Here is a 115343-nt window from a genome sequence, read left to right as displayed (position 1 = left end):
TAAAAGGTGAGAGAAGTTTAATTACTGCCAGTTATAAATCAGCACAGGAATACATGAAGGATACAGATCCGACAGATTTAATGAAGGCACATGATAAAGCAATTCGTATTGAGAATGCATTATCTGGATTATCAGAAGATGGAGTGGGGGTTGCAAAGGCTGGGAAACATTATGTGCAGTTTATTGAAGCTAAAAATCCGCTTGCAAGTAATATGTATGCGTTTGATTATTATACGGGATATCCAGGTGAAGAGATTCAAGAAGTATTAGATATAGAGATGTTTAAACATGATGGTTGGGGACCATGGCATGAAGTTGGCCATTTTCATCAACAAGTGCCTTGGAATTGGAAAGGTATGGGGGAGACAACTGTTAACATTTACAGTTTAGCTGTTCAGCTAGCCTTTGGAAATAAATCACGAATGGAAGTAGATAAGCGTTATGATGAGGCGTTTGATTATTTGAATCAACCAGTGGACAAAAAGAATTTTGATAAATCAGATCCGATTATAATGTTTTGGCAATTACATTTAATTTATGGAGATCAATTCTATCCGAAGCTTCATCAAATGTATAGGGTGTTATCGGATGCGGATTATCCCCTATTAGATGTAGGTGGAGTTATTACAGATAGAGAGAAGAAACAGTTATTTATTTACATGGCTTCAAAAGCGGCTGGACAAAATTTAATTTCCTACTTTGCAAAATGGGGACTACATGCAGAGGTGGATACGGTAGAAAAAGTAGATAAACTACAATTACCTGAACCAAAGAATAAAATATGGTTATCGCGGGACAATGATCCTATTCGTGAAATGCAAGTTAAGCCATATAAAGTACCTTATGGTGAAGCGGTGAATACAGTACCAGATCTTATGATAGGTACAGATTTTGATGAGAAAAAAGCAAGCGAGCTTGTACAAAATTTAGGTGAGCATGTAAAGGTATCAGGAAAGATACGATGGTCTAAACACGAAAGTGGAAAGCAAACTGTACATGTAGAACTTATAGATGAAAATGGGAATGTAAACTCGATACCTGTTTCCGTTAATGTAGTATACGGAGATAGTATTATGTTCTTCGGTACATGGCATGGTGGAACGAATATTAAATCGATTATCACATTAAATCATGAAGATGAAAAATTAAGTACAGTAGGTTCAGAAGGTCCAGTTCATACCCGGTTTAAAGGTGAAAAATATATCGGATTTGCTGTATTTGATAAAGATAGAAAAGAGAAGAAGCAAGTGGTATTAGAAGGAACGGAAAATACAAAAGCATTTGCAGAACAATTTAATGGAATGCCGTTTGAATATGGAGATGTAGTGAAAGTGTATCAAACGGAGTTTGACCGCTTTAAAGTGTATAAAAAGAATGAGTTAGTAGATAAGGAGTATGGTGTTCACGAAGTCTTCTTTAAAATTACAGAGCAAGGTTTTGAGAGAATGGAAACTATGCAAGAAGTAACGGCAGTACCGCAAAAAGTGGTAATCGGGACAGATGCTGAAAAATTAGAAGCGAAAAACTTTGTTCAGGTAAAAGATGGAGAAGTAGTTGGATTTGTAGAGAAACCGGATACCTCAAAAATCGGTGAGCAAACAGTAAAAGTGGAAACGAAAGATCGTTTTGGGAATAAGAAAGTGACAGAAGTACCAGTAGAAGTAATATACGGTGAGAGTATTATGTTCTTTGGTACATGGCATGGCGGGACGAATGTCAAATCGATTATCACAATCAATCATGAGGATAAAAAATTAAGTACAGTAGGTTCAGAAGGTCCAGTTCATACTCACTTTAAAGGTGAAAAATATATGGGACTAGCTGTATTTGATAAGGATGGAAAAGAGAAGAAGAAAATGGTATTAGAAGGAACGGAAAATACGAAAGTATTTGCGGAACAATTTAATGATATGTCTTTTGAATATGGTGATGTAGTAAAGGTATATCAAGCAGAATTTGATCGATTTAAAGTGTACAAAAAGAATGTAGAAGTGGATACAAAGTATGGTGTACATGATGTGTTCTTTAAAATCACAGAACAAGGTTTTGAAAGAACAGAAGGTATACAAGAGGAAAAAGCTTAATAGAAATAAAAAAGCTCGTAAACATTATGTTTACGAGCTTTTTCTATTACTCAGCTTCAGAAACAACTGTGAAGCGTTCGTTTACATGTTTTGGATTTTCGATTTCATCAAGTGCTGCTACCGCAAAGTCTTCGTAACTTACGTAGCTATCACCTTTCGCATTAACAAGAAGGTTGTCTTTACCAGCTGTATAAGAGCCAGTGCGTTTTCCTAATGCGAATAGTGCAGAAGGGCTAATGAATGTCCAAGTAATATCATTTGTTTGATTTAGGATTTCTAAGTTTTTACCTTGGTTTTGAGCTGTTGCAAGATATTCATTTGGGAATCCTGGTGTATCAAATACACGTGTTGTTTTCTCTTCGTCTACAAATAAGCTACCAGCGCCGCCAACAACAAGTAATTTTGTATTAGGTGCACCTTTCATAGCTTCAATTAGTACGTTTCCTGCATCTACGTGAAGATGTTCTTCTCCTGCTGGAGCGCCGAATGCATTTACAACTACATCAAATGCTTGTAGGTCATTAGATGTAAGAGCGAATACATCTTTCTCTAAAACTTTTATATTTTCTTCTGTAATTTTTGCAGCGTTTCTTACGATTGCAGTTACTTCATGTCCGCGATCTAATGCTTCTTTTAAAATACGACTTCCTGCTTTACCAGTTGCTCCGATGATTCCGATTTTCATAATAAATCCCTCCAAAGTGTTTTGTTAAAGTGTATATCTGAAAGTAAATGAATTTGTTGTAATGAGGTTTGTTACAACTTGATGTAATCATTATAGTTACAGGTTGGTGTTTTTGTCAATGGGGTAGTTTGTAGATTTACTTTTGTTTTAGTATGCACAGTTAGAGGGAGGAGAGTCATAAAGATATTGTTACTTCGTGTCTGGCTAATATTTGGAAATTGCAAATTGTCGAAAAATGTTGATTTTTAAATGTTTTTTAAATATAATTCGTTTTATGGAGAAAAGGAGGGGTTAATTGTATGGATATTTTAGAGCAATTTGTTTCATCAACGAATACAATTCTTTGGTCATATATTCTTATTGCAATGTTAATTGGTTTAGGGCTTTATTTTTCTATTAAATTAAAATTCGTGCAAATTACTCATTTAGGGGAAATGGTTCGATTAATGAGTGATGGCTTAACTGGAAAGACACGTAAAAAGGGAAGTGTATCATCATTCCAAGCATTTTGTATGAGTTCAGCGGCTCGTATTGGAATCGGGAACTTAGCTGGTGTAGCGCTAGCTATTTCTATGGGAGGACCTGGAGCTGTATTTTGGATGTGGGTTATTGCGATTATTGGGGCGTCTTCAAGTTTCGTAGAAAGTACGCTTGCGCAAATTTATAAAATAAAAGATGGCAGTGGCTTCCGTGGTGGTCCTGCTTATTATATGGAAAAAGGTTTAAATAAACGTTGGATGGGAATTTGGTTCTCTATCCTTATTACAATTAGTTACGGTTTAATTTTTAACTCAGTACAAGCAAATACAGTGACATTAGCATTTAAAAATGCATTTGGTATTGAGCGTTATGTTGTAGGGATTGTACTTGCGGTATTGGTTGCGGTTATTATTTTTGGTGGTGTGAAAAGTATTGCGCGTATGTCAGAAATGATTGTTCCGCCGATGGCAATTATTTATATTGCAGTAGCTGTGTTCGTTGTTATTAAAAATTATTATTTAATACCGGATATGTTTACAGAAATCTTTAAAGGTGCATTTGGTTTAGATTCAGCTGTAGGTGGCGGTATTGGTGCTGCAATGAAGTTTGGTATTCAGCGCGGATTATTTGCGAATGAAGCAGGTATGGGTAGTGCGCCAAACGCGGCTGCAACAGCTGATGTAACGCATCCAGCTAAACAAGGATTTATTCAAACAATTGGAGTATTAGTAGATACATTCTTAGTATGTACATCAACAGCGTTTATCGTACTATGTTCTGGTGCATATAAGGCAACAAATTTAGAAGGTATTGAATTAACGCAAGTCGCGCTAAGTTCACAAATCGGTTCGTGGGCAAGTAGCTTCTTAGCGATTATCATTTTCTTATTTGCTTTCAGCTCATTACTAGGAAACTATTATTATGGTGAAACGAATATTGAATTTATTAAACGAAGTAAAACTTGGTTAACGATTTATCGTATTGCGGTTGTAGGAATGGTACTATTCGGTTCTGTTGCGACGCTTCAAGTTGTATGGAATATGGCAGACTTATTTATGGGTCTAATGGTAATCACAAACTTAATTGCGATTACACTTCTTGGCCGTTTTGCGTATGCTGCGTTGGCGGACTATGTGAAACAAAAGAAACAAGGAAAAGATCCGGTATTCAGTGCAGATTCTATTCCTGGTTTAACGAACACAGAGTGTTGGGATAAGCCGGCGGTAACAGATAAAGAAAAAGCAGTATAATAAAAAGGCGAGCATCGAGATAAATTCGATGTTCGCCTTTTTTGTTGTAGTAAATGATAAAAAGGGTGAGAGGTAATTATTAATATAATTTTTGTTTGTTCATTCCTCTCGTTATTTGTAGGGAACGTACTGTCTTAAAAGTATGACTGGTCGAATAGGATGAGTGATTGAGTATTGGATAAATGCACGTACTAGTTATATTTTCACGTAAAAAAACATGTGTGTTAGGAATGTTCACGTATCCATGTAATGAAACCTAACATAAAGTTCTTGATTACTAAAAGTTTTTAGAATATAATTTTCTTATTGTTAGGAAGAGGGGGCAATGCAATTATGGATTTTTTAACTAATGTAATTGGGGATATAAATAATGTTCTTTGGTCATATATCATTATTGCGATGTTAATTGGATTAGGACTTTACTTTTCTTTTCGTGTGAAATTTGTCCAAATTCGTTACTTCGGTGAAATGATTCGCTTACTTGGGGATGGAGCGAGTTCAAAAACAAGAAAAGCGCAAAAAGAAAAAAGTGGTGTATCATCATTCCAGGCTTTTTGTATGAGTACAGCTTCTCGTGTAGGTACTGGTAACTTAGCTGGTGTAGCTATCGCAATCTCAGCAGGTGGACCAGGAGCGGTATTTTGGATGTGGTTAATCGCGGTAATTGGGGGTGCTTCTGCATTTGTAGAGAGCACATTAGCGCAAATTTATAAAGTAAAAGATGGGAATGCGTTCCGTGGTGGTCCAGCGTATTATATGGAAAAGGGTTTAAAGAAACGCTGGCTAGGAGTTGTCTTCTCTGTTCTAATAACAGTTAGTTTCGGATTAATTTTCAACGCCGTGCAGTCAAACACAGTAGCGGCGGCTTTTGATGGAGCATTTAACACAGATGGTAAGTTTGTAGGTCTGTTTATGGCTGGTTTACTTGCAATCATTATCTTCGGCGGAGTAAAACGTATTGCACGTGCGGTTGAAATGATTGTTCCAGTAATGGCAATTATATATGTAGCAGTGGCATTATTCGTTGTTGTAACAAACATTACGGCAATTCCATATGTATTTAAAGAAATTTTCTTACATGCTTTCGGAATTAAAGAAGTAGTGGGCGGGGGATTAGGAGCTGCGATTTTACTAGGGGTAAAACGTGGATTATTCTCAAATGAAGCAGGTATGGGTAGTGCGCCAAATGCAGCTGCGACTGCAAACGTAACGCACCCAGTTAAACAAGGTTTCATTCAAACTTTAGGGGTATTTACAGATACATTATTAATTTGTAGTTGTACAGCATTTATTATTTTATTATCAGATGTGCCTGGAGCGGCTGATTTAAACGGAATTCAATTAACGCAACAAGCATTAAGTCAACATATCGGACCGTGGGCTTCTATATTTGTAGCAGTTGCAATCTTCTTGTTTGCATTTAGTTCATTAGTAGGTAACTACTACTATGGTGAAACGAATATTGAATTTTTAAATGGAAGTAAAGTTTTACTAAATGTTTATCGAATCGCGGTACTTGGTATGGTTATGTTAGGTTCTGTAGCAACAATTCAAATTGTTTGGGACTTAGCAGATTTATTCATGGGTATCATGGCTATTATTAACTTAGTGGCGATTGTATTCCTTTCTAAGTATGCTTTCGCGGCATTATCAGATTACGTAAAACAAAAGAAACAAGGAAAAGATCCAGTCTTTTATGCGGAGTCTATTCCTGGTTTAAACAATACAGAGTGCTGGGACAAGCCAGCAGTAGCAGATAAAGAAAAAGCTGTATAATAAAAAGGAACGAGCATCAGAGAAATTTGATGCTCGTTTTTTTTTTTATGGTGATAAACTAAAGGAAGAGGAAAAATACGAACATTAATGAGTGTTTTATAATAAAATGTATTTTTTTAAGAAAAATGCGGATGTGAGTTATAATTTGTGTTAGAATGGAAAATGGCTTTGAGACAAGAGATTTTATGGTTTTTCATATCCGATTGAAGGTTTTGGAGGAGAAATGGAAAGTTCGGATTATTCCTTGTTTTGAGTAGTCAGACGTTCAAAGTTAATGAAGAGTTAAATGGAGGATTTTATTAATGAAGTTTGTTATGTTTCTTGTAGGACTACTAGTTGTATTCGTACTCGGCTTTCTTATAAGTTCTGATCGTAAGAAGATCAAGTATAAACCAATCGCAATTATGCTTGTTATTCAGCTAGCGTTAACGTATTTCTTATTAAATACGCCAATTGGTTACATTTTAGTAAAAGGAATTTCAGATGGATTTGGAGCGCTTCTTGGATACGCGGAATCTGGAATCGTTTTCGTATTTGGTGGTCTTGTTAATAAAGGAGAGGTTTCATTCTTCTTAACAGCTTTATTACCAATCGTATTCTTTGCAGTGTTAATCGGAATTCTGCAACACTTTAAAATTTTACCGATATTTATTCGTGCTATTGGTACTATGCTAAGTAAAGTAAATGGTTTAGGAAAATTAGAATCATATAATGCAGTAGCGGCCGCAATTGTTGGGCAAGCAGAAGTATTTATTACAGTAAAAGATCAATTAAGTAAAATCCCAAAACATCGTTTATATACACTATGTGCATCTTCCATGTCGACAGTATCGATGTCGATCGTTGGTTCTTATATGAAAATGATTGAACCAAAATATGTAGTAACAGCACTTGTATTAAATTTATTTAGTGGTTTCATTATCATTCATATTATTAACCCGTACGATATTACAGAAGAAGAAGATACACTGAAGTTAGAAAATAAGAAAAAACAGTCATTCTTTGAAATGTTAAGCGAATATATTATGCTTGGTTTCACGATTGCGATTACGGTAGCAGCAATGTTACTTGGTTTCGTAGCATTAATTACAGCAATCAATAGCTTGTTTGATTCAGTGTTCGGTATTACATTCCAAGCTATTTTAGGATATCTTTTCTCTCCATTAGCATTCGTAATGGGTATCCCGCAATCAGAGATGGTAACAGCGGGACAAATTATGGCAACGAAATTAGTATCAAACGAATTTGTTGCGATGCTTGATCTAGGAAAAGTAGCTAGTGATTTATCAGCTCGTACGGTCGGTATTCTTTCTGTATTCCTTGTATCATTCGCGAACTTCTCATCTATCGGAATTATCGCAGGTGCAACGAAAGGGATCGATGAAAACCAATCAAACGTTGTTTCATCATTCGGATTACGACTTGTATACGGTGCGACATTAGTAAGTCTTTTATCGGCGATTATCGTTGGTGTTATGTTATAAAGTGAAACTTTAATCAGTGGGGGGCTTTATCCCCCGCTGATTATTAGCCTTCACCAATCGGGCTTTTACGGGCAGTTAATCACCCACCTAACTTCTTTGTTTTCGCTGAATTTTGAGGTGGGGGTCTTACTGCCCGTTAAAGCGGGGTAAAAAAGATGGTCCTAGCTCATAGCTAGGGCTATTTTTTTATGGTAAATTTACATGAAAAAACCAATTATTTAGGAATATATTAACATATAAAAATATTTTAAAATTTATATTGCATTTCAATTAGTTAACGCTTACAATTTGATTTGTAGGTGGTATCAATTTCAGACTTTCAAGTATGGTAGGAGAGAAGAGGCTACCTTTTATAAATTGCAATTTATGTAAACGCTTACTGATTTTAGATAACAGTTGAATAATATTTAGGGGTTTTAAATTTTTTTAACATCAATGGTCAGACGTCATTCGTTATACGTTATACGACCAATAACTCGTGAGAGAAGTGGAGGATTCACATATGAAAATAGTAATGTTTCTAGTCGGTTTACTTGTAGTGTTTGTACTAGGTTTCCTTATAAGTTCAGATCGTAAGAAAATTAAATATAAACCAATTGCACTTATGCTTGTCATTCAATTGGTACTTGCGTATTTCTTACTAAATACAAAGATCGGATTTGTGTTAGTAAAAGGGATTGCAGATGGATTTGGCGCTATTTTAAAATTTGCGGAAGCAGGGGTTAATTTCGTATTTGGTGGTCTAGCAAATGATGGACAAGCACCATTCTTCTTAACAGTATTATTACCAATTATTTTCTTAGCGGTATTAATCGGGATCTTACAACATATTAAAGTTTTACCGATTATCATTCGTGCAGTCGGTTTCGTATTAAGTAAAATTAACGGTTTAGGAAAACTAGAATCATATAATGCGGTAGCAGCTGCAATTGTTGGTCAAGGTGAAGTATTTATTACAGTAAAAGATCAACTAAGCAAATTACCGAAAAATCGTTTATACACACTTTGTGCATCATCAATGTCAACAGTATCAATGTCAATCGTCGGTTCTTATATGAAAATGATTGATCCGAAATATGTAGTAACAGCACTTGTACTAAACTTATTTAGTGGATTCATTATCGTTCATATCATTAATCCATATGACGTAAAAGAAGAAGACGATATTTTAGAATTACAAGAAGATAAGAAACAAACATTCTTTGAAATGTTAGGCGAATATATTATGCTTGGTTTTTCTATCGCTGTAACAGTAGCGGCGATGTTAATCGGTTTCGTAGCATTAATTACAGCAATTAACGGTGTATTCGATTCAATTTTCGGAATCACATTCCAAAGCATTTTAGGATACGTTTTCTCACCGTTAGCATTTGTAATGGGTATTCCAACATCAGAGATGCTAACAGCAGGACAAATTATGGCAACGAAATTAGTAACGAACGAATTCGTTGCAATGCTTGACCTTGGAAAAGTAGCTGGTGATTTATCAGCTCGTACAGTAGGTATTTTATCTATCTTCCTTGTATCATTTGCGAACTTCTCATCAATCGGAATTATCGCAGGTGCAACGAAGAGTATCGATGGCAAACAAGCAAACGTTGTATCTTCATTCGGATTAAAACTTGTATACGGTGCAACGTTAGTAAGTATATTATCAGCGATTATCGTTGGGGTTATGCTTTAATAAAAACAAACGAAGTCGTTTATCTCTCGCCTAGAGGGATGAACGACTTTTTTGTTTTGGTATGATAAATAATATAGAGAGGGGGGATTAGGGTGAAAGAAGCGGATAGTTTAAGGGAGTTTGATGAGGTTATAGAGAACATTGATCAATTAACTGGAGAAGATGCTAGAGTGTTTTTGAAATTTATACATGGGTATTTAAGCATAGTAGAAGAAGGCGATGGGACTTTTACTCATAGTGATTTTGTTGAAAAGGTTTCAAGGCTTTATAAGAAAGATTTGGCTAAGCTGATTAAGCTGAGAGAAGAAATAAAAAAGCAATGAGCCCGAGCTCATTGCTTTTTTAACTTGCTTTATCCAAGTCTTTTTTAAACCGTGGTCTCTCTAAATAAGTTCCCAGTCTCCACACATATTCCACAGGCCCCATTCGGTATTTCTGTAGCCAATAGGTACTAACGAATAATTGAATCGTATAAATTCCAATGGTTAAAAGAATACCGAAGAAATAGCCGATTTTACCGTATAAGCCAAACCCATATGCGTAAAAAATGGTTGTTGCAATAATAGATTGTGCTAAGTAATTACTAACTGACATTTTTCCCATGTTCGCCATGTATGTTAGTAAGCGCGATGCTTTTTTGTAATGGAACAATAAAGTAATTGTGCTTCCGTAAAGGAAGGTCATGGTTACGGGTGTAAGGCCATCTTGTAACATAATTAAAATCGGATGTTTTACGAACATGGTTAAAATTTTGATTGTAAAAGAAAAAATACCAGTAATAAGCCAGATCTTTTTGACAGCAGGTATATGTTTATCAATCTCAAATAGCCATCCCTTTTTTCCTACGTACATGCCGAGTAAGAAGAGTGGAGACATAAAAATTAATGCGAAAATTGACAGGATAACTAATCCGAAGACACCGTTAATTCCCATGTAATCAAAAGGATTTTCAGTTAATCTAAAGTTGATATGATCCATATAGTTTCCAGTTTCATGAACTTTATGCTCTTTTTCAATATAAGGTGCGACATCATTGAATGTGTTTGATGTTGGTTCAGATTGATAAGATGCGAACATAATGATTGCTAATAAAATGGATGCCCAAATGAGTAACGTTTTTGGTTTTCGATTGATGAACATCATTAAGAAAATCCCGACAATCCCGTAGGCAAATAAAATATCTCCCTCCCAAACAAAAGTGCCGTGAATGTAGCCTAGTAGTAAAAGAATGCTAATACGCCTTATATATGTAGGGAAAAACTTTTTTCCTTTTGCGATAATACTTTTTTGTAACAAAATAATGCTAAGCCCAAATAAAAAAGAGAATAGGGAAATAAAATTCTGTGTGCCGAAAAATTGAATAAACCAATTAGCACTTTCATCGAGTTTTCCGAAAATATAAGTGGGTTTTTCATTAGCGAATAACCCGAATTGAATTAATGTTATATTAACAAGTAAAATGCCAAATAAAGCGAAACCACGAATGGCGTCAACAAATTCTACACGTTGGTTCATTTTTTCTCTCCTCGTATATTGTTTTATATTGAAAATAATACCATTTATTTACTGTTGTTATGTCAAATACGAGGAAATTTAAGGTGATTTTAAGCTAGAGAGAAAAGAAAAAATCACCTTAATACATTCATTAAGGTGATTAAAATATTACTCAGCTGGAGGCGTAAATGTACGTTTCTCTAATTCAGCATCTAGCATAAATAATGCGTTTGAATCGCTTGTAATACGTTTTAATTTTTGGATGATGCTATCGAATGAAGATTCTTCTTCTACTTGCTCATCGACGAACCATTTTAAGAATGTAATTGTTGCATGCTCACGCTCATCCCAAGCGATATCAGATAAGTGATAAATGCGCTTCGTTACTTCACGCTCGTGCTCAAGTGCTACTTCAAAAGCATTCAATACAGAATCATATTCGTTATTAGGATGATCAAATCCAGTAATAATAGCGCGCTCGCCGCGGTCATTAATGTAGTTGTAAAGCTTCATTGCGTGGAAACGCTCTTCTTCAGCTTGTACAAGGAAAAAGTTAGCGAATCCATCATAGCTCTCCGCTGTACAGTAAGCAGCCATTGCCATATAAGCGTGGGCAGAGTAAAATTCAAAATTCATTTGTTCATTTAGTGCGTCGTGCAATTTTTTAGATAACATAAAATCCCCCTTATTATTTTGACAAGAACATTATATCACAATTGATAATGTTCTCATTTAGATGTTTCGAATCTTTTTGAAAGCTTTGTGACGTGTGTTTCCATAATGTCTTGTAAATCCAAATCATATTTTTGTGAAAGAACAATAAGATTAGATAGTACATCACCAAGTTCTTCTTTTAGTTCTTGTTTTAGCTCTTCTTGTGTTTTTGTTTGTTCATCAGGGCGATTACGACCGATTTCAATTGCGCGAACAACGCGTGAAACTTCCCCAACTTCCTCAGTTAAGAAATTTAAGCGAATAAAGGAGTTGTACTGTGACCAGCTTCGTTTTTCGTAAAATTCCTCCACCCATCTTTGAAATGCGACGATATCCATTTCTTCCTCATCCCTTCAATATGTTGTACAATACTCATTGTATCATAACAATATATAGTTTCGGGGTGTAGGAATGAGAAAGATTTGTGTGTTTGCAGGTTCAAATTTAGGGGGAAGACCAGAATTTAAAGAGCAGGCAATAGAGTTAGGGGAAATGTTTGTTGAGAACGATTATGAGCTTGTATACGGCGGTTCATGCGTTGGATTAATGGGAGAAGTAGCAAACGAAGTTCTTCGTTTAGGTGGACGTGTAACAGGTGTTATGCCGCGTGGTTTATTCCGTGGTGAAATCGTTCATACAGGATTAACAGAATTAATTGAAGTAGAAACGATGCACGAACGTAAAGCAAAAATGGCAGAGCTTGCGGATGCTTTCATTGCATTACCAGGTGGATACGGAACATTTGAAGAATTATTTGAAGTTGTATGTTGGTCACAAATTGGTATACATGATAAGCCAGTTGGTTTATTAAACATTAAAGACTTTTACGGACCAATTCTGCAAATGGTTGATCGTGCAGCTGAAGAAGGCTTTATGAACCCGTCGAATAAAGAGTTGATTGTTTCAGCTGAGACGGCAGCTAAATTAATTCATGAAATACAAAATTACGAGCGTCCTGTTTTGGGAACTAAGTGGAAGCAGTTATCATAGTACATTTTTATAGTGGATTTTGGAAACACATGTCTTTTTATCGCAAAAAGGCATGTGTTTTTAATTTGGTTAAATATATTGATAGTGAGATGTGAAATCGTTGGAAGAGGGGAAGTAGATGGAGGTATGTTTTGCTGACTTGAAAAAAGAACATCTGAATAAATGGTGAGTAAGGAATTATTGAGTGACATAGAATTGTTCCGTTAAAGGGTCAGATTGTGGAAGATGGCGAATGTTTTTTATGAAGTTAATAGAGGTTTTTCTAATCGGAATCAGAATAAATTTTATAGATGTAATCCTTATGAATTTTTAATCAGCTATGTATCATAATCTAATCATTAAAATGAAAATTGGAGGAGAAATGAGCATGGGGCGTTCTGTATTAAAAATGTATAGCTACCACTTATGGGCAAATGAAGTTATTTTAAATCGCTTAAAAGAACTACCGCAAGACATTTTCCATAAGGAAGTTAAGAGTGGTTTTTCTTCGGTGGCAAAAGTAATGTCTCACATATACCTCACAGATTTAGCCTGGCTCGAGATCATTTCTGGCAAAAGTATGCGTGATGCAATGGTACACACAGACCAATTGAAAGAACAGCTAGAAACAAAAAATATTGAGGAAATGGAAACTAGTTTTTATGAATTATCTAAACGATATAAAGAACTTTTAAGTAGTCAACAAGATTATGAAAAAGTGTTTGAGGTTGATAATCCGTATGCTGGGCTCCTGGATACGACGGTTTCTGAAACAATACTACACGTCGTCACCCACGGAGCATATCACCGTGGGAATATAGCCACAATGTTGCGGCAAATGGGGCATACCTCTGTTATGCAAGATTTTGGACTATTTCTATATTCAAAATGAATTCTTTTTATTTACTATAGAATATGGGTTGAATGATGTTTTTGGGGACTGCTTTTATTAGTGGTTTAAGCTTAATTATGTATTAGGGAAAAAAGGCATTCCATATTATTTCGGAATGCCTTTATCATTTTGATTACTTTGTTTTTTATACAGGTACCAGCCACCCCAACCGCCACCAATAGCTACAACAACGAGGAAAGCATAGTCTTTAACCTCGACACGTATATTGAAAATATTAGCTATGAGTAAGAGAATCCCAACTGTTATTAACGCAAAAAATGCTCTAATTAAGTAGTCTTTCAACTGAACCACTCCCGTCATTTAAGTAGTAAATGATGAACTTGGACAAGCTTTTTGGATCTAATTACTAAAGGGTGTTTCCTATATTTTAACATAAAAGAGATTGTAATATATTGATAAAAGTAGAAAAGGTGAGTGCTGATATTGTCGTGTTTTATCGGTGAATTAGGAAAATCGCTGATATAATTTTAGTGCGATTACTTCATAAAAAAAGCGACTCTGAGCGAGCCGCTTCCGCTTTAAGTGGTATCCAGCTCCAGCGGCTAGAACAGTCGGTTGTTTCACTCCTTCATTCGAGGCAAAAAGCGCCTCGGAATCAGGAGTTCCAACACCCTCCTGTTCTGAACGAGCCGCTTGCGCTTTTAATGATATCCAGCTCCGGTGGCTAGCTCTTCGTGTCTAAGAACCTTCCACATAAGAAGGCAAAAAGCGCCTTCTATGTGAAAGAACCTTAGCCAGTCAGAGCTGAACGAGCCGCTTCCGCTTTAAATCTATCCAGCTCCGGTGACTAGAACAGTCGGTCATTTCGCGCCTTCCTGTGAGGCAAAAAGCGCCTCTTCGTCAGGAGCTCCAATGCCCTCCTGTTCTGAGCGAGTCACCTCCGCTTTTAATCTATTATTGATTCAAGAATGCGCGTAGCATCCAAGCGTGTTTTTCTAGTTCTGTGTAGATGCCTAGTAGTAGGTCAGATGTCATTTCATCGTCAGATTCTTGAGCGATTACCATGCCTTTTTTTAGTTCAGTTAGCATCATTTCGTAGTCTTTCATGATTGCTTCGACCATCCCTTCTGCAGTTTCTCCGTAAGCTGCTTCTTGAATAGAAGATAGTTCTAAGTATTCTTTCATTGTTGCTACTGGTTTGCCGCCAATTGCTAAAATGCGTTCTGCGATTTCATCGATGTGAGTAGCTGATTCTGTGTAAAGCTCTTCAAATTTTTCATGTAGTGTGAAGAATTGAGGTCCTTTTACGTACCAATGGAAGTTGTGTAGTTTTGTAAATAAAACGCTCCAGTTTGCTACTTGTTTGTTTAATGCTTCGATTACTTGTGTATTCATTATGATCAATCTCCTCTTGAGTTATTATTTTATATGAATTACTAATTTATAATTATTATAATCTAGTAATTTGTATAAATCAACCCTTTTGCTGGAATTAATTTGAACAAATTATGAACGGTTGTAAATAAAAAATCCCTATTACTGTGAAGTAATAGGGATTTTTTATTATATAGCTCCAGCGGCTAGAATATTCGGTGGCTTCGCTTTTTCCTGCGAGCCTCTTCCGCTTTTAGTTGTTATCCAACTTGTTTCTTCTCTTCTAAATCTTGCCCATCCCAACACTCTGTATTTTTTAAGCCAGGGATAGAACTTGCAACGAAGACAGGATCTTTTCCTTGTTTCTTTTGTTTAATATAGTCTACTAATGCTGCATAGGCGAACTTGCTAAGGAATGAGATGGCAATTAAGTTTGTGAATACCATTAGTCCCATAAAGAAATCAGCTAAACTCCAAACTGTTTGAAGGGCAGCGATAGATCCGAAGAACACCATTCCGACAACTGCAACACGATAAATCAGTAACCATGTTTTGCTTTCTTTAATGAATGCGATGTTTGTTTCACCATAATAGTAGTTTCCTAGTAAAGAACTGAAAGCGAATAGGAAAATAATAATCGCTAAGAAAGTGCTTGCCCACGGTCCAATTTGTGAACTTAATGCTTGTTGTGTTAATTCAATACCTTCTAAATTCGATCCTTTGTAAAGTCCAGAACATAATACGATAAACGCTGTTGATGTACATACTAAGAATGTATCTACGAAAACACCTAATGCTTGAACAAGTCCTTGTTTTACAGGGTGAGATACATCTGATGTTGCTGCTGCATTAGGAGAGCTACCCATACCTGCTTCTGTCGCGAATAAACCGCGCTGAATTCCGAATTTGATTGCTGCTCCAATACCACCAGCGATAGCTTGGTCTAAACCAAATGCGCTGTTAAATATTTCTGTAAAAATGCTTGGTAACATAGTGAAGTTGTTAATTACGACAAAAACAGCTACGCCGATATAAATGATTGCCATTGGAGGAACAATCATTTCTGTAATACGTGAAATGCTCTTGATACCACCAAAAATAATAACTGCAACTAATAAAGCTAATAGAGCTCCTACGATCGTTCGCTCTAGTCCAAAAGCATTTTCAAATGCTATTGTTACCGTGTTTGCTTGTACAGAATTGAAAATTAATCCGTACGCAACTGTAATAAGAAGTGAAAACCAAACACCCATCCAGCGTTTGTTTAACCCTTTTTCCATGTAATACGCTGGTCCACCACGGAATCTGCTTCCATCTTTTACTTTATAAATTTGCGCGAGCGTACATTCTACAAAACTAGTAGCTGCTCCAAGGATAGCGATAAACCACATCCAAAATATTGCGCCAGGTCCACCCATTGAAATGGCTAATGCTACACCAGCTAAGTTCCCGATACCAATACGTGCTGCTGCACTTAAGCAAAATGCTTGGAATGGAGAGATGCTATCTTTCTTTTTTTCTTTTCGATTAAATCCTTTACTAATTAAACTGACCATCTCACGGAAATGAGTAATTTGGACAAATTTTAATTTGAAAGAGAAATAAAGACCGAAGCCGATTAGCATTGCAATAAGAATATATGACCATAAAATATTATTCGTTACCTCAAGGAATCTGCTAAAGATATCAACCATATAATACACTTCCTTTTTTTCGTAATAAGAAAATTATATGCAAAAAATATACCAGAATCAATTTTTCTAAAAAATCATGTTACTTAAATACGTTTTGTGTTATGATTATGTTACATCGTAATATTTTTAGAATTATTTACATTTTAAAAAACTAAATTTAAAGCGAAAAAGAGGGGATAATTTGAAAGAAGAATCTTTATTGAAAGTAAGTCTTAAGAGTTTGAAAATAAGAAGTAATTTATTTTTTATCATTACATCTTTAAGTATCTTTTTAGGAGCCACTTATTATTACAATAAAAGATTTCCAAGTCATAGGTATCCTGAATGGTTAGAATTTCTAAAATTGATTGGATGAACAAAAGACAAAAAACAGAAAATTAAAATAAAGAAGTTATGGAGGAGCTAAATATGAATATTAGAGAAAGTGAACTTCCGGGTATTGGTTATAAATTTCAAATCGTTACGAAAGGTAACGAAAAGATGGTGATTGTCATTCATGATGATGGGCGTAGAGAAATGTATCATTTTGATTCAAATCATGAAGAAAGCATCTCAAGTATTTCATTACGTGACTCAGAGGCGAGACAAATTGCAGCAATATTAGGTGGAATGGTATACAAACCTAGAGCATTAGAAAATGTTGAGATGGTCTTTGAAGGTTTAGCAATTGAGTGGTTTAAAGTGGAGAATGCAGCTCCGGCAATCGGAAAAACAATTGGCGACCTTGAAATAAGAAAAACATATAGCGTAACGATAATTGCAGTTATGAAAAAGAATATGAAAAAGCTATTTAATCCAGGTCCAGACACGGTGATTGAAGAAGGAGATATGCTTGTAGTTTCTGGTGAGAGAGAAGAAATTAAAAAGATTATTAATGAATTACTTTCGAATAGGGGGACTGACTAGATGGATACTTTAATTTTTGAAGTTGGTACAGCTTTAGTTTTAGTAGCAATTGCGGCAGTAATCGCTGGAAAGTTTAAATTCTCAGTAATTCCTTTTCTAATTGTTCTTGGTATGCTAGTAGGTCCGCACGCGCCGACAATAGGTGTTATCGATCTCAAATTTATTGAAAGTGCAAGTGTGATATCCTTCCTTGGAAGGATTGGTGTTCTGTTCCTTCTTTTCTATCTGGGATTAGAGTTTTCGATGAAAAAATTAATTAAATCTGGACGTTCTATCGCGATTGGCGGAACAATCTATATTTTGATTAACTTTTCACTAGGATTATTATACGGATTTATAATGGGGTTCCCGTTACTCGAAATCTTAATTATTGCGGGTATTATTACGATTTCTTCTAGTGCTATCGTTGCAAAGGTATTAGTTGATTTAAGAAGAACTGGTAATAATGAAACCGAATTAATTTTAGGAATTATTATGTTTGAAGATATATTCCTTGCTGTATATTTATCAGTAGTTTCTGGCTTAGTTCTTGGGGATCACGCTTCCTTCTTAGGTGCCCTTACTTCAATTGGAATTGCTTTAGGATATATGCTTCTATTCTTTATTGTAGCTAGAAAAGCAACGCCGTTATTAAATAGATTGCTCAATATTAGTTCAGATGAAATCTTTATTATTGTGGTATTTGCTTCGTTGTTCTTTATTGCAGGTTTCTCAGAAACAATTCACGTTGCAGAAGCAATCGGGGCACTTCTTTTAGGGTTAGTTTTCTCTGAGACAGAGCATAGTGATCGAATTGAACATCTTGTTGTTCCATTTAGAGACTTCTTCGGAGCTATTTTCTTCTTCAGTTTCGGATTAAGTATCGATCCGTTTTCATTAGGCGGGGCGATATGGTTAACGTTAGGTGCTGTCCTTCTTACAATCGTCGGAAACTTTGTTGCAGGGATGATTGCAGGAAGACAAGCTGGATTATCTCATAAAGCATCAACAAATATTGGATTAACAATCGTTTCAAGAGGAGAATTCTCCATCATTATGGCTAATATCGGCATCGCCGGTGGTTTAATGTCAGTACTGAAACCATTCTCAGCACTATACGTGCTTATACTATCGATCTTAGGTCCACTTCTGACGAAAGAGTCAAAGAATGTATATAAATTTTTAAATAAAATCTTTAAGTGGGATACGAAGACTAGATAAATTTTGAAAAAATAAAAGTACAAGATATTTACTGCTTGTACTTTTATTTTTTGCAATGAAAACAGTAAAGAGAGGTAAATGATGTTAGGAGAGTTGATTCATTCAGTTTTAGTTTTTCTAGAAGGACTTGGTTATTGGGGAATTATGCTGGGATTAATGCTAGAGGTTATCCCAAGTGAAATCGTATTATCTTATGCAGGTTATTTAGTATCAACAGGAAGCACTACATTTTGGGGGGCTGTCGCGTTCGGTACAATTGGTGGTGTAATCGCACAACTATTCATTTATTGGATCGGTCGATACGGAGGAAGACCTGTTCTTGAGCGATATGGAAAATATATTTTGATTCAGAAGAAACATATTGATTATGCTGAAGCGTGGTTTAATCGTTACGGAACTGGTGTTATTTTTACAGCGCGTTTTATTCCTGTTGTTGCGTCATGCTATTTCGATACCAGCGGGTATTGCGAAAATGTCACATGCTAAGTTTATTACGCTAACTACACTAGCTGTTATTCCATGGTCAATTGTATTTGTATATTTAGGTTTTAAATTAGGAACAGAGTGGGAAAGTATTAATAAAGTAGCTGGGCCATATGTGAAATACTTTGCACTTGCTGCTATTGTTTGTGCAATTGGTTATTTTATATTAAAAAAATGATGAAAAAAAATGATTACGGAAAAAGAATCTATGCTGATATAGATTCTTTTTTATTGTCATTTTTTAAAGGATGAAAGTGTATGTTTAATATTTACCATATTGTGGCATATATATAAGAAAAGGGAGTTTAGGAAGGGGATTATTGAGAAATGGAACTCCAGTTTCAAAATGTATATCAACAAGTTGAGAATTGGTATGTGTTGGATTCGGAGCTTCCTTGGGATGTCAAAAAGTTAAGAAATGATTTGTTTTCTCTTATTGAAGTAAGTGCAACGCCAGTTATTTTTTGTGATACGTGTGATGCGAATCATGTACTTTTATCATTAGGAGAAGAAGAAGAGGAGTTTTTATTCCCAGTAGGTGGTTTTTATCATAAAGAAAAACAATTAATTTTCGTTTGTATGTGGGAAGAGTATGAGCAAGTGCTCAAAACGCTATTGCATGAATTCAGGCATGCGATGCAGCATAAGGACGATGTACTATATGTTGGAAATGAACTATACGAAGAAAGATGGATCGAGAAAGATGCGAGGCATTTCGCGGAGAGGAAGCTAGATGAATATAAAAATAGAAATTTAATCTGAAGCATAGTGGAGGAAAATCACTGTGCTTTTATTTATTGCTAATTAAAAATAAGTAGTTGACCTTTAATAAGTATAGTTCTAAACTAATAGTATCAAATGAGCGAGGTGATGGAATGAAAGCAGGGGAAAGACTTGGAGTACTATTATGGTTTCGTTTATCACGCTTTTATAATAGAAGTATTCGTGAGACGAATCAGCATTTGAAAAAGTGGAATGTATCTGCCGCTCAGTTTGATGTATTAGTTCAAATTGGAGGAAACGATCGTTTAACGCAGCAAGAACTTGGAAATAAGTTGTTTGTTACGAAAGGAAATGTTACTCAACTTTTAAATAAGATGGAGCAACTAGATTGGATTCAGCGTGAACAAGAAGGTACTACGAAATATATTTCATTAACAGAAAAGGGAAAGGTTCTATATGAAGAAATAGTCCCGCCGCAAGAAACATTTCAAGCAGAGCAATTTGATAAGTTAAATAGAGAAGAACAAAAACAATTATTAGAATTACTGAAGAAGTTGCAGTGATAAAATTAAAAATAATTATCTCGATTTCGAGATAATATGAGGTGAAGGATATGTTTAGAAAAGTTGATCATAAAAATATGGGAAGAGCAAATCACGGTTGGTTAAATACACATTTTCATTTTTCCTTTGCAAATTATTATAATCCAAACAACATGAATTTTGGAGCAGTACGTGTTATGAATGATGATTTAATAGCGCCACAAACTGGTTTTGATATGCATCCGCACCGTGATATGGAGATTATCTCTTACGTTATAGATGGTGAATTAACACATGAAGATAGTATGGGGAACCGCGGGACAATTGAGCGTGGGCATGTTCAATATATGAGTGCAGGTACTGGTGTATTTCACAGTGAGCATAACTTAGGAAGTGAAACATTACGTTTATTGCAAATTTGGATTTTACCAGACCGCGACGGTCATAAACCAAACTATGGTGAGTTTAAATTTGATTGGAGTAAACGTGAAAATGAGTGGTTCCATATGGTATCTCCTTCTGATGGAGATGCACCAATTCATATTCACCAAGCTGCAAATTTATATTCTTTATCATTAGAAGCTGGTAAAGAAATTCATTTTCCTGTTAAAGAAGGACGTCAATTGTACCTTGTACAAATTGAAGGTAGCAGCATTGTAAACGGTGAAACACTTGTAATGCGTGATGCAGCGGAGGCTGTAGAAGAAGATATTCGCATTCAAGCGAAAGAGAAGTCTCACTATTTAGCAATTGAAATGAAAATGCAATAAAGTGAGGCTTTAATCAGTGGTGGCTTTCCAGCATATAAATAGCGGAATGAAAAGTTATAGGAAAGAGGAGATCGTTTTTCGATGTCCTCTTTTTGGTGAGTTTAATTATCAGAAAAAACTTTCTCAATTTTTGAAAGCAGGTATCGGAAAGAATATTCAGAATATTTATAAAGGTGTTAAAAACTTTTAGGGAAATGGGGAGTGTTAGATTGAAAAAGCAAGTAATTTCATCAGCATTAGCATTAACTGTTATCGCAAGTGGGTTTGGGGCATTTGGAGCAACTACGACGAAAGCAGAAGAGCAAAAAATCCAGTATCACCAAGAGTTTAAAACACCAGCTTACATAGGTGAAGAATGGAAAGCGCCGGAAGGACTAGATAAAAAAGAGACGGTCTTTCAATATTTAGAGAGTAAAAAGGATATGTTTAAACTAGCTGGAAATATTGACAAACATTTCAATATCGTTGGTGAAGAAAAAGATGCTGATTCTGGTACAACACACGTGAAGTTAGTTGAGAAGCATAATAACATTCCTGTGTATGGTTCAGATCAAACAGTTACGCTTGATAAAGAGAATAATGTAAAAGCATTTTTCGGACAAGTTATTCCGAATTTAGATAATAAAAATATTCCTGCATCTGCAAGTATTAGTGCGGAACAAGCAGAAACGATTGCAAAAGCTAATATTGAGAAAGAAATTGGTAAAGTAAAGAATTATGATGGTGTGAAAAAAGATTTATATGTGTATGAAAAAGATGGTCAATACTATCTTGCATATCTTGTAAAAGCGTCGGTTTCGAAACCAGCTCCAGGATATTGGCATTACTTTGTTGATGCAACGAATGGAAATGTGATTGAGAAATATAACGCTGTAGATCACATTACAGGATTTGGTTACGGAGTATTAGGCGCTAGACAATCATTTGAAATTGCTCAAGATGAGAAAACAGGAGCGTTCAACTTGTTTGATGGTAAACGAGGACAAGGTGTTCATACATTTGATGCAGAAAATATGGATGAAAACTTGTTTAACTTATTCTCACAATGGCTTGGATACACAGGAGAAGAAGTTGAGAGTAAATCTAAGTTCTTCGAAGATAAAGCAGCGGTTGATGCGCATGTGAATGCAGGAAAAGTATATGATTATTATAAAAAGACATTTAACCGTGACTCTTTCGATGATAAAGGTGCGAAACTTATTTCTACTGTTCACGTAGGTGAATCTTGGAATAACGCAGCTTGGAATGGTGTGCAAATGATGTATGGTGATGGAGATGGTAAGACATTTATTCCATTATCAGCTGGCCTAGATGTTATCGGTCACGAATTAACGCATGCTGTAACTGAAAATACAGCAAACCTTGTTTATAAAGATGAGTCAGGTGCGTTAAATGAATCGTTATCTGACATTATGGGTGTAATGGTAGAGAAGAAGAGCTGGGATTTAGGTGCTGATATTTATACACCTGGTAAACCTGGTGATGCGCTTCGTTCACTGAAGGATCCAGCATCTATTCCAAACCCATTAAAACCAGGTGAAGGTTACCCAGATCACTATAATAAACGTTATACTGGAACAGCTGATAATGGCGGCGTTCATATTAACAGTAGTATTAACAATAAAGCGGCGTATTTAGTGTCTGAGGGCGGCACGCATTACAATGTGAAAGTAACTGGAGTGGGCCGTGAAGCAACAGAAAAAATTTACTATCGTGCTCTTACAAAATATTTAACTGCAAACTCTGATTTCAAAATGATGCGCCAAGCTGCACTTCAATCAGCAGAAGATTTATTCGGTAAAAACTCTAAAGAGGTACAAGCTGTAACGAAAGCTTATGACGCTGTAGGAGTAAAATAATAAGAGAAAAAAGACCTGACTGGATTGTCAGGTCTTTTCCTTATTTAATCACGAATACCTAGTGCGATTTTCGCCATACGCGACATACGTTCTTTCGTCCATGGCGGATTCCATACAACGTTTACTTCTATTTCATTTACTTCAGGTACGTTCGTTGATAATACTTTTTTAACGTCTGATACGATTTGGCCAGCCATTGGACAACCGATAGAAGTCATCGTCATTGTAATGACAGCATTATTATTTTCATCTGCTGTAACGTCATAAACTAATCCAAGATTGATAATATCAACACCTAGCTCAGGGTCAATAACAGCTTCTAAGTTTGCATATAACTTTTCTTCAAATGCTTGTTGTGACATGTGTAGCACCCCCAAAATATTAATGATATCGATTCTCATTATAACGGATATGCGGGATAAGTGCAGGAAATGAGCTCAAAAAAATATTCCTCCCTGAGAGAGGAATATTTTTTTGAAAAGCTATTCAGTTTTAAAATGAGATACAAGCTGATCTAATTCTTCAACTGTTTGTTTCATTTGTTTTGCAGTGAGAGTCATTTCATTCATCACGATGACTTTCTGTTCAGCAGATTGTGCCGTTGTGGCTGTTTCACTAGATACTTCATTTGAAATAGAAGCGATGTTATTAAGTGAAGCGTTCATTTCTTCAGCGCTTGCAGCCATTTCTTCAGCAGTTGCTGATATGTCTTGCATTTGAGTTGATACTTTATTTACTTGTTCAACAATTGTTGTGAAAGAAGTACCAGCCGCACGAACGACAGTAATGCCTTCAAATGCTTCAGAGCGGCCTTGAGACATCATAGAGCTAGCAGTTTCCGTATCATTTTGAATTTGATGAAGCAATTGGTTAATATCTTTTGCCGCTGTTTTTGATTGTTCCGCAAGTTTACGAACTTCATCAGCTACGACAGCAAATCCTTTTCCTTGTTCACCAGCACGAGCCGCTTCAATAGAAGCATTTAAAGCAAGTAGATTCGTTTGCTCAGCGATATTAGAAATAGATTGTACAGCCGTATCAATATATTTCGTATGGGTGATTAGACGTTCGACTACTTCTGATGTAGCATTTACAGCTTCATGTATCGTTGTCATTTGTGAAACAGATTTTTGGATAACAGTACTTCCGTCGTTAGCGTGTTCAGATGTAGCTACAGCAAGTTCGGCTACAGATGAAGCAGATTCAGCGATACGCTGAACACTTATTGCCATATCATCCATCGCAGTCGAGCTTTCTTCCATACTAGAAGTTTGCGATTGAATACTTGAATTTAAGTTGGACATCGAGCTTTGAACTCTTATTGTTGCCTCGCGTGAGGTATTAGTCTTTTCTAGCATATTTTCAGAAGCTGTTTGTACTTCTACAGATGTTTTTTGAACACGATTAATGATGTGCTGCAAGTTTTCTAACATTTTATTAAATGATGTGGCAATAGCACCGATTTCATCATTGCTATTTACTTGTAGACGGGCTGTTAAGTCGCCTTCTTGAGAGGCCAATTCTTTTAGTTTAGTATCAATTTGTTGAATTGGTTTTACAAGCTTACCAGAGAACCACCATGCAAGAATAATTGCAGTTACAATACAAATAACAAGTGATAAGAAGACAACATATTCAATTCGTAGTGAAGATTGATCGATTTTTTCAATAGATTGTTCACGTAATTTAGCTTGTTCATTAGTGTAATTTGTGAAATCACCGATTACTTTATAAACAGTGCCATTCTCTGTAGAAGCTACTTGTAAAGCTTCTTCCCATTTTTGTTCTTTTGCAAGAGTGAATACTTTCTCTTCAATGAACTTTCTCCAAGTGGATCCTAATTCCATTGTGCTTTTCACGGACTGAGAAGTGTTAGGGTTAGAAAGAAGTTGCTCTTTTGTATCTTCAAGACGTTTACTCATCTCATTAAACTTGTCTAATTCGACTTGATCATGTTGTAGTAAATAACCTCTTAAAGCAGAAAGTTGTACTTGATAAGCGTCTCCGCGCTCTTTCAATTCTGTTGCAAGAGGAGAAATTTCTTTTTGTAATGTTTCAGCTTTATGAGACTGATCCATGGTAAAGAATAAAATAAAAGCTAAGGCGATGCCGAATAAAGCGCAAATCATTCCCATCATGAACATTAGTTTTTTTCGAATGCTAATAAAATTCATATGATAAAAATCCTCCTTGTAAAATCTTAGTATTAGAATTAATTAATTAATGTAAAAAATTGAAAGAAAGCTTTACTCCATCTGGAATAAAGCTTTCTTCTTTCCTTTAGGAATTATAGCAGACAGAATGGGAGATAGAAAGAGATATTTTAGCGTGAAAAAAGAGAGACTCTAAATCGCTCTTTCTAACAATTTAGAGTTCGTAGAAGTATAAATGAAATTTTCATTTTAACCATTTGTTTTGAAATGAGAAACGAGCACTTCAAGTTCTTGCACAATTGTTTTCATTTCTGATGATTTTTTAGCAACGACACTCATTTTGTTTACTTGGTCACCAGCTGAAGCTGCTGTTTTCGATGTTTCGGCAGCAACTTCATTTGAAATAGAAGCGATATTATTTAAAGCTGCATTCATTTCTTCAGAACTTGCGGCCATTTCTTCAGCAGTTGCAGACATTTCTTGTATTTGTGTAGAGAAATTGTTAATGTGATTAACAATTTCTGAGAATGAAGATCCAGCGGTACGAATGACTGTAATTCCTTCAGAAGCTTCTGACTGACCTTGTGTCATCATGTCATTTGCTATTTTTGTGTCCGCTTGAATTTGATGAAGTAAATGGTTAATGTCATTTGCTGCTAGCTGAGATTGTTCAGCAAGTTTCCGTACTTCATCGGCAACAACAGCGAATCCTTTTCCATGTTCACCAGCACGGGCCGCTTCAATAGAAGCATTTAAAGCGAGCAAATTCGTCTGCTCGGCAATATTAGAAATAGATTGAAGTGCAGTATCAATATGATTCGTATGTGTAATGAGTCGCTCTACCACTTGTGATGTAGCGTTAACAGCTTCGTTAATTGTATGCATTTGTGTAATAGATTTTTCAATGACTTTATTTCCATCATCTGCTTTTTCAGAAGTTGTAACAGCTAGGCTAGCGGCAGAAGAGGCAGCTTGTGCAATACGCTGAACACTCGTTGCCATATCATCCATTGCGGTTGAACTTTCTTCAATGCTAGAAACTTGTGAACGAATATTGTGCTCAAGAGCATTCATAGTCTCTTTAGTTTTTGCGGTATTTTCCATAGAAGCAGTTGTTTCGATAAACACATTTTCAGAAGCTTCTTTTACACTTGTTGATGTTTGTTGAACTTGCTTTATTATACGCTGTAAGTTAGCAAGCATTTGATTAAAGGAATTTGCGATGTCACCAATTTCATCTTTACTCGTTACGTGTAATCTAGCGGTTAAATCGCCATCTTGAGAAGCTAATTCTTTTAACTTCGCATCAATTTGTCGAATCGGTTTAACGAGTTTACCAGAGAACCACCATGCCAATAGAATAGACGTTAATGTACATGTAATGAGTGAGAAGAAAATAATATATTGAATAAGGGATGAAGAAGACTCTACGTCAGCAATTAATACGTCCCGTTTGTCATTTTCTTCATTTGCATATTTAGTAAAACGACTTAAAAGATCATTTACATAATCTGTTTGAGCAAGAGCAATTTTGGATGCTTCCTCCCATTTTCCTTCCCGTGCAAGGGGGAGGACTTCATTATCTACGACGCTGCGCCATTTTGCTCCCATTAAAATGGCCTCTTTCATTCCTTCTGAGAGTTTTTTATCACTTGTTACTTTCTCCCTAGTATCAGCTAGTTTTTTTCCTTCCCGGTTGAATTTATCCAATCCTTTTTGGTCATGTGATAGTAAATATTCTTGTAAACCAGCGACCTGCGCTTGGAACCAATCGCCACGTTCTTTTAAAATCGTTGCTCTTTTCGATACATCATTCTTTAATGTTTCGATTTCACTTGCTTGATTCATAGCGAATGAAAGAATAACAATAAGAGCAATGCTAAATAAGGAAGAAATGCTTAAGAGTGTGAACAGTAGTTTTTTTCGAATGCTAACATATTTCATTGTTACCCCTACCTTTTTTAAAAAACTATTTATTGTAATTTATAAATATCAAGAACGAAATTAATAAAAACATGATTAAGAAGTTATTAATCTGTTCAATGAAAATTATAGCAGATAATGGAATATGGCAGATTAATGTGAGTAAATGTTCTTAAAATGTATACATTTGTATATCAAAAAATTCATAAATAAAAATCAGAAATGGTATTGTAATTTGAAATAACATCCTGTATACTTCTAATTAGTTGATAACGATTATCACTATCAATTAAACATTACTCTTCGTTATGTTGGTCATACCCCTTTTTGACGACGTAAGTCAGAGACGAATGTTGAAATATCTTGTGTCCTATTCTACAGAATTATGGTAATCTCCAACCTCAACTTATATGCGTAAGCATGCAAAAAAAGGGTCCTATCCGTGAAGGGATCCTTTTTTGCATGTTGTCGCAATTAATGTATATAGACCGGGTATACGCTCTTCAATTCCCTCTGGTGCAGTAGAAGGGAAAACCCACTTTTGATGAGATCCGTGTTCTTCAATCAATTTTTCAACCTTGAAATTTGTTTCTGCCATTGATGTAATTATTTCTCCTAGTGTCCAGCGCCTAATTTTTGTTCTCGGTAAAGCGTATTTCTGTGATCCCGTAAGGAGAGTACTATAAGCTACGTCATCTTCAATAAGTTCCTCGTCGAAATAATTTCCATTTTCTCGAAATGATGGATGATCTACTCCTAATAATTTTGTATAAACGGGATGATAGTCACGTAGTATAAAGGTCCCATCTTGTTTTAGTAAGTGAGAGACTATATGAAAGAGTGGCTTTAAGTCTAAAAAGTAATGGAGCACGCCAAGTTCCAGTAACACGATATCAAATGATTGGGATAGATTTAAATCTAGTACATCGGAAATGATATATTGAATAGAGACACCAGCAGCTTCGGCTAGTTCGGTTGCGTATTTTTCATTACTTGCTGAAATGTCTACAACTGTTACATCGGCTCCTAAAAGAGCAAGAGCAACTGCTTTATTTCCTTTTGATCCGAGTAAATTAATAATACGCTTTCCTTTTGGAGATTGTATGTAAGGTAAATAATGATTTACCTCGCGCACGGGATCTTCCATGAGCTTTTTCGCATAATCCTCTGGCGCCCCGTGGCGATTTGTCCAAGCTTCATAAGCAGCTGCGTTCCAGCTTTTTTCATTAATAGTACTTAGTTGTTTTTGATTCAATTTTATCACTCCTTTTGTGAACGTATAGTTATTCGGTGAATGAGTAGGATTTCCTGTTTTTTTGAATAAAAGTTTGATTTTTCTGTTGTTAAGTCGTAAAATACATTTTATACATAAAAGCGTTGAAAAGGAAAAGTAGAATGGAACCATTCTTTCCAGAGAGCTTCGGTAGCTGAGAAGAAGCAAGAATATTCGTTTGAACAATGGCCTTTGAGCTTCGTCCTGAACTTATCAAATGATAATAGTAGGCGGCGACGAGAGTTGGTACTCGTTATCAAAACCACAGTATAAGAGCATATAGCTCCGTACTTGTTAAGGTTAGTTATGCGAATGACTGACGAAATAAGGTGGTACCGCGACTGTTTATACAGCCCCGCCCTTATCTTTTTTAAGATAAGGGCGGGGCTTTTTATATTTTAAAGGAGGAATATAAGATGAGTATTTTTATTGGAGGCGCTTGGCCGTATGCAAATGGTTCGTTACACCTTGGACACATTGCTAGTTTGTTACCAGGAGATATTTTAGCACGTTATTACAGGGCAAAAGGTGAGCATGTGTTGTATGTTTCAGGAAGTGATTGTAATGGAACACCGATTGCAATTAGAGCAAAGCAAGAAGGTGTGACGGTGAAAGAAATTGCTGATAAGTATCACGAAGAGTTTGAGCGATGTTTTCGTAGCCTTGGTTTTACTTATGATTGCTATACACGTACAGATAGTGAGCATCATCATGAAACTGTTCAAAAAGTCTTTTTGCGACTATTAGAAGAAGGTTATATTTATAAAAAAGTAGTTGAACAAGCTTATTGCGAAACGTGTACGCAATTTTTACCGGATCGATATGTAGAAGGTATTTGTCCGCATTGTCATGAAGCAGCAAGGGGCGATCAATGCGATGATTGTTCCGCTATTTTAGATCCACTCGATTTGTTAGAAAAGAAATGTAAGTTATGTGGTAGTACGCCATCAGTACAGGAAACAGAGCATTTCTATTTTGCATTGCATAAATTTCAGCAGCAAATTAAAGAGGCCGTAGAAATTGCAAAGCAGAAAGGAACATGGCGCGACAATGCAATTCAATTAACAGAGAGATATTTAAAGGAAGGATTACAAGATAGGGCAGTGTCACGTGATTTACCAATTGGGGTACCAATTCTGGTGGCAGGATATGAAGATAAGAAAATTTACGTATGGATTGAAGCAGTGACAGGATATTATTCGGCGAGTAAAAATTGGGCTGAAGAAACAGGGAAAGATGATCAAGAGTTTTGGGATAAAGAAGCGAAAACATATTATGTACATGGTAAGGATAATATTCCGTTTCATTCAATCATTTGGCCAGCGGTATTACTTGGAATAGGAGAAGAAGCGATCCCGCGTCATATCGTTTCGAATGAGTATTTAACAGTAGAAAAAAGAAAATTATCGACAAGTAAAAACTGGGCAGTATGGGTACCTGATATATTGGAACGCTACAATCCCGATTCTATTCGTTACTTTTTAACAGTTAACGCACCAGAAAATCGTGATACTGATTTTTCATGGCGTGAATTCATTTACAGTCATAATAGTGAATTGTTAGGTGCATACGGGAACTTTGTGAACCGGACATTAAAGTTTATTGAAAAATATTATGGTGGTACTGTACCGAAGGGAAGTATTGATGTAGAGCTGAAAGATAAAGTAGAAGGATTATATAAAAGTGTAGGAGAGGCGATTGAACAAGCTAAATTTAAGGTGGCACTAGAAACAATATTTGATGCAGTACGCTTTGCAAATAAATACTTTGATGAAAAGCAGCCCTGGAAACAAAGAGAAGACGACCCAGTTTCATGTGAGGAAACAATTTATAATTGTGTTTACCTAATAGCAAACTTTGCACAATTGCTTGAACCATTTTTACCGTTTTCAAGTGAAAGAGTTAGAAATACATTATCGAGTGTTAAAGTAAATTGGGAACCTCAAAATACGTTGCCAAACCGAATTGATAATGTGCAGCCATTATTTGAGCGAATCGATGTAAAACAAATTGAACATGAGGTAGAGAAGTTATATGGAGCGGTAAAGTGAAATATAAGGAAAAGACCTTTCAAATAAATGAAAGGTCTTTTGTTATGCTGTATAACCCTCTTTCTTATCTTTCAAAAAGAAAAGCACAGCAAGGATTACGAGAATAATAGCCGCAATATCATATGTTATTTTGAAGGTAGTAATAAAGTTTAACATATCGTAACTTTATTCACATTTATATACAAGTTGATGTTGTCACGCACTATGAACACGATTATGTTTTTTTTCTTTCCTAGCAGTAAGTAGTTGTGGTGTGAAAATACCGAGTAATATAACCACAATCCCAATCCACTGCATTGGCGATACAACTTCATGAACAAGTGTAATAGAAGCGATAATTGCTGTTGGTAATTCAGCTGCACCTAATATTGTACCAAGTCCCGTTCCGACTTTTGGTACCCCAATTGAAAAACAAATGACAGGTATAATAACCCCGAACAGTCCCAGGAAGAAAGCATATTTCCATAGACCTGCTTGTAAAGCGCCGTCCGTTAAAAAGGTAGGGGGGAAAAATAAGCATACAATAAGAGTAGCACTCGTTGTCATAAGAAAGCTTTTCGTATAAGGCGGAACATCTGTAGCAACGCGCCCGCTTACAAATACATAGAATGAGAAAGAGACGGCAGCTAATAGTCCGAAAATAATACCTTTCGTAGAAAAGTTTTGTCCAAGACCTTCAAATACTCCACCAGCAAACAATGTACCAGTAAATAAAATAATAATAGATATAACTTTCTCACGGCTTGGGAATGTCCGGTTGGCAATCGCTTCGATGACTACACCAATCCAAGTGAACTGAAAGAGTAAAACGACAGCGATAGAGGCTGGCAATTCTTCTACGGAAATAGCATAGAAAATACCTGTCATACTCATAGTTGTGCCGACTGTTAGTAACGAAAAGAATTGTTTTTTTGATACTTTATGACGTGAAAAGAAAAGAACGAGTAAAAGTAGTCCAATCCATCCGAAGACATATTGCCCTCCTAGTAGTTGGTGTGCGGAAAATCCGTCGATGAATCCGAGTTTAAAAATAGTTGAAAGTACGCCGTAGCTACAAGCGCCGAATAAAACTAGTAATGAATACTTAAACTTCTCCATAAAAATCCTCCTTTTAAATAATAAAAAACGCCCGCTATCCAAATAAGGATAACGGGCGAACGAAACAGAGTAAGATACTCTACAAAATTCCGCCATTCATACGAAGTATGAATTTGGGGTATGAAATTAGAGTAGGCTTTACATTGCTTTTGGGAATACAATGGAGCATTTTACACCTTGAGGTGTGTTTTGTATTCCATAAGGAAACTGATGTTTATCTAATATTTGTTTTACAATATATAACCCAAGACCACTACCTTGTACTAAGCCATGTTTGTCAGGATTTGCGCGATAGAATGGTTCAAATAAATGGGCAAGTTTATCTTCATCAATTTGAGAACCTGTATTTAATACTTCTAATGCGTAACCGTTTGGCTTTTCATAAAGTTTTATATATACATGCTGATGGTCAATTGTATAATGAATTGCATTTGAAATAATGTTAAAAATAGCAGTTTGCATAAATTTAGGATCAGCTAAAATTTGTGCATCTTGTTTAATGTTAGATTGAACATTTAATTGTTTTACAGATACAAAATAATCTACTTTCTTTATAACGTCCTCAATAATATTAGTTAATGAGATAACTTTTAAATTTGGTTTAAATTGAGGGTTTTGTATTTTGGATAATTCTGACACTTTTTCCGTTAATATGTTAATATCTTGCATCATCTCATATGAACGTTTTAAATATTTATCTCTATCTTTATAAGCGCCAATTCCGTGAATCATGCCATCGAGTTGTCCCATAACGGCTGCGATTGGTGTTTTTAATTCATGGGATATCATAGACATAAATTCTTTACGAGATTGTTCTAACTGTTGTTCCTTCTTGAGTTCATTTCTTAAATCTTGATTGCTTTCATGTAAATTTTTCACGATAGTAGGTACTTGTGAGGCAGCTACTTGCAAATTAAAATCTGTTTGATCTGTATTTTTGTTAAGTAGCTTTTTATCTGAGAAATCAAGATTCATAATATCTTTTAAAGCATCGCTCATATATCGGAAAGGTTTGGCGATTATTTTTGCGTAGATTAAAGATCCAAGCAGAGATAATGCAAGCATTGTCGCCCCAATATGTGGAGCTAACTGCTGCAACACATCTGTTAACTTTGGATTATCATGTGTATCATTTGCTTTACTTGCTGCATTTTGTGTATGTAAGGCATCATTGTTAGTAACTTGCTTTTCCGCTTCTGTAAGTGAAGACGTTGTGTTACTTTTCCCCGGAATATTTTGTGCATGTTCTTTTGCTTTTGCAGTTTGGCTAGGCTGCAAAAGATGATTGATGGCTGTAGAGAGTGTTTTCATCTCTATTTGAGAAGATTGAAAATTAGAGATGCTACTCTCTGACACAGCTTTATTTTGCTTTGTTTTACTTTGGTCGTTTTGTTTGTCTGATTCCGCTTGTTCCGCAGTTTGCGTTCCAGAAGCTTTCAAACGATCTTTATCGTAATTTGAGGCTAGAAAATAAATAATTTGATAAAGACAAAGTGATAACAGAATACAAAATAATAAGGTTTTGATGAATATATTTTTGGTGATGTTGTCTTTGCTACGATTCGATTTTGTAGCCAATGCCTTTCACCGTTTTAATATAAGGAATTTCTAATTTTTTTCGTAAGTTTTTAATATGTGTATCTATAACCCTCACATCACCATAATGTTCATAGCCCCATACCTTATTCAACAAATCACTTCTTGATAGTACTTTTCCCCGATTTTGCAGTAAAGTATATATAATTTCAAATTCTTTTGTAGTCAATTCAATTTGATTACCATGAACATAAGCGGCATATGCTGTAGAATTTAACATCAATTCATGGAATTGTAGTATAGTTGCAGCTTCTGCTTCCTTTGTTGCTGCCCTTCTTAATACAGCTTCTACACGTTTTATAAATACGGTGTAATGGAACGGTTTTGTAATATAGTCATCAATACCTAACTCAAATCCTTTAATTTCACTTTCTTCATTATGTAAGCCTGTTAACATAATGATTGGTACATCAGATTGTCCTCGCATAATTTTACAAATACTATAGCCATCTATATCTGGTAACATTACATCGAGGAGGACAAGATCGTATGAATTTTTTTGGAAAAGAAGAATGCCTTCTGTTCCAGCACCAACTACATCAACAGTAAAGTTTTGTGCCATTAGAAATTCACGAATAAGTTCTTGTATATCTGGGTTGTCTTCAATCACCAGTATATGCGTCATAGTAACACCTCCTAAATAACGCTTTTTACTGCAATATTCGAATTCATCATTTTTTGGATGACTCAGATTGTTTATACATATAATAAGCCCCCGCTATAAAATAGTAATGAAAGTAGCAAGGGGGATTGTTTAGTGTCACTGAATAGTTCAGAATTACAGTAGTTCTATTATAGTATGTATTGTAAAATTTATAAAATATTATAACTGTATAATTTTAATATCCATGTTTATCAATGTTACGATGATGTTGAATGCAATCTATTTTTATTATATATGTAAATACAGTTATTTTGCTACTGTAAATGAATAAATAAAATAAGCCAAGACATAAAATTCTTGGCTACACATAAATCTTGTTCTTAGGCTAATTTACAGTGACAGTAGCCTGCTGCTGAACGCGCTCAAATAACCAGTGAATATCATTGTTAAACATACGAATACAACCAAGTGTTGTTGCTTTCCCGATTGCTTGATTATTGTTAGTTCCATGAATCGCATACGTTGTTCCGTAAGTTCCTGCCATATTTAATCCGAGCCAGCGGTCCCCAAGTGGATTACGTGGATCGCCGCCTTTAATTTTTCCTGTATAGTAAGGACGGTTTTTAATTTTATTTACGATTTGAAAAGTACCCTTAGGTGTTGGTGTTGCTGCTTTTCCAGTAGCGACAGTGAAACTTTTTATGAATTTTCCATCTTGATAATAATCCATTTTATTTATTTTTGTGTTTACGATAAGCTGATCTTTCGTCGTAGCAGCTTCTGCAGTAGTGAATGGAAGAGTTAAAAATCCTAATGATAATAGCGCACTTAATAATAGTTTTTTCATTATATTCTCCTTTTACTTATTGTAGTAGTCTTACATACAATGAATTTGTAATCCTCGTAATGCTTGATTGACATTTTCATCTAATGTTTCAAAGAAGGTAGTAATCTTTGTATTACATTTGTTGTTTTTATCGATAAGTAATCTTTCATTTAATAAAAGCTCACCATGTAGTCCAAAACTTTGAACTCGAATATTTAGTTCATCTTCAGTTTCAGAAATAATCGGTAAGAAATAGTGAAAAGCTTTCGTTGGAATGATGTAGCTTTTGCCAATCATGCTTTCTTGATTTGAATTAACCCATTTTCTCGTGACGATCTTAATGTTCTTTTTTGAAACGATAAAAGACAGCGTTGTAGATTTTGTTAAACTTACGTCAAATTCATTTGTTTCACATATTTGTAAATTAAAAACGGTTTCATTTTGATGAGATTCAACATTCGTATTAATAAAATCGTGCATTTTATAAGCTTCCATTTCTTATTCACCCTTTTTTCAATTTCGAAAAGCGACTTATATTTATTCAGTTTAATGTTTAGTCATATATTAGCTAAATTTTTCAACAAATTCCGATATAATCTTACAATACGTATATGAAGCTAATATGAAGTTCATATGAGTTTGTGGTGGTTTTTTATAGAGAACAAAATAAGGTGGTTTTCGAGTGTTAAAAACTGGATGAAAAATGTATATTAATGGATTTCCTTCGCGTGATATATAGTTGTTAGCTTGTTTTTAAATGCTAATAGATATAAGTAAATAGAGAACAAAAAACTTTAGAATGAGCCTTACAAAAATGTAATAAAAATGTAAGCTATTGTGATAGTTATTTCGACAATTTTTTTATACAATAATAGTAACAAGTTGCACGTGAATGAAAGGGGAGATGACATGGAATGGGTTCATGAATTATTTCAGCAATACGGGTATTATGTAGTACTTGTAGGCCTGCTGTTAGAATATATTGCACTTCCGTTTCCGGGAGAGCCAACATTAGCATATGCGGGGTTTTTAGCACAGAAGGGTGATCTAAGTTTACCTATTTTAATTATCCTATCCTTTATTGGGACAAGTGTAGGAATGACGATTCAATACTTTTTAGGTAATAAGCTTGGTATGCCTTTTGTTCAAAAATACGGGAAGTACGTATTTTTAACACAAAGAAAAATTGATTTAACGAGAATGTGGTTCGATAAATATGGATATTTCCTTATCTTTATTGGCTTCTTCATTCCTGGTGTACGTCATTTTACAGGATACTTTGCAGGTATCATTAACTTACCGTTTCGCCGCTTTGCGATTACAATTTATTCAGGTGCTTTATTCTGGGTATCATTCTTCTTAATCGGTGGCTACTGGCTAGGTGGTAACTTACATGATATTTTCGGATTACTGGGAGATAATATCGGCAAAATCATTTTCGGAGCGATTGTCATTGTAGCAATTACGTTAAGCGTTCGTTTCCGCAAACAACTAAAACGAGTATTTTTACAAAACGCAAGTTAATATGGAATCCATTCTATGTCAGATTTTAGGGAGGCAGTGCAAAAGCACTGCCTTCTTTATTGTATTTTCCAGTTTGCTTTTATTTTTCCATCGATACCGTAACCGGTGGCTGGTATATAATACGTTCCTATTTTTTCCGTATGTGATTATTAAAATTTATTATCTAAGTTATATATCTAGGAGAATATAGATTTATTTTTGACATGTATATAAGTCAAAATGACAATAATAATTGACAAAATAAAGGATATTATTTACAATTTTAATTAAATAAATGAAAAAGAGGGAAGACATGAAGCTTCAAAATCGAGTGAGGGAATTTCGAGCAAAGCATCGTTTATCACAAGGGGATTTAGGGAAAGCGATTGGCTCATCACGGCAAACCATTAGTTTAATTGAGCGCGGGGATTATGCACCATCTATTGTGTTATCGCTAAAAATCGCACAAATTTTTGGAGCGCCGGTGGAGGAGATATTTATGTTGGTGGAGGGGGAAGAGGACGATGAAGATGAAGAGTAAACGAAAAAAACAATTTGATTTTGTGGGGAAAATAGCATTAAGTATGATGGGTGGCTTTTTAACATCTTATATAGCTTTAAATTTACTCTCGAATGAACCGAGAAAATTATCATCTAATACATTTATAGGTGTATGTACTATTTTTGGAATCTTAATGATGTACTACACTTGGAAGAATACACGTATGTTAGCGGAGGCACGCGATGAAGAAGAGAGCGTACAAGGCAGAAAATTAGGCATTATAAGTATATATTTACGTGTAGGTGATATAGTTACGCAGGCATGGTTTGTATATGCAGTTATTACATGTAGACGTGCACTGTTGCAGGATACGAATGTGTCATTTGCAGTGTGGAATTTAGTAGCTTCTATTGTCTGTTTAACTATTGTAGTGGTTATCGGGCTCATAACAAAAAATCGTTATAATAAGCTATATCCTGAACAAGGTGTAACATATATGGAATCTATGAAAATGTGGACGAAAAACGCAGATGAAGGATTAAAGCACATTGTGCATGAGGCTGGATATAAAGCATATGAATTTACGAATACAATATTGGCATATGTATGGTGGGCTGCCGTTATATATACAGCGGCTAGTGATATCGATTTTGTATTAATTGGCTTAATCTCATTTATTTGGATATTGCATCTCGGAAAATTCATGTACGAAATGCAGAGAAAAATGATTTATTAAGGGGAGAAAAAGGTGGATATTTTAAGAAGGCCAGCTGGTTCCATGACGGCGGCGCTAGTTTTGTCCATTTTATACGGAGTAATCCGAACTGGGAAATTAGAAGTAATTTTGAACCTATGGGCAATAGTTGGAGTTTCATTGTTAGTGATAGCCATTCATGAGTTAGGACACGTAATATTCGGTTTAATAGGTGGTTTAAAGTTTAAATTTATGGCAGTAGGACCTATTACTGTGCAAAATGAGAAAGGAAAAATACGAATTCGAGAAAATAAATTATGGGGGTACTTTGGAGGCGTGGCGATGCTAGTGCCGCCTTCTATAGAGACACCGAACCTTTCAAAAAAATGGGCGTGGATGACTTTAGGTGGACCGATTACAAGTGTACTATTCGGTATTACTTCAGGTTACATATACATGGTTAGTTATTATCAATATCTTTTATATTTTTCCGTTTTACACTTTACGATTTTTGCCGTTACAATAGTGCCGATAAAAGGAACATTCCTGAGCGATGGCATGCAATTTCTCATTTTAATTAAAGATGATGAAAGGGCTAGAGGGCATTTATATAATATTCAAGTATCGGGTGAATTATTAAGCTACAAACGGCCGAAAGATTGGGATGAGAGATTAGTAGAAATTAGTGAAGAAAAAATAAAAGAGGATAAAAGTATAAGAGAAATAATGAGCGGACTTATGCTCGTATTTTATGCCCGAGCTGATCAAGAGGGAATGGAAAGAGCGATACCGTATATAGAACAAATTGTTCAGCTATCTGTAACGAAGGAAAATAAATTTTTCGTTGGTAGTTTTCATAGTTGGTATCTTTTATATAAAGCTCTTTATCAGATGGATAGCCTTTCTCTGCAAGAAGCAAAGGAACATGCAAAGGCCATTACCAAAATGGATTTAAACGGATATTACCGTACACAAGGAATTATTAAATATTTAGAGGACGATATGGAAGCTTCCCGCATTTATATGAAGAAAGCTGATAAAGAATTGGAGAGTGCTGAGAAGAGTGGAATGGGATATTTACAAGTAGAGAGAGAATGGTTTGAGCAGCTACAGGCGAGGGTATCTTACGATGGGTGAGGTATCCTCTTTTTTATATGTCATCTTATTCGATTTCATAAAAAACGAAGTACAGGTAGAATAAAAGAGATAGGAGGAGATACATATGGAAATTTTATCGATTATTTTGATAGTCTTGCTCATTTATGCTGTTTTTAAAGTGGCGTATGTAGCATTAAAGATACTCGCGATCCTATTAATTATCTTTTTAATCGTTGAGTTCGGCAGTAAGTTACTTGGGGGATAGGCATGTTGTGCGTTTTGAGTGTCGAACCGTCGATATAATGAAAAAATCGCTGATATAAGTGGAGAAACGATCGATATATTTTAAAAATCGTTGATATATTTAATTGAATACTAAGTGGGGTATATGGGAAAGAAATTGCCGTGGAGGTAACTTCTTTTTATTTTGGTGATGGGGTATGAACAGGAAAGAACAGGAAACAAAAAAGCTGGAAGAGTATCTTCCAGCTTAAGAGTTACTTTCAATTTGTTGACCATTTTCTTCTTCGTGGTCTTGTAATAGGTTGAATACGTCTGCTAGGCAGAATGCGATAAACCAAGTCCATAGACCGTGGAAGAAAGCTGAGCTTAATTGAAGTGGTAATGTATAGTTTGTCATTGAGTAGGAAATACATCCGCCAACGATTCCGATCATTGTTAATAACATTGTTTTTTGAGCATTTTCTTCTGGATTGAAGAGGAAGAAAATGTATCCGCCTAAAATTGAAGCGCTTACAAGGGTTTCGATTCCATTAAAAATGATATTCTCTCCAAGCTCTGTGTTTGTCCAGAAACAGATCACGCCGCCGACGATGGCAAATAGGACAGCTAGTGTGTATCGTATATATTGATTCATATGTTCATCTCCTTATGTAATAAGATGATTTGGAAGTCAAAAAGGTAGGTATAGTATATTGAAGTGAATTTTAGTTGTACGTATCTTTTATAAAAAGATCAGTGAAGAATAACTAAGATGATCGGTTTTTTAAACCGTTACGTGTATGGTGTCTGAAATATACCCGACTGCTCGTTTCTTTTTGCTTATAAAAATAAGAGAAACTTCCAAGTCTATATACTCTTTTTTGTAAGTCTAGTTTTATTATAACATATTTAGTGATACAATAATAGAATTATCTGATTTTGTAATAAGTGTAAAAAATAAAAAACGCAAGGAATTGTAGTTCCTTGCGTTTTTTTATATACGTTTGAAACGGCCGACAATTTCAACTGTTTCAGTAATGTTCATAAATGCTTTATTATCCACTTGGCGGATAATACGTTTCATTTCGCCCAACTCGTAGCGAGTTACGACAGTGTAAATCATTTTTTTCTTATGGTTTGTATAGCCGCCGACAGCATCTACCATTGTTACGCCACGTATGCCGTGATGTAATAGTGAGCTTTTTATTTCCTCACCTTTTTCTGTAATTGTCATTATCGTTAATTTAATATGTTTTGTATGCACGGCATCAATTACTTTGCTGACTACAAACCGACTAATTAACGTATAAAGCGTAATATCCCATCCGAAAATAAATCCTGCTGCAACAAGTAAGATTAAGTTGAATCCAAAGATGATTGCTCCAATTGAAACATCGCGATGTTTCGCTACAATCAATCCAACAACATCAAAACCACCTGTTGAAGAAGCAAATCGGAATATGATTCCTGAGGCAGCACCGCAGATGACACCACCGAATACAGAAGACAGCAAAATATCGTCTGAAACTTGGTGTACTGGGATAATGTTCATCGCTAAAGATGATACAGCTACAAAGTATGCCGTTAAAAAGGTTGTCTTCTTTCCTAAGTAAAAGTGACTTAAAATAAGAAGCGGAATGTTTAGTAAAAAGATAAGTGCTCCGATATTGTAGTGCATTAAATAACCGATAATCATCCCTACACCAGCGAACCCACCGCTAATCATATTATGCGGGATAAAAAACATATTCATAGAAATTGCATACAAAATAGAAGCTATAAAAATAACAACTAACTGTATGATGAATTCTAAATGAAATGTTTTAGCTGCTGGGAAGGATAAAAAGGCGGTGTCGGGAACGTAATCGGCGTCTCCTAGTTGACCCATAGTATGTTTCATCTCCATATTCATTTTTGATTACAAGAAGAGAATAAAGCTTTTTTCAAAAACTGGCAATAGTTTTATTATAATGCAAAAATTTTATAAATTTCTAACAAATCAAACCTATTCAAAGATACGTGTGAATATACTAAAGAAAGCGAATACATTGGTTTTCTAGCATGATTTTTTGAGAAAATATGCAAAAAAACTTTTGAGAACAAAAGGAAATAGAGAATGTTTGCTGAATATGCTAAAATGATTTTATTAAGGATGTGAAGCGATGGAATTTTTATTGCAGGATGCAATTCTATATATATCGTTTGTAACGACAGCGCTTTGTGTATTAGAAGTCTTTTTTCTTGCTAACGTTTCTCGCTTTGTGCGTCAGCAAGCATCGAGCGGTAGACAGAGAGCTTTTAAACTAGTAGATACGTGTGAAGAGGGTACAAGAAATGTACCGCTATTTTCTATTTTTTATAAATATGGAATGATTCGTTCTGTCCGCAGACAAGAATCGAGTGGAGAGAGTGACGAGGTAGGTCCGTATACACCAATGTTTCGCTAATTAATTACGAAACATTGGAGGAATGAACATGTTAAAATCATACCGAGCTAGGCTCATTAGTTTATCATTATTACTTGTTTTTGTTTTATCTGGCTGCAGTAATGCAGGTACAATTGATTCACATAGTACGGGAATTTGGAACCATTATTTCGTATATCCAATCTCATTTATGATTCAATTTGTTGCTCATCATATACCTGGAGCTAGCTTCGGGATTGCCATCATTATCATGACGCTCGTTATTCGTTCAGCAATGATTCCATTAGCTGTTTCGCAATATCGTAGCCAAGCGAAAATGAAAAAAATGCAACCTGAATTACAGAAGCTGAAACAGAAATACGGTGATGTGGGTAAAGATCTTGAAAAACAAAAGCAGTATCAAAAAGAAATGTCAGAACTAATGAAATCAGGCGGTTGGAATCCGTTAGCTGGGTGCTGGCCAATCTTTATACAAATGCCGATTTTCTCTGCTTTGTATTATGCGATTAGCCGAACTGAAGAGATTCGTACATCTTCATTTTTATGGGTGAACCTAGGACATGCAGATCCATATCATATATTACCGATTATCGCAGCGTTAACAACATTTATTCAAATGAAGGTGTTCCAATCAAATGTAACGCCTGGAGAACAAGTTCAAATGCTGAAAATACAGCAAATTATGATGCCTGCAATGATTCTATTTATGGGATTTGCGGCGCCATCAGGACTGGTGCTGTATTGGATTACAGGTAACTTATTTACAATGACACAAACAATTGTATTAAGAAGAGTAATGGAACGTGAAGAATTACAATTACAAAAAGCTTAGAAAAACGCCGCTCGTGATGAGCGGTGTTTTTTTATTTAAATCGTTAAGGAAATTTTAAGAAACCAACATTACTATTGGCATTGTATACGAAAGTGTACATGCTTTAGAAATATGAAGGAGGAAATTTCCTATGAAGAAGAAAACAGTTGGGTATGTAGCAATTGCAGGTGCTTTATCATTTGGAATTATAGGAGGAGCTTGCATACCAGCGTTTGCGGCAACGAATACTCCAGCGGCCGAGCAAGTTACAAAAACTGCGAAGAAGGATTTAGATGAAGCGACAAAACAAAAAGTAAAAACGATTATGGATGATACAAAGAAACAGTTAGAGGGATTAGGTGTGAAACCTCCAGAGAAGGAGAAACGCAAAGACATGCTTGCGGACTTAGATGAGGCGACAAAAGAAAAAGCGAAGTCGATTCTAGAGCAAGAAAAATCCGGGAAATTAACTCGCGAACAAGCAAATGAGGAATTAACAAAGTTAGGCGTGAAATTCCCAGAGAAAGGGAAGCACAAAGATATATTCGCGAATTTAGATGAGGCGACAAAAGAAAAGGCGGAAGCAATTTTGAAGCAAGAAAAGTCTGGAACACTAACTCGTGAGCAAGCGAAAGCGAAGTTGAAAGAACTAGGTGTGAAATTCCCAGAGAAAGGGAAGCACGGTGATATGTTCGCGAATCTAGATGAGGCGACAAAAGAAAAAGCGAAGTCCATTTTTGAGCAAGAAAAGTCCGGGAAATTAACTCGCGAGCAAGCGAAAGAAGAATTGACAAAACTAGGTGTGAATCTTCCAGAGAAAGGGAAGCATGAAGACATCTTTGCAAACTTAGATGAGGCGACAAAAGAAAAAGCGAAAGCGATTTTAGAAAAGGAAAAGAAACAATTAGCAGATTTAAATGTGGATCTTCCAAATCATAAATTTTTTATGAAAAAAGATGATAAATAATTGAACTATGTAGTATCTTTCGTGCGGGCAACCGAAAGGTACATATGCCAAATGCGAGGACCGATTTCTGTAAGCAGAAATCGGTCCCTTTTAATGATTCATCCCGCATTAACGGGCAGTAAGACACCCACCTCAAAATTGGATTAGAGCAAAGAAGTTAGGTGGGAGATCAACTGCCCGTAAACGCCCGATTGGTGAAGGCTAATAATCAGTGGGAGATGGATAAAACCCCCATTGATTAAAGTTTCACTTTATCGAAATTCTTTTCATTGTTAGTATGTATCCAAAGATGCAGTAGAAGATTGCAAAACCGATAAACACTTCAGTATATTGGTATTTACCTAATACGTAGAAGGAAGAAGCTGGTATAATAGCTACCGCTAAAATGCTATAACCAGGATACTTGTGCCTGTACATGATAGCGAATATAAAAGAAAGAACCGTAGCGATGATACAAAAAATAGCAATCATTATTAGTACACCTCCTACATGAATCATACCATTTTTAGGGAATTAGAGAAGTGTCGGAACTTCTGTTATAATATAAGAAGAGAAATGTTTCTTATGTTATATAAAAAATATATTGTTTTTTTCTAACAATTCAATATAATGGGAAACAACTACAAAATTCGACATCAAGAAGTGATGATGAGGATATGATCAGTTTTTTACGATTATCAGAGAGGGAGGCCTTTGGCTGTGAGCTTCCTAATACGGGAAAATCGATTACCACCTCTGAACTGCAGCAGTGAACGTATATCTAGTAATTGCATGCCGGCAAAAACCGTTATTTAGACTTGAGAAATTGGTGAAGTGTGTCACTTTACTAATTGAAACAAGGGTGGAACCACGAATACAACACTCGTCCCTTTTTTAGGGAGGAGTGTTTTTTTATTTCATTTTTGCATCACACTAGAATTGGAAGGAGGATACGCAGCATGCATCATGATGAGAAAAACAAAATTGGTTTAACAGTAGCACTTTCTATCGTAGTAGGAACTATTATTGGGTCTGGTGTGTTTATGAAACCAGGGAGCGTATTAGATTACTCAGGGAGTTCTAATATGGCTATTCTTGCTTGGGTAATTGGTGGTCTGTTGACGTTAGCAAGTGGTTTAACAGTAGCCGAAATTGGAGCGCAAATTCCGAAAAATGGTGGGTTGTATACGTATTTAGAGGAGATTTACGGAAGTTTTTGGGGGTATTTATCTGGCTGGATGCAAACAATTGTTTATGGACCAGCTATTATTGGAACGTTAGGTTTGTATTTTAGTTCTTTAATGATCAATTTTTTCTATTTAGATAAAGTCTGGAATTTACCAATCGCAATTGGAACAGTTGTGTTCCTAGGCGTTATAAATAGTTTGGGAACAAAATATGGGGGCATCGTCCAAACGGTTACGACAGTTGGGAAGATGATTCCAATTATATTAATTGTTGTGCTAGGGTTTTGGAAAGGGAATAGTGATATCTTCAACGTAGTTGTACCGATATCAGAAAATCAAAGTATCGGGATGGCAATTTTAGCAACTTTATTTGCCTATGATGGCTGGATTTTGCTTGCTTCTATTGGCGGAGAAATGAAGAATCCAACAAAGTTATTACCGAAGGCAATGACAGTTGGGATTTTAATTGTAACAGCTGCTTACGTATTAATTAACTTAGCGTTACTAAATGTATTACCAGCAGCGAAAATTGTAGCCCTTGGAGAAAACGCAACGGCGACAGCTGCGGGCATGTTACTTGGAGAATATGGCGGGAAAATTATTAGTATCGGTATTATCATTTCTATTTTCGGTTGTTTAAATGGAAAGATTTTAACATTTCCACGTATTCCGATGTCGATGGCAGAGCGTGGACACCTTCCGTTTTCTAAGTTTATTGCAAAAGAAAATTCGAGATTTAAAACACCAGCGAATGCGATTACTGTTGAAATCATTTTAGGAATTATTTTAATGCTTATTAGTGATCCGAATAAGCTATCTGAGATTTCCGTATTCATTATTTATATTTTCTACGTAATGACGTTTATTGGTGTCTTCATTTTACGAAGACGTAACAAGGATAAAGAGCGTGCATATAGTGTACCGTTATTCCCGATTGTACCAATCGTTGCGATTTTAGGGTCATTGTTCGTACTTGGAAGTGCAATTATTAACGATCCGGTAAGTTGTTTCTTATCAATTGGAATGGTATTTACTGGACTTCCGGTGTATTGGTACTTAAATAAGAAGAAAGAAACTGGAGTTTAATGATTGAAGGGCAGGCGTATAATACGCCTGCTTTTTTCGCTGTAAAAAAATTTGTACTTGCGCCCACTTTCTCTTTTGGTTACTATAATGGTAGTAACCAAAAGAGAAAGTGTGGGGAAAGGTTTGAATTTTCGTGTATATATTTTAGCTATTGCGGCTTTCGTAGTCGGAACGGTTGAGCTAATTATAGGAGGAACGCTTGATTTAGTTGCTAATGATTTAGGTGTGTCGATTAGTGCAGCTGGTCAGCTTATTACAATATTTTCAGTAGTATTCGCTCTATCGGGGCCAGTTTTATTAGCATTAACAGGCAAGTTTGAAAGAAAGAAATTGTATGTTGTGGCATTATCAATTTTCTTAATTGGAAATATCATTTCGGCATTTAGTGTGAATTACGGGATGTTAATGTTCTCGAGAGTATTTTGTGCAGCGAGTGGATCGCTTATTATTGCACTATCGGTAACACTTGCTTCTAGTGTAGTAGAGCCGCATTTCCGTGCGCGTGCAATTGGAATCATTTTCATGGGTATTAGTGGATCACTCGTACTTGGAGTACCGCTAGGTCTTGTGCTCGGAAATGCATATGGGTGGCGTGCACCATTTGTATTAATTTCAATATTAACGGTTATGGCGATTGCTTGTATTTCATTGTTCTTAACGAAAGTACCAGCGACATCGGTATTATCAATAAGAGAACAAATTGCTACGTTAAAGGATAAAAAGATTGTAAGCGCACAGTTAACATCATTTTTATTTTTAACAGGTCATTTAACGCTATACGCATATTTAACGCCGTTTCTAAAAGATGTGATGCATGTTGAAGCAAATTGGATTAGTGTGTTTTACTTCATTTTCGGAATTGCAGCGGTACTTGGAGGTGGCCTTGGCGGCTGGCTTGCTGATAAATGGGGATCGAAGAAAAGTATTATTTCCATCATTATCGTATTTGCATGTGCAATCTTTATGTTGCCGATGATGACATTCTCATTCCCACTCTTCATTATTATGATGGGGCTTTGGAGTATGCTAAGCTGGGCAATTTCGCCAGCACAGCAAAACTATTTAATTGAAATTGCACCAGAATCAGCTGGTATTCAGCAAGGTTTAAATAACTCTGCACTTCATTTAGGAATTGCGCTCGGTTCAACAGTGGGCGGAGTTGTTATTGAGAAATCATCTGTTATATATAACGCTTGGGTAGGCGGCGTTTTCATTATATTGGCACTGCTTTGTGCGATTTTCTCTATTACGAGAGGACGCTCGAATCAGCTTACGAAAGAAGAATCTATCATTTGATAGGTTCTTTTTTGTGTAAAAAATTGCAGGGGTTAGTAGAGAAATGGAGAAGGGAGTATATAGCGAGGTGATAGTATATGGAGTCTAATTTTTCAATTATTGGTTTTCTAATTTCTTTAGTCCCATTATTTCTTATTATTTTTGTATTTAGATGGATTCGTTTCATCTATCAAAATTCAGAGAAACAAGTAGAGCAAAATGAGAAGATTATTGAGCTTTTGATGGAGATAAAGGAGCAAAAAAAGTCGTGAAATGAACGCTCTGTATTTACAAATCAAAACCATCCGAAAAACCAACTAAATAAAATTGAATTAGCGAAAGTGTAAAAAAGAGCTCTACCAAATGAGTATGTAAAACTCCGTTTGGTACAGCTTTTTTTGTATAAAAAATTATATTATCTATTCAAATGGTAGAATCGATTTTGGGATTTGTTAATATCTCAACTTCATCAACAATTCCTTAATTTCCTCATCCTGCATAAAGAGATCATGGTGCTTCTCTGTAATCTTCGCAAGTGCAACGTCATGATAGAAGAACTCCGTAAAGAACTTCACGAAAGGTTGTGACATTGTTTTCATCGCTTGCCATGATCCTTGCTCTACACCAGCAAATAAAATTTCACGATCGTCAACGATGAGTAGTAAATAACGCTCTAATGCGTTAGGTTCTTGAGCTGGGATTAAAAAATGCATGTTTTCTAAGTCAGTTTCCACTTTTCCAACTATGAGGGACTCGACTTGGACGCCTTGTTTTTCTTTTTGTTCTAGTAAAGGAAGATATTCTAAAAGGGTATCGTTCCATGCGGAGATGCGTATGGATTCTTTCGCATCTTCTATAAGTTGCCTACTTTGTACTTTAATAGAAGACTGCATTTTTAAACTCCAAACGCGGTCATCTGTAAATGACTTTTTAGAAATATTATTTTCAAGTTCTTTAATATTAGATTGGAATTCTGTCGTTAACTTTTCAATTGCTAGCTTGAGTGGTAATGCTGTATACAATTTTTTCTTTTCAGAAACAGAATCCATTACCATCCCTTTATCAATGAGTCGTGCTAACACTTCGTATATTTTTGCTTTTGGAACACCTGAATGTTTAACGATAGTTGTTGCATCTAATGGGTCATTGCTTGATACGACAACTTCATAAGCTTGGCTTTCATATTGTGAGAAACCGAATTTTTGTAGCATAGTTCCCTCCGAACGAATGAGATTATATGTTAAGGATAATGAACTATTTGTTTTTACACAAGTGTTGAGATAACAAGTAAGTTGATTGAAAAGAGAATAAATTTCAATTTTTTAAACTATATGGATTGAGCTTTCTGATTTATCTATTATACTTAATATAGTGATTAATACGATTAAATTTTACCGAGAAGGGGATGCTTGAGGGAATATGTTGAGAAGTTTACGTTTAAAAATTGCAGTAGTATTTTCGGTACTTATTTCTATGATGTTTGTAATATTAGGTACAGCTGTGTATCAATTGCAAAAAGAGAAAGAAACGCACTCCTTAGACCAGTATTCTGAAAATACGATGGATCTTGTGACAGAGCAGTTAACTGCATTTATGCAGCGAATTGAAGAAGATATGGGTCATTATGGATCTCATGATGATATTCAAAACATGCTACAAGATGGGGTTACTCCAGAAGAAGAGAGTTTTATTTTAAAGGAATTTTCAAGGTTTAAAAAGAATCATCCTGATATTTTAGATGTCTACATTGGGACGAAAGATAAAAAAACGTTGAGTGCAAATCTTGCAGATGGTGGGACAGTTCCAGAAGGATATGATCCGACGAGTCGCCCTTGGTATAAAGCGTCAGAAGCAGCTACAGAATCGACTATTTGGGGAGAACCACAATATGAAATCGCGACGGGTAAGTTAAGTATTGGAGTTTCAAAAGCCATTGTCGGACAAGATGGTTCTGTGTTAGGTGTTGTAGCAATGGATGTATCACTAGGAACGATTCAAAAGCTACTCCATAATATTCAATATAATAATGGCGGAGAAATGTTTGTTATAAATGATGAAAATATTGCCATTGTGTACCCGGAGAAAGTAGGAAAAGATGTTTCGAAAGAACCACTTGTTAAAAGTTTAAATAAAGATGAAACGAAATTTGCGGCGGCGACATTAGGTGGAAAAGATGTAGTAGCCTATAGTCAATTGTTTGATAAGATGAAATGGAAAATCGGGATTGTATATCCGAAAGAGTCAATTGATAACTTACTAATAGAAACAAGAAATACAGTTATTATAATGGCATGTATAAGTTTATTAATTGGAATATTAGCTTCATATTTATTCTCAAGAAGATTAGCAAGACCATTACAACTATTAACAAATCACGTTCAAAAAGTAGCGGAAGGTGATTTAACGTTGCAAATGAAGGTGACAAGTAAAGATGAGGTTGGTATGCTTACGACTCACTTTAATCATATGGTTGAGCAAATGAATGAAATGGTAAGTAAAATTAAAAATAGTGTATCGACAGTACAGAAATCGACTCACAATCTGCATTATTTAACGAATGAAACTGTAGCAGCTAGTAGAGAAGTATCAGGTGCAATGGATGATGTGAGCGGAGGCGCGTCTACTCTTGCTAATAGTGTAGATGAAGTTTCAGCACAACTTGAAAATATGGCACAGTCGATGGAACAGATGAATAGTTCCGTTGGTGAAATAAAGGGAGTGACCGGCAAAGCAGAGGAAGCATCTAAACAAGGGTTAAATACGATGCGGAATTTAGTTCGTACGAGAGGACAATCATCTTCTATCATTGTTCATACAGAGGAAGCGTCTGGTAAGTTAGAGCAAAGAGTTGGATCGATTCAAAATGTTGTAGAGCTTATAAAAGGTATTTCGGATCAAACAAATTTACTTGCTTTAAATGCTTCGATTGAAGCAGCACGTGCAGGTGAACAAGGTAAGGGATTTGCGGTTGTTGCTGAAGAGGTTCGAAATTTAGCTGAACAATCAAAAGAGGCAACCGGAGAGATTGCAACGATGATTGGTGATGTACAATTAGAAGTAAAGCGAGTTGTAGAAGTTGTAAGTAAGTTGAAAGATATTGCTGATATACAAAATAAAGTTACGACAGAGGCGGAGACAGAATTCCGCACAATTATGTCAGTTGTAAATACTATTAGTACCTCAGTTGAAAAAATTGTAGAAGAGGTAAATAACATAGGTCACGAGCAAGAAGAAATTACAGAAGTTATGCAAACAATTGCTAGCACGAGTCAAGAGAGTGCGGCTGTTTCTGAAGAGGTAAATGCAGCGACTGAGTCACAGGTTAATCATCTAGAGAAAGTTGCTCACACGATGGAAAGTTTGACAGAGAATATGAGAGACTTAGAAAGATTGATTGAGCAGTTTAAAGTAGAAGAGTAATGTATTAGTAAAATGATGAGGATTTCGGTAAAATAGACAATGGATATATATAAAGTAGTTATAGGAGGAAGATTATTATGGCAATTGTTGATGTATCGATTATTCCAGTAGGAACAGGTAATCCAAGTGTTAGTGAATATGTAGCAGAAGTACAAAAGGTACTAGAGAAAAATGCTGATCGTGTGAAGTATCAATTAACACCGATGAATACAGTAATTGAAGGAGATCTTCCTGTCATTTTAGAAGTAATTCAACAAATGCATGAAGTGCCATATACGAAAGGTGCACAGCGTGTTGCAACAACAATTCGTATCGATGATCGTCGTGATAAAGTAAGCACGATGGAGAAGAAATTAAACTCTGTTCGATCAAAATTATAAGAAAAAGCAGCGATCTTCGCTGCTTTTTTCATATAGGAGGAAATAAGATGAGTGAAAAGTTTAACGAGCAATTTGACGGATTGCTAGAGAAATACACGGAATTATTACTTGGAGAGAGCAACGAAGAGCGAAAAGAGCAGGTACAGAAATGGGCACTTTATTCTTATATGGCTAAGACGATGCCAGCTTTAGTGAAACATTGGAATGAGACGTATCCAGATGCAAAAGAAGAGATGGTACAGTTAATTACGAATATTAAAAAGCTGAATGATGAGAAGCGAAATGAGAAGTAAGAAGGTTTGAGATAATGTTACCTCAAGTTTTTGTTATTAATATCCTTATATAATTTACATGAAATATAAATGGTTTTGTGAGCATGTCGAATATTTTCGGCATGCTCATTTTTCCCTAGTAAACCCGTTTTTTCTGAATGTCGAAAAATATTTTCTTCATATCTACAAACGAGAATATAGGGTTTTAAATGTTTTGATAGTATTTTATAAATTATCTAAATAATTATTTGTATCAAATAATTTTAAACAATGATATAATTTTGAAGAGGGGTAAAAAACAGATAAATTATAGTCGTAGGGGTGAATTACATGGAACAATTAATGCGAAATTCGTTTCTTTTCTTATCTAAAAATAAAGCGCTAACAAAACTGGCTAAAAAGTACGGTTTACGCTTTGGTGCAGGTCGCTTCGTCGCAGGGGAAACGATTGAATTAGCGACAGCTGCAATTAAAGCATTAAATAAGCAAGGTCTTTGTGTAACAATCGATTATTTAGGTGAATTCGTTGATAACGAAGCGGAAGCAAATGAAATGGCTAGCGAATCGATTGAAGCGATTCGTGCAATTGGAAGAGAAGGTCTTAATTCGCAGCTTTCTTTAAAGATGACTTCTATGGGATTAGATATTTCTGACGAAATCGTAATGAACAATATGCGCCGTATTTTAGAAGTTGCAAAAGAAAACGGTGTGTTTATTACAATTGATATGGAAGACTATACGCGCTGCGGAAAAACAATTGATATCTTTAAACAATTAAAGTCTGAATACGATAATATTGGTACAGTTATTCAAGCTTACTTATATCGTACAGAAAAAGATATGGAAGATTTAAACGCTTATAATCCTAATTTACGTCTTGTAAAAGGGGCCTATAAAGAACCTGAAGAAGTAGCGTTCCCGGAAAAGAAAGATGTAGATGACAATTATAAAAAAATTATTAAAATGCACTTATTAAATGGAAATTACACTGCAATTGCTTCACATGACGAAGCGATTATTGAATATACGAAAAAACTTGCGGAAGAACACAACATTCCAAGGGATCAATTTGAATTCCAAATGTTATTTGGTATTCGTACAGAGCGTCAACTTGAGCTAGTAAAAGAAGGTTACAAAATGCGCGTTTACGTGCCTTATGGAAACGACTGGTATGGCTATTTCATGCGCCGTCTAGCAGAACGTCCAGCAAACGTTGCGTTCGTATTAAAAGGTATGATCAAAAAATAACCAAGGAGAAAATACTCCTTGGTTATTTTAATTGCTGAAATGCGTAGTGCGCCATTTTCTTCGTATCAGGATATAGCTGCGTACGAGTAGAAGATAACACGACGTTAATGACGCGTTTACCGTCTTTTTCATCAACTGTTACGACTGTGTATTTTCCGAGTGCTGATAAACCGCTTTTACTTCCAATCGCATATGGATCATCATATAGTTCTTCCCGTCCATAGTTTGCGATTTTCGGAGAACGCTCTGAAGTATGTAGTGTTGTATGTATTGAATTCATATATTCTAAAACGATCGGATACTTCAAGGCTTCTTTCGTAATAATAGCAATGTCATATGGTGATACTTTATTTCCAAGTGCATCAGCACCGCTTGCGTTTTTGAAAGTCGCATGTTTTGTCCCAAGTTCCTTCGCCCTAGCGTTCATCATTTTCACAAACTCATTTTTTGATCCTGCGATATGTTCTGCAATTGACTCAGCGATTGGGTCTGCACTAATAATAAGCATAAGTTTTAATACCTCATCACGTTTTAATTTTTCACCCGCGCGAAGCTTAATCTTCTTACTTTGACTTTCCGTTTTAATCGCATTCTCTGTAACCGTAATTTCTTCATCTTCTTTCACATTTTCTAGTAAGAGTAAGGTAGTCATCATTTTACCTATACTAGCCGGATAAGAGCGTTCATCTTCCCGTTTTCCATACAAAATTTCACCTGTGTCTGCATCGATTGTAATCCCGTATTGCCCAGTAATGTTAGGCTGATCTGCTCTTACAACATGTTGCCTTTGTGCATAAGAGAAGAAAATCATCCCTGTAAATAGTGTGGCAATCATTACAATCATAATTATTGTTCGTTTCATCGTCGTTCCCTCTTTTGTTTTCCATATGTACAAATAAATTGGGCAGAAAAAGCAGCCATTAATCATTATGCCACGTCCTCTGCCCAAAAATATAGCGTTATTTTTCGCCCATATTATGCTTCTTACCCCGCATTAACGGGCAGTAAGACTCCCACCTCATAATTCGGCTTAAACAAAGAGGTTAGGTGGGAGGTCAACTGCCCGTAAAAGCCCGGTTGGTTCAACTAATAATCAGTGGGAAGAACAAAAGCCCCACTGATTAAAGTTTCGCTTTATATTGTTGGTTATTACTTTGACGCCCTTTTTCAACACCGTGATTATGCGGACCTGCATTTCCAGTTACACTTGCTGCGCTAATTCCAGCTTTTGAAGGGTTCTTCTTAAGTTTTGCCATATATATTCCTCCAGTTTCGTCAGATTATAAAAAGGAAAAGTGCATTTTAATGAAGAAAATACACATGTATAGCATAGCCAAATGAAAGAAATATATTTATTTCAGAAAATTTTATCAATAAATATATTGCGAAAATTCAAACTGTATCATATATTTATTAGTAGAGGCTCACTCATTGATTGCGACTCATGTCGAAAAATTGAATGAGCATTCATTCAAGAATAGGGGGAGAAATGGATGTTCCAAATTAAAAAGGCTGCTGTTCTAGGTTCAGGCGTAATGGGTTCAGGAATTGCGGCACACTTAGCTAATATTGGTATTCCGACATTATTGCTTGATATTGTACCACCTGCGCTTACGAAAGAAGAAGAGGCGAAGGGACTTACATTAGAACATAAAAGTGTGAGAAATCGTTTTAGTAATACGGCTGTGCAAAAACTATTAAAGCAAAAACCAGCTCCTCTGACAGTGAAAGGAAATTTAGCACTGATTGAAGCAGGTAACTTAGAAGATGATCTTGAGCGTCTAGCTGATGTAGACTGGATTATTGAAGTAGTAGTTGAAAACTTAGATATAAAGAAGAAACTATTTGAAAAAGTAGATGCTGTTCGTAAACCAGGCTCAATTGTGAGCTCAAATACATCAGGCATTTCCGTTGGAAAAATGGCAGAGGGTCGTTCAGACGACTTCCAGAAACACTTCTTAGGAACACACTTTTTTAACCCACCACGATATTTAAAACTTCTAGAGGTAATACCGACGAAAGAAACTGATCCACAAGTATTAAGCTTCATGAAACTATTTGGCGAAGACGTTCTTGGAAAAGGCGTTGTTATCGCAAAAGACACACCAAACTTTATTGGAAACCGCATCGGTACGTATGGATTGCTTGTAACGCTTCAAGAAATGATTAAGCGTGGCTATAGCGTTGGAGAAGTTGACTCTGTAACGGGTCCATTAATTGGTCGTCCGAAGAGCGCAACATTCCGTACATTAGATGTTGTTGGTTTAGATACATTCGTACACGTTGCAAATAACGTATATGAAAATGTACAAGAAGAAGAGCGCGACGTATTTAAAGTACCTGCTTTCATGCATGACATGCTTGATAAAAAATGGCTTGGAAGCAAAACAGGTCAAGGCTTCTTCTTAAAACAAGGAAAAGAAATTTTAGAATTAAACCCTGAAACGATGGAATATGGAGCGCGTAAAAAATTAAAAGCCGCGTCCGTAGAGTTAAGTAAGCAAGAAAAAGGATTAGCGAATAAATTGAAAGCGCTTGTATACGCGAAAGATCGCGCAGGAGAGTTGTTATGGAATATTATCACACCAACTCTTTTATACTCTGCAAAGCTTCATAAAGAAATTGCTGACGATATTGTTGCAATTGACCAAGCGATGAAATGGGGCTTCGGATGGGAGCAAGGACCATTCGAAATTTGGGATGCAATCGGCGTTGAAAAGTCTGTTCAAAAGATGGAAGAAAACGGCGCAGTTGTTCCTACTTGGGTGAAAGAAATGGTAGAGAAAGGTTTCACTACTTTCTATAAACATGATAACGGCGATAGCTACTATTATGACAATGGTGAATATAAGCTAATCGAACGTAACAAAAAAGCAATTTCTCTTAAGCAGTTAAAAGAGAAAAACGGTGTGTTAAAGAAAAATAGCGGAGCGAGCTTAATTGATTTAGGCGATGGTATCCTTTGCTTAGAATTCCATTCGAAGAGCAATGCAATCGGTATGGATATTACGCAAATGATTAACTACGCTGTTGATGAAGTAGAGAAAAATTATAAAGGTCTTGTTATCGGAAACCAATCGAAGAACTTCTGCGTTGGTGCGAACCTTGCAATGATCTTAATGGAAGCACAAGACGACAACTACTTTGAAATTGAGTGGGTTGTGAAAAACTTCCAAGATGCAATGACGAAAATTAAGTACTCTTCTAAGCCAGTTGTAGCGGCGCCATATGGTATGACGCTTGGCGGTGGTACAGAAGTTTGTTTACCAGCAGCGAGCATTCAAGCTTCTAGCGAAACATATATGGGCTTAGTAGAAGTAGGTGTTGGCTTAATCCCTGGCGGAGGCGGTAACAAAGAGTTATACATTAAACACTTAAACAAAATGGCAAACGGTGTAGAATTCGACTTACAAAAAGTTGCGAATAAAGTATTCGAATCTGTAGCGATGGCGAAAGTTTCTACATCAGCACAAGAAGCTGTATCGAACAACTTCTTAGGCGATAAAGACGGTATTAGTGTGAATGGTGATCACTTACTATATGATGCGAAACAAAAAGCACTTTCTTTATATGAAGCAGGTTATAAAGCACCTATCCGCAAAAAGATACCAGTTGTTGGTGAGACAGGATATGCAGCGCTTGTACTTGGTGCAGAGGCAATGCATTTATCAGGTTACATTTCTGAACATGATCTGCACATTGCGAAGAAACTGGCATATGTCATTGCGGGCGGAAAAGTGCCGTACGGAACAGAAGTTGATGAGCAGTATTTATTAGATGTAGAACGTGAAGCATTTATTAGCTTAGTAAGTGAGATGAAATCACAAGCAAGAATGCAGCACATGCTTGTAAAAGGAAAACCATTACGTAACTAATAACGAGGGGAGATATCGTTCATGAGAGAAGCTGTCATTGTTGCGGGAGCAAGAACACCAATTGGAAAAGCAAAGAGGGGTTCATTAAAAACAGTTCGTCCTGACGATCTAGGGGCGTTAGTAGTAAAAGAAACGTTAAAGCGTGCGAATTATGAAGGACCAATCGATGATTTAATTTTCGGTTGTGCGATGCCAGAAGCAGAGCAAGGTTTAAATATGGCTCGTAATATCGGTGGGCTAGCAGGACTTTCTTACGATGTTCCAGCTATTACAATTAACCGTTACTGTTCTTCAGGTTTACAAAGTATCGCTTACGGAGCAGAGCGCATTATGCTTGGTCACTCTGAAGCTGTATTATCGGGCGGAGCGGAATCAATGAGTTTAGTTCCAATGATGGGGCACGTTGTTCGTCCGAACAGTCGCCTTGTAGAAGCTGCTCCAGAATATTATATGGGTATGGGACATACAGCAGAGCAAGTTGCTGTGAAATATGGAATTTCTCGTGAAGAACAAGATGCATTTGCAGTAAGAAGTCATCAACGTGCTGCGAAAGCATTAGCTGCAGGGAACTTTGCGGATGAAACAGTATCTGTAGATGTGACGTTACGCTCGGTTGGATCAAACAACAAACTGCAAGAAGAAACAATCATTTTCGCACAAGACGAAGGTGTAAGAGCAGAGACGACGCTAGACATTTTAGGTAAATTACGTCCAGCATTTAACGTTCGCGGTTCTGTAACGGCTGGTAACTCTTCACAAATGAGTGACGGTGCAGCATCTGTACTATTAATGGATCGTGAAAAAGCAGTGAGCGATGGCATGAAGCCACTTGCAAAATTCCGTTCATTCGCAGTAGCTGGAGTACCACCAGAAGTAATGGGAATCGGCCCAATTGCTGCAATTCCGAAAGCGTTAAAATTAGCTGGTTTAGAGCTATCTGATATCGGTCTATTTGAACTAAATGAAGCATTCGCTTCTCAATCTATCCAAGTTATTCGTGAACTTGGTCTAGATGAAGAAAAAGTAAACGTAAACGGCGGTGCAATCGCACTTGGACATCCACTTGGCTGTACAGGAGCAAAACTAACACTATCTCTTATTCACGAAATGAAACGTCGCAACCAACAATTCGGTATCGTAACAATGTGTATCGGCGGCGGAATGGGAGCAGCGGGAGTGTTTGAATTACTATAAAAAAGTGTAAGCGGCTCGCTCAGAATGTGAGGGGGATGGAGTTTCAGACGTAGAGGCGCTCTTTGCCTCGCAGGAAGAAGCGAAGCCATCGAACATTCTAGCCGCTGGAACTGGATTATATAAAAAGTGCAGGTGGCTTGCTCAGAACAGGAGGGCGTTGGAAGCCCTGACGAAGAGGCGCTTTTTGCCTCACAGGAAGGGATGAAACGACCGACTGTTTTAGCCACTGGAACTGGATTATATAAAAAGTGCAGGTGGCTTGCTTAGAACAGGAGGGCGTTGGAAGCCCTGACGAAGAGGCGCTTTTTGCCTCACAGGAAGGGATGAAACGACCGACTGTTTTAGCCACCGGAACTGGATTATAAAAAAAGCGCAGGCGGCTCGCTCAGAACAAGAGGACGCTAAGGCAAAGAATGGAAGCAACAAAGGTTTATAAAAAATAAAATTGAGAGCCAGCTTCTTTCAAAATGAGAGAAGCGGCTTATGAAAATATGAAGGAGGAAATTTTCATGGAAAAAACAGTAGGAAATGCGGTTAAAGGCGGTAGCTTTTTAGTAGAGGAAATTACAATTGATCAAGTGTTTACGCCAGAAGATTTTTCATCTGAGCATAAAATGATTGCAAAAACGACAGAGGACTTTATCGTAAATGAAGTTCTTCCAGAGCTTGAATATTTAGAGCAACACGAGTTTGATCGTTCTGTTCGTCTTTTAAAAGAAGCTGGGGAACTTGGTTTACTAGGCGCTGACGTACCAGAAGAGTACGGCGGAATTGGTCTTGATAAAGTAAGCTCAGCGTTAATCGCAGAGAAATTCTCGCGCGCTGGTGGTTTTGCAATTACTCACGGTGCTCACGTAGGTATCGGATCATTACCAATCGTATTATTCGGTAACGAAGAGCAAAAGAAAAAGTATTTACCATTACTTGCAACTGGTGAAAAATTAGCTGCATACGCATTAACAGAGCCAGGTTCAGGATCTGACGCATTAGGTGCAAAAACAACGGCACGTTTAAATGCAGAAGGTACACATTACGTATTAAATGGTGAAAAGCAATGGATTACAAACTCTGCATTCGCTGACGTATTTATCGTATATGCAAAAATTGATGGAGAGCACTTCTCAGCATTTATCGTAGAGAAAGAATATGCTGGTGTATCTACAAGCCCAGAAGAAAAGAAAATGGGTATTAAATGTTCTTCAACTCGTACGTTAATTTTAGAAGATGCATTAGTACCGAAAGAAAACTTACTTGGTGAAATCGGTAAAGGTCATATTATCGCGTTCAACATTTTAAATATCGGCCGTTATAAATTAGGTGTTGGTACAGTTGGATCTGCGAAACGTGCAGTAGAAATTTCAGCACAATATGCAAATCAACGTCAACAGTTCAAACAACCAATCGCTCGCTTCCCATTAATTCAAGAGAAACTTGCGAATATGGCAGCGAAAACATATGCAGCTGAAAGCTCTGTATACCGTACAGTAGGTTTATTCGAAAGCCGCATGAGCACATTATCTGAAGAAGAAGTAAAGGACGGTAAAGCAGTAGCAGCTTCTATCGCTGAATATGCAATCGAGTGCTCTTTAAATAAAGTATTCGGTTCTGAAGTACTAGATTATACAGTAGATGAAGGTGTTCAAATTCACGGTGGTTACGGATTTATGGCAGAATACGAGATTGAAAGAATGTACCGCGATTCTCGTATTAACCGTATTTTCGAAGGAACGAACGAAATTAACCGCCTAATCGTACCAGGTACGTTCTTACGTAAAGCGATGAAAGGTGAATTACCACTTCTTCAAAAAGCACAAAAATTACAAGAAGAGTTAATGATGATGATGCCAGAAGAAGTAGGCGATGAGCCATTAGCACTTCAAAAATATTTAGTAACTAACGCGAAGAAAATTGGCTTAATGGTAGCTGGATTAGCTGCTCAAAAATACGGTAAAGCATTAGATAAAGAGCAAGAAATTCTTGTGAATATCGCTGACATCGTAAGCAACCTATACGCAATGGAGTCAGCTCTTCTTCGTACAGAGAAAGCAATTAAAACAACTGGTCTTGAAAAGAATAAACAAAAAGTGTTATACACTGAAGTATTCTGCCAAGAAGCATTCAACGAAATCGAAGCAGATGCGAAAGAAACACTTATCGCAGTTGAAAACGGCGACATGCTGCGCATGATGTTATCATCATTACGTAAATTAACTCGCCACACACCACTTAATGTAATTCCGAAGAAACGTGAAATTGCTGCGAAAATTTTAGAAGATGAGCGTTACACAGTTTAATAGATGAAAGAGAACCAGTGGCCTTATGGCTGCTGGTTTTTTGTTGATGGATTCTTGAAAAGGGCTGTTTTACATATGTATTTGTAAACGGCTTTTTTTAATGGAGGTAAAGGAGATGAAGGTAATAAAAGTAGGAACAGTTCATCAAATCGCATTTTTACCACGTTTATTTCCGATTAACTGCTATTTTGTTGAAGAAGAAACAGGATTAACTTTAATTGATGCAGGTTTACCATTTTGTGCAATGAAGATTTTAGAAGTGGCTCGAAAAATTGGTGAATCGATTACGAATATTGTTATCACGCACGCGCATGATGACCATATAGGAGCACTTGATGCGATAAAACAAGAGCTGCCGGATGTTACGGTTTATATTTCTAAAAGAGATGCTCATTTACTAGAAGGAGATATGGCACTGCAAAATGGAGAACGAAACACACCGATAAAAGTGGGTGTGTCCAAAAAGATAAAGACGATTCCAGATATTCTTCTTCAAGAGGGTGATCAAATTGGTTCTCTTTTAGCGATTGAGACTCCAGGTCATACACCAGGTTCAATGGCGTTTTTAGATACGAGGAACGATGCACTAATTGTTGGAGATGCGTTTCAAACTAAAGGAGGAGTGGCGGTCGCAGGACAAATAAAGTGGCTCTTTCCGTTTCCTGTGTTTGGGACTTGGGATGCAGAAACTGCCTTGGCAAGCGCTCAAAAATTGCTGGAATATAAACCATCTATATTGGCGACAGGGCACGGAAAGATGATTAAAGACCCTTTGCTACGCATGAAACTAGCGATTGAAGAAGCAGAAAGGAATTTAACTAGAAAGAGCCCCAAATAATTTTGAGGCTCTTTTTGCTAGATGATATTATTTTGCAGGTTTGAAAAATGTGTATATGGCTAAGGAAAAGCAAACGAAAATAAATGCGATAGGGTCTTGATAGGGATTAGGTTCAGAGCCCTTCTGGATTTCTGTAAGGAAGTCATGTGTTTTCATGTTCATTTCTCCTTTAATTAATAAGTTTTATATGATGCGAGGGTTATGGTGGATAGATAAGAAATTTTTGGAATTCCATCTAATAATTATTCTATAGTAATCTAGTTCCAAAAACTATATAATACAAAGCTTTCATAATATATAAAATTGCATATTATTCTTTTTGAAAATCTTGTTATATTATCTATATATTTGTATTAATAGTTTTTTGTTAAGGGAATGAAAACAAATGGAGGAATAGTATGAGAAAAACAGTGTTAGACGCGTATAATGCAGAAAGAGAAGTAGATAACATAACATATAAAAATCTAGTTGTAACGATTGCAAGCATTCTAGGGTTCTCACTCTTAGGGGGATTATTCCTTGCTTTAGCCCTTGGAATTTTTGGAGAAGAGGTATTACGTGCTAATTTAGAGGGATATTATTTACTTCTATTTGATGCAGCTGTTGTTACTATTGTTTTATTTGCTTATAAACCAGTGCTTCATTTTATTAAGAACATTTGGGATGTATCTATTTTAAAAAATGGGAAAACCTACTTGTATTTATTAATAGGTTTTATCATCATTGCATTAACTCAGTATGTAATGTTAGAGTTGTTTAGCTTTGAAAGTGCAGAGCAGCAACGAGATCAATTAGGGAGCTTAGGACTTCAAAATAGTCTACAAAGTATTATATATGTGTTAAGTGTTGCTATAATTACACCGATTAAAGAAGAAATTTTATATAGAGGTATTTTGTATCGATTTTTTGAAAAGAAATATAGTTTTCTAGTTGGTACCATTATTTCTTCCTTCATCTTTGGGATTCTTCATGGTGGTTTTCCGATTACGGCAATGATTATGGGGATTGTATTTGCTATGTTATATAAGAAAACACAATCTATTGTACCTAGCATCATTTTACATATTGTATGGAACCTACTTGTGAGTATAAGTATGATTGTTTCTTTATAAAATTGAATGAATATTTAGCATAAAAGATGAATGGCCTAGCTATTCATCTTTTATTTTGTTTATATGTGGGAAAAGTTAATGAATACAATCCAAAAAGAACCAAATACTAATGATGAATGAACAAAGAAAGGCGGGTATGTTATATGCAAAACTTAACAGAGCTTGAAGTTGAAAACTTACGTCATTTAATTGGTGGTCATGCGACGATTATTAACAAATTGGAACAGTATGCACAGGCTTGTACAGACCCACAGCTAAAGCAAATGCTTGAGAAGGATGCGCAAGATGCACGAAATACGAAACAGCAGTTAATGACTTTTCTAGGATAGGAGGAAGAGAGAAATGAATGAAAAAGATATGGTAAATGATTATTTAGCAGGGTTAAACTCAAGTTTAACAAGTTATGCAAATTATATTTCTCAGTCTGATAATGAACAGTTACATCAAACGTTAATTCAAATTCGTAATCAAGATGAATCCCGTCAACGTAATATGTATGAATACGCAAAGCAAAAAAGTTATTATAAGCCGGCAGCGCCTGCTAACCCAATGATTGTACAGCAATTGAAAAGTCAATTAAGTGCGGAATAGTGTGATGAAAAAAACGAGCGAATGGATTCGCTCGTTTTTTTGTTTGGTATATGTCAATAAATACATAAAAAATATTTTTCCGGTTGTAACAAATATGACGAAAATGTAATATGACAATTCACAAAAAGGACAAAAACTTTGCTCAACATTTCACAAAGTATCCATGGTTTCTATCGTGAGAACCTCTATAATTAGGGGTGTAAAGAACGAAAGAAATAGACTACATGATCAATTAGGAGAGATTGCTATGAATAGAAACACAAGAAAAATTGCAATTATCGGTACTGGATTAGTTGGATCAAGCTGTGCGTATTCCATTGTAAACCAAGGGATTTGCGAAGAGCTATTGTTAATTGATATAAATCATGAACGTGCAGTTGGAGAAGCGATGGACTTATCACATTGCATTAACTTTACAAATACAAGAACAAAAGTATATGCAGGAAGTTATGAAGACTGCAAAGATATGGACATTGTCATTATTACAGCAGGACCAGCGCCGAAGCCTGGACAAAGTCGTTTAGACACTTTAGGAGCCAGCGCTAAGATTATGGAGGGTGTTGTTGACGGCGTAATGGAAAGTGGATTTGATGGCATTTTCTTACTCGCATCGAACCCAGTTGACATTATTACATATCAAGTGTGGAAGCTATCTGGATTACCTAGAAATCGTGTGATTGGTACAGGTACATCACTAGATTCTTCTCGCTTAAGAACAATTTTATCTGAAATGTTACATGTAGACCCTCGTAGTATTCATGGGTATTCATTAGGAGAACATGGTGATTCTCAAATGGTTGCCTGGTCTCACATAACTGTTGGTGGAAAGCCGATTTTACAAATTTTAGAAGAGAAAAAAGACCAATTTGGTGAAATAGATTTAGATGAAATTGTTGAGAAGACTGCAAAAGCTGGATGGGAAATTTATAAGCGCAAAGGAACTACTTATTACGGAATCGGAAATTCTTTAGCTTATATTGCGCGCTCAATTTTCAATGATGATCACCGTGTTATCGCTGTTTCAGCCATTTTAGATGGTGAATATGGCGAATACGATATTTGTACAGGAGTACCAGCAATTATTACTAGAGATGGTATAAGAGAAGTGGTAGAACTAAACTTATCAGAAGATGAAGAAAGTCGCTTTGCAAAATCAAACGATGTTTTACGCGATTATATGAAAACAATTGGTTACTAAATTATAGGAGAAGGTGAAACAAATGAAGGAATATATAATGTCTCGTGTGTTTAAAGCTTCTGCCGGAATCGCACAGGGTATTTTCGTATCCCTTGGAATTGGTTTACTAATCGAAAATATAGGAAGAATTGTTGATATCCCATTACTTATTACAATCGGAGTTGTTGCAAAATCACTTATGGCACCAGCAATTGGAGCCGGGATTGCCTTTATGCTCGGTGCAAACGGACTCGTAATTTTCTCATCAATGGTAGCTGGAGCAATTGGAGCAGGTTCCATTTCAATTACTGAAGCTGGTCTCATCATTAAAACAGGTGAACCAATCGGTGCATTATTAACAGCGACTTTAGCAGTTTATATTGGTAAACGATTAAGCGGAAAAACTGCTTTAGATATGATGCTCGTTCCATTTGCAGCAATATTAGGTTCTGGTTTAGTCGGTATTTGGTTAGCTCAAAATATTAGCCCAGTTTTAAATGCAGTTGGAGCATTCATTAAAGATAGTTCAACTGGTAGCCCGTTTATCGCTTCTATCGTGATTGCTGTAGTTTGGGGATTGTTACTTATCTCTCCAGCTTCATCAGCTGCGTTAGCGATAGCACTTAGCTTAGACGGCGTTGCAGGCGGTGCAGCACTTGCAGGATGTGTTGCTCAGTTTATCGGATTCTCTGTTATTTCAGCGAAAGAGAATAATTTAGGTGGCATATTAGCTCAGGCACTTTGTACTCCAAAAGTACAGTTGCCGAACATTACTAAAAATCCAATGATTCTCGTCCCAACTGTCGTCGCCAGCGCTATAGTGGGCCCAGTATCAGCATTAATTTTCCAACTGGAAGCAGGAAAAGAAATTGCAGGTCTTGGATTAAGCTCTCTTATCGCACCAATTAATTTAATTTCCAGCCAAGGGTGGGAAGTTGTCCCAGCGATGGTAATCACTTATATCATCATTCCAGTAGCTGTTTCTTATATACTGTACATTGCTCTTAAAAAAGCAGGTCGTATTCATTCTGGTGACATGACTGTACCACAATCTTAATTTGAAAATCTCCTTAATATAGAGAAAAGCAGACTGAAGCCACAGTCTGCTTTTTACATTTTTTGATTTTGTTTTACTGGAACACGTACGGTTTCTTTTGCTAATAACAACTGAACGCCGAAGTAAAGTACGCTTGCAAGCATCATTCCAGAAATGGCGTCTACAAATGCATGCTGCTTCGTAAATAATGTTGATAAAATAATAAGCGTACCGAAGAAAGTAAGGATGTAATATTCCAAAGTATGCTGTTCCTTGCGCTTAAAGGCAGCTAACATAATTACAAATGTCGTAAGGACATGAATGCTTGGGAAACAGTTTACTGGTTGATCAATACTATAAATATAGCGGACTAGTTCGGAAAATACATCTGTTCCAACGACGGTTGGGCGTGGTACAGTTGTCTGCCAAAAAAAGTAAATCGAAAAACAAGCAAGTTTTCCAAGAATTACACTACTTAAAGTGACATAATATTGCTTTCGATCAGCAAAACAGTAATAAATAAGTGCACCGTATAAGTATGGAAACCAAAGTAAGTAAGGAATAATAAATGCTTTCACAAATGGAATCCAATCATCTACTACAGTTGTGACATCTACTGCGTGAACAGTAGATTTATTTAATACGTCGTAAAGGGGACTTACGAGTACGAGTAGAAGTATATAACTTAACGGAAGAAGAGATGAAAGTTTAAATTTCTTCATGATAATCTCCTATGTTTTAGTAATGTAAATAAATTCAATTGATTATAATATAGAAAATCCAATTGGGCTATCGATTTTACTTACATTTTCTTGAATTCACCTTACATTTTTGTCACTTGACTAAAAAGAGGGGGAGGGTGCTATATGAAGCGTTCACTGTATTTCTTAGTTTTTATATTGTTATGCCTAGTGAGTACTGGGTGTGCAAAGGATAAAGAAGGAGAGAAATTAGAATACAACGGGAGAGCACTCGTAATTGGAGTTGTTGGTGAAAAGCCGAAAGATACGTTTAGAAATATAAAGTTTGAAAACGTTAAGTTAGAAGAACTGAAAAAGGAATCTGGAGCAGTAGATGGTTTTCTAATAATGAAAGAGCACTTTCAAGAAGCTTCGAAAGAGCAGTATAAAGATTTATTTTTATCGTTAAAGAAACCAGTGTTTTTTATTGGCTTACAAGATAAATCATATTCGACTTTTATTACAAAAGGGATAGAGTATAACAGTGCACGAAAAGATGTAAATGCTATGTACGCGCAAGGTTTTGCAAATATTGGAAGTGGCGAAGGGCAACAATGGGGAGTAGGTTTATCGAATGGTGGAAATACAGAAGAAAGTATTCATAATATGTATATAGTAGTATTTCAAACCATTTCGGACTATTTAAGTCGATGATGAAGGAGCCTGTAAAAGGACTTCTTATTTTTTAAATAAAGTGAAACTTTAATCAGTGGGGGTGTCCATCCCCCACTGATTAAAAGCCCGCACCAATCGGGCTTTTACGGGCAGTTATCTCCCACCTAACTTCCTCGCATTTGCCGAATTTCGAGGTGGGGGTCTTACTGCCCGCAAATAGCGGGATAAACGTTTGTTTAAGATATATGTTCGGTATAGAAAATCATGTATTCCAAAGGTGATATAGAAAAACATGAAATTAATCAAACGTTTGTTTAAGAGGTATGTTCGGTATGGAAGAATTCATGTATTCCAAAGGTTGGGGTAGAAAACATGAAATTAATCAAACGTTTGTTTAAGAGGTATGTTCGGTATAAAAGAATCTACGTATTCCGAAGGTTGAGGTAGAAAAATATGAAATTAATCAAACGTTTGTTTAAGATATATGTTCGGCGTGGGATGAGAAAAGATTTTTAAAAAATTATATATTTATTTTTTCTTAATAAATGGCGGAAAAATAAGAAAAATTAGCAGGATTATTAAAAATTATCACGAAATAAGTAAAAGTTTAGCGAATAATCGTTTGAAATAATAAAATGTTTTCTATATGATAAAGGTAAAGGTTAGTAAAAAAGTAGGTGAATTTATGACAGTAACATTTTATTCATATCCAAAATGTGGCACATGTCAAAAAGCAAAGAAATGGTTTGAGGCAAACGATGTAGCATATGAGATGATTCATATTGTTGAAAATCCACCGTCAAAAGAAGATTTACGTAATTTACATGAGAAAAGTGAATTACCATTAAAAAAATTCTTTAATACAAGTGGAATGCGTTACCGCGAACTTGGTTTAAAAGATAAGTTAAAGGATGCAAGCGAAGACGAAATGTATGAGCTTTTAGCATCTGATGGCATGTTGATTAAACGTCCAATTGTAACAGATGGAACGAGTGTAACACTTGGTTTTAACGAAGAGCAGTTTGAAAGTGTGTGGAAAAAGTACCAATAAGGTATTTTTACATAATTAATACATTCACTGGAGGTACAGTCATGAGCATTCCAAATAATTTACGTTACTCTGAAGAACACGAATGGGTAAAAACAGAAGGTAATGCGGTTGTTATCGGTATTACTCATTTTGCGCAAGGTGAGTTAGGCGATATCGTATTCGTTGAACTTCCTGAAGTAGGTGCAACAATCCAAGCTGACGAGCCATTCGGAAGCGTAGAATCTGTTAAAACAGTTTCTGAATTATACGCACCTGTAAGTGGTAAAGTTGTAGCAGTAAACGAAGAATTAAGTGACCAACCAGAACTAGTTAACGAATCTCCATACGAGGGTGCATGGATGGTTAAAGTTGAACTTTCTGATGCAAGCCAAGTTGAGAAGTTATTAACTGCAGAAAAATATGCAGAAATGACAAACCAAGACTAATTATAGTCGAAGAAAAAGGACAGCCTTTGTGCTGTCCTTTTTTATGTTGTGTACATAATGAATTTAAAAACATATATATTAATTATTATGTAGGAGAACGTTTTTGAAAAACTTTTTTCATGGAGGCTTCATGCTGAGCGAGCCGCTTGCGCTTTTCTTTGTGATCTAGCTTCAGCGGCTAGAACAGTCGGTTCCGCTTTTCGTTATTGTACAGCTCCAGCGGCTAGATTGTTCGGTGGCTTCGCTTCTTCCTACAAGGCAAAAAGCGCCTTTACGTCAGAAGCTCCATCCCCCTGACAATCTGAGCGAGCCGCTTGCGCTTTTCTTTTGCAAAAATAAACAGGAAACAACATGAAAATAACGAATATACTATATACTAAGTTAAAGGTTGTATAGTATATGGTGATCGGGTGATGACATATGATTTATGTGGAAAAAGTCATTATTGTAGAAGGTAAATCGGATAGAAGAAAGATTGAATCTATTATTCGTGAACCAGTGGAAATTGTTTGTACAAATGGTACAATTGGTTTGTCGAAAATGGATGAGCTCATTGATCAATTTTTTGATAAGGACGTATATGTGCTAGTGGATGCTGATGATGCAGGAGAAAAGTTAAGGAAACAATTCCGAAAAGAATTTCCGCAAGCAGAACATATTTATATTGATCGCTCGTATCGCGAGGTGGCGACTGCACCTTCTTCACATTTAGCAAATGTATTATGGGGAGCAGACATTGACGTTTATACAGAATATTTACGGTAAGGAATGATAGAAGTGATTGATTGGACAGGTGCCGAAGCTACAGCCCTAATAGGAAATGAAGAAAAAACAGTGTTATATGTGTATACACCAATGTGTGGAACATGCCAATTGGCAAAGAAGATGTTAACGGTCGTTGAGATGACGATTGAAGATTTGAAAATTGGAATGTTAGACTTAAATTATGCCCCGCATTTAGCGAAAGAGTATGGGATAGAAAGTGTACCGTGTTTACTTATTTTTGAAAATGGGACACTGATGAAGAAAATATATGCATTTCATTCGGTTGAATATTTATATACGGAATTAAAGTAGGCGGCAAAGTTTTTGCCGCCTCGACATATTTCTTGGGAAATATGTCGACATGCGTGATAGATACAGTATTTGTCGAGCGAAAGCAACAGGATTGTCCTTTAATAAGAGGGAATGGTATGTAATAGAAAGTGATATGAGGGATGTGGTTTAGGATGAAATTATATTCTTTGCTTCAATCATTTGTAAATTACGCTAATGGTCAATATCATTTAGAACCGCTTTTAAGGCAAGGAGAAAGAACTGTTAATTTTCGTTTTGGAGATGAATGCTGTTCGTTACAAATTTCAAGAGATTATATAGAACTTTTGAAAGAGGCGAGAGGAACGGAACAAATCGTTTGTTTAGAGGAAGAGGATGTACAAAAATTAGTGACTGGAAATATGAGGTTGCAAAAGTTAATGAGTGATGGACGGGTACAATATTCTGGAACGTATCGAACGATGTTATTAGTTGAATCGATGTTTCATATATGTAAACCGATGTCAGTCGGAGCTTAAAATTCTGAAGTTTCTTTTTTTGCGAAAATTTCTGTTGACAGAGCGTGTGGATATTGATACAATTCAATTCATAAAATATAGACAATTTCATAAATTTTAAATCAGACGAAAATTTAATCTGATTTCTCTTATTAAGAGAGGTGGAGGGACTGTGCCCTGTGAAGCCCGGCAACCGTCAACTTATGTTGAAATGGTGCCAATTCCTGCAAAGCAAATGCTTTGAGAGATGAGAGAGAGGGATAATGTTGTTATATACGCATATAAACCTTTCTGCTTCTCTAGAAGCGGAAAGGTTTTTTGTTGTTTGAATGCGGAGGAAATTCAAATAATAAGAGGAGCTATAACGATGGACTACACGCATGAAAAATAAAAAAATGCGGAGTCTATCCAAAGTTTTTATGAAATCCAGCTCCAGCGGCTAGAATGTTCGATGGCTTCGCTTCTTCCTATGAGGCAAAAAGCGCCTCTACGTCAGAAGCTCCATCCACTTCACATTCTAAACGAGCCGCTTGCGCTTTTTACTAAATCTAGCTCCAGCGGCTAGAACAGTCGGTCGTTTCATCCCTTCCTATGAGGCAAAAAGCGCCTCTACGTCTGGGATTCCAACGCCCTCTTGTTCTAAGCGAGCCGCTTGCGCTTTTTATTTAAAAAAGGGGTGAACATCATGATTTTATTAGAAAATGTAAAGAAAATATATAAGGCAAAAAGCGGTGATGTCACTGCTGTAGATAACGCCAACTTACAAATAGAGAAAGGCGAAATATTTGGTGTTATTGGATATAGTGGCGCTGGGAAAAGTTCGTTAATCAGATTGTTTAATCAGTTAGAGAAACCAACTTCTGGCCAAATTACAATTGCGAATCGTGTGATTTCAGCGATTACTGGAAATGAACTTCGTAAGGCAAGACAAGAAATCGGAATGATTTTTCAGCATTTCAACTTACTTTGGTCACGAACTGTGCGTGAAAATATCGCATTCCCACTTGAAATTGCAGGTGTCGATAAGGCGGAGAGAAGAAAACGTGTCGATGAGTTAATTCATCTTGTTGGATTAGAAGGAAGAGGAGACGCGTACCCATCTCAGCTAAGTGGTGGACAAAAGCAGCGCGTCGGGATTGCAAGAGCGTTAGCAAATAATCCACAAGTACTTTTATGTGATGAAGCAACGTCAGCTCTTGATCCGGAAACGACAGATCAAATTTTAGATTTATTGTTAGATATTAATAAGCGTCTCGGCTTAACAATTGTATTGATTACGCATGAGATGCACGTTATTCGCAAAATTTGTAATCGAGTTGCTGTAATGGAGAAAGGGAAGATCGTAGAAACAGGTCCAGTACTTGACGTATTCCGTAATCCACAGCAAGACATTACAAAACGATTTGTACAGCAGTTAACTGATTCTGAAGATACGAATGAAACGATTGAAAGTTTAATAGAAAAGTATCCAGATGGAAAAGTAATTCGTTTGCAATTTGTCGGTGAAGCGGTAGAAAGACCGGTACTTCAAAGGTTAATGCAGCGCGGTGATATAGAAGTTAGTATTTTGCAAGGAAATATCGCGCAAACGAATAACGGCTCTTACGGAAGTTTAGTCGTTCATTTAAATGGTGAAGAAACAGCGATCCAGCAAGCAATAGAAGGGATTCATCAAGATCAAGTAGAGCTGGAGGTGATTGCACATGGATAAGTTAATCGCAAATATTGATTGGAATCAAATGTTAGAAGCAACTGGTGAAACGTTATATATGACGGCAATCGCAGCGCTTGCCACATTTGTTTTAGGACTTATTTTAGGACTATTACTCTTTATGACAGCGAAAGATAATTTATGGGAAAATAAAGCGATTAATACGGTGATTGGAGCGTTCGTAAACATTTTCCGTTCTATACCGTTCATCATTTTAATTATTTTATTAATCCCGTTCACAAAGATTCTTCTTGGAACAATACTCGGAGCGAGTGCAGCGCTGCCAGCTTTAATTATTGGAGCGGCACCGTTTTACGCGAGAATGGTTGAAATCGCACTTCGTGAAATTGATAAAGGTGTAATTGAAGCTTCAAAAGCGATGGGAGCAAAAACAAGCACAATTATTTTGAAGGTGTTAATTCCAGAATCGTTACCAGCGTTAGTATCTGGTATTACGGTTACGACTATTGCTTTAGTAGGCTATACAGCAATGGCAGGTGTTGTTGGTGCTGGTGGTCTTGGAACACTTGCTTACTTAGAGGGATTCCAGCGTGGAAATAACGATGTAACAATCGTTGCGACAATTTGTGTATTACTCGTTGTATTTTTAATTCAGTGGATTGGTGATAGTTTAACGACTCGAATAGATAAAAGATAATGAAAACAGGGGGATATTTCAAATGAAAAAATTATTACTTACAGCACTTATTTCAACTTCAATTTTTGGGTTAGCTGCTTGTGGCGGGAAAGATAAAGATGAAAAGAAACTTGTTGTTGGTGCTTCTAACGTACCGCACGCTGAAATTTTAGAAAAGGCAAAACCGTTACTTGAGAAAAAAGGAATTGAGTTAGAAATTAAAAAATTCCAAGACTACGTATTACCAAATAAATCGTTAGCAGATAAAGAATTAGATGCAAACTACTTTCAGCACATTCCGTATTTAGAAAAAGAGATCAAAGATAAGAAATATGATTTTGAAATAGCAGGAAAAATCCATTTAGAACCGATTGGTGTGTATTCTCAAAAATATAAGAGCTTAAAAGAACTTCCAAACGGGGCGACAATTATTATGAGTAATTCTGTTACTGATCATGGTCGTGGTTTAGCAATTTTACAAAAAGAAGGCATTTTAAAAATTAAAGACGGAGTAGAGCCAGTTAAAGCAACTCCAAAAGATATTGCGGATAATCCGAAAAACTTAAAGTTCAAAACAGATATCGAGCCTGGTTTATTGCCACAAGTGTATAACAATAAAGAAGGGGATGCGGTTCTAATTAATTCTAACTATGCAATTGATGCGAAATTAAACCCAGAAAAAGACGCGATTGCAATTGAAGGAAATGATTCTCCATACGCAAACGTAGTAGCTGTTCGTAAAGGCGATAAAGATAAAAAAGAGATTAAAGCTCTTATAGAAGTACTGCATTCTAAAGAAATTGAAGACTTTATTACTAAAGAATATAAAGGGGCAGTTGTTCCTGTAAAAGAATAATTGCGGAAAAAGGGCTGGTGTATGCCGGTCCTTTTTTTACTACATAACTATAGGGGAGAAGGGGACATCATATGAAAAAGATTCTATTGTCAGTTGTTACAGCACTGTCTGTATTTACATTAGCTGCTTGCGGGGGGAAAGATGAGAATAAGCTTGTCGTTGGCGCTTCTAATATACCGCACGCTGTTATTTTAGAAAAGGCACAGCCAATATTAGAGAAAAAGGGCATTAAGTTAGAGATAAAAAAATTCCAGGATTATGTTTTACCAAATAAGGCATTAGCTGATAAAGAAATCGATGCAAATTATTTTCAACATATCCCTTATTTAGATAAAGAGATTCAAGAAAAAGGATACAAAATTGTAAATGCAGGAAAAATTCATTTAGAGCCAATGGGCATTTATTCTAAGAAATATAAAAGCTTAAAAGAACTTCCAGATGGCGGAACAGTTATTATGAGTAATAACGTAGCGGAGCGTGGCCGTATGCTCGCATTGTTACAAAAAGGCGGCGTTATTAAATTAAAAGACGGTGTAGATGTTGTTAAAGCAACAGTAAAAGATGTTGTAGAAAATCCGAAAAATTTAAAGTTTAAAACAGATGTAGAACCTGGACTTTCACCGAAGCTGTACGAAAACAATGAAGGTGATGCTTTATTTATTAATTCAAATTACGCAATTGATGCGAAATTAAATCCAACAAAGGATGCAATTGCAATTGAAGGATCAGACTCTCCTTACGCAAATATTATCGCAGTTCGTAAAGGTGACGAGAAGAAAAAAGAAATTAAAGAGCTAGTAGAAGTGCTACATTCAAAAGAAATTCAAGATTTTATTAACAAAGAATATAAAGGTGCTGTACTTCCTGTGAACGAATAGGTGCTGGAAAGGGCTGGGAATAACCCAGTCCTTTTTTCTTTATATATATAAGAAGAAAGGTGTATCATAAGAGGATGTAAAGGAAATACTTATATACATTTGTGAAAAAATTGTTACATTTTCTTAGTGTTTGCGATATCATTTTATTTGCTATAAGATTAGAATGAGAATAAAATGAGAATATGAACGTTTTAGTAATTTTTAAAATGTATATAGAGGATTAATGGAGGTATTGAGATGGCTGGTTCTACATTAACGGTTAAAGACTTACACGTATCAATCGATGGCAAAGAAATTTTAAAAGGTGTAAACCTTGAAGTAAAAGGTGGAGAAATCCACGCAATTATGGGACCTAACGGAACAGGTAAATCAACTTTATCTTCTGCGATTATGGGTCACCCAAAGTATGAAGTAACAGAAGGTAGCATAATCATCGACGGTGAAGATGTATTAGAAATGGAAGTAGATGAGCGTGCGCTAGCAGGTCTATTCTTAGCAATGCAATATCCAAGTGAAATTAGCGGAGTAACAAACGCGGACTTCTTACGTTCTGCAATTAATGCACGTCGTGAAGAAGGCGATGAAATTTCTCTTATGAAATTTATCCGTACTTTAGATAAAAACATGGAATTCCTAGAAATGGATCCAGAAATGGCACAACGTTACTTAAACGAAGGTTTCTCTGGTGGAGAGAAAAAACGTAACGAAATTCTTCAATTGATGATGATTGAGCCAAAAATCGCAATCTTAGATGAAATCGACTCAGGTCTTGATATCGATGCATTAAAAGTTGTATCTAAAGGTATCAACCAAATGCGCGGCGAAGAGTTCGGTTGCCTAATGATTACGCATTACCAACGTTTATTAAACTACATCACTCCAGACTTCGTTCACGTTATGATGAACGGTCGTATCGTTAAATCTGGTGGCCCTGAGCTTGCACAACGTCTAGAAGCTGAAGGTTACGACTGGATTAAAAAAGAATTAGGTATTGAAGACGAAACAGCAGAGCAAGAAGCGTAAGAGAGGAGCATAAACATGACAATCGGTACATTACCTTTCGATCAAGAAACAATCCGTCAGCGCGCAAGCGAAGTAAACGAAGCTGCTTGGTTGACTGAGTTCCGCTTACAAGCTCTTGCACAAGCAACTGAACTTCCAATGCCAACGCCTGATAAAACGAAAATTGAAAAATGGGACTTTATCGGAAAAGGCGACGCTGCTAAGCAAGAGCCTGTAAGTTCTTTAACAGAGCTTCCAGAAGCAGTGAAAAACTTAATCGATGAAAATAACAGCGTATTAGTACAACGTACTGGTACAACTGCTTTCGTTTCTTTAGCAGACGAAGCAAAAGAAAAAGGTGTTATTTTTACAGACATCGTAACAGCTGCAACAGAGCATGCTGAATTAGTACAAAAGTACTTAATGAAAGACGGCGTGAAAGTAGACGAGCATCGTCTAACTGCACTTCATGCTGCATTAATCAACGGCGGTGCATTCGTATATGTTCCGAAAAACGTTGTTCTTGAAACTCCACTTCAAGCTGTATTCTTAGTAGACGGCGAAGAAGCTAACGTATATAACCACGTATTATTCGTAGCTGATGCGAACAGTACTGCAACATATGTAGAAAACTACGTTGCAAATGAAAATGCTAAAGGTATTGCAAATATCGTAGCAGAAGTAATCGTGGAACAAGGCGCACAAGTGAAATTCGGTGCGGTTGATCTATTAGCAAAAGACGTAACAACTTACGTTAACCGCCGCGGAATTGTTGGACGCGACGGCCGCATTGATTGGGCTCTAGGCCTTATGAATGACGGAAACACAATTTCAGAGAACGTTACGAATCTAATGGGCGACGGATCATATGCTGATACAAAAACAGTAACAATTGGTCGTGGTAACCAAACACAAAACTTTACAACTAAAGTTGTTCACTTCGGTAAACACTCTGAAGGTTGGATTTTAAAACACGGTGTACAAAAAGATAGTGCAACATCTATCTTTAACGGAATTGGTAAGATTGAACACGGTGCATCTAAATCAAATGCACAACAATCTTCTCGCGTTCTTATGTTAGATGAAAAAGCTCGCGGTGATGCAAACCCAATTCTTTTAATCGATGAAGATGATGTAATGGCAGGTCACGCAGCTTCAGTAGGTCGCGTAGATCCGTACCAATTATACTACTTGATGAGCCGTGGTATTCCAAAACGCGAAGCAGAACGTTTAGTCATCCATGGATTCTTAGCACCTGTAGTAAATGAGCTTCCAATTGAAGGAGTAAAGGCACAGCTTGTTGAGGTAATTGAAAGGAAAGTTCGCTAATGAATATTCATGAAATACGCAAACAGTTTCCAATTCTTGATCAAAAAGTGAACGGCAAACAACTTGTATATTTCGATAGTGCAGCAACTTCTCAAAAACCAATTCAAGTCATTGAAACGTTAGAACGTTACTATAAAGAATATAATTCTAACGTGCATCGCGGTGTTCATACGCTCGGTACGAAAGCTACCGACGCGTATGAAGGTGCACGTGAGAAAGTTCGCAAGTTTATTAATGCGAAATCAATGGAAGAGATTATTTTCACGCGCGGAACGACAACTGCATTAAATACAGTAGCAGCTAGTTATGGTCTTGATAATGTAAAAGAAGGCGATGAAATCGTCATCTCTTACATGGAGCACCATAGTAACATCATTCCGTGGCAACAAGTTGCGAAGAAAACTGGTGCAACTTTAAAATACCTTCCGCTTCAACTAGACGGTACAATTTCTTTAGAAGATGTTCGTCAAACAGTTACACCGAATACAAAAATCGTTTCTATCATGCACGTTTCTAACGTACTTGGAACGATTAACCCTGTAAAAGAAATCGGAGCAATCGCACATGAAAACGGTGCAATCATGATCGTTGATGGAGCACAAAGTGCACCTCATATGAAAGTGGATGTACAAGATTTAAACTGTGATTTCTACGCATTATCTGCTCATAAGATGTGCGGACCAACAGGTGTCGGCGTATTATATGGTAAGAAAGAATTGCTAAACAATATGGAACCAATTGAATTTGGTGGTGAAATGATTGATTTCGTAGACTTACAAGAGTCTACTTGGAAAGAGCTTCCGTGGAAGTTCGAAGCAGGTACACCGATTATCGGTAATGCAATCGGACTTGGTGCGGCAATTGATTTCCTAGAAGAAATCGGTCTTCATAATATTGAAAAGCATGAACATGAATTAGCGCAATACGCTTTAGAGAGACTATCAGAAGTAGATGGCGTTACAATTTATGGTCCAAAGCATCGCGCTGGTCTAGTTACATTTAATATTGAAGACGTACATCCTCACGATGTAGCAACTGTATTAGATGTAGAAGGCATTGCGGTTCGCGCAGGACATCACTGTGCACAACCGCTTATGAAGTGGCTAAAAGCTTCTTCTACAGCACGTGCGAGCTTCTATTTATATAATACAAAAGAAGAAATTGATACATTTGTTGAATCACTAATCAAGACAAAGGAGTATTTCACAAATGTCATTTAATAATTTAGATACGTTATATCGTCAAGTTATTATGGATCATTATAAAAATCCTCGTAACCATGGCGTGTTAGAAGATAGTGTTACCGTTAACTTGAACAATCCAACTTGCGGCGATCGTATTCAACTTACGATGAAAGTAGAAGAGGGTATTGTACAAGAAGCGAAGTTTGAAGGCGAAGGATGTTCAATTTCAATGTCTTCAGCTTCAATGATGACACAAGCAGTAAAAGGAAAGAAAATTGAAGAGGCTCTTAAGCTTTCTAAAATTTTCTCTGACATGATGCTAGGAAAAGAGTATGATGACAGCATTGATTTAGGAGATATTGAAGCATTACAAGGCGTATGCAAGTTCCCGGCACGTATTAAATGTGCAACATTAGCGTGGAAAGCGTTAGAAAAGGGCTTAAACGAAGATAAGTAATGTTAAAGGTTCCTAAAAACGAGGTTATATAAGGAGGGACACACCAACATGGCGAAGCAACTGCCAGATATCGGCGATTATAAATATGGTTTCAAGGATAAAGACGTTTCGATTTTCCGTGCTGGACGCGGTTTAACAAAAGAGATCGTTGAAGAGATTTCACGTATGAAAGAAGAACCACAGTGGATGTTAGACTTCCGTTTAAAATCACTGGATAAGTTCTATGAAATGCCAATGCCACAATGGGGCGGCGACTTAAACGACTTAGATTTCGATGAAATTACGTACTACGTAAAACCATCTGAGAAATCTGAGAAGTCTTGGGATGAAGTACCTGAGGAAATTAAAGCGACATTTGATAAATTAGGTATTCCTGAAGCTGAGCAAAAATATTTAGCTGGTGTATCTGCACAGTACGAATCTGAAGTTGTATACCACAACATGAAAGAAGACCTAGAAGATCTAGGAGTCGTCTTCAAAGATACAGATAGCGCATTAAAAGAGAACGAAGATATTTTCCGTGAGCATTTCGGAAAAGTAATCCCACCAACAGACAACAAATTCTCTGCATTAAACTCTGCAGTTTGGTCTGGTGGATCATTCATCTACGTTCCAAAAGGTATTAAAGTTGATACACCACTTCAAGCGTATTTCCGTATTAACTCTGAAAATATGGGACAATTCGAGCGTACGCTTATCATCGTAGACGAAGGCGCACACGTACACTACGTAGAAGGTTGTACAGCACCTGTTTACACGACTAACTCACTTCATAGTGCGGTAGTAGAAATCATCATTAAAAAAGATGCATATTGCCGTTATACAACAATCCAAAACTGGGCGAATAACGTATACAACCTAGTTACAAAACGTGCGGTTTGTGAAGAAAACGCAACGATGGAATGGATTGACGGTAACATCGGATCTAAATTAACGATGAAATACCCAGCAGTTATCTTAAAAGGCGAAGGCGCTCGTGGTTTAACATTATCTATCGCGATTGCTGGTAAAGGCCAACACCAAGATGCTGGTGCGAAAATGATTCACTTAGCACCAAACACGTCTTCAACAATCGTTTCTAAATCGATTGCGAAGCATGGTGGTAAAGTAACTTACCGTGGTATCGTACAATTCGGACCAAAAGCGAAAAACTCTCGCTCTAACATCGAGTGTGACACGTTAATCATGGATAACCAATCTACATCTGATACAATTCCTTACAACGAAATCAAAAACGATTACGTTTCACTTGAGCACGAAGCGAAAGTATCTAAAGTATCAGAAGAACAATTATTCTACCTAATGAGCCGCGGTATTTCTGAGCAAGAAGCTACAGAAATGATCGTAATGGGCTTCATCGAGCCATTCACTCGCGAACTTCCAATGGAATACGCAGTTGAAATGAACCGTCTAATCAAGTTTGAGATGGAAGGTTCTATCGGTTAAATAGAAATGCGGAGCCGACTGTTCAGACCCGTTGGCTAAGGTTCTTTCGCACAGAAGATGCTTTTTATCTTCTGGTGCGGAAGGTTCTTAGACATGAGGGCCTAGGAGACGAAGCTGGACATATTTAAAGTGGAAGCGGCTCGTTCAGAATGTGAGGGGGATGGAGCTTCTGACGTAGAGGCGCTTTTTGCCTCATAGGAAGAAGTGAAGCCACCGAACAGTCTAGCCGCTGGAACTGGATAATATATGTATGAAGAAAGCGCCCTGCTGTGTGCAGTGACCCCTGTCAAGTAGACAGTATTAAAAAAGCGCAACTAAGCAACCTGAGTTCTATATTTATATGGACTCAGGTTATTTAATTTCTTTTGAAATCTTTGATGATTATAAAAGTACATATATTTACGCACGGCAAGTTTGACCTCATTCGCTTTATGGAAGGAGTGTAAATGAAAACACTCTGCCTTAAAGTGACTGAAGAAGTTTTCCATACAAGCATTATCCCAACAGTTGCCTCTTCGAGACATACTTGCCTTCATCTGATATTTTTTAAGTAATTGATTATATTGACGAGATGTATACTGGGACCCTTGATCACTATGTAAGAGGATTCCCTTCACATTTCGTTTTTTCTTTGCCTTTTTAAGTGTATCTAACACAAGTTTTAAGTCGTTTCTACGACTGGTTTCATAGGCAACAATTTCATTATTGTATAAATCCTTAATAGCGGATAAGTACAAGCGCTGTCCATTGAAAATCAAATAGGTAATATCGGTTACCCATTTCTCATTCGGTTTTGAAGCTTGAAACTCCCTATTTAGATGGTTCTCTGAAATCACATAAGCTTCTTTTTTTCCGTAATAAGGTCGTTTTTTCCTAATTACGGCTTTGATACCTAGTTCACTCATCAATCTTTGGATGCGTTTATGATTCAAATGAAGGTTATATGTGGCTTTCAGCCAAACTTGTATTCTTCTATATCCATAAATTCCTCTTAATTTTTTATGACACTTCAATATCTTTTTCTTAATTTCGATATCCTCTGATTGTTTTTTTGAAGGCGTCGTATGCCGTTTTATCCATTTGTAGTACCCACTTCTGGTTACACCAGCAATATCGCATAGAATGGTCACTGTATAACCTGTTTTTGTCATTTCATGGATGACTTCGAATTTTTTTATTTTGGATACGACTTTCATTCCTCCTTTTACATCCCTAAGAGCTTTTTTAACATTTCATTTTCCGCTTCTAATCGTCTGATCTTAGCTTCAGGATCTTCGGGTCTAACCCTTGGTCTACCTAAACCTGGTCCTTTCGCTTTACCGCGTTTTTCTTCTAGTCCTTTGATTCCTTCAGCTTCAAAGTGTTTCACCCAACGACTTACAACCGAGTGATGAATACCTAATTCTTTCGCAATGGTTTTATAGCTCATGCCTTCTATTAAGTATAAATCTATAGCTTGTTTCTTAAATTCTACATCGTAAGTGACTCTAATTTTTCCCATGAAAAAATCCCCTCCATAGTAAACAGGTTAATGTGCTTTCTTTTTCCTGTCTACTATAAGGGGATCATATCAGTGCAGGGCGCTTTTTTATGTTGTGCTGGGTTCAGGGCAGGCTGGGATACCCCCGAATCTAAATCGTATCCACCTTATCCACAGGTTTAATACGCTCCCAAATATGTTTCATCCTAATGAAAGAACCATATCCAATTAAAGCACCTAGCATATTCAATATGATGTCATCAATATCAAAAACACCAGTAAAAGTAAGGAGTTGTAACGATTCAATTAATAAAATAAACTTAATGAAAATTTTAGACGCCATTTTTACATTGTTTATTTGTTTAAATAATAAAGGAAGTAGGAATCCGAATGGGATAAATATGATGACGTTTCCTAATGTATTCATAAGTACGATGTCTATATTATAAGGATCTAGTAGATGTGTTAGATCGAATCCACTTAAATAGCGGATTGTACTTTTGAGCGGGATTAAGTTTATTAACCCACCGTGTATAGAATGCCAGTCGCCTGTTTCAAAGAAGTACTTCAGATTACCAAAGTAAAAAGCTGGCCTCCCGAGCAACAGTTTAAATAATAAAACAAATGAATACGGTAAAAATAATCCCCAACCAATCCACTGTACATATTTTTGCGTAGAAGATTGCATCGCTTTTTCAATTTCAGTTCCTAAAGTAGAGGCTTCTCCGAAGTTTTGAATGGCTAATGTAGTAGCTTCTTCTTCAGATTTTCCTTGATCGAGAAATTCTTGTTTTAAACTTGTAAGATGATCGTAAATTTCAAAGTATAGTTCGTCTCTATCAGATTGCGATAGGCTTGTTTTTTGAACAATACTTTTTATGTATTCTTCAATCGTCATTAATTTAAAGCTCCTTTCTGACAAGTTTTAATAAGAGTTGTAACTGAATCCCATGCTGTTAGTTTTTCTTCTAAAATTTTCTTTCCGTTCGTAGTAATGCGATAAAATTTTCGTTTCATACCAGTTTCAGATTCACCCCAGTATGAATTTATTAAATCCTTTTGTTCCAAACGTTTGAGTGCTGGATAGAGTGTACCTTGGCTCATTGTGTATAGATCATTGCTGTTTTCTTTTAGCCTTTGAATAATTTCATATCCGTACGTATCGTGCTGTTTAATGATGGAGAGAAGTAAAATATCAATACTTCCTTTTAATATCTCTTTATCCATTTTATGGTTCACCACCTTATGATGAGATTGTAACACGACATATGTCGTATTACAAGGTATATGTGTAGGGTAATACTCCATCTAGTAGGCAGCAAAAAGCTCTTCGCCAATCCGTCCAACAAACTTCCTGACAAATAGGTCCCCAACACCGACTACAAAAACAATCCTCCTCCAACTAATCCACAGATTAGAAAAAATAAAGTTTTCCATATTAAAAGGGCAATCTTTGGCTTTTTCTTATAATGCGAGTACAATGTAGAATAGCAAGAAAAGACGAAAAGTATTTACAGGATTATTGCGTACGTATAGCGTAAATGGCAGTAAGGAACTGAGAGGAGGTTTTTTCTCTGAATATAAATAAAGAAACGATCATCCACCTTTATCATACAAACGATATACATAGTCATTTTGAAAATTGGCCGCAAATTTCTCGGTTTGTACAAGGAGAGAAAAGGCGAAGACAGGAAGCGGGAGAGACTGTTTTAACTGTGGATATTGGCGATCATGTGGATCGTTTTCATAGTATTTCGGAAGCGACAAATGGACTTGGGAATACAAAATTATTAAATGAGGCGTTATATGATTATGTAACGATCGGAAATAATGAAGGAATTACATTGGCGAAAGAGCATTTGAATCGTCTATATGATGATGCTGGTTTTGAGGTGCTTGTAGCGAACTTATTTGAAAAAGAGGGTGTACGTCCAGCGTGGGCGAAGCCTTATAAATTACATACAACGACAGATGGGATTACGATTGCCTTTATTGGATTAACGGTAGCTTATCCAGAGTTTTATCATATGTTAGATTGGCATATTGAAGATCCAATCATCCATTTAGAGTCTATTTTAGAAGAAGTGAAAGATGAGGCACATATTACGGTTGTCCTGTCTCACCTTGGAAAAAGCATGGATGAATATATGGCGGAGCATTATGATATAGATGTTATTTTAGGGGCACATACGCATCATTTATTTGAGCGTGGCGTTCTTGTGGATAATACTTTGCTTTGCTGTTGTGAAAAGTGGGGACATTACGTTGGTCACGTTCAGCTTACTGTGGATAAAGAGACGAAGAGACTGTTGAAAAAAGACGGTAGAGCGATTAAGACAGAACGGTTAGGTGCTTATAGCGAGCCGTTATCCACAATTGAAATGCTAAAGGAAGAAAGTAAACAGATAATGGCTGAGCCTGTCGTTCATTTAAAAGAATCATTGCCGGTTGATTGGTTTAAGGAGACGACGTTTTCTCATATGTTGGCAAGTGCACTTAAAGAGTGGTGTAATGCGGATGTTGGGATGGTGAATGCTGGTGTACTTCTTGAGGGATTAAATGAAGGTGTTGTGACGCGCGGAGATATTCATCGGATTTGTCCACATCCAATTAATCCATGTCTGTTAAAAGTGCCAGGGAAAACGTTAAGAGAAGTTATTTTGAAAGCGCGCCGCCCGAATATGGAGAATCTTGAGGTGAAAGGATTCGGATTTCGTGGAAAAGTAATGGGGAAAATGATTTACGATGGTTTGGAAGTGATTCCAGATACGATTCCAGGGAATAAAATTTTACTAGAAGATGTATTGATTAACGGCGAATCTCTGGAATTAGACCGGATATATACGGTAGGAACGATTGATATGTTTACATTCGGATACTTATACCCAGAGCTATCCACACTTTCTGACAAACAATATTATATGCCGGAATTGCTTAGAGATGTACTAACAGACATGTTGATAACTTATACATCTTCAGTCAAACTATAGGCTAGTTAACTTGTAACACTCATTTTTCTCTTGTCATAAAGATAAGAAAGAGAGGAGTGTGAACTATGGTTAATGTAGAGCCAATTATAATTGATAACTATACGTTCATTGCTGTTAGCGTAAAACTTCCAAAGACAAATTTGCTAGCTGTAATGAGCGATAAAGGATATATTATGTGCGGTGCTTTAGATGTAGGTCTTCTAAATGAGAAGTTAGGTGATCGAGGAATTATTGCTGGCCGTGCGGTTGGTGTAAGAACGATTGAACAACTTCTTGAAGCACCGCTGGAATCAGTAACGACTGGAGCCGAAGCTTTAGGTATTCCGGTAGGCACAATCGGAAAAGATGCACTATTAAAAATGAGATAAGCATATATCGTCCCTCTTTCTTGCATAGAAATAATATAAGAAGGAGGGTTTTCTTATGGGCATATTTCGTTCGAAAAATTCGCGGTTTCGAAGGGGACCGATTTCCTTTCGGTATATACTGCTTATTTCATTTATTATTTTTATCGTAATGGTAGTTCAAGGTTTATGGATTGTAAATAAAAGTATTCAGCCAACGTTAATTAAGTATGGGGAAACAGAGACTCATAAAATGGCAACCGCAGTTATGACGAAAGCGGTAAAAGACCGAATTAATGAAGGGTTTGATGTAGATTCATTAATGAAAGTACAAACGGATAGGAACGGGAAAGTATCTACAATTGATTTAAATACAAAACAAGTAAATGAAATATTAACATCGACTACTGCATACATAGAAAAATATTTACAACAAGTAGAAAAAGGGGATACGAAAGCACTTGGTATTTTTGAAGAGAATGGGGTATCTATGTCAGTTCCTTTTGGGCGCATAACTGATAATGCGCTTCTTGGTAATATAGGACCGGATATTCCGATTAATTTTACGCCAATTGGTCATGTGAATACGGATATTAAACAATTAGTTGAGCCTCAAGGAATTAATAATACAGCGATCAAAATTATTATGGAAGTGGAAGTGACGTTACAAGTTATGATTCCGTTACGCACGAAAGAAATTAAAGTGAAGCAAAACATTCCGATTGCGACGCGCATCGTTCAAGGTGAAGTGCCTACTTATTACGGAAGCGGGGGAGTTGTTGTACCAGATAAAAAGAAAATGGATAATTAGTCAGTAGTGTTCTGTTGATTTATATTTATAAAAAATAACCGTAGCAATTTGCTACGGTTATCGTTTTGTATTTGCTCGTTCTTTTCGTTCCCAAAGGCTTAAATGCATGTATGGATCGAAAGCCCATTCTGTATAGCCATTGTCTTTATACATGCCGAAATGTAAGTGGGGCGGGAATTTTCCAGCTGTACCAGGAGGACCGTAGCCGGTACTACCGACAAATCCGATTACTTTTCCTGGTTCGACAATTTGTCCGAGCTGTATTTCTTTAGAGAACCCGCCTAAATGAGCGTAATAGTGGTAATTATTATGAAGGTCACGAATACCAATGCGCCATCCACCAAGACGATTCCATCCTTTTGTTTCAATAACGCCATAGCAGGTTGATCGTACTGGTACGCCATATCCAGCAAAAATATCGGTTCCTTCATGAATCCTCCTGCCGCCAAAGCTTCTACCAGCACCGAAAGTACTACGATAGCTATGGTCACTGCGAATCGGGAGAGGGAAAGCATTGCCTTCTAAATTAATGCGTCCATAATGTTTATAAATTCGGGCGTATTCTGTAATTAATTCAACTGTTTTTGCACGTCTATAATATTCCCAAAGCATAATGTTAATACGGTCTTCCGACGTTCCTTGTTTCTTTAAAATGGTTGCTGCTGTCTGCAGAAGATCACGGTCGTTATTTGCATTTGCAAATCCATCTTTGTCACCATCTAAACCCATTCCGCCAAATAGAGAAATTGTATGGGGGAGAGTATCATTACTATTAACAGGTCCAGCCCATATTTCAGGTTTGAAATAAAGGGAAATGATGGCATCTGGTTTTTTCGGAATATCTTTTCTTACGCTCCGTATGTTTCTTTCGTATTGATCCATTGCGGCTAAGTAATACCACGGAATACCGGAAGATTGCTCAGTTTCTTTATATAGTGCCATGCGCTTTTCATATATGCTTTGCTGATTATCTTCACCGTAAGCGATGTTTTGGTGGAGAAGAAAGCAAATCGAAAGCAAAAGAGAAATTTTTCGAAGCATGAAATAGACTCCTTTCACAACATCACTCTTTTTAGTGTGGGATATACGGAGTATTTCATTATAGGGAACGATTGGAAAAAATCTTAGAATCTTCATTTGAGCAAATCGCTTTCATACGTTAGAATAGATATGTTACATTGAAAGAAGCGAACACGGTAAACTATTTCATATTGTGCGGAGTTGATAACCATGACAAAACAAACAGAGTATAAGCGCAAGCCCGAATGGTTGAAAATTAAGTTAAACACGAATGAAAACTATACAGGCTTAAAGAAAATGATGCGTTCTAAGAATCTTCATACAGTTTGTGAAGAGGCGAAATGTCCGAATATTCATGAATGCTGGGCTGTAAGGAAAACAGCAACATTTATGATCTTAGGTGCGGTTTGTACACGTGCTTGTCGTTTTTGTGCGGTTAAAACAGGCTTACCAACTGAGCTTGATTTACAAGAGCCAGAACGCGTAGCAGATTCTGTAGTACAAATGGGCTTAAAGCACGTTGTTATAACAGCGGTTGCACGTGATGATTTAAAGGACGGCGGAGCAGCTGTTTTTGCTGAAACAGTACGCGCTGTACGTCGTGAAAATCCATTCACGTCTATCGAAGTATTACCATCTGATATGGGTGGGGTAGAAGAAAACTTAAAAATGTTAATGGATGCAAAACCAGATATTTTGAACCATAACATTGAAACAGTACGTCGATTATCTAACCGAGTTCGCGCTAGAGCAAAATATGACCGTTCATTAGAGTTTTTACGTCGAGCAAAAGAAATGCAGCCTGATATTCCAACTAAATCGAGCATTATGCTGGGCTTAGGTGAAACGAGAGAAGATTTAATTGAAGCAATGGATGACTTACGTGCAAACAATGTGGATATTTTAACTCTTGGACAATACCTACAACCATCTAAGAAGCATTTACCAGTTATTAAATATTACCCACCAGCAGAATTTGCAGAGCTAAAAGAAATTGCACTTAGCAAAGGATTTAGCCACTGTGAAGCTGGCCCACTTGTACGTTCTTCTTATCATGCGGACGAGCAAGTACGTTCTGCAAAAGAAAAAGTAGCAGAAGCGAAATAATGAAAAAAGAGAGCTAATCATTAGCTCTCTTTTTTCTTATACTCTAAAACTTTATTTTGACATGTGGATAAAATCTTTTTTAATTCCTCTGTGGATAATTCAATTGTAAATTCAGGTACACCAGGTGTAATTAAAATTTTATCGTAAGTATAAATTGAACTGTCCACAATAATCGTTACATCTTGTGAATAACCGAAAGGAGCTACACATCCAGGAGTGCAACCAGTTTCTTCTCTTAGCTCATTAGGAGAACAGAGAGATAAGTTCTCTCCTGTTATTTCCTTCATCTCTCCTCGGTTGAGGCGAGTGCCTTCTAACGTAAAGAATACGTAATGCTCCCCGGATTTTGATTTTAAAAATAAGCTTTTACTTGGAGTGCCTTGCAAACCAAGTCTTTCACGAACGATACGATCTGTTTCATAGTCAAGTACTGGTTCGTGTTCAAATTTTTCATAAGAAGCATTTGTTTTATGTAGTAAAGAAAGTACGTCTTCGTACATATTGAATGATACCCCTCTCTATGTTTACTGCAGTTCTACCATATCTCCTCGCGGTGTCAACTGAATGTATTGGAAAGGGATATTACTTGGATGGCGCTTCCCATAATCGTTTTATGATAGATTGTTCATCAAGTGTAATTTCATAAATATCAGGATTCGTTAAAGTTTTCCATTCATTAAAGCCGATCGTACGATCAAAGTGCTTTAAAATGAGCGTAAGTAAGTTTCCATGTGTAACGAGTAGTGTTGTAGTATGGTTTAACTTTAAAACGTCTTGGATAAGCGATATAGCACGGTCCGTTGCTTGTTTTGTTGACTCTCCGCCTAAAAAGGCAATATCTATGTTTGTAAAAGTAGATTCTAGTTTTTGCATCCAATCATCCATCGGAACGTTGCTTAATATACGTTCAGCTAATCGTTCATCCTCTTCGATAGATAGGTTAGCTTGAATCGCATAGGGCCGAATGGAATCGATAGCTCGGACAAATGGGCTCGAAATAATATGATCTATTTGTAGCTGATTTTCTAAGAGGAATGTAGCAAGGGTGTTAGCTTGATCTTTTCCGGCAAACGTTAATTCGGCATCACGTTTTTGTCCAGTTGCGAAACAATGTCGTATTACAATAATTTTCTTCATAATTCATCCCCATCTTTCAAGTTGACGCTATATACTTCGACAAATGTGGAAAAAATTCCTTTTTATTGGAAACGGAATAGTGATCTAAGTATGTGGAAAAGTAATGTGGATAATGAAAATTTGAGGTGCAATTATGAAAAAAATGATATGCATTGTATTCAGTATTTGTTTTCTCGCGCAATTGTCCACAACATATGCACAATCAAATCAAAAATTAGACTATCCAAGCAATCGAAATAAGCCATTTGTGAGTGAGGATGTGTTTTATGAACAGTTAGATAAGAAAATCTATAAAGAGTACAAAAATGCAGCATATAGTGTTCGTAAAAAAATCTCATTTAAAGAAGTACCACATGAGGAATTTATCTTCCTGCAAAAAACAGATGTCGGTTGTCACAGTAAAATGACGATGGAAGGCTCTTTTGTTCACCCGGATCGCCAAGTATATTTCTTTGCTTCTTTTACTCAAAATGAAATAGATGAGTTTCATAAGTACATCGTTATAGATGCAGAAACAAAGAGGGAGCTGCGAGGGGGGAAAAGTTATCATCACTACGAAAATCCATATAAAAAATAACCCACCAACTGGTGGGTTATTTTTTCAGAGTGTTGGGAAACCCTTTAGGGTTCCCAACACTCTGGAATCTTTTTTGATTTTAGCGAAAGAAAACAACAAAAAATAGTAGAATTTAGAAAAATAGCCCTCCACCAACCCCTTTTTGGTTAGATGGAGGGCTATTTTTTTCATGTTTTGACAAGCGGCGGTGAGGTAAGCCTGCATTTGGACAGATTTCAGCCCTCGAAACCGAGCATATCGATAGCCATGTAGTTCTTTTGCATCCGCAAAGCTTCGCTCTATAGTTGAACATCGTACTTTATACAACTTTTTCCCTGTAGCTGTTAGTTTGTTTTTTCTAGCGATATCTTTATATTTCTCCCATATATGATGGGTGATAACTTTTTGTTTTTGTTTCTTTGAAAAGCATACCTCACGTAGCGGACAAACAGCGCAGTCTTCTGGATTCGATTTATATTGACGATATCCTTCGCGATCCGTTGTCGCATATTCTAAAATACATCCCATCGGACAAGCAAATGCATTCATTTCTTCTACATATTTAAATTGGCTTTTCGGTACTTCTTTATTTCTCTTTCCAAATCGGCGATACCCCATCACCATAAATATATTTCTTTCTGATAACTTCTTACAGATATATCCTGTAAAATAGCCTGCATCAAGAGCTACAGCTTCCACTTCAAACCCGAATTTATCAACTTGAGCTTGTAGACGTGCTAAATACGGCTCGGAATCTGCCATATTTCCAGCCGTTATATAGGTATCTGTAATAATATTGTACTTCGCATCAGTCGTACGATGATCTAAAAAATGAAAACCGTTCGGTTTTCCATCTCTCATTAAAAATCCACTATCTGGATCCGTTGTACTTATCCGAGTTTTTTTAGTAGGGGTATCACTTTCCTTTCTAGGTTTTAATTCTTTTTTCCGTGCGCCTCACGATCTTCGATTACCGCAGCTTCTAGTTCATCTATATAGAACTTTGCCTTTTCTTTTTTATATTTATGTACAAATTTATTTTTATTGGCATTGGCCTTAATGTGTGTGGAATCTGTCATCAACGCACGTCCTCCTACCATACGGCGCTCCGTCGCTTGTCTCACAATCTCATCAAAAATTTCTTCGAAAATATTTGTATGAACGAAACGAGTACGGCGATTCCAACTGATTGTAGAATGATCTGGAATTGTATCTGATAGAGAGAACCCTAAAAACCAACGGTAGGCAATGTTCGTTTTAATCTCCTTTTCCAATTGACGCTCAGAACGAATACCATAAAAATATCCAATAAACATCATCTTAAATAAAACGATAGGATGGATTGACGGACGGCCATTGTTTTCACAATAATAAGGGCGTAACTTCTCCTCAATAAAATCAAAACTAATTGTCGCTTCAATCGCACGAAGGAAATGATCTTGTGGAACCAATTCTTCTACAGAAACAGATACACGCTCGTCGCGATGATTTTTTAAAGCACCCATCATAAGAAATCTCTCCTTTTCCTCTTTTTTATCAGTGTTGACACATAAAAAGAGGTTCAGACACAAAAATAGGCTGTGGAGAAGGCTTTCTCCACAGCCTGAAAAAATAACCCACCAACTGGTGGGTTATTTTTTACTCTGGCACACTTACTAATTTCTCTTTCATTTTACGAATAAGAATGAAACCACCAATCGCGAAGAGAAGAGTAATTCCTTCTGCTACAAAGATGTTAATCATTTTTGTTTGGTAAAGTGCTGCGAAAAAGTCTACAAGTGCGTGGAATAGTATAGCGTATACGAGGAAGATGTATTTCTTTTGTTTTACCGCGTATACGACAAGCATTGTGAAGGCAATTTGCAATACAAGAGCCATAATTCTTTCCAAGCTGCCAAGGAAGTACAAATAAGCAGGTTGTTCTATTAACATATCCTTTACAAGGTTTAATTGTGGTAGTTTTTCTGCCATTTGAGCGAAGCTACCATTGTTAATAGCATTAGCGAATATAAGTGTCTGCAATGCAGAGAATCCGCCAACTAAAATGGATTCAGTCCCGCCATGACCAATTCCATAAGCGAAGCCATCTTTATATTCTAGATATTTTTTTAGTAGGAAGAAGAAGGCAACGAAGCGTCCTAATTCTTCAAAAATACCAGCAGTTAGTCCGCCATAAATTGCAAAGACATACGGATTTTCTAAAAATGGAGCGATTGCTGGATTACCACGTATAAATAGGTGGAACGGTGTTTCGAGAATTTGGGTAAATCCAATAAAGATAAGAACACCAACGCCGACCACTTTCCAATTAATATTATATTTTTTACGGAAATAAACGAGTACAATAATTGGGACCAGAACCGAAACAACGAGTTGAAATATGATGCTGGCAATTACAGTATTTGAAACCATACTTTCACCGCTTTCTAATATATGTACATATCTATTATGCATGAAATATGGGAGAGATGAAACTTTTAGAGATAAATGAATTTACTTATTGACTCTAACGTTGCGTCATACTTTATCGTATGTATTAAGGGGGAGATACGCATGACAATGAGGGTAAAAGAAGTAGCTAATTTAGTTGGGATTAGTGTGCGCACACTGCATCATTACGATGAAATTGGGTTGTTAACCCCAGATGAGACGACAGAGTCTGGATATCGTCTGTATTCCAATGAAAATTTAGAAACGTTGCAGCAAATTTTGTTTTTTAAAGAGCTAGGCTTCCCTTTGAAGAAGATTAAAGAAATTATCAAGAGTCCGTCATTTGACCATAAAGAAGCACTACAGCTTCATAAGAAAATGCTTCTTGAAAAGCGAGCCAGGTTAGATAAGGTGATAGCGACGATTGATAAAACAATTCAGCATACAAAAGGAGAGATTGAAATGACGAATAAAGAGAAATTTGAAGGCTTCGATTTCAGCCATAATCCGTACGAAGAAGAAGCACGTGAACGATGGGGAGATGAGGCTGTAGATAAAGCGAATAAAACAGCGAAGGGGATGTCTAAAGAGAAACAGGAGGAGTTTAATAATATTTACGGAAATCTAGCAGCACTTCGAAATGGAGCACCTGATTCTAAAGAGGCGCAATCCGCAATCGGGGTATGGTATGATTACTTGCAAAACTTTGGTGAATATTCATTAGAGGCCTTTAAGGGACTCGGTCAAATGTATGTTGCTGATGAGCGTTTTACGAAAAATATTGATAAGTTTGGTGAAGGTTTAGCGCAGTTTATGTGTGATGCGATGGAGGTTTATGCGGATCGTAAGAAATAGTAAAAAGGTGGAGGTTTTCTCCACCTTTTTATTTTTTAATCATGTCATTTAAAGTTTGATCCCCCGTATTGTTCAAATGAGGATTATCGCTCATTTCACGTTTTAACATATCAAGACTTTGTTCATATTCTTTATCGTTTAAGCTACCAGATTGAAGACCTTGAATTTGAGAAATCAACTTTTGGTTTGTTGATACATATGCTTTATAATAGCGAGGAACGATGGACAAAGCAGTTTTATATACTTGATCTGTTACGAGTTTTGGATCCGTTGTGTTTGCACGGTATACAACGAACACTTCGTCGTCGGTAACGAGTGTAGCGGCATTGGTGACGTCAGGAAGTTTGACTGTCATGCTTGTAATCATTTCAGCGACTTTCTCACGGTTAATGGCGCCTACTTGTTTGTTAGATACTTCATGTTTTTGTTTAGATGAATAGCCCACCCTTGTGAGCCGTGTATTTGTATTTTCCGTATGATACATGTCGTTTTTGTTGGAAACAAGAACACGACTTCCTTCTTCACGCTCCATTTCGGCTTTATTAGTTGATTGGCAGCCTGCAAATAAGGAAAGAGTGAGAAGAGAGAGTATAATTTGTTTTTTCACGATGTAGCACCTCCTTCTCCATAGCATGCACTAATTTTCAATTTTTTGTATTTGAAATTGTTGGTTGTTATGCTTTGTGATACGATAAAAAGAAGAATGCTTAGAGAGGAAGTTCATAATGGAGCAAAAGCAAGAGATTCATACTACGGTGAGCGTTAATAATGTTCAGTACGAAGTAATTAAAAACTTTCGTGACGGTTTTAGTGAAGAAGCACTTAAAGAGCGCTATGCAGAAATTTTAAATAAATATGATTATATCGTTGGAGACTGGGGTTATGAGCAACTTAGATTGCGCGGATTCTTTGATGATAGTAATCAACGTTCGACATATGATACGAAAATTAGTACTTTATCAGAGTATTTATACGAGTACTGTAACTTCGGTTGTGCACACTTTGTATTACGAAAAGTGAAGAAATGAAAAAATCCTCTTACGATTGTAAGAGGATTTTTTTTTATACTCGCTCACAAACAAATCGAAATATGATCGCCTTCAGAAAGTATTGCGTTTGGTTTCATTTGTTGTCCGTTCAATTGGATATGCCCATTTTTAATTTTATCCACAATGATAGTGCGGCTCCAATCTGAAATATATGTGGATAACACTTTATCAATCCTGTGGGAACCGAAAACTATGTCTAATACGATCGTTATTTCGGCTATACCACTTTCTTTGTATTGTGTAATGGAAATGGTAGTACTTGTTTCCGTTTGTTCTTGCTGAGTCATCTCGACAGTTTCGACGTGATCAGTAAATGATTTATAAATATGAAGTTTTTGATTCCACGTATGATCTTTCGGACATTTATAAATTGCAAATCGGTATATGTTCTTTCCGTTTGCGTTATGCCTGCGAATGTTCGTGTCGGTAAAAAGGGTAGTACGCCTGCAATTTTTACAATACTTTTCGATTGTTGCTAGTTCGTTTTCATATAAACTCCAAGAAAGTTGTACTTTCTGCATTTTCCTTCACCTCTTATATTAGTGGCAAAGGAACGTAATACAGCTATTTGGATGTCTTGTAGTATGAAGACATAAGAAAGAGACAAAAATAAAAAGAGGTTCCCCAAAGAGGAACCTCCGTAAACATCATACTACAGATGCGTTACGTTCCTTCGTAATGGGAATGGGCAGACTACTCCCTTGAAAAAGCACGGTGCTTTTTTTGAGAGTAATGCTATCCAATTGCTGGTCCATTACAAAGTAAATGTTGGCATACGCAGATAACGTCCTTTCTATCCAAATAGATTTGTTCATAAGTATAACACATGAGATTGAAAATTCAAAATATAAATTGTAAAAAAACACCAGCTAACATAGCTGGTGCACCAGATAAATTATATAAGTTCAAATAAAAATGAGCGTAATTCTTCTGCATTTTCTTCAGACATCGAAAATGCATGCTCTAAGTAGCCTTGTTCGTTTAAATCGTCAGGACCGATGATAGCAAATTTGTTGCTTTGCATATCAAGGACTATCGTTTTACCGTAATGACGATCGGAGTATAAAAGCGCTAAATCATGACGCTCATTTTCCCCCAAAAAGCTAACGAAACGAGTTCTTGTAGCGACTGTATCGTCGTACAGAAAGAAACGTTCTTCCATACACATGGCTCCTTTATTAAATATCTAAGTTTAAGTGTGGTTTATGATCTAAATGGTGATGCGTTTTAATGAAACGTACTGTTCTTGTTTTGTAACGCATTACGATAGAATATGTTTCAGCTAAATCTCCGCCAAGGAATTTCACGCCGTCTAATAATTCACCAGCAGATACACCTGTTGCTGAGAAGATTGCATCATCACCAGATACTAAGTCATCTAACATAAGAAGTTGACGAGGATCTTCTAATCCCATTTCACGACAACGAGCTTCTTCTTCTTCGTTCATTGGAACTAAGCGAGCTTGCATTTCACCTTCAAGGCATTTTAATGCTGCTGCAGAAATAACGCCTTCTGGAGCTCCGCCTACACCTACGAATAAGTCGATACCTGTTCCAGGTAAAGCTGTAGCGATTGATGCACCAACATCTCCATCACCAAATAGTTTTACGCGTGCACCTTTTGCACGAACACGGTCAATAATATCTTGATGACGTTCACGTTCTTGGATGATAACCGTTAGGTCACGAATTTTTTTATTGTTTGCTTCTGCTACAATATCAATTGTTTTTTCAATTGGATCATCTAAGCTAATTTTACCAGCTGCTTTTGGACCAACCGCGATTTTTTCCATGTACATATCCGGAGCATGAAGAAGGTTTCCTTTATCTGCGATTGCGATAACTGCCATTGCATTTGCAAGGCCTTTCGCAACGATGTTTGTACCTTCTAATGGGTCAACGGCGATATCTACTTCTGGACCGTTACCTGTTCCTAGTTCTTCACCAATATACAACATCGGTGCTTCATCAAGTTCTCCTTCACCAATTACAACTGTACCTGCCATGTTTACTGAATCGAACATATCACGCATAGCTGTAGTTGCTGCATCATCTGCTTCGTTTTTCTTTCCGCGGCCCATCCACTGTGCGGATGCTAAGGCTGCTGCTTCTGTTACACGGACAATTTCTAGTGCGAGTTCACGTTCCAAGGTTGCATTCCTCCAATTTCAAAAATCATACAAATATAACTATAACAAATAACGAGGAAAAGGTGAATTCGAAAAATTGTCGATTTTTTCAGAAGAAAGCGTTACAATTAAAATGTAAATGCTTTAATTTCCAGGTAGGTGACATTCATGTACTTCGTAGACAGAAAGAAAATAGAACAAATGCTAGTATGTTTAGAACGAGCAACAAATACATTTCAAGAGAAAAAGACATATGAAACCGAGTTTGAATTTTACGCATTAGAGCGCATGGCGCATCTTATTATCGATTGTATATTAGATGTAGGGAATGCGATGATTGATGGATTTATTATGCGCGATCCAGGAAGTTACGAAGATATTATTGATATTTTAATGGACGAGAGAGTTATAAGTGGAGAAGAGGGAGCGCATATTAAAGAAATTATTCTTCTTCGAAAGATGCTTACGCAAGATTATATTCAAATGAATCATGATGAATTATATAAGACGATTCAAAAACATATCGCCGTGGTAGAGAAATACCCAGCGAATATTCACAGTTATTTAGAAAAGGAATTAGGACCTGTATCTGCATTTGTACCAGAATAATTGTGCTTATAAGATCCCCGGGAATTCCTTTGGGGATCTTATATTGTATAGGAGAAAGAAAAGGGAGAAGGGTGAGCTATGGGGGAAGCACGTACTACGAGAGAAGAGATTGTACAATTACTGAAGATAAAAGGAGAGCATACTGTAGCAGAATTAGCCGAAGCTCTAGAAATTACAGAGATGGCGATTCGTCGACATTTAAGTAAACTAGAAAATGATGAGCTAATTTATTCAAAGATGGTAAGGCAGCATGTTGGACGCCCAACATATTTGTATGGATTAAGTCAAAAGGGAGAAGATACATTCCCGAAAGAATATAAGCAGTTTGCTATTGAAATACTTGATGATTTAGCTCGAATGGGCGATGAAAAAATACTTCGTTACGTTTTACAAGAGAGAACGAAACGAATGGAAGAGCAGTTGCAAAAGAAGATAAGTAATCAAAGTAATTTAGCGTATAAAGTACAGGAAATAGCTGCTATGCAAGAGAAAAATGGTTATATGGTTCAAATAAAGAGAGATGGAGAAAATTCTTTCGTAATTGAAAAACAAAACTGTCCGTTAAAGGAAATTGCAGAGAGATTTCCGCAAGTGTGTGAAGATGAAAAAGATATGTACAAGCGGTTATTTACAGGTGCAAATGTGAAGACGTTAACGAATATGTGTGTGGGTGATTGTAATTGTTCGTACCAAATAAAAGAGAAAAAATGAACGTTATGGGACGCTTTAAGGTAAAGCGTTTTTTTCTTTTGAAAAAGGGGTTAATATAAGAGTGGTATGATAGATGAGAACGTTAGCATAGAAGGAGAGACAAACAGATGTATAAAGGCTATTTAATTGACTTAGACGGTACAATGTATCGCGGTGAAGAGCAAATTGAAGAAGCAAGCGACTTCGTAAAAGCATTAGGAGAGCGCGGTATTCCATATTTATTCGTTACAAATAACTCAACTCGTAAACCAGAACAAGTTGCAGAAAAACTTGTTCGTTTCGATATTCCAGCGAAAGCGGAGCAAGTATTCACAACGAGTATGGCTACAGCGAACTTTATTTATGAGCGCAAACAAGATGCAACTGTATATATGATTGGTGAAGAGGGCTTACATGCTGCTCTTGTGGAAAAAGGATTTGAACTTGTGGATGAAAATCCTGATTTCGTCATTGTTGGTTTAGATCGCGATATCACATATGAAAAATTAGCAAAAGCGTGCCTTGCTGTGCGTAACGGTGCAACGTTTATTTCAACAAATGGGGATATCGCAATTCCAACTGAGCGCGGATTATTACCAGGTAACGGTTCATTAACATCAGTTGTTGCAGTATCAACAGGTGTGGACCCAATCTTTATTGGTAAACCAGAATCAATCATTATGGAACAAGCGTTAAAAGTGCTTGGCATAGGAAAAGAAGAAGCTTTAATGGTTGGGGATAACTACGATACAGATATTTTAGCGGGGATAAATGCTAGTATGCATACCCTTCTTGTCCACACTGGAGTAACAACTGTGGACAAGTTAACAGAATATGAAGTACAACCGACGCAAGTTGTGCACAACTTGACGGAGTGGATTGAGAAGATGTAATGAAAGGCAGGTAACCGGAAGAGGTTGCCTGTTTTTTATTTCTAAAATAAAGACGCTAAAAATAGCCGTTCTATATCCCGCTCATACAAAGTACAAAAAAGACGAATAAAATGATAACAATACCAATGCCAAAGTTAAATACAAGAGTACTATCCATATATGTAACCTCCTTGTTTGAAAGTAAAAAGCACTCTGGCTGGAGTGCTTTTTATTATCCGAATCTGTCGCAACGAACGCTGCAACGTATAGAAAGGGAATAATGCGTTTAAGAGTTATATTAATTTATGCATTAATTTTGTAAATGAGCAGGTCCTTCTCAGGTATAGAAAAAAAAAGACACTCTTTCGAGTGTCTTTCATGATGACAAAATGTGTCAATTGCTTGAGTTTGATAAGACGCTAATTTCCGTTTTAACGTCTTTTCTTTAATCAAGAAGTGTAACAACAGCGATTCAAATAAATTTTAGCATTTTTTAAAGGGGTGTGCGTATGTAACTATGCATATTACGATTAGAGGAGAATCAAATTTGGAAAATGAATGAGTAAATACATATAGATTAGTAGAGTATTTGATAAGGAGCGAGATGAATGGATATACATAAGTTAACAGAAGAAGAAGCGAAAGAAATAAATACGTGGAAGTATGAAAATCCCTATACGTTATATAGCTTTTCGGGAGATGCTGAAGTAATAGAAGAGTTGCTAGATGGAACGTATTACGGTTGTTGCGGAGAGAATGGAGAATTCATCGGCTATTTTTGTTTTGGAGAAAATGCACAAGTGCCAGGGGGAAGAGATGCTAATTTATATAGGGGAGAAGATGTAGTAGATATTGGGCTTGGAATGAAGCCGGAGTTAACAGGGAAAGGGATGGGGGAAATATTTTTTCAAGCGGGAATAGCATTTGCTACTGAGGAATTGAATTCGAAAATGTTTCGACTGAGTGTAGCGACATTCAATAAGAGAGCGATTAGGCTGTATAAAAACATTGGATTTCAAGTAGGACCTCTTTTTTTGAGCCGTGGAAGAGAGTTCATGCTTATGGAATATGAAAGGCCGTCAGTATGAGACTGACGGCCTAGACCCCTTATTCTGAATGCTCAGCACGGTGCGCTAAACGACTTGAAGCAGCGGCAGCGATTCCGCCAACGATATCATCAAGGAATGTATGCACCTTTCCAGTTGATTTATCATTTAAGTATTCTAAAATACCTGGTTTTAATTTATCGATATATCCAAAGTTCGTGAAGCCAATTGACCCGTACACGTTAACGATTGAAAGTGCGATGACTTCATCAATTCCATATAGTCCTTCATCGCGTTTTACGATATCTTGTAACGGCTGACTTAACATTCCTTTTTCAGCAAGGACATCAAGTTCAATGCCTGTAATAAGAGCGTTTTGTACTTCTCGTTTTGATAGTACACGCTCAACGTTATAGCGACATTCTGACATCTCTAAATTTGCATGGTATTTCTTTTGAAGAAAATGAACAAGATCAGCAATATCGTCAATTGTTACACCGCGCTCTTGTAATAGTTGTAATGCTCTTTCTTGTAGTTGATTTGAGTCTTTCATGTTTATCACCTTTTTTTCTTTTTAGTATTTGTATACGTTTCGTTGCTTTATCATGTGCATAGGAATGAAAGGCGAGCACAAGCTCATATATATAAAGAAAAACCATAGGTGGCGACTGCGATGATTCAGCATATTTATGAGCATTATCACATGCATGTTAAAGAATTAATCCCCCTTGGCCCCTATAAAAGCTTTTGGATTCGCAACAAAATTTATGTACTTGTTCCAATTGGAGAAATGGAGGAAGAAGTACTTGTAGAGATGAAAAAGCTCAGTGATTATATGAACCAGCAAGGGGATATAACTGTTTCGACTTTCGTTCCGACTATACACGGCTACTATGTAAGTGAGATAGAAGAAAAAAATTACTGCTTATTAAAAGGTATGCGTATGTTAGAGCGACATGCTACATCATTAGGAAGTGAGCTTTCTATATTCCATAAACGTGGCGCATTCTTTCCAGAAGAAGTTGAGCAATTAAGCCGCATTGGTGAATGGAAAGCACTATGGGAAAAAAGGCTCGACCAATTAGAAAGGTTTTGGCAATCGCAAGTGATGAACCATCCTTCAGACGTATTCGATCAATTGTTTATTGAATCCTTCCCGTATTACTTAGGAGTTGCAGAAAATGCAATTCAATATGTTGTCGATACAGAAATGGACGATACACCACAAATAACTGACGCAGCAACAATTTGCCAAGAACGATTTACACCTTTATTATGGCAGCAAACGAAGCGTTTAAAACTTCCTTTTGATTGGGTATATGATCACCCAAGTAGAGATATAGCAGAATGTATTCGCTATATGATGATAGAAAAAAAGAAAGATTGGGAGCAAACGGTAGTTCAATTCATTACAGATTATGAACGTAATTATTCGCTCTCTTCATTTGGTTGGCGCTTATTATTCGCAAGGCTTCTGTTCCCGCTTCACTACTTTGAAACGATTGAACGATATTATCAAACAGGAAACGAAGAACAAAAAGGCATATATAGAGCCCGTTTAGAAATCATTTTACACGATGTGAAGCGCACTGAGCAATTTATGAATCATTTTTACGAGTCATTTCGTTTACCTGTTGATAAGTTAGGCATTAGGAAATTAGATTGGCTGTCTTAAAATGAAAAAAGAGACCGGGTGAGGTCTCTTTTTTATATATCACAATTGTATGTAATACATTATGCCCCTACCTGTTGATCTGCACATATATTTAAAATGAATTGATGTCTTTCGATTTTTTCATTTACTTTACTCAATAATTCTTGCTGGATTTCTTTAAATAAAAATTGATAACTTGCATTCCATGTTGGTATAACGGATGAAAGGTCTAATAAATACTCTTTTTTCTTTTCTAGTTCTTGAATTGTTAAGAAAGTGTTCCCCATTCTTGGCATGTGTCGTCCCCCTATGTTTTTTTCTGTATATGTGTGAACGATTCTATAGTATTAATTATCGCACTTTTTGAGAAGGATTTCCAATTTTGTTTTATGATGTTAAAGGGGAAGTGTTATTTGAATAAAAAAAGAGACCCATTTGGGTCTCTTTCTAGGAAGCGATTCTGAACGAGCCGCTTCTGCTTTTAGATAATGTCTAGCTCCAGCGGCTAAAATGTTCGGTGGCTTCGCTTCTTCCGCCGAGGCAAAAAGCGCCTCTATGTCAGAAGCTCCATCCTCCTCACATTTTGGACGAGCCGCTTCCGCTTTTAGATGATATCCAGCTCCAGCGGCTAGAACAGTCGGCCATTTCGCGCCTTCCTATGAGGCAAAAAGCGCCTCTTCGTCAGGAGCTCCAATGACCTTCTGTTCTGAACGAGCCGCTTCTGCTTTTAGATATTATCTAGCTCCAGCGGCTAAAATGTTCGGTGGCTTCGCTTCTTCCGCCGAGGCAAAAAGCGCCTCTATGTCAGAAGCTCCATCCTCCTCACATTTTGGACGAGCCGCTTCCGCTTTTAATTAAAATACTTGTTCTACTTCAATAACGCCTGGTACTTCTTCAAGTAATGCGCGTTCGATACCAGCTTTTAGTGTGATTGTAGAACTTGGGCAGCTTCCGCATGCACCCATAAGGCGTAATTTTACGATACCTTCTTCAATGTCTACTAATTCAACGTCTCCGCCATCGCGAAGTAAGAATGGACGTAATTTATCTAATACCTCTAGTACTTGTTCTTGCATATGTGGGTTTTCCATTTTTATCGACTCCTTTCATCAGTTTTATTATAATCAAGATAGAGGGGAAAATCTATTTTTTCTCTTCTTGTTTTATTGTCAAAATATTATATCGTGTGTACAACGTGTTTTTTCAGTATAGGGGTATGGAATAAGTTTGTAAAATGATGTGCTTATGTACTAAGACATCTGAATATACTGTTAGGGCAAGAAGTGGGGGAGAAGAAATGGTTAATGTGCAAGTGTATGGGACGAAAGTGATTTGTGCGAGTTGCGTCGGAATGCCATCTTCAACAGAAACGTTTGAGTGGTTACAAGCGGCGATTGGTCGTAAATATGAAGGCCAAGAAAATAAATTTAATTTCGAGTATATTGATTTTCAACAAGAACAAGAAGATGAAGATAAAAAAGCATTCGCAGAGCGCGTAGTGGAAGAAGATCTATTTTATCCGGTCGTTCTTGTAAATGGAGAAATTGTTGGAGAAGGAAATCCTCGTTTGAAGGATGTTTACGAAGAAATCGAGAAATATTTATAAAGCAGGAAGCCTTTGCGAATTCGCAAAGGCTTTTTTTAATGGAGGGATAGATGTGAAAAATGGAGTGAAGCACTCGTTACCAAAGGAATTACAACAGTTAATGGAGCGGTACATAGTAGAATTAAAAGAAATTTTTTTAGATGAAAAAATAGTCGGGGTATATATTTACGGATCAATCGCGCTAGGAGCATTTCATATAGAAACGAGCGATGTTGATTTTGTTACGGTAATAAGTGATTCCGTGAATGAAGCTGAAAAACAACAAATTATAGAACTGCATAAAAAAATTAGTAAAAGTACGTTAGGTAAAAGAATGGACGGTATGTATATTCCGCTTGCTGACTTAGGGAAATACAATGATGAAATAAATGAGTACGTGTATTGTGCAGATGGTAAGGCTGATATTGGTCATTGGGATATTAACGCGGTCACATGGTGGACATTGAAAAATGAAGGTATTACAGTTAGCGGGAAAGAAGTAGAAGACCTTTCCTTTCAAATAAAGTGGGACGATGTAGTAAATACAATGAAATACAACGTAGAACATTACTGGTTTGAAAAAGCGAAGCGTCCTTATTTATTTTTCATAGAAGAATGGGTAGAATCAGCTGTCGTTACGATGGGACGTATTTTATATACGTTAGATCATAAAACAATTGTTTCAAAAGATAGAGGATTACAATACATGTTGGAACTTTACTCTCATAAGTGGGAGCCTTTATTAAGGGAAGTAGAGCGAATGCGGCAGAATCCAGAAGGAAAGCGAAAGCTCTCTAGGTGGAGACGGGCTGATATGACGAAGCGGTATTTGCTGTATGTAATTGAAGAGTGTAGGGGGAAGTGGTAGGTGAATAGTAAAAGCATCCTTCATATAAAGGATGCTTTTACTATTTTTATATAATGAAAAAGTACTTTGCAAGGAATGAGAAGTCGAAAGATAATCTAAAATATAGATAGTTTCATGTGAAACATTATGCAATAGACTGTTCTTTTTGATGTTTATCCCGCATTAACGGGCAGTAAGACTCTCACTTCAAAATCTGGCGAAACGAAAGGTATAATTAAACTGCCTAAAAATGTAGTTGAAGTGGATTTTATTGTATCAATTGAGGAAGTTAATGATAGATTATTCATTAGTTGTGTAAGTGGAAATATGTTTGAAATAGTAGAGAGCTAATTTGTGAAGTCTCTTAAGTCGAGATTTTAGGCTAGGTCATATTACAATAGTAGTTTAATAGGAGAAGGTTGTGTCAAAATGATTTTGATACATCCTTTTTTGTGAATATGCAAGATGTTTAACATAGTGTATTAAATGTCTTATATATGAGTATTCTAATATATTTAATAGTAAAATGGAATATAGAATGGATAATTGTCGGAATGTATTCGATTTTTGTTCATCTTTATGAAATATAACTATTTTTTGTTAGATTCCTTCTTTTTATAGATATACAATAAAGTTATATAGAAATAAGAGAAGGATGATGTACGTGAAGGACACTGTTTTACAGGAAGCGATAGCTTCTAAAGAGTTACATAAAGTTGTGAGAAATAATACTGCATATTACGACTTTAAGTGGGGGAAAGCAAAAGATCCCGAGAAGGGAAATAGTTGGAACTGGATAGCCTTTTTCTTCCCATTATTGTGGTTAGCTTATCGCAAGATGTATAAATTATTTATTATTATTGCATTAGTAGCAGTTCCTACTTTAATTACCTCTGTTTTTATAGATATCCCGATGTGGATCGATTTTATTGTTTATTTCGGAACTATGCTATTTACTGGATGGCAAGGGAATCGTTTATATTACAAGCATACAGTTCGTGTTTTACATAAGGCAAAAGAGTTATCTGATGCACAACACAATTATTACTTCCAAACAAAGGGTGGCACTCATGTTGGGATTATGCTTGGATTAAATGCGTTATTATTTGTAGTATTTGGTGCAGCTGGTTATGGGTTATCGGATTTACCGACGGAACCGAATATAAAAGATGTAGTTCGTTTAAGTGATGAAGGGATTACATTGGAAGTTTTTACTGATGATCCAAAATGGACGTATGTAAAAAAAGAAGGACGTTTTGATATAGTAGAATTTACTGGTTATGATTATGAGGAAAAAAAGGATGTAAAGGTTAAGTTCGCTGTGTATTTAGATAAACAGAGATTTGAATGGAAAGAAATTTATTTAAACGATAAAAAGTTAAATGAAGAAGAAGCAGAAGAGTATCAATTTTATATTGAAGAAAATGCCTGGTATTAATATAAATAGATAATGATGTATCGCAAAAAGAAGAGTCTAATGAAGATTCTTCTTTTTATTTATGAGAAAGGATATGTAACAAGAAGAGAAAAACATTAGTAAACAAACGCCATACTAATTGAAATTTTGTAAAATACAATAAAAAATGAGAATTTGAGGTAGGCTTGTCAATAACGTGAGACTATGGCAGTATAAAGAAATGCTATACAAATTTTATTTATCGACATGTAAAAATTCGATTTGATTTTTACGTATAAATAATGAACGGAGGAAATGAATTTATGGCTACTTTACCAAATTGTCCAAAATGTAATTCAGAATATACGTATGAGGATGGCGCTCTTTTCGTATGTCCAGAATGTGCCCATGAGTGGGGGCAAGAAGCGGAAGCTGAAAGTAATGATGGTGCAAAAGTTGTAAAAGATGCGAACGGAAACGTTCTTCAAGATGGCGATGCTGTTACTGTAATTAAAGATTTAAAAGTAAAAGGAACTTCTTCAGTTGTAAAGATTGGTACGAAAGTAAAGAGTATCCGTCTAGTTGAGGGAGATCACGATATTGATTGTAAAATCGATGGTTTCGGAGCTATGAAGTTAAAATCACAGTTCGTTAAGAAAGCGTAAGATTAGCAAAGAAAAAAGACGCTCTGTAAGTAACTTGCAGAGCGTCTTTTTTATGATTGTACTCCAACTTCTTTCAACTGGCACCGCTTATTAAAGAACGTTTTATAACCAAGCTGTAAGAAGATAATAACAGAGAAAGCTGTACTTCCAGAAATGCCAAGTATAATCGCAATTTGATATTGGATAGCTGTAAATGGTGATACACCGGATAAAATTTGTCCTGTCATCATGCCTGGAAGACTTATAATTCCCATTCCGACCATGGAATTAATTGTTGGTAAAATAGCAGAATCGAAAGCGTCCCGTATGAGCGGAGCAGCTGCTTGTTTTGGAGTTGCGCCAAGCATAAGTGCACCTTCAATATGGTCTCTTTGTGATTTCATACTGTTTAAAAAGGTGTTTGCCCCGAGGCAAATACCTGTCATAGCGTTACCGATTAGCATGCCGGCAATAGGAACGATATATTGCGGAGCATACCAAGGATCGTGTCCGATAATGACAAAGATAAATAGTAGAAGAGGGCCAATTGATCCAGCGATCATGGAGAGGGCGGCTACTCGTTTTAATTCTTTTGACATAGGAAGGTTTATTCGTTTATAAATGTTGAAAATCGCAAATGTAGTAATAGAAGTAATGAGAGCTATTGTATAAAACGGATTACTATTTTCAAATATGTATGTAAGAACATATGCGACTAGTACGAGCTGAATTGTCATACGTAATGTAGCAATTGTAATTTGTTTCTCACGCGGTATTCCTTTTAATTTCACAAGTCCGATTAAAATAAGGATGAAAATATATGCAGCTGCAAGTTGCCAAATTTGTAGTTCAATAACGCCCTTCAATTGATAGCACTTCCTTTCTAGTTGCACCGTTTGTTTTACTAATTTCAATAATATCGTCTGCGATTTCTTCTGGAAGTTGTTGCGAGTGCGTGATGAAGATAACTGTTTTTTTCTTTTCTCTTGCCAGCATAGTAAATTGTTTCATAACGCGGCGTTCTGTGTCACCATCTAGTGCCGAAGTTGGTTCATCTAATAAATAGACGGGCGGATCCATTAGTATAATACGAGCGAAAGCAAGTCTTTGTTTTTCACCACCTGATAAAGAAGAGGCGTTATCTTCTAATTTTTTATCTAGGCTAACAGTCGTTAATGCGCCTTGCAGGGCATCGTCATTTGGAAATGGCTTTTCAGAAAATCGAAGTCCCATTAATAAATTATCTTTAATTGTTCCATCAAAAATAGGCGGAGTTTGTCCGAGCATGACAACTTCACGGCGTAATTGAATGGGAGGATAATCTAAAATAGATTTTCCGTTATATTCAATTGTGCCAGATGTTGGTGATTGTAAATCGTTTAACATGCGAAGTAATGTGCTTTTACCACTACCACTTTCACCGATAATACAAGTTGTTTTTTCTTTTTGAATCTGTAAATAAGGAATGTGTAGAATATCTTTATATATGATGTCTTTTAATATAAACATAAATTGCTCCTTTCTGATTCTAGTTATATCGTATCAAAAAGAGAGGGAAATAGAAAAATAAAGTCTCTTTAGAAGGAACATCTTTTTTCTTTGTTTTAAAACTTTGCGCGTGGCAGGAAAAGGCACTGACCGATCCTATACTATACATAGCCAGTCCCTCTCGACCATTTAAAAAAATGCTTTTCTGTCGGTTTTTCATAGAATGACTGAGTAGTTACAAAAAATGAATAGAAAAAGGCTGTCTACTATGTAGGCAGCCTTTAAAGTATTAACCGTTATGATATTTGTACATCCAAAGAAGACCGGATTTTAATAATCTCGGTACACGTCCCATTAATGGTTGGTTTGCTAGTAAACCAAATCCGTGTTTTTTGCCGAGAGAACCGAGAACACCTTTTAATTTAATAACAGGCAGTTCATCAGGAAGGGGTTCATTATTCCAACGTTTTAATAATATTTGGACAATTTGTTCTCCTTGACCTTCAGCAAGTTGAGCAGATGGTGCGTGTGGAAGTGCTGCGCAATCTCCTACGACATAAACGTGCTCGTTATTTGGAATATTGTGATATTTAGTTAAAACAACCCGTCCGCTACCATCTTGTTCAACTGGAAGGTTTCGAACAACTTCATTTGCTTGAATACCAGCTGTCCAGACGATTGCATCACATTCAAGTGGTTCATCATGGTTGTATACAATGTTTGGTTCCACTTTTGTAATGTTAGAGTTTCGTATAATGGTAACTTTATGTTTTACAAACCATTCTTCTACGTATCTACTTAATTTCTCTGGATATGGGAATAAAATTCTATCTTTTCGATCAAATAAATAGATTTTTAAATCTGAACGGCTTTCGCGAAGTTCACTTGCCACTTCAACGCCGCTTAAACCAGCCCCAACGACAGCTACTGTTGCATTTGGTTCTAAGCTATTTAATTGTTCATATGTCTTACGTGTTTGTTCAATTGATTGTAGGCTATGTGTATATTCCTTTGCCCCAGGAACGTTATGATATTTATCTTCACAGCCAAGCCCGATAATTAAATCATCATATTGAATCGTTTCACCGCCATCGAGATGAACGGCCTTCGTTTCGAGGTCAATATTTGTTATTGTTCCGTATTGAATATTGAGACGTGGGTGCTCAGGAAACGGTATGCGAATATGCGTTTCTGAAATTGTACCCGCAACTAATGCATAATATTCAGTTTTAAAGCAATGATATGGTACTTTGTCGATTAATGTCACTTGTACATCATCTGGAAGTTGGTTGCTTGGAAGTAGCCGCTGCAGAATTCTCATTCCACCGTAGCCACCACCTAGTAGTACGAGGTGTTTCATGATGGATTACCCCTTTTCTGTTGAAATATCCCCTAATCATACAATTTTATATTAATAAAATATTTTGACTTTACACAATCAAATTATATCGAATTTGTGAACAAATAACAATGCATGAATGAATACTCTGTTGTACAATAAGAAGAAAAGTAAAGTAAATGGTTTTCATTTTCTAGTTACTATTTACTATTTCATTATGAGTAGTATGTTATATAAAGAAGACTATCTATTATGAAGTGAAATAGTGAAGTAACTAAATGGTTTAGAATATATAACGAAAACAACAAGAAACAGCTTAGTTTTCTTCTTATAAATAAAGTGGAATGGTAACAAGTAGAGAGGGTTACTTATCCGTTTCGCAAATTAGGTATGCACATACCATATAAAGTAAATGGTAATTTGTTTAGAGATACAGGGGGGAGAGAGTTTTGATTAAACCATTAATCGAATTTTGTGTAGGTAACCTTGCAAGCGGTTCGCAAGCAGCTTTAGAAAAATTAGAAAAAGATCCTAATTTAGACGTAATGGAATATGGTTGTTTAGGATATTGTGGCATCTGTTTTGAAGGTCCATTTGCACTTGTAAATGGTGAAGTTGTACAAGGTGCAACAGTAGAAGAACTTGTAAATAATGTATATGATTATATGGATGAAAATCCAATGTTTTAAAGCGTTGCAAACAGGCAACGTTTTTCTTTTTTCATTTATCTCGCTATTTGCGGGCAGTAAGACTCCCACCTCAAAATTCAGCTGAAGCAAGGAAGTTAGGTTGAATCCCTGCTGCCCGTCCCCAGACTGATTAAAGTTTCACTTTAATAGGAGTGTTTATTTCGAAAAAAAAGGCCCTTTTAGAAGGGCTTTTTTCTTACACGATTTGTGTAAGAACGGCTTATTGCCAAAACACTGTCAAATATGAGAAACGGGGGACATTCATATTGTGTTCTAAAAGCATGCATTTTATACTTGAAATAATAAATTATTTTTGGAGTGAATAAAAATGAGCCAATTTTCTTTTACAAAAATGCATGGTCTTGGAAATAGTTATATATATGTAAATATGTTTGAGGAACAAATTAGAGAAGAAGATTTAGCAATTGTAGCGGAAAAGGTTTCAAATATTAATACTGGTATTGGTGCAGATGGAATGATTTTAATTTGTCCTTCTGACGTGGCACCAGTAAAAATGCGCATGTTTAATAACGATGGCTCAGAAGGAAAGAGCTGTGGAAATGGTTTACGCTGCGTAGCGAAATATGCGTATGAGCATAAACTAGTAGAAGGTAAAGTTTTCACAATTGAAACGTTAGCTGGTATTGTTACGGCAGAAGTAACGGTAGAAGATGACAAAGTTACATTAGCGAAAATCGACATGGGGGCACCTCGTTTAACACGTGAAGAGATACCGATGCTTGGTGAAGGAGAAACACCATTTATTCGTGAAAACTTCTTATACAATAATCACCGTTATGCATTTACAGCTGTTTCAATGGGGAATCCACATGCGGTTATTTTTGTTGATGATGTAGAAAAAGCGCCTCTTACAACGTTAGGACCGGTTCTTGAGACGCATGAAATGTTCCCAGAGCGAGTGAATGTTGAATTCATCGAGATTTTGAATGATGAAGAGATGAATTTCCGCGTTTGGGAACGAGGATCTGGTGTAACACAAGCTTGCGGGACAGGAGCATGCGCAGCTGTCGTTGCGGCAATTTTAAATGGGAAAATGGAACACGGTAAAGAAATTACGGTTCACTTAGCAGGCGGCGACTTAATGATCGCATGGACAGAAGAAGGAAATGTATTAATGAAAGGACCTGCGGAAATAATTTGCCGCGGAGTGTATGAGTACAAGATAGAAGCGTAAAGATGTATAATAGAATGAGAACAGAAAGGATGGTGTATTTCATGATTGAAGTAACAGAACAAGCAGCTTTTCAAATTAAAGATATGTTAAAAGATGCTGAAGATGGAGAGAAATACGTGCGCCTTGCTGTACATGGCGGCGGATGTAGTGGTCTTTCTTACGGCTTAGGATTTGAAGTAGAACCAAAAGAAGACGACACAGTTCTTGAGTTTTTCGGTGTTGAATTTGTTATCGATAAAGAAAGTGCTCCGATTGTAAAGGGAGTGAAAGTTGACTATAAGCAATCTATGCTTGGCGGCGGATTCACAATCGACAATCCAAACGCGATCGCATCATGTGGATGCGGATCATCTTTCCGTACAGCGTCGAATGCTGGTAAGCCAGAAGATTGCTAATAAAACTTTGTACGATATAGGCCCTTTTTAGAAATGAATCTTATGATTTGTTTCTAAGGAGGGTCTTTTTATCTTACAAAAATGTAATGTTCATGTCATGTTTTTGAATTTCTTCTTTAAAGCTTAGGCTTTAAGATAACAATATAAGAAAAACACATGAGGTGAAGGAATTGAAAAGACATATTGCACTTTTTAGTATTTTAGTTGTATTTGCAAGCCTTTTAGTTGGCTGCGATTTAAACCGTATGGGTAAAGATGAGTATTACGTTCAAATTACAGTTGATGGAAAAGAGTACAATGGTAAATCTAATGATGGTGCGCCATATAAAGATTACCAATATAAACTAACTGGTTTTGATAAAAACGGTAAAGAGAAAGAATTAGAATTCACAGCTCAAAAAAATCTTCGTAAAGAAGCTTTCTTGCGTGTATTCCACTCAGATAAAAAAGGTGTAACTGCTTGGGAAGAAGTGAAAAAGGACGAGCTTCCTGTGAAAGTGAAAGAAAAATTAAGTGTGAAATAAGACAGATAGAAAAGGAATTGACGAACAGGGTCAATTCCTTTTTTCGTTCTCAAAATCCTCTTCTGAAATGACTTTAAATCCATGTCTTTTAAATAAAGCCGTTGTTACCCCGTAACCAATTTGTTTATTGCCGTTAAATTCCCCTGTGTAAATAGTAGAACTACCACAAGATGGACTGCGTTCTTTTAAAATTATATATTCTAGGTTTAAATCTTTTATTTGTTCTAATGCTTTATAAGCACCACGCACGAAAGCCTCCGTGATATCTTGGCCTTCTTTCGTCATTACTTTTGCTTTTCCATCTAAAACATCATCGCCATTACCGCCGATAATTTCAGCAGAAGGGCGTGGTGTTGGTAAACCGCCTAATACTTCGGGACAAACAAGGATGGTATCTTCCCTCTGTAATAACTCTTCTATTTGTGAAACGAGATTATCGTTACCGTCATAACGACAAGCAATACCACCTAAACAAGCACTAATTACAATCATATTTTCATCTCCAATAAAGTGAAAACTTAATCAGTGGGGGTTTTGTCCATCCCCCACTGATTATTAGTTGAACCAATCGGGCTTTTACGGGCAGTTGATCTCCCACCTAACCTCCTCGCATTCGCCGAATCTGGAGGTGGGAGTCTTACTGCCCGTTAATGCGGGATAAAAAAATATTAAATATCACGCCAATTTCTCTTCCTATTTCTTACCTATAAGTGAGGTGATAAAAATGGGAAGCTTATATAATTTAATGAAACCATATAGTCAATTTCGAAGTAAAGAAGAGTTTAATACATATCAAAAACAAATTTTGAAGTGCTATCGATTTCAATTGAATAAAACGGATGCTATCATTATTCATTTTTTAGGAAAGTATGCAGTGAATGAGAAACAGAAAACAGTGGGAGTTGCTTGTCCGTTAATGGAGACGATTGCTACAAATGTTGGAAAGAGTATTCGTACGGTACGCCGCTCGATTGCAAAGTTAGAGGAACTAGGGATTATAAAACGTGTTGCGACAAAAGAAAGATATAAGCGCGGGGGATATAGTGCAAACTTATATGTATTTCTTAAATCTGCAATTGACCGCATGGATGACCGTATGAAAATGTCCGCATGTGAAAGTGATGATCGTACAGATGGCTGTAGTGGAAACGAGCAAAAAAATGAGGGGCAAACAATTCTTTCTAAAAACATTCCACAAATAAAAGAGAAAAGAAAAGTAACGTACGAGCTTGATGAAACGTATTGTCGTCACGATATACCGAAGCCTTTTATATACGCACTGGTGCCGATGACGAGTAATCCGAAGAAGATTAATATATTTTGGAGTAAGGTTGAACTTGCTTATAAAAAGAGCGGATTACTAGAACAAGGTGCTTTATTAGAGGGAATATTAGCTGATGAAGAAGCGCGTAGCAATTTAATTTTGAGGGTGAAAAGTGTTGTGAGAGCGTATAAGTACGGAGAAATTCGTAAAGATGTTGGAGCACTGTTGTATAGTACAATGCGAGATTTATTTTTAGAAATTGGATTAGAGTGGGGAGCGGCATTAAGGAGAAGTAAGGGAATACCGTTATTCGATCCATTTAAAAAAGAGTCATGTGTATAATACATGACTCTAAGTAGGGGTCCCGCCAACATTTCGCGGAAAATATACGCTAATACATTTTTTGGAAGTGGAAATTGATTTTTTTATACTCTAAGGGATTTTTTCACCATAAACCTTCGTTTTTGGTGATTTTAAGTGGTACTTTTATTTTCCTTTTCGTATGGAGATTTCATATGTCCAAAACCATAACTAAAAACAAATAACCACAAAAGCGATATTTGTTTTTAGTTACGATTATTTACAATATTTGTCTTAACGTATGTTTACCGCGTTTTGCTGGTACTACCCCATGCCCATCAAGCTAACCAAGTAAATTACTAGATACGAAATAATCCTTGTTTCAAAACTATTAAGTAATAAAAAAGTAGGCATGCTAAAGAAGCCTATTAAAATTTGATTTTTTCGCTAGGCAGCTTGTCTATGCTTCACCGTCGTTTTATACACAATCCCTAGAATATCAAAGACGGTCATCTTCTTATACCTATGACATTTACGACCGTTCTTTTTGAGCAGCTTATAAAGGCGATGAAGAATTTTTAAAAGTTCTTCTGTGCCAACAGCTATTGCTTGAAACAGTAACGGAAAGTAATCTTTAATCATATAAATCGCTTTGTATTCACTCAGCTCCTGCTTTTTCTTTTCAAGCAGAAACTGTCGCATTTGGAACATCGTAGAAGAACAGAGGAGAATGCCGATGAGTTGTCCATATAAATGGCACTCTAGGCGTTCTCTTTTTATATTTTTACATTCATCAATTTCAAAGAATGACTTCCATGTTTTAAATAAAATTTCGATCTGCCAACGAAGTGAATATAATGAATGCACGTAGTTCGTCGGCACTTCTTTTAGCGACGTGTTCGTGATATATACATTCATGCCCATTAAACGTTTACTTTTATCCTTCATGACAATCCCTTTCTTCTTTTCACGTATCGCTTGGTTTTTCAGACGTGTTTGCGTTTGATCATCGGTTAAACGATGGATAATAACACGTGCTGGAAGCTTCTGATTTTGGCCAATGTATGCCTCGGGGATTTCCATCGTTTCACCAGGGATTAGACCAGACATCATTTGTGTCATATCAAGCTGAATGTATTCTGTTTGCTTTTTTAACGTACCATTGTTGAAGTATTCTGGTTCAGGGTTCTTGATATAAATGCGTGTATTCAACTTCAACCGCGAGATATAGTAAGCCTCTTCATCATGAATGGTTTGTAAGTCTCCTAAATCGAAGTAACCAAAATCACGTAAACACAAATCGTCCGCCTCTACGGTTTCAAGGCAGGTGGTACCGTATGTTTTATCATTATTCTTTCCTGGCCCAAGCTGTACGTTAAGAAATTGACCACTAAGTAAATCATATTCCAATTGGATTTTCACGCCTGCGGTATTACTACTCCCACCTGAACCTTGATATTCAGTGGCGAAATGGTCAGGAAGTTGAAACACTGTTGCATCTAAAATACGGATACGATTGAAAGTAGAGATCACGTGTGCAGACAGTGAGTGACTTGAACAGAGTTTTTGTGTGAGAAGAGAAGTAAAGACTTCTCGAAGAAATGCGACAGCTGCTGGATTAAAGCGTTGATTCAGTCCTTCTGAGCTCATAAGTACCCCAGTGGAAACTTCTAACTGACTGCACAATTGTGTAAGTGATGTGCTAGCGATTTCTTGACTGAGCCATACGCAAAGGGCAATGAGTTCGTTTGCTTGATACTTACTAGATCGTTGTACAAAGCCAACTTGTTTGGCGATATCTTGTAGGACTACTGGAGATAAAAAGTATTGTAGCTCTTGTGCGAAAAGATTCAGTTCATTTGAGATGATTGGGTTCATCAAAAACGCCATCCTTTCTGTATATTTCTACAAAAAGAATAGCGCTTTTTTTGTTTTATGGATACAGATTTATCTTAGCTTAATAGCAATGTTACGCTACCCCTATAAGTCTTTTTTTAAATAGTAATGCTTAAAGTCTCTGCCGACATTATCAAGGACTCCAAACTCATGATAACCATGTTTTTTATAAAAGTCTAATGCTTGAAAACTTAAAGTATCTACTTTTATGAAATCACAATTTTTTTCTAAAGCTATTTGTTCGATTTCTAATAAAAGTTTAGTTCCATAACCTAGTTTGCGTATATCTTCATCAATTATAAAAGTATGAATCTCTAACCAATTCCAGCAAATTTCACCTAATATTCCTCCGTAAACCTTGCTGTCTTTATCCTGAAGGAATAAATTAATCTCCTGATATCTCCCTCGTAAATCTCTAGGGAAATGCTTTAAATTATACTCATAAAGTTTATTATTAATGTTGTTTTTATTAGTTACATTTAATTCTTTCGTAATATGTAAATCCATTCATTTCTCCTCCTACAATTTTTTGTGAAATAATGAATATGAAACGAATTTCTTTTTTGAATAAGTATCATCATCTCAATATACTTATTTTAACATAAAGTTTCTAATATTCTGTTTTATATTTTCTAGTATTTTTGGAACCCCCCATCGTTATCAAGTTAAGAAATACATTCTTCCCCAAAACGAAAAACACGAACTAAATTTCTATGGACAACTATGAAAAGAAGAAATTTTCGTTTTGGGGATACTTCAAAATCTTAGGTTGATGGGCATGTGGTACTACCCCTTAATAAAGTAATATCAGGCTGATAGTGCTTCCATTTGAACCAATTTTTCTTTTCCATACCGATCATACACCTTTTTAGAGTAATAGTATCAGTATGTCCAAATTTTAGAGATTACTTGTAATTACCTTGAAGTTTTTGCACCAGAACCATTTTGAGGGGGATCCCTCGCCGGTTGGCAGGCCAAAATGTTTATCGTTTTGGTACATCAAGAGGATTTGGGGATAATGAGTTTACCAACTCCCTAATGCTCTTCACTTCGCTTACCGTTGACAAACATTTTTTATACAACTAAATAATTGAATTTACAATTAACCAATTAGTAAACATTTTATTTCCTTCACACTCATCTAAATCTTTTTTATGAATATGAAAAATTTCATACCCATACTTATCATAAAAAGGATACTCCGAAAATTGATAATCCAATAAATCATCGTAATAGGAAATATCAAAATATACTACCCATAAATCTCGTTTACATACTTTATAAGCTATAGCTTCATACATAAAAATATCTTCTATGTTTTTATAATGATATAAATGAGCATGCACTGAATCTTCAAAAATGTATTTATGCATAAAAATAAGCTCCTTAGAAATTACCAAAAATATTTGTGATCCTTCACATTGGGAGGACTATGATAATGTAAAATAGGACCTTTTCCATCAATATAATGATAATCCAAAGCAAAAACCCTTGTTCCATTTGCTTTAGAACGTACTTGTATTATCATTCCACCTTTACCTGCTTCTAAAATATATTGTTTTGGATAATTGAGTGCTTTTTGTACATGGGGACGTGCCACTGCCCAGGCTCTATCTGCAGCTTTTCTACCTACTTTTGAAATTAAAACTCTTAATGCACCTAAAACAATAGCGGGTAATATTTCTTTCTTAACAATTAATTCACCAGTAAAAGGATTTTTTTCAATAATATATTCAACTCTTGGTTTACTTACTTCAGCTTCTAATTGTAAAAATACAGGATCATTTACTAAAAAATCATATTCCTCTTCAAAATTTTTAAAATCAAAACCAGAAACATCAACATTTGATAGGTCAACACCAATGTTAATTTCAGGGATATACTCTTCAATAATTCCATCATCTTCAGATGCAACAGCTGCATCAACAAATGATGGTAAAGTAAAACTAAGCAATAATACAAAAGAAATCATACCTGCTATAATTCTCATTTGCATCTACCATTACCTCTCCTATTTCCACAAAATTTAGAGATAATAAAACTATATTTTTTAGTATCTCTCATGTATAAATGATATAAAATACGAAACATTCAAACAAGTCTATTAATAACAATAGATATTTGATAATATTAATTTGTATAAAATAATAATTTAACAAAGTGTAAATTACAGTACATAAATATATGATTTTAAAGTGCTATTTATAAAAACAAATAATCCATGTTGTTCCCCCGTGTTTTTGGGTGTGAGTACTGACTAGTCGTGTGAGGGCTAAACCCTACATAGCGTTGATCTGTACGAAAATAAGATAATATTTCGAACAGAAGGACTGACGGTTCGGCTGGTATAATTGCTAGTCCAAGTCGAGCAACTTAACCCGTTTTTGGTCTGTTCGGCTTGGCGAAAACTAAAAACCAGTCGAATTTCGAAATGCAATGGAGAAAAGGGCTTGAAAAATTCAAAAAAGGTTGATATATCATTAGTTTTAGAGATTTCCGTGTATCCTCGAAAAGGGACACACGAATTAACAACAAAAAAAGGACTTGAAAAATCAAGTCCTATAATAATTTATTAGGTAAATTCTTTAATATAGGCATTTTTATAGCTTTATGGAACATGATCTGTAAATGCTCTGGTACGTTTTCTTTAGGTTCTGGTGCAAAATAAAACAAAAGAGAATAAAGCATATATAGGGGTCCCACCACATCGCTATCAAGCTAATAAAAAGAAATGCCCCTAAAATGAAAAAATGCGCTATTCTTTCTGTAGAATCATAGGAAAGGATGGCGTTTTTTATGTCTGTTTCTGTGCCTGACGAATTACAACTATTTGCTCAAGAGATTCAAAGTTTTTTATCTCCAAATACCTTACGGGATCTTGCTAGAGATGTTGGTTTTGTACAACGAACCAGTAAGTACCAAGCAAAAGATTTAGTCGCTTTATGTGTATGGGTGAGCCAAAATGTAGCTATGACTTCTTTAACTCAGTTATCTAGCTGTTTAGAAGCATCAACAGCAGTACTTATCAGTCCTGAAGGACTGAATCAACGATTTAATAAGGCGGCCGTCCAACTTTTACAACACATACTAGCTGAACTACTAAACCAAAAACTGATCTCATCTATGCCGATTTCTTCTCCATATACTTCTGTTTTCAAGCGTATTCGTATTTTAGATTCAACTGCATTTCAACTCCCGGATGTATTTTCATCGGTTTATCCAGGTGTAGGAGGATGCAGCCATACAGCTGGGATAAAAATTCAACTTGAGTATGATTTGTTAAGTGGACAGTTCCTACATATTCATACAGGTCCAGGTAAACAACATGATCGCACTTACGGCGCTCTGTGTGCCCCAACTGTGACAGCGAATGATTTATGTAT

Annotated in this window: 123 protein-coding genes, 1 pseudogene, 1 riboswitch and 2 other annotated features (2 of these 127 cut by a window edge); of the genes and pseudogenes, 77 read left to right on the top strand and 47 right to left on the bottom strand. The window is 36.3% G+C overall.

Going from position 1 to position 115343, the window contains the following annotated elements:
• Positions 1–2084, top strand: partial view of a M60 family metallopeptidase gene (locus JFU23_RS13275; RefSeq protein WP_201032054.1) — the 3' portion only. It extends 550 nt beyond the left edge of the window; 2084 of the gene's 2634 nt are visible here — the last part of the coding sequence; its start codon lies off the left edge, out of view; its stop codon occupies positions 2082–2084.
• A 46-nt stretch (positions 2085–2130) separates the two neighbouring features.
• Here JFU23_RS13275 and JFU23_RS13270 read toward each other — a convergent pair whose 3' ends face one another.
• Positions 2131–2769: an NAD(P)-dependent oxidoreductase gene (locus tag JFU23_RS13270; protein WP_201032053.1), complete on the bottom strand. Its 639-nt coding sequence runs from the start codon at positions 2767–2769 to the stop codon at positions 2131–2133.
• 299 nt (positions 2770–3068) lie between these two features.
• Between JFU23_RS13270 and JFU23_RS13265 the strand changes: the two genes are divergently transcribed.
• The 5 genes from JFU23_RS13265 (at position 3069) to JFU23_RS13245 (ending at position 9766) form a co-directional block, all read left to right on the top strand.
• Positions 3069–4499: an alanine/glycine:cation symporter family protein gene (locus JFU23_RS13265; RefSeq protein WP_002167417.1), complete on the top strand. Its 1431-nt coding sequence runs from the start codon at positions 3069–3071 to the stop codon at positions 4497–4499.
• Between the two features lie 333 nt (positions 4500–4832).
• Entirely contained in the window at positions 4833–6275 is a 1443-nt protein-coding gene (locus JFU23_RS13260; RefSeq protein WP_016093527.1) for an alanine/glycine:cation symporter family protein, read from the top strand.
• Between the two features lie 302 nt (positions 6276–6577).
• Positions 6578–7759 (top strand): NupC/NupG family nucleoside CNT transporter, encoded by a 1182-nt coding sequence (locus tag JFU23_RS13255; RefSeq protein ID WP_201032052.1) that lies wholly within the window; start codon positions 6578–6580, stop codon positions 7757–7759.
• Between the two features lie 502 nt (positions 7760–8261).
• On the top strand, positions 8262–9443 hold the full coding sequence (locus tag JFU23_RS13250) for a NupC/NupG family nucleoside CNT transporter (RefSeq protein WP_012261957.1): 1182 nt from the start codon (positions 8262–8264) through the stop codon (positions 9441–9443).
• Positions 9444–9535: 92 nt separating this feature from the next.
• Positions 9536–9766, top strand: coding sequence for a hypothetical protein (locus JFU23_RS13245; protein WP_201032051.1), 231 nt, complete (start codon positions 9536–9538; stop codon positions 9764–9766).
• A 19-nt stretch (positions 9767–9785) separates the two neighbouring features.
• Here the strand turns inward: JFU23_RS13245 and JFU23_RS13240 are convergent, their stop codons facing one another.
• The 3 genes from JFU23_RS13240 to JFU23_RS13230 form a co-directional block, all read right to left on the bottom strand.
• Complete coding sequence (locus JFU23_RS13240; protein ID WP_201032050.1) at positions 9786–10958, bottom strand: DUF418 domain-containing protein; 1173 nt, start codon at positions 10956–10958, stop codon at positions 9786–9788.
• Between the two features lie 147 nt (positions 10959–11105).
• The gene (locus JFU23_RS13235) at positions 11106–11612 is read right to left on the bottom strand and encodes a ferritin (RefSeq protein ID WP_107887247.1); all 507 of its coding nucleotides are present in this window, start codon (positions 11610–11612) and stop codon (positions 11106–11108) included.
• A gap of 53 nt (positions 11613–11665) precedes the next feature.
• Positions 11666–11989, bottom strand: a complete 324-nt coding sequence (locus JFU23_RS13230; protein ID WP_061690051.1) for a MazG nucleotide pyrophosphohydrolase domain-containing protein — start codon at positions 11987–11989, stop codon at positions 11666–11668.
• Between the two features lie 73 nt (positions 11990–12062).
• Here JFU23_RS13230 and JFU23_RS13225 point away from each other — a divergent pair, with 73 nt between their 5' ends.
• Positions 12063–12641 carry an LOG family protein gene (locus JFU23_RS13225; RefSeq protein ID WP_033709565.1) on the top strand — a complete coding sequence of 193 codons (579 nt, stop codon included), beginning with the start codon at positions 12063–12065 and terminating at the stop codon, positions 12639–12641.
• A 367-nt stretch (positions 12642–13008) separates the two neighbouring features.
• Positions 13009–13512 (top strand): DinB family protein, encoded by a 504-nt coding sequence (locus JFU23_RS13220; RefSeq protein ID WP_201032049.1) that lies wholly within the window; start codon positions 13009–13011, stop codon positions 13510–13512.
• A 105-nt stretch (positions 13513–13617) separates the two neighbouring features.
• Here JFU23_RS13220 and JFU23_RS13215 read toward each other — a convergent pair whose 3' ends face one another.
• From JFU23_RS13215 to JFU23_RS13205, 3 genes are all read right to left on the bottom strand, one after another.
• Positions 13618–13815, bottom strand: coding sequence for a hypothetical protein (locus JFU23_RS13215; RefSeq protein ID WP_000656312.1), 198 nt, complete (start codon positions 13813–13815; stop codon positions 13618–13620).
• 612 nt (positions 13816–14427) lie between these two features.
• Positions 14428–14868 carry a Dps family protein gene (locus JFU23_RS13210; RefSeq protein WP_002034654.1) on the bottom strand — a complete coding sequence of 147 codons (441 nt, stop codon included), beginning with the start codon at positions 14866–14868 and terminating at the stop codon, positions 14428–14430.
• A 239-nt stretch (positions 14869–15107) separates the two neighbouring features.
• Positions 15108–16541, bottom strand: a complete 1434-nt coding sequence (locus tag JFU23_RS13205; protein ID WP_002184697.1) for an alanine/glycine:cation symporter family protein — start codon at positions 16539–16541, stop codon at positions 15108–15110.
• A 408-nt stretch (positions 16542–16949) separates the two neighbouring features.
• Here JFU23_RS13205 and JFU23_RS13200 point away from each other — a divergent pair, with 408 nt between their 5' ends.
• The 7 genes and pseudogenes from JFU23_RS13200 (at position 16950) to JFU23_RS13170 (ending at position 23024) form a co-directional block, all read left to right on the top strand.
• A complete protein-coding gene (locus JFU23_RS13200) occupies positions 16950–17447 on the top strand; it encodes a cation:proton antiporter regulatory subunit (protein ID WP_078175888.1) in 498 nt (165 codons plus the stop codon).
• Positions 17448–18647, top strand: coding sequence for a cation:proton antiporter (locus JFU23_RS13195; RefSeq protein ID WP_000380227.1), 1200 nt, complete (start codon positions 17448–17450; stop codon positions 18645–18647).
• A gap of 81 nt (positions 18648–18728) precedes the next feature.
• Positions 18729–19308: pseudogene (gene uptA / locus JFU23_RS13190) on the top strand (undecaprenyl phosphate transporter UptA).
• A gap of 149 nt (positions 19309–19457) precedes the next feature.
• Positions 19458–19892 carry a DUF3920 family protein gene (locus JFU23_RS13185; protein ID WP_002015986.1) on the top strand — a complete coding sequence of 145 codons (435 nt, stop codon included), beginning with the start codon at positions 19458–19460 and terminating at the stop codon, positions 19890–19892.
• 113 nt (positions 19893–20005) lie between these two features.
• Positions 20006–20416: a MarR family winged helix-turn-helix transcriptional regulator gene (locus JFU23_RS13180; protein ID WP_002129828.1), complete on the top strand. Its 411-nt coding sequence runs from the start codon at positions 20006–20008 to the stop codon at positions 20414–20416.
• Positions 20417–20466: 50 nt separating this feature from the next.
• Positions 20467–21165: a pirin family protein gene (locus JFU23_RS13175; protein ID WP_201032048.1), complete on the top strand. Its 699-nt coding sequence runs from the start codon at positions 20467–20469 to the stop codon at positions 21163–21165.
• A gap of 209 nt (positions 21166–21374) precedes the next feature.
• Positions 21375–23024 carry a M4 family metallopeptidase gene (locus JFU23_RS13170; RefSeq protein WP_201032047.1) on the top strand — a complete coding sequence of 550 codons (1650 nt, stop codon included), beginning with the start codon at positions 21375–21377 and terminating at the stop codon, positions 23022–23024.
• Positions 23025–23068: 44 nt separating this feature from the next.
• Here JFU23_RS13170 and JFU23_RS13165 read toward each other — a convergent pair whose 3' ends face one another.
• From JFU23_RS13165 to JFU23_RS13150, 4 genes are all read right to left on the bottom strand, one after another.
• Positions 23069–23386, bottom strand: a complete 318-nt coding sequence (locus JFU23_RS13165; RefSeq protein WP_000082522.1) for a metal-sulfur cluster assembly factor — start codon at positions 23384–23386, stop codon at positions 23069–23071.
• Positions 23387–23506: 120 nt separating this feature from the next.
• Positions 23507–25198: a methyl-accepting chemotaxis protein gene (locus JFU23_RS13160; RefSeq protein ID WP_201032046.1), complete on the bottom strand. Its 1692-nt coding sequence runs from the start codon at positions 25196–25198 to the stop codon at positions 23507–23509.
• A 228-nt stretch (positions 25199–25426) separates the two neighbouring features.
• Positions 25427–27121 (bottom strand): methyl-accepting chemotaxis protein, encoded by a 1695-nt coding sequence (locus JFU23_RS13155; RefSeq protein WP_201032045.1) that lies wholly within the window; start codon positions 27119–27121, stop codon positions 25427–25429.
• 415 nt (positions 27122–27536) lie between these two features.
• Positions 27537–28355, bottom strand: a complete 819-nt coding sequence (locus JFU23_RS13150) for a class I SAM-dependent methyltransferase (protein ID WP_201032044.1) — start codon at positions 28353–28355, stop codon at positions 27537–27539.
• Positions 28356–28468: 113 nt separating this feature from the next.
• Positions 28469–28739, top strand: a binding site (T-box leader).
• A gap of 50 nt (positions 28740–28789) precedes the next feature.
• Between JFU23_RS13150 and metG the strand changes: the two genes are divergently transcribed.
• Positions 28790–30424, top strand: coding sequence for a methionine--tRNA ligase (gene metG, locus JFU23_RS13145; RefSeq protein ID WP_201032043.1), 1635 nt, complete (start codon positions 28790–28792; stop codon positions 30422–30424).
• Between the two features lie 195 nt (positions 30425–30619).
• On the opposite strand, the gene JFU23_RS13140 is transcribed toward metG, so the two are convergent.
• The 5 genes from JFU23_RS13140 to JFU23_RS13120 form a co-directional block, all read right to left on the bottom strand.
• Positions 30620–31522, bottom strand: a complete 903-nt coding sequence (locus JFU23_RS13140; RefSeq protein WP_002015976.1) for an EamA family transporter — start codon at positions 31520–31522, stop codon at positions 30620–30622.
• A 138-nt stretch (positions 31523–31660) separates the two neighbouring features.
• Positions 31661–33100, bottom strand: a complete 1440-nt coding sequence (locus JFU23_RS13135; protein WP_137059841.1) for a sensor histidine kinase — start codon at positions 33098–33100, stop codon at positions 31661–31663.
• Positions 33078–33743: a response regulator transcription factor gene (locus JFU23_RS13130; RefSeq protein ID WP_000148832.1), complete on the bottom strand. Its 666-nt coding sequence runs from the start codon at positions 33741–33743 to the stop codon at positions 33078–33080. Before JFU23_RS13130 ends, JFU23_RS13135 begins: the two co-directional genes overlap by 23 nt.
• 364 nt (positions 33744–34107) lie before the next feature.
• Positions 34108–34569: a L,D-transpeptidase gene (locus JFU23_RS13125; protein ID WP_002015973.1), complete on the bottom strand. Its 462-nt coding sequence runs from the start codon at positions 34567–34569 to the stop codon at positions 34108–34110.
• Between the two features lie 30 nt (positions 34570–34599).
• Positions 34600–35043 (bottom strand): DUF3978 family protein, encoded by a 444-nt coding sequence (locus tag JFU23_RS13120; RefSeq protein ID WP_002034632.1) that lies wholly within the window; start codon positions 35041–35043, stop codon positions 34600–34602.
• Positions 35044–35457: 414 nt separating this feature from the next.
• On the opposite strand from JFU23_RS13120, the gene JFU23_RS13115 reads away from it, so the two are divergent.
• The 5 genes from JFU23_RS13115 (at position 35458) to JFU23_RS13095 (ending at position 38610) form a co-directional block, all read left to right on the top strand.
• Positions 35458–36072 (top strand): DedA family protein, encoded by a 615-nt coding sequence (locus tag JFU23_RS13115; protein WP_201032042.1) that lies wholly within the window; start codon positions 35458–35460, stop codon positions 36070–36072.
• A gap of 274 nt (positions 36073–36346) precedes the next feature.
• Complete coding sequence (locus tag JFU23_RS13110) at positions 36347–36592, top strand: helix-turn-helix transcriptional regulator (protein ID WP_002067963.1); 246 nt, start codon at positions 36347–36349, stop codon at positions 36590–36592.
• Positions 36582–37289, top strand: a complete 708-nt coding sequence (locus JFU23_RS13105) for a DUF3169 family protein (protein ID WP_033713416.1) — start codon at positions 36582–36584, stop codon at positions 37287–37289. Before JFU23_RS13110 ends, JFU23_RS13105 begins: the two co-directional genes overlap by 11 nt.
• A gap of 42 nt (positions 37290–37331) precedes the next feature.
• A complete protein-coding gene (locus tag JFU23_RS13100) occupies positions 37332–38384 on the top strand; it encodes a zinc metalloprotease (protein ID WP_201032282.1) in 1053 nt (350 codons plus the stop codon).
• Positions 38385–38469: 85 nt separating this feature from the next.
• Positions 38470–38610, top strand: a complete 141-nt coding sequence (locus tag JFU23_RS13095) for a DUF3985 family protein (protein ID WP_000404757.1) — start codon at positions 38470–38472, stop codon at positions 38608–38610.
• A 225-nt stretch (positions 38611–38835) separates the two neighbouring features.
• On the opposite strand, the gene JFU23_RS13090 is transcribed toward JFU23_RS13095, so the two are convergent.
• Both JFU23_RS13090 and JFU23_RS13085 read right to left on the bottom strand, forming a co-directional pair.
• A complete protein-coding gene (locus JFU23_RS13090; RefSeq protein WP_002015968.1) occupies positions 38836–39222 on the bottom strand; it encodes a DUF3938 domain-containing protein in 387 nt (128 codons plus the stop codon).
• Positions 39223–39561: 339 nt separating this feature from the next.
• Entirely contained in the window at positions 39562–40455 is an 894-nt protein-coding gene (locus JFU23_RS13085; protein WP_000530031.1) for a YitT family protein, read from the bottom strand.
• A 274-nt stretch (positions 40456–40729) separates the two neighbouring features.
• Here JFU23_RS13085 and JFU23_RS13080 point away from each other — a divergent pair, with 274 nt between their 5' ends.
• The 3 genes from JFU23_RS13080 (at position 40730) to JFU23_RS13070 (ending at position 42771) form a co-directional block, all read left to right on the top strand.
• On the top strand, positions 40730–41014 hold the full coding sequence (locus tag JFU23_RS13080; RefSeq protein WP_002015967.1) for a hypothetical protein: 285 nt from the start codon (positions 40730–40732) through the stop codon (positions 41012–41014).
• 28 nt (positions 41015–41042) lie between these two features.
• Positions 41043–41825 carry a membrane protein insertase YidC gene (locus JFU23_RS13075; protein ID WP_002067972.1) on the top strand — a complete coding sequence of 261 codons (783 nt, stop codon included), beginning with the start codon at positions 41043–41045 and terminating at the stop codon, positions 41823–41825.
• Positions 41826–41955: 130 nt separating this feature from the next.
• Positions 41956–42771, top strand: coding sequence for a hypothetical protein (locus tag JFU23_RS13070; protein WP_201032041.1), 816 nt, complete (start codon positions 41956–41958; stop codon positions 42769–42771).
• A 246-nt stretch (positions 42772–43017) separates the two neighbouring features.
• On the opposite strand, the gene JFU23_RS13065 is transcribed toward JFU23_RS13070, so the two are convergent.
• Positions 43018–43242, bottom strand: coding sequence for a hypothetical protein (locus JFU23_RS13065; protein WP_201032040.1), 225 nt, complete (start codon positions 43240–43242; stop codon positions 43018–43020).
• A 165-nt stretch (positions 43243–43407) separates the two neighbouring features.
• Positions 43408–43644 (top strand) — a binding site (T-box leader).
• Positions 43645–43709: 65 nt separating this feature from the next.
• Here JFU23_RS13065 and JFU23_RS13060 point away from each other — a divergent pair.
• The 3 genes from JFU23_RS13060 (at position 43710) to JFU23_RS13050 (ending at position 46570) form a co-directional block, all read left to right on the top strand.
• The gene (locus tag JFU23_RS13060; protein WP_201032039.1) at positions 43710–45023 is read left to right on the top strand and encodes an APC family permease; all 1314 of its coding nucleotides are present in this window, start codon (positions 43710–43712) and stop codon (positions 45021–45023) included.
• 111 nt (positions 45024–45134) lie between these two features.
• Complete coding sequence (locus tag JFU23_RS13055) at positions 45135–46319, top strand: MFS transporter (protein ID WP_201032038.1); 1185 nt, start codon at positions 45135–45137, stop codon at positions 46317–46319.
• A 77-nt stretch (positions 46320–46396) separates the two neighbouring features.
• A complete protein-coding gene (locus JFU23_RS13050; RefSeq protein WP_002034605.1) occupies positions 46397–46570 on the top strand; it encodes a hypothetical protein in 174 nt (57 codons plus the stop codon).
• 180 nt (positions 46571–46750) lie between these two features.
• Here JFU23_RS13050 and JFU23_RS13045 read toward each other — a convergent pair whose 3' ends face one another.
• Positions 46751–47509 carry a TrmB family transcriptional regulator gene (locus tag JFU23_RS13045; RefSeq protein WP_201032037.1) on the bottom strand — a complete coding sequence of 253 codons (759 nt, stop codon included), beginning with the start codon at positions 47507–47509 and terminating at the stop codon, positions 46751–46753.
• A gap of 208 nt (positions 47510–47717) precedes the next feature.
• Between JFU23_RS13045 and JFU23_RS31340 the strand changes: the two genes are divergently transcribed.
• The 4 genes from JFU23_RS31340 (at position 47718) to JFU23_RS13025 (ending at position 51618) form a co-directional block, all read left to right on the top strand.
• Complete coding sequence (locus JFU23_RS31340) at positions 47718–49718, top strand: methyl-accepting chemotaxis protein (RefSeq protein ID WP_201032036.1); 2001 nt, start codon at positions 47718–47720, stop codon at positions 49716–49718.
• 77 nt (positions 49719–49795) lie between these two features.
• Complete coding sequence (locus tag JFU23_RS13035) at positions 49796–50098, top strand: MTH1187 family thiamine-binding protein (protein ID WP_001018862.1); 303 nt, start codon at positions 49796–49798, stop codon at positions 50096–50098.
• 47 nt (positions 50099–50145) lie between these two features.
• A complete protein-coding gene (locus JFU23_RS13030; protein WP_001290599.1) occupies positions 50146–50391 on the top strand; it encodes a YusU family protein in 246 nt (81 codons plus the stop codon).
• A gap of 309 nt (positions 50392–50700) precedes the next feature.
• Complete coding sequence (locus JFU23_RS13025; RefSeq protein WP_201032035.1) at positions 50701–51618, top strand: proline dehydrogenase family protein; 918 nt, start codon at positions 50701–50703, stop codon at positions 51616–51618.
• A gap of 22 nt (positions 51619–51640) precedes the next feature.
• On the opposite strand, the gene JFU23_RS13020 is transcribed toward JFU23_RS13025, so the two are convergent.
• Together JFU23_RS13020 and JFU23_RS13015 are read right to left on the bottom strand one after the other, a co-directional pair.
• Positions 51641–52480: a D-alanyl-D-alanine carboxypeptidase family protein gene (locus tag JFU23_RS13020; protein ID WP_201032034.1), complete on the bottom strand. Its 840-nt coding sequence runs from the start codon at positions 52478–52480 to the stop codon at positions 51641–51643.
• 259 nt (positions 52481–52739) lie between these two features.
• Entirely contained in the window at positions 52740–52874 is a 135-nt protein-coding gene (locus JFU23_RS13015) for a YuzL family protein (protein WP_201032033.1), read from the bottom strand.
• 237 nt (positions 52875–53111) lie between these two features.
• On the opposite strand from JFU23_RS13015, the gene JFU23_RS13010 reads away from it, so the two are divergent.
• The 9 genes from JFU23_RS13010 (at position 53112) to JFU23_RS12970 (ending at position 63756) form a co-directional block, all read left to right on the top strand.
• Positions 53112–55493 (top strand): 3-hydroxyacyl-CoA dehydrogenase/enoyl-CoA hydratase family protein, encoded by a 2382-nt coding sequence (locus JFU23_RS13010; RefSeq protein WP_201032032.1) that lies wholly within the window; start codon positions 53112–53114, stop codon positions 55491–55493.
• A 21-nt stretch (positions 55494–55514) separates the two neighbouring features.
• Entirely contained in the window at positions 55515–56687 is a 1173-nt protein-coding gene (locus tag JFU23_RS13005; RefSeq protein ID WP_001206332.1) for an acetyl-CoA C-acetyltransferase, read from the top strand.
• A 509-nt stretch (positions 56688–57196) separates the two neighbouring features.
• Positions 57197–58981 carry an acyl-CoA dehydrogenase family protein gene (locus JFU23_RS13000; protein ID WP_088293166.1) on the top strand — a complete coding sequence of 595 codons (1785 nt, stop codon included), beginning with the start codon at positions 57197–57199 and terminating at the stop codon, positions 58979–58981.
• Between the two features lie 115 nt (positions 58982–59096).
• The gene (locus JFU23_RS12995; protein ID WP_201032031.1) at positions 59097–59819 is read left to right on the top strand and encodes an MBL fold metallo-hydrolase; all 723 of its coding nucleotides are present in this window, start codon (positions 59097–59099) and stop codon (positions 59817–59819) included.
• A 398-nt stretch (positions 59820–60217) separates the two neighbouring features.
• The gene (locus JFU23_RS12990) at positions 60218–60931 is read left to right on the top strand and encodes a CPBP family intramembrane glutamic endopeptidase (RefSeq protein ID WP_201032030.1); all 714 of its coding nucleotides are present in this window, start codon (positions 60218–60220) and stop codon (positions 60929–60931) included.
• Positions 60932–61074: 143 nt separating this feature from the next.
• Positions 61075–61260 carry a hypothetical protein gene (locus tag JFU23_RS12985; RefSeq protein ID WP_002089398.1) on the top strand — a complete coding sequence of 62 codons (186 nt, stop codon included), beginning with the start codon at positions 61075–61077 and terminating at the stop codon, positions 61258–61260.
• A 13-nt stretch (positions 61261–61273) separates the two neighbouring features.
• Entirely contained in the window at positions 61274–61522 is a 249-nt protein-coding gene (locus tag JFU23_RS12980) for a spore coat protein (RefSeq protein ID WP_002034620.1), read from the top strand.
• A 247-nt stretch (positions 61523–61769) separates the two neighbouring features.
• Positions 61770–62720: an L-lactate dehydrogenase gene (locus JFU23_RS12975; RefSeq protein ID WP_483862043.1), complete on the top strand. Its 951-nt coding sequence runs from the start codon at positions 61770–61772 to the stop codon at positions 62718–62720.
• 22 nt (positions 62721–62742) lie between these two features.
• Positions 62743–63756, top strand: coding sequence for a PTS sugar transporter subunit IIC (locus tag JFU23_RS12970; protein ID WP_201032029.1), 1014 nt, complete (start codon positions 62743–62745; stop codon positions 63754–63756).
• Positions 63757–63809: 53 nt separating this feature from the next.
• Here the strand turns inward: JFU23_RS12970 and JFU23_RS12965 are convergent, their stop codons facing one another.
• Complete coding sequence (locus tag JFU23_RS12965) at positions 63810–64457, bottom strand: phosphatase PAP2 family protein (protein ID WP_201032028.1); 648 nt, start codon at positions 64455–64457, stop codon at positions 63810–63812.
• Positions 64458–64601: 144 nt separating this feature from the next.
• Here JFU23_RS12965 and JFU23_RS12960 point away from each other — a divergent pair, with 144 nt between their 5' ends.
• From JFU23_RS12960 to sufB, 15 genes are all read left to right on the top strand, one after another.
• Complete coding sequence (locus JFU23_RS12960) at positions 64602–65129, top strand: hypothetical protein (protein ID WP_201032027.1); 528 nt, start codon at positions 64602–64604, stop codon at positions 65127–65129.
• Positions 65130–65775: 646 nt separating this feature from the next.
• On the top strand, positions 65776–66141 hold the full coding sequence (locus JFU23_RS12955) for an arsenate reductase family protein (protein WP_002129756.1): 366 nt from the start codon (positions 65776–65778) through the stop codon (positions 66139–66141).
• Positions 66142–66182: 41 nt separating this feature from the next.
• Positions 66183–66566, top strand: coding sequence for a glycine cleavage system protein GcvH (gcvH, locus tag JFU23_RS12950; protein WP_000026895.1), 384 nt, complete (start codon positions 66183–66185; stop codon positions 66564–66566).
• Between the two features lie 420 nt (positions 66567–66986).
• On the top strand, positions 66987–67331 hold the full coding sequence (locus JFU23_RS12945; protein ID WP_000640865.1) for a toprim domain-containing protein: 345 nt from the start codon (positions 66987–66989) through the stop codon (positions 67329–67331).
• 3 nt (positions 67332–67334) lie between these two features.
• The gene (locus JFU23_RS12940; RefSeq protein ID WP_002015940.1) at positions 67335–67643 is read left to right on the top strand and encodes a thioredoxin family protein; all 309 of its coding nucleotides are present in this window, start codon (positions 67335–67337) and stop codon (positions 67641–67643) included.
• A 152-nt stretch (positions 67644–67795) separates the two neighbouring features.
• The gene (locus JFU23_RS12935) at positions 67796–68140 is read left to right on the top strand and encodes a hypothetical protein (RefSeq protein ID WP_002015939.1); all 345 of its coding nucleotides are present in this window, start codon (positions 67796–67798) and stop codon (positions 68138–68140) included.
• 125 nt (positions 68141–68265) lie between these two features.
• Positions 68266–68373: riboswitch (SAM riboswitch) on the top strand.
• A 431-nt stretch (positions 68374–68804) separates the two neighbouring features.
• Complete coding sequence (locus JFU23_RS12930) at positions 68805–69830, top strand: methionine ABC transporter ATP-binding protein (RefSeq protein WP_061673671.1); 1026 nt, start codon at positions 68805–68807, stop codon at positions 69828–69830.
• A complete protein-coding gene (locus JFU23_RS12925) occupies positions 69823–70488 on the top strand; it encodes a methionine ABC transporter permease (protein ID WP_002129754.1) in 666 nt (221 codons plus the stop codon). Before JFU23_RS12930 ends, JFU23_RS12925 begins: the two co-directional genes overlap by 8 nt.
• Positions 70489–70510: 22 nt before the next feature.
• Positions 70511–71323: a methionine ABC transporter substrate-binding lipoprotein MetQ gene (gene metQ, locus JFU23_RS12920; RefSeq protein WP_002015935.1), complete on the top strand. Its 813-nt coding sequence runs from the start codon at positions 70511–70513 to the stop codon at positions 71321–71323.
• A 71-nt stretch (positions 71324–71394) separates the two neighbouring features.
• On the top strand, positions 71395–72201 hold the full coding sequence (metQ, locus tag JFU23_RS12915; RefSeq protein WP_002089377.1) for a methionine ABC transporter substrate-binding lipoprotein MetQ: 807 nt from the start codon (positions 71395–71397) through the stop codon (positions 72199–72201).
• A gap of 237 nt (positions 72202–72438) precedes the next feature.
• Complete coding sequence (sufC, locus tag JFU23_RS12910) at positions 72439–73224, top strand: Fe-S cluster assembly ATPase SufC (protein ID WP_002034576.1); 786 nt, start codon at positions 72439–72441, stop codon at positions 73222–73224.
• Between the two features lie 15 nt (positions 73225–73239).
• Positions 73240–74532 (top strand): Fe-S cluster assembly protein SufD, encoded by a 1293-nt coding sequence (sufD, locus tag JFU23_RS12905; protein ID WP_002089372.1) that lies wholly within the window; start codon positions 73240–73242, stop codon positions 74530–74532.
• On the top strand, positions 74532–75752 hold the full coding sequence (gene sufS / locus JFU23_RS12900) for a cysteine desulfurase SufS (protein ID WP_002015930.1): 1221 nt from the start codon (positions 74532–74534) through the stop codon (positions 75750–75752). Before sufD ends, sufS begins: the two co-directional genes overlap by 1 nt.
• Positions 75742–76173 carry a Fe-S cluster assembly sulfur transfer protein SufU gene (gene sufU, locus JFU23_RS12895; protein ID WP_002089369.1) on the top strand — a complete coding sequence of 144 codons (432 nt, stop codon included), beginning with the start codon at positions 75742–75744 and terminating at the stop codon, positions 76171–76173. Before sufS ends, sufU begins: the two co-directional genes overlap by 11 nt.
• A 48-nt stretch (positions 76174–76221) precedes the next feature.
• The gene (gene sufB / locus JFU23_RS12890) at positions 76222–77619 is read left to right on the top strand and encodes a Fe-S cluster assembly protein SufB (RefSeq protein WP_002015928.1); all 1398 of its coding nucleotides are present in this window, start codon (positions 76222–76224) and stop codon (positions 77617–77619) included.
• A 314-nt stretch (positions 77620–77933) separates the two neighbouring features.
• Here sufB and JFU23_RS12885 read toward each other — a convergent pair whose 3' ends face one another.
• The 4 genes from JFU23_RS12885 to JFU23_RS12870 form a co-directional block, all read right to left on the bottom strand.
• A complete protein-coding gene (locus JFU23_RS12885; protein WP_201031949.1) occupies positions 77934–78815 on the bottom strand; it encodes an IS3 family transposase in 882 nt (293 codons plus the stop codon).
• Positions 78816–78823: 8 nt separating this feature from the next.
• Positions 78824–79120 carry a transposase gene (locus JFU23_RS12880; RefSeq protein WP_201031948.1) on the bottom strand — a complete coding sequence of 99 codons (297 nt, stop codon included), beginning with the start codon at positions 79118–79120 and terminating at the stop codon, positions 78824–78826.
• A 130-nt stretch (positions 79121–79250) separates the two neighbouring features.
• The gene (locus JFU23_RS12875; RefSeq protein WP_201032026.1) at positions 79251–79997 is read right to left on the bottom strand and encodes a VanZ family protein; all 747 of its coding nucleotides are present in this window, start codon (positions 79995–79997) and stop codon (positions 79251–79253) included.
• Entirely contained in the window at positions 79997–80326 is a 330-nt protein-coding gene (locus JFU23_RS12870) for a PadR family transcriptional regulator (RefSeq protein ID WP_016121000.1), read from the bottom strand. The genes JFU23_RS12875 and JFU23_RS12870 overlap by 1 nt, the downstream gene beginning before the upstream one ends.
• Before the next feature lie 347 nt (positions 80327–80673).
• Here JFU23_RS12870 and JFU23_RS12865 point away from each other — a divergent pair, with 347 nt between their 5' ends.
• The 3 genes from JFU23_RS12865 to yunB all read left to right on the top strand — a co-directional run bounded on the left by JFU23_RS12865 (position 80674) and on the right by yunB (position 83244).
• Positions 80674–82089, top strand: a complete 1416-nt coding sequence (locus JFU23_RS12865; protein ID WP_207193072.1) for a bifunctional metallophosphatase/5'-nucleotidase — start codon at positions 80674–80676, stop codon at positions 82087–82089.
• A gap of 65 nt (positions 82090–82154) precedes the next feature.
• Positions 82155–82457: a YunC family protein gene (locus tag JFU23_RS12860; RefSeq protein ID WP_002015926.1), complete on the top strand. Its 303-nt coding sequence runs from the start codon at positions 82155–82157 to the stop codon at positions 82455–82457.
• A 55-nt stretch (positions 82458–82512) separates the two neighbouring features.
• On the top strand, positions 82513–83244 hold the full coding sequence (gene yunB, locus JFU23_RS12855; RefSeq protein WP_063218098.1) for a sporulation protein YunB: 732 nt from the start codon (positions 82513–82515) through the stop codon (positions 83242–83244).
• A gap of 57 nt (positions 83245–83301) precedes the next feature.
• On the opposite strand, the gene JFU23_RS12850 is transcribed toward yunB, so the two are convergent.
• Complete coding sequence (locus tag JFU23_RS12850) at positions 83302–84285, bottom strand: M23 family metallopeptidase (protein WP_088040370.1); 984 nt, start codon at positions 84283–84285, stop codon at positions 83302–83304.
• 189 nt (positions 84286–84474) lie between these two features.
• On the opposite strand from JFU23_RS12850, the gene lipA reads away from it, so the two are divergent.
• Entirely contained in the window at positions 84475–85371 is an 897-nt protein-coding gene (gene lipA, locus JFU23_RS12845; RefSeq protein WP_002015922.1) for a lipoyl synthase, read from the top strand.
• A gap of 20 nt (positions 85372–85391) precedes the next feature.
• Here lipA and JFU23_RS12840 read toward each other — a convergent pair whose 3' ends face one another.
• Together JFU23_RS12840 and JFU23_RS12835 are read right to left on the bottom strand one after the other, a co-directional pair.
• Complete coding sequence (locus JFU23_RS12840) at positions 85392–85871, bottom strand: YbaK/EbsC family protein (RefSeq protein WP_002089362.1); 480 nt, start codon at positions 85869–85871, stop codon at positions 85392–85394.
• An 82-nt stretch (positions 85872–85953) separates the two neighbouring features.
• Positions 85954–86508, bottom strand: a complete 555-nt coding sequence (locus JFU23_RS12835) for a histidine phosphatase family protein (RefSeq protein WP_201032025.1) — start codon at positions 86506–86508, stop codon at positions 85954–85956.
• Positions 86509–86641: 133 nt separating this feature from the next.
• Between JFU23_RS12835 and JFU23_RS12830 the strand changes: the two genes are divergently transcribed.
• Positions 86642–87085, top strand: coding sequence for a hypothetical protein (locus JFU23_RS12830; RefSeq protein WP_201032024.1), 444 nt, complete (start codon positions 86642–86644; stop codon positions 87083–87085).
• Positions 87086–87109: 24 nt separating this feature from the next.
• On the opposite strand, the gene JFU23_RS12825 is transcribed toward JFU23_RS12830, so the two are convergent.
• Positions 87110–88572, bottom strand: a protein-coding gene (locus tag JFU23_RS12825) for an IS1182 family transposase (protein WP_374191743.1) whose coding sequence is annotated in 2 segments (ribosomal slippage) — positions 87110–88011 and positions 88011–88572 — 1464 coding nt in all. Because the reading frame shifts where the segments join, the coding sequence is not laid out codon by codon here.
• 130 nt (positions 88573–88702) lie between these two features.
• Entirely contained in the window at positions 88703–89518 is an 816-nt protein-coding gene (locus JFU23_RS12820; RefSeq protein WP_061690078.1) for a YhfC family intramembrane metalloprotease, read from the bottom strand.
• A 99-nt stretch (positions 89519–89617) separates the two neighbouring features.
• Here JFU23_RS12820 and JFU23_RS12815 point away from each other — a divergent pair, with 99 nt between their 5' ends.
• A complete protein-coding gene (locus JFU23_RS12815; protein WP_201032023.1) occupies positions 89618–90349 on the top strand; it encodes a MerR family transcriptional regulator in 732 nt (243 codons plus the stop codon).
• Positions 90350–90377: 28 nt separating this feature from the next.
• Here JFU23_RS12815 and JFU23_RS12810 read toward each other — a convergent pair whose 3' ends face one another.
• Complete coding sequence (locus JFU23_RS12810; RefSeq protein WP_002015915.1) at positions 90378–90956, bottom strand: YhcN/YlaJ family sporulation lipoprotein; 579 nt, start codon at positions 90954–90956, stop codon at positions 90378–90380.
• Positions 90957–91074: 118 nt separating this feature from the next.
• On the opposite strand from JFU23_RS12810, the gene JFU23_RS12805 reads away from it, so the two are divergent.
• The gene (locus JFU23_RS12805) at positions 91075–91377 is read left to right on the top strand and encodes a YutD family protein (protein WP_002015914.1); all 303 of its coding nucleotides are present in this window, start codon (positions 91075–91077) and stop codon (positions 91375–91377) included.
• Between the two features lie 44 nt (positions 91378–91421).
• Here the strand turns inward: JFU23_RS12805 and JFU23_RS12800 are convergent, their stop codons facing one another.
• The 3 genes from JFU23_RS12800 to glpX form a co-directional block, all read right to left on the bottom strand.
• Complete coding sequence (locus JFU23_RS12800; RefSeq protein WP_201032022.1) at positions 91422–91919, bottom strand: cytoplasmic protein; 498 nt, start codon at positions 91917–91919, stop codon at positions 91422–91424.
• A 374-nt stretch (positions 91920–92293) separates the two neighbouring features.
• Positions 92294–92560 (bottom strand): DUF3055 domain-containing protein, encoded by a 267-nt coding sequence (locus tag JFU23_RS12795; protein ID WP_002015912.1) that lies wholly within the window; start codon positions 92558–92560, stop codon positions 92294–92296.
• Positions 92561–92576: 16 nt separating this feature from the next.
• Positions 92577–93548 (bottom strand): class II fructose-bisphosphatase, encoded by a 972-nt coding sequence (gene glpX / locus JFU23_RS12790; RefSeq protein WP_002015911.1) that lies wholly within the window; start codon positions 93546–93548, stop codon positions 92577–92579.
• Positions 93549–93695: 147 nt separating this feature from the next.
• Between glpX and JFU23_RS12785 the strand changes: the two genes are divergently transcribed.
• The 4 genes from JFU23_RS12785 (at position 93696) to JFU23_RS12770 (ending at position 96786) form a co-directional block, all read left to right on the top strand.
• Complete coding sequence (locus JFU23_RS12785) at positions 93696–94136, top strand: DUF86 domain-containing protein (RefSeq protein WP_002015910.1); 441 nt, start codon at positions 93696–93698, stop codon at positions 94134–94136.
• A 78-nt stretch (positions 94137–94214) separates the two neighbouring features.
• The gene (locus JFU23_RS12780; RefSeq protein WP_012261929.1) at positions 94215–94847 is read left to right on the top strand and encodes a helix-turn-helix transcriptional regulator; all 633 of its coding nucleotides are present in this window, start codon (positions 94215–94217) and stop codon (positions 94845–94847) included.
• Positions 94848–94954: 107 nt separating this feature from the next.
• Positions 94955–95719: a TIGR01457 family HAD-type hydrolase gene (locus JFU23_RS12775; protein ID WP_002089349.1), complete on the top strand. Its 765-nt coding sequence runs from the start codon at positions 94955–94957 to the stop codon at positions 95717–95719.
• 587 nt (positions 95720–96306) lie between these two features.
• Entirely contained in the window at positions 96307–96786 is a 480-nt protein-coding gene (locus JFU23_RS12770; RefSeq protein WP_002015903.1) for a GNAT family N-acetyltransferase, read from the top strand.
• A gap of 19 nt (positions 96787–96805) precedes the next feature.
• On the opposite strand, the gene JFU23_RS12765 is transcribed toward JFU23_RS12770, so the two are convergent.
• Complete coding sequence (locus tag JFU23_RS12765) at positions 96806–97297, bottom strand: phosphatidylglycerophosphatase A family protein (protein WP_002015902.1); 492 nt, start codon at positions 97295–97297, stop codon at positions 96806–96808.
• Positions 97298–97417: 120 nt separating this feature from the next.
• Here JFU23_RS12765 and yutH point away from each other — a divergent pair, with 120 nt between their 5' ends.
• Positions 97418–98419 carry a spore coat putative kinase YutH gene (gene yutH / locus JFU23_RS12760; RefSeq protein ID WP_002089339.1) on the top strand — a complete coding sequence of 334 codons (1002 nt, stop codon included), beginning with the start codon at positions 97418–97420 and terminating at the stop codon, positions 98417–98419.
• A 59-nt stretch (positions 98420–98478) separates the two neighbouring features.
• Here the strand turns inward: yutH and JFU23_RS12755 are convergent, their stop codons facing one another.
• Together JFU23_RS12755 and JFU23_RS12750 are read right to left on the bottom strand one after the other, a co-directional pair.
• Positions 98479–98694: a hypothetical protein gene (locus tag JFU23_RS12755; protein ID WP_001137788.1), complete on the bottom strand. Its 216-nt coding sequence runs from the start codon at positions 98692–98694 to the stop codon at positions 98479–98481.
• A 558-nt stretch (positions 98695–99252) separates the two neighbouring features.
• Positions 99253–99489, bottom strand: a complete 237-nt coding sequence (locus JFU23_RS12750; RefSeq protein WP_000431159.1) for a NifU family protein — start codon at positions 99487–99489, stop codon at positions 99253–99255.
• Positions 99490–99695: 206 nt separating this feature from the next.
• Between JFU23_RS12750 and JFU23_RS12745 the strand changes: the two genes are divergently transcribed.
• The 4 genes from JFU23_RS12745 to phnA all read left to right on the top strand — a co-directional run bounded on the left by JFU23_RS12745 (position 99696) and on the right by phnA (position 102891).
• On the top strand, positions 99696–100004 hold the full coding sequence (locus JFU23_RS12745) for a YuzD family protein (RefSeq protein ID WP_000248598.1): 309 nt from the start codon (positions 99696–99698) through the stop codon (positions 100002–100004).
• Positions 100005–100056: 52 nt separating this feature from the next.
• The gene (locus JFU23_RS12740; protein ID WP_201032021.1) at positions 100057–100851 is read left to right on the top strand and encodes a nucleotidyltransferase domain-containing protein; all 795 of its coding nucleotides are present in this window, start codon (positions 100057–100059) and stop codon (positions 100849–100851) included.
• Between the two features lie 634 nt (positions 100852–101485).
• Positions 101486–102268 (top strand): DUF2628 domain-containing protein, encoded by a 783-nt coding sequence (locus JFU23_RS12735; protein WP_207193024.1) that lies wholly within the window; start codon positions 101486–101488, stop codon positions 102266–102268.
• A gap of 281 nt (positions 102269–102549) precedes the next feature.
• Positions 102550–102891 carry an alkylphosphonate utilization operon protein PhnA gene (phnA, locus tag JFU23_RS12730; protein WP_002089332.1) on the top strand — a complete coding sequence of 114 codons (342 nt, stop codon included), beginning with the start codon at positions 102550–102552 and terminating at the stop codon, positions 102889–102891.
• 50 nt (positions 102892–102941) lie between these two features.
• On the opposite strand, the gene JFU23_RS12725 is transcribed toward phnA, so the two are convergent.
• The 3 genes from JFU23_RS12725 to JFU23_RS12715 all read right to left on the bottom strand — a co-directional run bounded on the left by JFU23_RS12725 (position 102942) and on the right by JFU23_RS12715 (position 105718).
• Complete coding sequence (locus JFU23_RS12725) at positions 102942–103736, bottom strand: ABC transporter permease (RefSeq protein ID WP_201032019.1); 795 nt, start codon at positions 103734–103736, stop codon at positions 102942–102944.
• Complete coding sequence (locus tag JFU23_RS12720) at positions 103720–104379, bottom strand: ABC transporter ATP-binding protein (RefSeq protein ID WP_016102210.1); 660 nt, start codon at positions 104377–104379, stop codon at positions 103720–103722. The genes JFU23_RS12725 and JFU23_RS12720 overlap by 17 nt, the downstream gene beginning before the upstream one ends.
• Before the next feature lie 268 nt (positions 104380–104647).
• Positions 104648–105718 carry an NAD(P)/FAD-dependent oxidoreductase gene (locus tag JFU23_RS12715; protein WP_002067895.1) on the bottom strand — a complete coding sequence of 357 codons (1071 nt, stop codon included), beginning with the start codon at positions 105716–105718 and terminating at the stop codon, positions 104648–104650.
• A 428-nt stretch (positions 105719–106146) separates the two neighbouring features.
• On the opposite strand from JFU23_RS12715, the gene JFU23_RS12710 reads away from it, so the two are divergent.
• The 4 genes from JFU23_RS12710 (at position 106147) to JFU23_RS12695 (ending at position 108500) form a co-directional block, all read left to right on the top strand.
• Positions 106147–106386 carry a YuzB family protein gene (locus JFU23_RS12710; RefSeq protein WP_002015892.1) on the top strand — a complete coding sequence of 80 codons (240 nt, stop codon included), beginning with the start codon at positions 106147–106149 and terminating at the stop codon, positions 106384–106386.
• 328 nt (positions 106387–106714) lie between these two features.
• On the top strand, positions 106715–107581 hold the full coding sequence (gene dapF / locus JFU23_RS12705; protein ID WP_002015893.1) for a diaminopimelate epimerase: 867 nt from the start codon (positions 106715–106717) through the stop codon (positions 107579–107581).
• Between the two features lie 41 nt (positions 107582–107622).
• Positions 107623–107976, top strand: a complete 354-nt coding sequence (locus JFU23_RS12700) for a HesB/IscA family protein (protein ID WP_002034566.1) — start codon at positions 107623–107625, stop codon at positions 107974–107976.
• A gap of 170 nt (positions 107977–108146) precedes the next feature.
• Positions 108147–108500 carry a YxeA family protein gene (locus tag JFU23_RS12695; protein WP_201032018.1) on the top strand — a complete coding sequence of 118 codons (354 nt, stop codon included), beginning with the start codon at positions 108147–108149 and terminating at the stop codon, positions 108498–108500.
• A gap of 30 nt (positions 108501–108530) precedes the next feature.
• Here the strand turns inward: JFU23_RS12695 and JFU23_RS12690 are convergent, their stop codons facing one another.
• Positions 108531–108992 carry a 2-thiouracil desulfurase family protein gene (locus tag JFU23_RS12690; protein WP_201032017.1) on the bottom strand — a complete coding sequence of 154 codons (462 nt, stop codon included), beginning with the start codon at positions 108990–108992 and terminating at the stop codon, positions 108531–108533.
• Positions 108993–109224: 232 nt separating this feature from the next.
• On the opposite strand from JFU23_RS12690, the gene JFU23_RS12685 reads away from it, so the two are divergent.
• The gene (locus JFU23_RS12685; RefSeq protein ID WP_201032016.1) at positions 109225–110106 is read left to right on the top strand and encodes a helix-turn-helix domain-containing protein; all 882 of its coding nucleotides are present in this window, start codon (positions 109225–109227) and stop codon (positions 110104–110106) included.
• A gap of 405 nt (positions 110107–110511) precedes the next feature.
• Here the strand turns inward: JFU23_RS12685 and JFU23_RS12680 are convergent, their stop codons facing one another.
• The 4 genes from JFU23_RS12680 to JFU23_RS12665 all read right to left on the bottom strand — a co-directional run bounded on the left by JFU23_RS12680 (position 110512) and on the right by JFU23_RS12665 (position 113950).
• Entirely contained in the window at positions 110512–111942 is a 1431-nt protein-coding gene (locus JFU23_RS12680) for an IS4 family transposase (RefSeq protein ID WP_201032015.1), read from the bottom strand.
• Positions 111943–112044: 102 nt separating this feature from the next.
• Positions 112045–112467 carry a GNAT family N-acetyltransferase gene (locus JFU23_RS12675; protein ID WP_098140059.1) on the bottom strand — a complete coding sequence of 141 codons (423 nt, stop codon included), beginning with the start codon at positions 112465–112467 and terminating at the stop codon, positions 112045–112047.
• A 575-nt stretch (positions 112468–113042) separates the two neighbouring features.
• Positions 113043–113333: a DUF3986 family protein gene (locus JFU23_RS12670; protein ID WP_201032014.1), complete on the bottom strand. Its 291-nt coding sequence runs from the start codon at positions 113331–113333 to the stop codon at positions 113043–113045.
• Between the two features lie 20 nt (positions 113334–113353).
• A complete protein-coding gene (locus tag JFU23_RS12665; RefSeq protein WP_201032280.1) occupies positions 113354–113950 on the bottom strand; it encodes a hypothetical protein in 597 nt (198 codons plus the stop codon).
• A gap of 806 nt (positions 113951–114756) precedes the next feature.
• Here JFU23_RS12665 and JFU23_RS12660 point away from each other — a divergent pair.
• Positions 114757–115343, top strand: partial view of an IS4 family transposase gene (locus JFU23_RS12660; RefSeq protein ID WP_201032013.1) — the 5' end (the start) only. The gene runs 886 nt beyond the window's last position; only the first 587 of its 1473 coding nucleotides appear in the window; its start codon is at positions 114757–114759; the stop codon falls past the right edge of the window.

Origin of the sequence: Bacillus sp. TH50 (genome assembly GCF_016650565.1) — a bacterium.
In the GTDB taxonomy this organism is placed as follows: Bacteria; Bacillota; Bacilli; order Bacillales; family Bacillaceae_G; genus Bacillus_A; species Bacillus_A mycoides.
This window is presented reverse-complemented; position numbering and strand designations above follow the sequence as displayed.

Excerpts from the sequence above, each read along its gene's own strand:
- JFU23_RS13270 (WP_201032053.1), bottom strand. The coding sequence starts at position 2,769 with ATGAAAATCGGAATCATCGGAGCAACTGGTAAAGCAGGAAGTCGTATT.
- JFU23_RS13265 (WP_002167417.1), top strand. The coding sequence starts at position 3,069 with ATGGATATTTTAGAGCAATTTGTTTCATCAACGAATACAATTCTTTGG.
- JFU23_RS13260 (WP_016093527.1), top strand. The coding sequence starts at position 4,833 with ATGGATTTTTTAACTAATGTAATTGGGGATATAAATAATGTTCTTTGG.
- JFU23_RS13255 (WP_201032052.1), top strand. The coding sequence starts at position 6,578 with ATGAAGTTTGTTATGTTTCTTGTAGGACTACTAGTTGTATTCGTACTC.
- JFU23_RS13250 (WP_012261957.1), top strand. The coding sequence starts at position 8,262 with ATGAAAATAGTAATGTTTCTAGTCGGTTTACTTGTAGTGTTTGTACTA.
- JFU23_RS13240 (WP_201032050.1), bottom strand. The coding sequence starts at position 10,958 with ATGAACCAACGTGTAGAATTTGTTGACGCCATTCGTGGTTTCGCTTTA.
- JFU23_RS13235 (WP_107887247.1), bottom strand. The coding sequence starts at position 11,612 with ATGTTATCTAAAAAATTGCACGACGCACTAAATGAACAAATGAATTTT.
- JFU23_RS13230 (WP_061690051.1), bottom strand. The coding sequence starts at position 11,989 with ATGGATATCGTCGCATTTCAAAGATGGGTGGAGGAATTTTACGAAAAA.
- JFU23_RS13225 (WP_033709565.1), top strand. The coding sequence starts at position 12,063 with ATGAGAAAGATTTGTGTGTTTGCAGGTTCAAATTTAGGGGGAAGACCA.
- JFU23_RS13220 (WP_201032049.1), top strand. The coding sequence starts at position 13,009 with ATGGGGCGTTCTGTATTAAAAATGTATAGCTACCACTTATGGGCAAAT.
- JFU23_RS13210 (WP_002034654.1), bottom strand. The coding sequence starts at position 14,868 with ATGAATACACAAGTAATCGAAGCATTAAACAAACAAGTAGCAAACTGG.
- JFU23_RS13205 (WP_002184697.1), bottom strand. The coding sequence starts at position 16,541 with ATGGTTGATATCTTTAGCAGATTCCTTGAGGTAACGAATAATATTTTA.
- JFU23_RS13200 (WP_078175888.1), top strand. The coding sequence starts at position 16,950 with ATGAATATTAGAGAAAGTGAACTTCCGGGTATTGGTTATAAATTTCAA.
- JFU23_RS13195 (WP_000380227.1), top strand. The coding sequence starts at position 17,448 with ATGGATACTTTAATTTTTGAAGTTGGTACAGCTTTAGTTTTAGTAGCA.
- JFU23_RS13185 (WP_002015986.1), top strand. The coding sequence starts at position 19,458 with ATGGAACTCCAGTTTCAAAATGTATATCAACAAGTTGAGAATTGGTAT.
- JFU23_RS13180 (WP_002129828.1), top strand. The coding sequence starts at position 20,006 with ATGAAAGCAGGGGAAAGACTTGGAGTACTATTATGGTTTCGTTTATCA.
- JFU23_RS13175 (WP_201032048.1), top strand. The coding sequence starts at position 20,467 with ATGTTTAGAAAAGTTGATCATAAAAATATGGGAAGAGCAAATCACGGT.
- JFU23_RS13165 (WP_000082522.1), bottom strand. The coding sequence starts at position 23,386 with ATGTCACAACAAGCATTTGAAGAAAAGTTATATGCAAACTTAGAAGCT.
- JFU23_RS13160 (WP_201032046.1), bottom strand. The coding sequence starts at position 25,198 with ATGAATTTTATTAGCATTCGAAAAAAACTAATGTTCATGATGGGAATG.
- JFU23_RS13155 (WP_201032045.1), bottom strand. The coding sequence starts at position 27,121 with ATGAAATATGTTAGCATTCGAAAAAAACTACTGTTCACACTCTTAAGC.
- metG (WP_201032043.1), top strand. The coding sequence starts at position 28,790 with ATGAGTATTTTTATTGGAGGCGCTTGGCCGTATGCAAATGGTTCGTTA.
- JFU23_RS13140 (WP_002015976.1), bottom strand. The coding sequence starts at position 31,522 with ATGGAGAAGTTTAAGTATTCATTACTAGTTTTATTCGGCGCTTGTAGC.
- JFU23_RS13130 (WP_000148832.1), bottom strand. The coding sequence starts at position 33,743 with ATGACGCATATACTGGTGATTGAAGACAACCCAGATATACAAGAACTT.
- JFU23_RS13125 (WP_002015973.1), bottom strand. The coding sequence starts at position 34,569 with ATGAAAAAACTATTATTAAGTGCGCTATTATCATTAGGATTTTTAACT.
- JFU23_RS13120 (WP_002034632.1), bottom strand. The coding sequence starts at position 35,043 with ATGGAAGCTTATAAAATGCACGATTTTATTAATACGAATGTTGAATCT.
- JFU23_RS13115 (WP_201032042.1), top strand. The coding sequence starts at position 35,458 with ATGGAATGGGTTCATGAATTATTTCAGCAATACGGGTATTATGTAGTA.
- JFU23_RS13110 (WP_002067963.1), top strand. The coding sequence starts at position 36,347 with ATGAAAAAGAGGGAAGACATGAAGCTTCAAAATCGAGTGAGGGAATTT.
- JFU23_RS13105 (WP_033713416.1), top strand. The coding sequence starts at position 36,582 with ATGAAGAGTAAACGAAAAAAACAATTTGATTTTGTGGGGAAAATAGCA.
- JFU23_RS13100 (WP_201032282.1), top strand. The coding sequence starts at position 37,332 with ATGACGGCGGCGCTAGTTTTGTCCATTTTATACGGAGTAATCCGAACT.
- JFU23_RS13095 (WP_000404757.1), top strand. The coding sequence starts at position 38,470 with ATGGAAATTTTATCGATTATTTTGATAGTCTTGCTCATTTATGCTGTT.
- JFU23_RS13090 (WP_002015968.1), bottom strand. The coding sequence starts at position 39,222 with ATGAATCAATATATACGATACACACTAGCTGTCCTATTTGCCATCGTC.
- JFU23_RS13085 (WP_000530031.1), bottom strand. The coding sequence starts at position 40,455 with ATGGGTCAACTAGGAGACGCCGATTACGTTCCCGACACCGCCTTTTTA.
- JFU23_RS13080 (WP_002015967.1), top strand. The coding sequence starts at position 40,730 with ATGGAATTTTTATTGCAGGATGCAATTCTATATATATCGTTTGTAACG.
- JFU23_RS13075 (WP_002067972.1), top strand. The coding sequence starts at position 41,043 with ATGTTAAAATCATACCGAGCTAGGCTCATTAGTTTATCATTATTACTT.
- JFU23_RS13070 (WP_201032041.1), top strand. The coding sequence starts at position 41,956 with ATGAAGAAGAAAACAGTTGGGTATGTAGCAATTGCAGGTGCTTTATCA.
- JFU23_RS13065 (WP_201032040.1), bottom strand. The coding sequence starts at position 43,242 with ATGATTGCTATTTTTTGTATCATCGCTACGGTTCTTTCTTTTATATTC.
- JFU23_RS13060 (WP_201032039.1), top strand. The coding sequence starts at position 43,710 with ATGCATCATGATGAGAAAAACAAAATTGGTTTAACAGTAGCACTTTCT.
- JFU23_RS13050 (WP_002034605.1), top strand. The coding sequence starts at position 46,397 with ATGGAGTCTAATTTTTCAATTATTGGTTTTCTAATTTCTTTAGTCCCA.
- JFU23_RS13045 (WP_201032037.1), bottom strand. The coding sequence starts at position 47,509 with ATGCTACAAAAATTCGGTTTCTCACAATATGAAAGCCAAGCTTATGAA.
- JFU23_RS31340 (WP_201032036.1), top strand. The coding sequence starts at position 47,718 with ATGTTGAGAAGTTTACGTTTAAAAATTGCAGTAGTATTTTCGGTACTT.
- JFU23_RS13035 (WP_001018862.1), top strand. The coding sequence starts at position 49,796 with ATGGCAATTGTTGATGTATCGATTATTCCAGTAGGAACAGGTAATCCA.
- JFU23_RS13030 (WP_001290599.1), top strand. The coding sequence starts at position 50,146 with ATGAGTGAAAAGTTTAACGAGCAATTTGACGGATTGCTAGAGAAATAC.
- JFU23_RS13025 (WP_201032035.1), top strand. The coding sequence starts at position 50,701 with ATGGAACAATTAATGCGAAATTCGTTTCTTTTCTTATCTAAAAATAAA.
- JFU23_RS13020 (WP_201032034.1), bottom strand. The coding sequence starts at position 52,480 with ATGAAACGAACAATAATTATGATTGTAATGATTGCCACACTATTTACA.
- JFU23_RS13015 (WP_201032033.1), bottom strand. The coding sequence starts at position 52,874 with ATGGCAAAACTTAAGAAGAACCCTTCAAAAGCTGGAATTAGCGCAGCA.
- JFU23_RS13010 (WP_201032032.1), top strand. The coding sequence starts at position 53,112 with ATGTTCCAAATTAAAAAGGCTGCTGTTCTAGGTTCAGGCGTAATGGGT.
- JFU23_RS13005 (WP_001206332.1), top strand. The coding sequence starts at position 55,515 with ATGAGAGAAGCTGTCATTGTTGCGGGAGCAAGAACACCAATTGGAAAA.
- JFU23_RS13000 (WP_088293166.1), top strand. The coding sequence starts at position 57,197 with ATGGAAAAAACAGTAGGAAATGCGGTTAAAGGCGGTAGCTTTTTAGTA.
- JFU23_RS12995 (WP_201032031.1), top strand. The coding sequence starts at position 59,097 with ATGAAGGTAATAAAAGTAGGAACAGTTCATCAAATCGCATTTTTACCA.
- JFU23_RS12990 (WP_201032030.1), top strand. The coding sequence starts at position 60,218 with ATGAGAAAAACAGTGTTAGACGCGTATAATGCAGAAAGAGAAGTAGAT.
- JFU23_RS12985 (WP_002089398.1), top strand. The coding sequence starts at position 61,075 with ATGCAAAACTTAACAGAGCTTGAAGTTGAAAACTTACGTCATTTAATT.
- JFU23_RS12980 (WP_002034620.1), top strand. The coding sequence starts at position 61,274 with ATGAATGAAAAAGATATGGTAAATGATTATTTAGCAGGGTTAAACTCA.
- JFU23_RS12975 (WP_483862043.1), top strand. The coding sequence starts at position 61,770 with ATGAATAGAAACACAAGAAAAATTGCAATTATCGGTACTGGATTAGTT.
- JFU23_RS12970 (WP_201032029.1), top strand. The coding sequence starts at position 62,743 with ATGAAGGAATATATAATGTCTCGTGTGTTTAAAGCTTCTGCCGGAATC.
- JFU23_RS12965 (WP_201032028.1), bottom strand. The coding sequence starts at position 64,457 with ATGAAGAAATTTAAACTTTCATCTCTTCTTCCGTTAAGTTATATACTT.
- JFU23_RS12960 (WP_201032027.1), top strand. The coding sequence starts at position 64,602 with ATGAAGCGTTCACTGTATTTCTTAGTTTTTATATTGTTATGCCTAGTG.
- JFU23_RS12955 (WP_002129756.1), top strand. The coding sequence starts at position 65,776 with ATGACAGTAACATTTTATTCATATCCAAAATGTGGCACATGTCAAAAA.
- gcvH (WP_000026895.1), top strand. The coding sequence starts at position 66,183 with ATGAGCATTCCAAATAATTTACGTTACTCTGAAGAACACGAATGGGTA.
- JFU23_RS12945 (WP_000640865.1), top strand. The coding sequence starts at position 66,987 with ATGATTTATGTGGAAAAAGTCATTATTGTAGAAGGTAAATCGGATAGA.
- JFU23_RS12940 (WP_002015940.1), top strand. The coding sequence starts at position 67,335 with ATGATAGAAGTGATTGATTGGACAGGTGCCGAAGCTACAGCCCTAATA.
- JFU23_RS12935 (WP_002015939.1), top strand. The coding sequence starts at position 67,796 with ATGAAATTATATTCTTTGCTTCAATCATTTGTAAATTACGCTAATGGT.
- JFU23_RS12930 (WP_061673671.1), top strand. The coding sequence starts at position 68,805 with ATGATTTTATTAGAAAATGTAAAGAAAATATATAAGGCAAAAAGCGGT.
- JFU23_RS12925 (WP_002129754.1), top strand. The coding sequence starts at position 69,823 with ATGGATAAGTTAATCGCAAATATTGATTGGAATCAAATGTTAGAAGCA.
- metQ (WP_002015935.1), top strand. The coding sequence starts at position 70,511 with ATGAAAAAATTATTACTTACAGCACTTATTTCAACTTCAATTTTTGGG.
- metQ (WP_002089377.1), top strand. The coding sequence starts at position 71,395 with ATGAAAAAGATTCTATTGTCAGTTGTTACAGCACTGTCTGTATTTACA.
- sufC (WP_002034576.1), top strand. The coding sequence starts at position 72,439 with ATGGCTGGTTCTACATTAACGGTTAAAGACTTACACGTATCAATCGAT.
- sufD (WP_002089372.1), top strand. The coding sequence starts at position 73,240 with ATGACAATCGGTACATTACCTTTCGATCAAGAAACAATCCGTCAGCGC.
- sufS (WP_002015930.1), top strand. The coding sequence starts at position 74,532 with ATGAATATTCATGAAATACGCAAACAGTTTCCAATTCTTGATCAAAAA.
- sufU (WP_002089369.1), top strand. The coding sequence starts at position 75,742 with ATGTCATTTAATAATTTAGATACGTTATATCGTCAAGTTATTATGGAT.
- sufB (WP_002015928.1), top strand. The coding sequence starts at position 76,222 with ATGGCGAAGCAACTGCCAGATATCGGCGATTATAAATATGGTTTCAAG.
- JFU23_RS12885 (WP_201031949.1), bottom strand. The coding sequence starts at position 78,815 with ATGAAAGTCGTATCCAAAATAAAAAAATTCGAAGTCATCCATGAAATG.
- JFU23_RS12880 (WP_201031948.1), bottom strand. The coding sequence starts at position 79,120 with ATGGGAAAAATTAGAGTCACTTACGATGTAGAATTTAAGAAACAAGCT.
- JFU23_RS12875 (WP_201032026.1), bottom strand. The coding sequence starts at position 79,997 with ATGACGATTGAAGAATACATAAAAAGTATTGTTCAAAAAACAAGCCTA.
- JFU23_RS12870 (WP_016121000.1), bottom strand. The coding sequence starts at position 80,326 with ATGGATAAAGAGATATTAAAAGGAAGTATTGATATTTTACTTCTCTCC.
- JFU23_RS12860 (WP_002015926.1), top strand. The coding sequence starts at position 82,155 with ATGGTTAATGTAGAGCCAATTATAATTGATAACTATACGTTCATTGCT.
- yunB (WP_063218098.1), top strand. The coding sequence starts at position 82,513 with ATGGGCATATTTCGTTCGAAAAATTCGCGGTTTCGAAGGGGACCGATT.
- JFU23_RS12850 (WP_088040370.1), bottom strand. The coding sequence starts at position 84,285 with ATGCTTCGAAAAATTTCTCTTTTGCTTTCGATTTGCTTTCTTCTCCAC.
- lipA (WP_002015922.1), top strand. The coding sequence starts at position 84,475 with ATGACAAAACAAACAGAGTATAAGCGCAAGCCCGAATGGTTGAAAATT.
- JFU23_RS12840 (WP_002089362.1), bottom strand. The coding sequence starts at position 85,871 with ATGTACGAAGACGTACTTTCTTTACTACATAAAACAAATGCTTCTTAT.
- JFU23_RS12835 (WP_201032025.1), bottom strand. The coding sequence starts at position 86,508 with ATGAAGAAAATTATTGTAATACGACATTGTTTCGCAACTGGACAAAAA.
- JFU23_RS12830 (WP_201032024.1), top strand. The coding sequence starts at position 86,642 with ATGAAAAAAATGATATGCATTGTATTCAGTATTTGTTTTCTCGCGCAA.
- JFU23_RS12820 (WP_061690078.1), bottom strand. The coding sequence starts at position 89,518 with ATGCATAATAGATATGTACATATATTAGAAAGCGGTGAAAGTATGGTT.
- JFU23_RS12815 (WP_201032023.1), top strand. The coding sequence starts at position 89,618 with ATGACAATGAGGGTAAAAGAAGTAGCTAATTTAGTTGGGATTAGTGTG.
- JFU23_RS12805 (WP_002015914.1), top strand. The coding sequence starts at position 91,075 with ATGGAGCAAAAGCAAGAGATTCATACTACGGTGAGCGTTAATAATGTT.
- JFU23_RS12800 (WP_201032022.1), bottom strand. The coding sequence starts at position 91,919 with ATGCAGAAAGTACAACTTTCTTGGAGTTTATATGAAAACGAACTAGCA.
- JFU23_RS12795 (WP_002015912.1), bottom strand. The coding sequence starts at position 92,560 with ATGGAAGAACGTTTCTTTCTGTACGACGATACAGTCGCTACAAGAACT.
- JFU23_RS12785 (WP_002015910.1), top strand. The coding sequence starts at position 93,696 with ATGTACTTCGTAGACAGAAAGAAAATAGAACAAATGCTAGTATGTTTA.
- JFU23_RS12780 (WP_012261929.1), top strand. The coding sequence starts at position 94,215 with ATGGGGGAAGCACGTACTACGAGAGAAGAGATTGTACAATTACTGAAG.
- JFU23_RS12775 (WP_002089349.1), top strand. The coding sequence starts at position 94,955 with ATGTATAAAGGCTATTTAATTGACTTAGACGGTACAATGTATCGCGGT.
- JFU23_RS12770 (WP_002015903.1), top strand. The coding sequence starts at position 96,307 with ATGGATATACATAAGTTAACAGAAGAAGAAGCGAAAGAAATAAATACG.
- JFU23_RS12765 (WP_002015902.1), bottom strand. The coding sequence starts at position 97,297 with ATGAAAGACTCAAATCAACTACAAGAAAGAGCATTACAACTATTACAA.
- yutH (WP_002089339.1), top strand. The coding sequence starts at position 97,418 with ATGATTCAGCATATTTATGAGCATTATCACATGCATGTTAAAGAATTA.
- JFU23_RS12755 (WP_001137788.1), bottom strand. The coding sequence starts at position 98,694 with ATGCCAAGAATGGGGAACACTTTCTTAACAATTCAAGAACTAGAAAAG.
- JFU23_RS12750 (WP_000431159.1), bottom strand. The coding sequence starts at position 99,489 with ATGGAAAACCCACATATGCAAGAACAAGTACTAGAGGTATTAGATAAA.
- JFU23_RS12745 (WP_000248598.1), top strand. The coding sequence starts at position 99,696 with ATGGTTAATGTGCAAGTGTATGGGACGAAAGTGATTTGTGCGAGTTGC.
- JFU23_RS12735 (WP_207193024.1), top strand. The coding sequence starts at position 101,486 with ATGATGTACGTGAAGGACACTGTTTTACAGGAAGCGATAGCTTCTAAA.
- phnA (WP_002089332.1), top strand. The coding sequence starts at position 102,550 with ATGGCTACTTTACCAAATTGTCCAAAATGTAATTCAGAATATACGTAT.
- JFU23_RS12720 (WP_016102210.1), bottom strand. The coding sequence starts at position 104,379 with ATGTTTATATTAAAAGACATCATATATAAAGATATTCTACACATTCCT.
- JFU23_RS12715 (WP_002067895.1), bottom strand. The coding sequence starts at position 105,718 with ATGAAACACCTCGTACTACTAGGTGGTGGCTACGGTGGAATGAGAATT.
- dapF (WP_002015893.1), top strand. The coding sequence starts at position 106,715 with ATGAGCCAATTTTCTTTTACAAAAATGCATGGTCTTGGAAATAGTTAT.
- JFU23_RS12700 (WP_002034566.1), top strand. The coding sequence starts at position 107,623 with ATGATTGAAGTAACAGAACAAGCAGCTTTTCAAATTAAAGATATGTTA.
- JFU23_RS12690 (WP_201032017.1), bottom strand. The coding sequence starts at position 108,992 with ATGATTGTAATTAGTGCTTGTTTAGGTGGTATTGCTTGTCGTTATGAC.
- JFU23_RS12685 (WP_201032016.1), top strand. The coding sequence starts at position 109,225 with ATGGGAAGCTTATATAATTTAATGAAACCATATAGTCAATTTCGAAGT.
- JFU23_RS12680 (WP_201032015.1), bottom strand. The coding sequence starts at position 111,942 with ATGAACCCAATCATCTCAAATGAACTGAATCTTTTCGCACAAGAGCTA.
- JFU23_RS12675 (WP_098140059.1), bottom strand. The coding sequence starts at position 112,467 with ATGGATTTACATATTACGAAAGAATTAAATGTAACTAATAAAAACAAC.
- JFU23_RS12670 (WP_201032014.1), bottom strand. The coding sequence starts at position 113,333 with ATGCATAAATACATTTTTGAAGATTCAGTGCATGCTCATTTATATCAT.
- JFU23_RS12665 (WP_201032280.1), bottom strand. The coding sequence starts at position 113,950 with ATGAGAATTATAGCAGGTATGATTTCTTTTGTATTATTGCTTAGTTTT.